Annotated in this window: 91 protein-coding genes, 1 tRNA gene and 1 pseudogene (2 of these 93 cut by a window edge); 36 read left to right on the forward strand and 57 right to left on the reverse strand. The window is 64.5% G+C overall.

All coding sequences use genetic code 11. The features are described 5' to 3' along the window. Nucleotides 1–19, reverse strand: partial view of a flavodoxin-dependent (E)-4-hydroxy-3-methylbut-2-enyl-diphosphate synthase gene (gene ispG / locus JW805_12455; GenBank protein MBN2972828.1) — the beginning only. The gene continues 1,100 nt to the left of window position 1, outside the view; the window shows 19 of its 1,119 coding nt (coding positions 1–19); it begins with the start codon at nucleotides 17–19; the stop codon falls past the left edge of the window. 121 nt (nucleotides 20–140) lie between these two features. On the opposite strand from ispG, the gene JW805_12460 reads away from it, so the two are divergent. The 3 genes from JW805_12460 to JW805_12470 all read left to right on the forward strand — a co-directional run bounded on the left by JW805_12460 (nucleotide 141) and on the right by JW805_12470 (nucleotide 4,520). After that, nucleotides 141–1,301, forward strand: a complete 1,161-nt coding sequence (locus JW805_12460) for an acyltransferase (protein MBN2972829.1) — start codon at nucleotides 141–143, stop codon at nucleotides 1,299–1,301. Between the two features lie 16 nt (nucleotides 1,302–1,317). Beyond that, nucleotides 1,318–2,268, forward strand: coding sequence for an isoaspartyl peptidase/L-asparaginase (locus JW805_12465; protein ID MBN2972830.1), 951 nt, complete (start codon nucleotides 1,318–1,320; stop codon nucleotides 2,266–2,268). A 206-nt stretch (nucleotides 2,269–2,474) separates the two neighbouring features. Next, nucleotides 2,475–4,520 carry a Tad domain-containing protein gene (locus JW805_12470; GenBank protein ID MBN2972831.1) on the forward strand — a complete coding sequence of 682 codons (2,046 nt, stop codon included), beginning with the start codon at nucleotides 2,475–2,477 and terminating at the stop codon, nucleotides 4,518–4,520. 73 nt (nucleotides 4,521–4,593) lie between these two features. Here the strand turns inward: JW805_12470 and JW805_12475 are convergent, their stop codons facing one another. From JW805_12475 to JW805_12535, 13 genes are all read right to left on the reverse strand, one after another. Further along, nucleotides 4,594–5,904: an MFS transporter gene (locus JW805_12475; GenBank protein ID MBN2972832.1), complete on the reverse strand. Its 1,311-nt coding sequence runs from the start codon at nucleotides 5,902–5,904 to the stop codon at nucleotides 4,594–4,596. A 138-nt stretch (nucleotides 5,905–6,042) separates the two neighbouring features. Then, on the reverse strand, nucleotides 6,043–7,194 hold the full coding sequence (locus JW805_12480; GenBank protein ID MBN2972833.1) for a mandelate racemase/muconate lactonizing enzyme family protein: 1,152 nt from the start codon (nucleotides 7,192–7,194) through the stop codon (nucleotides 6,043–6,045). Beyond that, complete coding sequence (locus tag JW805_12485; GenBank protein MBN2972834.1) at nucleotides 7,191–8,444, reverse strand: alpha/beta hydrolase; 1,254 nt, start codon at nucleotides 8,442–8,444, stop codon at nucleotides 7,191–7,193. Before JW805_12485 ends, JW805_12480 begins: the two co-directional genes overlap by 4 nt. A 22-nt stretch (nucleotides 8,445–8,466) precedes the next feature. Further along, entirely contained in the window at nucleotides 8,467–9,795 is a 1,329-nt protein-coding gene (gene gudD / locus JW805_12490) for a glucarate dehydratase (GenBank protein ID MBN2972835.1), read from the reverse strand. After that, entirely contained in the window at nucleotides 9,792–10,718 is a 927-nt protein-coding gene (gene kdgD, locus JW805_12495; GenBank protein MBN2972836.1) for a 5-dehydro-4-deoxyglucarate dehydratase, read from the reverse strand. Before kdgD ends, gudD begins: the two co-directional genes overlap by 4 nt. A 134-nt stretch (nucleotides 10,719–10,852) precedes the next feature. Beyond that, nucleotides 10,853–13,756, reverse strand: coding sequence for a TonB-dependent receptor (locus JW805_12500; protein MBN2972837.1), 2,904 nt, complete (start codon nucleotides 13,754–13,756; stop codon nucleotides 10,853–10,855). Between the two features lie 171 nt (nucleotides 13,757–13,927). Then, nucleotides 13,928–15,076, reverse strand: coding sequence for a mannonate dehydratase (locus JW805_12505; protein MBN2972838.1), 1,149 nt, complete (start codon nucleotides 15,074–15,076; stop codon nucleotides 13,928–13,930). Between the two features lie 70 nt (nucleotides 15,077–15,146). Further along, entirely contained in the window at nucleotides 15,147–16,064 is a 918-nt protein-coding gene (locus JW805_12510) for a LysR family transcriptional regulator (GenBank protein ID MBN2972839.1), read from the reverse strand. A 17-nt stretch (nucleotides 16,065–16,081) separates the two neighbouring features. Continuing rightward, the gene (locus tag JW805_12515; GenBank protein MBN2972840.1) at nucleotides 16,082–17,353 is read right to left on the reverse strand and encodes a hypothetical protein; all 1,272 of its coding nucleotides are present in this window, start codon (nucleotides 17,351–17,353) and stop codon (nucleotides 16,082–16,084) included. A gap of 24 nt (nucleotides 17,354–17,377) precedes the next feature. After that, nucleotides 17,378–18,397 (reverse strand): MBL fold metallo-hydrolase, encoded by a 1,020-nt coding sequence (locus JW805_12520; GenBank protein MBN2972841.1) that lies wholly within the window; start codon nucleotides 18,395–18,397, stop codon nucleotides 17,378–17,380. A 202-nt stretch (nucleotides 18,398–18,599) separates the two neighbouring features. Beyond that, complete coding sequence (locus JW805_12525) at nucleotides 18,600–19,991, reverse strand: TolC family protein (GenBank protein MBN2972842.1); 1,392 nt, start codon at nucleotides 19,989–19,991, stop codon at nucleotides 18,600–18,602. Next, the gene (locus JW805_12530; protein MBN2972843.1) at nucleotides 19,988–21,052 is read right to left on the reverse strand and encodes an efflux RND transporter periplasmic adaptor subunit; all 1,065 of its coding nucleotides are present in this window, start codon (nucleotides 21,050–21,052) and stop codon (nucleotides 19,988–19,990) included. The genes JW805_12525 and JW805_12530 overlap by 4 nt, the downstream gene beginning before the upstream one ends. Further along, nucleotides 21,036–22,718, reverse strand: a complete 1,683-nt coding sequence (locus JW805_12535; protein ID MBN2972844.1) for an ABC transporter ATP-binding protein — start codon at nucleotides 22,716–22,718, stop codon at nucleotides 21,036–21,038. Before JW805_12535 ends, JW805_12530 begins: the two co-directional genes overlap by 17 nt. A 393-nt stretch (nucleotides 22,719–23,111) precedes the next feature. On the opposite strand from JW805_12535, the gene JW805_12540 reads away from it, so the two are divergent. Further along, nucleotides 23,112–25,445 (forward strand): DPP IV N-terminal domain-containing protein, encoded by a 2,334-nt coding sequence (locus JW805_12540; GenBank protein MBN2972845.1) that lies wholly within the window; start codon nucleotides 23,112–23,114, stop codon nucleotides 25,443–25,445. Nucleotides 25,446–25,669: 224 nt separating this feature from the next. Here JW805_12540 and JW805_12545 read toward each other — a convergent pair whose 3' ends face one another. The 3 genes from JW805_12545 to JW805_12555 all read right to left on the reverse strand — a co-directional run bounded on the left by JW805_12545 (nucleotide 25,670) and on the right by JW805_12555 (nucleotide 28,714). Beyond that, entirely contained in the window at nucleotides 25,670–26,599 is a 930-nt protein-coding gene (locus tag JW805_12545) for a hypothetical protein (protein MBN2972846.1), read from the reverse strand. 88 nt (nucleotides 26,600–26,687) lie between these two features. Next, complete coding sequence (locus tag JW805_12550; GenBank protein MBN2972847.1) at nucleotides 26,688–27,971, reverse strand: HAMP domain-containing histidine kinase; 1,284 nt, start codon at nucleotides 27,969–27,971, stop codon at nucleotides 26,688–26,690. Continuing rightward, a complete protein-coding gene (locus JW805_12555; protein ID MBN2972848.1) occupies nucleotides 27,968–28,714 on the reverse strand; it encodes a response regulator transcription factor in 747 nt (248 codons plus the stop codon). The genes JW805_12550 and JW805_12555 overlap by 4 nt, the downstream gene beginning before the upstream one ends. Nucleotides 28,715–28,916: 202 nt before the next feature. Here JW805_12555 and JW805_12560 point away from each other — a divergent pair, with 202 nt between their 5' ends. Next, nucleotides 28,917–29,564, forward strand: a complete 648-nt coding sequence (locus tag JW805_12560; protein ID MBN2972849.1) for a hypothetical protein — start codon at nucleotides 28,917–28,919, stop codon at nucleotides 29,562–29,564. Nucleotides 29,565–29,689: 125 nt separating this feature from the next. Here the strand turns inward: JW805_12560 and JW805_12565 are convergent, their stop codons facing one another. Together JW805_12565 and JW805_12570 are read right to left on the reverse strand one after the other, a co-directional pair. Further along, nucleotides 29,690–29,884, reverse strand: coding sequence for a hypothetical protein (locus tag JW805_12565; GenBank protein MBN2972850.1), 195 nt, complete (start codon nucleotides 29,882–29,884; stop codon nucleotides 29,690–29,692). A 290-nt stretch (nucleotides 29,885–30,174) separates the two neighbouring features. After that, a complete protein-coding gene (locus JW805_12570; protein ID MBN2972851.1) occupies nucleotides 30,175–33,093 on the reverse strand; it encodes a TonB-dependent receptor in 2,919 nt (972 codons plus the stop codon). 402 nt (nucleotides 33,094–33,495) lie between these two features. Between JW805_12570 and uxuA the strand changes: the two genes are divergently transcribed. The 3 genes from uxuA to JW805_12585 all read left to right on the forward strand — a co-directional run bounded on the left by uxuA (nucleotide 33,496) and on the right by JW805_12585 (nucleotide 37,391). Further along, nucleotides 33,496–34,653 (forward strand): mannonate dehydratase, encoded by a 1,158-nt coding sequence (gene uxuA, locus JW805_12575; protein ID MBN2972852.1) that lies wholly within the window; start codon nucleotides 33,496–33,498, stop codon nucleotides 34,651–34,653. Between the two features lie 339 nt (nucleotides 34,654–34,992). After that, on the forward strand, nucleotides 34,993–36,258 hold the full coding sequence (locus JW805_12580) for an alginate export family protein (protein MBN2972853.1): 1,266 nt from the start codon (nucleotides 34,993–34,995) through the stop codon (nucleotides 36,256–36,258). Between the two features lie 641 nt (nucleotides 36,259–36,899). Further along, on the forward strand, nucleotides 36,900–37,391 hold the full coding sequence (locus tag JW805_12585) for an Lrp/AsnC family transcriptional regulator (GenBank protein MBN2972854.1): 492 nt from the start codon (nucleotides 36,900–36,902) through the stop codon (nucleotides 37,389–37,391). Nucleotides 37,392–37,407: 16 nt separating this feature from the next. Here the strand turns inward: JW805_12585 and JW805_12590 are convergent, their stop codons facing one another. The 3 genes from JW805_12590 to JW805_12600 form a co-directional block, all read right to left on the reverse strand. Then, entirely contained in the window at nucleotides 37,408–38,697 is a 1,290-nt protein-coding gene (locus JW805_12590; protein ID MBN2972855.1) for an amidohydrolase family protein, read from the reverse strand. After that, nucleotides 38,694–40,136 (reverse strand): amidohydrolase family protein, encoded by a 1,443-nt coding sequence (locus JW805_12595; GenBank protein ID MBN2972856.1) that lies wholly within the window; start codon nucleotides 40,134–40,136, stop codon nucleotides 38,694–38,696. The genes JW805_12590 and JW805_12595 overlap by 4 nt, the downstream gene beginning before the upstream one ends. An 89-nt stretch (nucleotides 40,137–40,225) precedes the next feature. Next, nucleotides 40,226–43,330 (reverse strand): TonB-dependent receptor, encoded by a 3,105-nt coding sequence (locus tag JW805_12600; protein ID MBN2972857.1) that lies wholly within the window; start codon nucleotides 43,328–43,330, stop codon nucleotides 40,226–40,228. A 283-nt stretch (nucleotides 43,331–43,613) separates the two neighbouring features. Between JW805_12600 and JW805_12605 the strand changes: the two genes are divergently transcribed. Then, nucleotides 43,614–44,612, forward strand: coding sequence for an MBL fold metallo-hydrolase (locus tag JW805_12605; protein MBN2972858.1), 999 nt, complete (start codon nucleotides 43,614–43,616; stop codon nucleotides 44,610–44,612). Here JW805_12605 and JW805_12610 read toward each other — a convergent pair. From JW805_12610 to JW805_12640, 7 genes are all read right to left on the reverse strand, one after another. After that, nucleotides 44,543–45,300 (reverse strand): IS5 family transposase gene (locus JW805_12610; protein MBN2972859.1). Its coding sequence is split into 2 segments (ribosomal slippage): nucleotides 44,543–44,979 and nucleotides 44,979–45,300, totalling 759 coding nucleotides; the frame shifts between segments, so codons are not numbered across the junction. The genes JW805_12605 and JW805_12610 overlap by 70 nt on opposite strands. Nucleotides 45,301–45,610: 310 nt before the next feature. Continuing rightward, nucleotides 45,611–47,995 (reverse strand): TonB-dependent receptor, encoded by a 2,385-nt coding sequence (locus JW805_12615; protein MBN2972860.1) that lies wholly within the window; start codon nucleotides 47,993–47,995, stop codon nucleotides 45,611–45,613. Nucleotides 47,996–48,897: 902 nt separating this feature from the next. Next, nucleotides 48,898–50,304 (reverse strand): amidohydrolase family protein, encoded by a 1,407-nt coding sequence (locus JW805_12620; protein MBN2972861.1) that lies wholly within the window; start codon nucleotides 50,302–50,304, stop codon nucleotides 48,898–48,900. A gap of 17 nt (nucleotides 50,305–50,321) precedes the next feature. Further along, nucleotides 50,322–50,564, reverse strand: a complete 243-nt coding sequence (locus JW805_12625; protein MBN2972862.1) for a hypothetical protein — start codon at nucleotides 50,562–50,564, stop codon at nucleotides 50,322–50,324. Nucleotides 50,565–50,833: 269 nt separating this feature from the next. Next, complete coding sequence (locus JW805_12630) at nucleotides 50,834–53,605, reverse strand: hypothetical protein (GenBank protein ID MBN2972863.1); 2,772 nt, start codon at nucleotides 53,603–53,605, stop codon at nucleotides 50,834–50,836. Nucleotides 53,606–53,668: 63 nt separating this feature from the next. After that, nucleotides 53,669–54,007 (reverse strand): TIGR01244 family phosphatase, encoded by a 339-nt coding sequence (locus JW805_12635; GenBank protein ID MBN2972864.1) that lies wholly within the window; start codon nucleotides 54,005–54,007, stop codon nucleotides 53,669–53,671. A 78-nt stretch (nucleotides 54,008–54,085) separates the two neighbouring features. Continuing rightward, nucleotides 54,086–55,672, reverse strand: a complete 1,587-nt coding sequence (locus JW805_12640; GenBank protein MBN2972865.1) for an amidohydrolase family protein — start codon at nucleotides 55,670–55,672, stop codon at nucleotides 54,086–54,088. Between the two features lie 446 nt (nucleotides 55,673–56,118). Between JW805_12640 and metC the strand changes: the two genes are divergently transcribed. Beyond that, entirely contained in the window at nucleotides 56,119–57,276 is a 1,158-nt protein-coding gene (gene metC, locus JW805_12645) for a cystathionine beta-lyase (GenBank protein MBN2972866.1), read from the forward strand. 43 nt (nucleotides 57,277–57,319) lie between these two features. On the opposite strand, the gene JW805_12650 is transcribed toward metC, so the two are convergent. Beyond that, nucleotides 57,320–58,786, reverse strand: a complete 1,467-nt coding sequence (locus JW805_12650) for an aminotransferase class V-fold PLP-dependent enzyme (GenBank protein ID MBN2972867.1) — start codon at nucleotides 58,784–58,786, stop codon at nucleotides 57,320–57,322. A 172-nt stretch (nucleotides 58,787–58,958) separates the two neighbouring features. Further along, nucleotides 58,959–60,290 carry a cation:dicarboxylase symporter family transporter gene (locus JW805_12655; protein ID MBN2972868.1) on the reverse strand — a complete coding sequence of 444 codons (1,332 nt, stop codon included), beginning with the start codon at nucleotides 60,288–60,290 and terminating at the stop codon, nucleotides 58,959–58,961. A 249-nt stretch (nucleotides 60,291–60,539) separates the two neighbouring features. Here JW805_12655 and JW805_12660 point away from each other — a divergent pair. From JW805_12660 to JW805_12685, 6 genes and pseudogenes are all read left to right on the forward strand, one after another. Further along, nucleotides 60,540–60,623 (forward strand): annotated as a pseudogene (locus JW805_12660) (IS5/IS1182 family transposase). Nucleotides 60,624–60,937: 314 nt separating this feature from the next. Further along, nucleotides 60,938–61,525 carry a sigma-70 family RNA polymerase sigma factor gene (locus tag JW805_12665; protein ID MBN2972869.1) on the forward strand — a complete coding sequence of 196 codons (588 nt, stop codon included), beginning with the start codon at nucleotides 60,938–60,940 and terminating at the stop codon, nucleotides 61,523–61,525. Next, complete coding sequence (locus JW805_12670) at nucleotides 61,525–62,472, forward strand: DUF4880 domain-containing protein (GenBank protein ID MBN2972870.1); 948 nt, start codon at nucleotides 61,525–61,527, stop codon at nucleotides 62,470–62,472. The genes JW805_12665 and JW805_12670 overlap by 1 nt, the downstream gene beginning before the upstream one ends. Before the next feature lie 97 nt (nucleotides 62,473–62,569). Further along, nucleotides 62,570–65,125, forward strand: a complete 2,556-nt coding sequence (locus JW805_12675) for a TonB-dependent receptor (GenBank protein MBN2972871.1) — start codon at nucleotides 62,570–62,572, stop codon at nucleotides 65,123–65,125. A gap of 38 nt (nucleotides 65,126–65,163) precedes the next feature. Beyond that, on the forward strand, nucleotides 65,164–65,751 hold the full coding sequence (locus JW805_12680) for a PD40 domain-containing protein (protein MBN2972872.1): 588 nt from the start codon (nucleotides 65,164–65,166) through the stop codon (nucleotides 65,749–65,751). A gap of 387 nt (nucleotides 65,752–66,138) precedes the next feature. Continuing rightward, entirely contained in the window at nucleotides 66,139–67,350 is a 1,212-nt protein-coding gene (locus JW805_12685; GenBank protein MBN2972873.1) for an IS256 family transposase, read from the forward strand. A gap of 353 nt (nucleotides 67,351–67,703) precedes the next feature. Here JW805_12685 and JW805_12690 read toward each other — a convergent pair whose 3' ends face one another. After that, entirely contained in the window at nucleotides 67,704–67,991 is a 288-nt protein-coding gene (locus JW805_12690; protein MBN2972874.1) for a hypothetical protein, read from the reverse strand. 176 nt (nucleotides 67,992–68,167) lie between these two features. Here JW805_12690 and JW805_12695 point away from each other — a divergent pair, with 176 nt between their 5' ends. Beyond that, complete coding sequence (locus JW805_12695) at nucleotides 68,168–68,740, forward strand: DUF4142 domain-containing protein (GenBank protein MBN2972875.1); 573 nt, start codon at nucleotides 68,168–68,170, stop codon at nucleotides 68,738–68,740. Nucleotides 68,741–68,867: 127 nt separating this feature from the next. On the opposite strand, the gene JW805_12700 is transcribed toward JW805_12695, so the two are convergent. The 3 genes from JW805_12700 to JW805_12710 form a co-directional block, all read right to left on the reverse strand. After that, nucleotides 68,868–70,448, reverse strand: a complete 1,581-nt coding sequence (locus tag JW805_12700) for a hypothetical protein (GenBank protein MBN2972876.1) — start codon at nucleotides 70,446–70,448, stop codon at nucleotides 68,868–68,870. Further along, nucleotides 70,445–71,194, reverse strand: coding sequence for a TetR/AcrR family transcriptional regulator (locus JW805_12705; protein MBN2972877.1), 750 nt, complete (start codon nucleotides 71,192–71,194; stop codon nucleotides 70,445–70,447). Before JW805_12705 ends, JW805_12700 begins: the two co-directional genes overlap by 4 nt. Before the next feature lie 110 nt (nucleotides 71,195–71,304). Further along, nucleotides 71,305–72,264, reverse strand: coding sequence for an MCE family protein (locus JW805_12710; GenBank protein ID MBN2972878.1), 960 nt, complete (start codon nucleotides 72,262–72,264; stop codon nucleotides 71,305–71,307). A 90-nt stretch (nucleotides 72,265–72,354) separates the two neighbouring features. Here JW805_12710 and JW805_12715 point away from each other — a divergent pair, with 90 nt between their 5' ends. Together JW805_12715 and JW805_12720 are read left to right on the forward strand one after the other, a co-directional pair. Further along, complete coding sequence (locus JW805_12715) at nucleotides 72,355–72,804, forward strand: PaaI family thioesterase (protein ID MBN2972879.1); 450 nt, start codon at nucleotides 72,355–72,357, stop codon at nucleotides 72,802–72,804. Next, nucleotides 72,801–73,211 carry a PaaI family thioesterase gene (locus tag JW805_12720; protein MBN2972880.1) on the forward strand — a complete coding sequence of 137 codons (411 nt, stop codon included), beginning with the start codon at nucleotides 72,801–72,803 and terminating at the stop codon, nucleotides 73,209–73,211. Before JW805_12715 ends, JW805_12720 begins: the two co-directional genes overlap by 4 nt. A gap of 32 nt (nucleotides 73,212–73,243) precedes the next feature. Here JW805_12720 and JW805_12725 read toward each other — a convergent pair whose 3' ends face one another. Further along, nucleotides 73,244–74,107, reverse strand: coding sequence for a MipA/OmpV family protein (locus JW805_12725; protein MBN2972881.1), 864 nt, complete (start codon nucleotides 74,105–74,107; stop codon nucleotides 73,244–73,246). A gap of 222 nt (nucleotides 74,108–74,329) precedes the next feature. Between JW805_12725 and JW805_12730 the strand changes: the two genes are divergently transcribed. Genes JW805_12730 through JW805_12740 form a run of 3 tightly spaced genes read left to right on the forward strand, consistent with a single transcriptional unit; the run spans nucleotide 74,330 to nucleotide 78,374 of the window. Further along, on the forward strand, nucleotides 74,330–75,421 hold the full coding sequence (locus JW805_12730; protein ID MBN2972882.1) for an HlyD family secretion protein: 1,092 nt from the start codon (nucleotides 74,330–74,332) through the stop codon (nucleotides 75,419–75,421). Beyond that, nucleotides 75,421–76,947 carry a multidrug efflux MFS transporter gene (locus JW805_12735; protein ID MBN2972883.1) on the forward strand — a complete coding sequence of 509 codons (1,527 nt, stop codon included), beginning with the start codon at nucleotides 75,421–75,423 and terminating at the stop codon, nucleotides 76,945–76,947. The genes JW805_12730 and JW805_12735 overlap by 1 nt, the downstream gene beginning before the upstream one ends. Beyond that, entirely contained in the window at nucleotides 76,947–78,374 is a 1,428-nt protein-coding gene (locus tag JW805_12740) for an efflux transporter outer membrane subunit (GenBank protein MBN2972884.1), read from the forward strand. The genes JW805_12735 and JW805_12740 overlap by 1 nt, the downstream gene beginning before the upstream one ends. An 80-nt stretch (nucleotides 78,375–78,454) precedes the next feature. Here the strand turns inward: JW805_12740 and JW805_12745 are convergent, their stop codons facing one another. The 13 genes from JW805_12745 to JW805_12805 form a co-directional block, all read right to left on the reverse strand. After that, on the reverse strand, nucleotides 78,455–79,075 hold the full coding sequence (locus JW805_12745) for a MobA/MobL family protein (protein ID MBN2972885.1): 621 nt from the start codon (nucleotides 79,073–79,075) through the stop codon (nucleotides 78,455–78,457). Between the two features lie 93 nt (nucleotides 79,076–79,168). Then, on the reverse strand, nucleotides 79,169–79,780 hold the full coding sequence (locus JW805_12750; protein ID MBN2972886.1) for a hypothetical protein: 612 nt from the start codon (nucleotides 79,778–79,780) through the stop codon (nucleotides 79,169–79,171). Between the two features lie 101 nt (nucleotides 79,781–79,881). Next, nucleotides 79,882–80,670, reverse strand: coding sequence for a ribonuclease H-like domain-containing protein (locus JW805_12755; GenBank protein MBN2972887.1), 789 nt, complete (start codon nucleotides 80,668–80,670; stop codon nucleotides 79,882–79,884). A 326-nt stretch (nucleotides 80,671–80,996) separates the two neighbouring features. After that, nucleotides 80,997–83,813: a MobA/MobL family protein gene (locus JW805_12760; protein MBN2972888.1), complete on the reverse strand. Its 2,817-nt coding sequence runs from the start codon at nucleotides 83,811–83,813 to the stop codon at nucleotides 80,997–80,999. Nucleotides 83,814–84,300: 487 nt separating this feature from the next. Beyond that, nucleotides 84,301–84,543, reverse strand: coding sequence for a hypothetical protein (locus tag JW805_12765; GenBank protein MBN2972889.1), 243 nt, complete (start codon nucleotides 84,541–84,543; stop codon nucleotides 84,301–84,303). 288 nt (nucleotides 84,544–84,831) lie between these two features. Beyond that, nucleotides 84,832–85,353 carry a hypothetical protein gene (locus JW805_12770; GenBank protein MBN2972890.1) on the reverse strand — a complete coding sequence of 174 codons (522 nt, stop codon included), beginning with the start codon at nucleotides 85,351–85,353 and terminating at the stop codon, nucleotides 84,832–84,834. A 2-nt stretch (nucleotides 85,354–85,355) separates the two neighbouring features. Continuing rightward, complete coding sequence (locus tag JW805_12775; GenBank protein MBN2972891.1) at nucleotides 85,356–86,585, reverse strand: hypothetical protein; 1,230 nt, start codon at nucleotides 86,583–86,585, stop codon at nucleotides 85,356–85,358. Nucleotides 86,586–86,615: 30 nt separating this feature from the next. Then, nucleotides 86,616–87,683, reverse strand: a complete 1,068-nt coding sequence (locus tag JW805_12780; protein MBN2972892.1) for a DUF4365 domain-containing protein — start codon at nucleotides 87,681–87,683, stop codon at nucleotides 86,616–86,618. 50 nt (nucleotides 87,684–87,733) lie between these two features. Beyond that, nucleotides 87,734–88,795, reverse strand: coding sequence for a radical SAM protein (locus tag JW805_12785; GenBank protein MBN2972893.1), 1,062 nt, complete (start codon nucleotides 88,793–88,795; stop codon nucleotides 87,734–87,736). Beyond that, nucleotides 88,773–89,171 carry a hypothetical protein gene (locus JW805_12790; GenBank protein ID MBN2972894.1) on the reverse strand — a complete coding sequence of 133 codons (399 nt, stop codon included), beginning with the start codon at nucleotides 89,169–89,171 and terminating at the stop codon, nucleotides 88,773–88,775. Before JW805_12790 ends, JW805_12785 begins: the two co-directional genes overlap by 23 nt. Next, nucleotides 89,161–89,526 (reverse strand): hypothetical protein, encoded by a 366-nt coding sequence (locus JW805_12795; protein MBN2972895.1) that lies wholly within the window; start codon nucleotides 89,524–89,526, stop codon nucleotides 89,161–89,163. Before JW805_12795 ends, JW805_12790 begins: the two co-directional genes overlap by 11 nt. Next, nucleotides 89,523–92,189: an SMEK domain-containing protein gene (locus JW805_12800; protein ID MBN2972896.1), complete on the reverse strand. Its 2,667-nt coding sequence runs from the start codon at nucleotides 92,187–92,189 to the stop codon at nucleotides 89,523–89,525. Before JW805_12800 ends, JW805_12795 begins: the two co-directional genes overlap by 4 nt. A gap of 350 nt (nucleotides 92,190–92,539) precedes the next feature. Then, nucleotides 92,540–93,187 carry a hypothetical protein gene (locus JW805_12805; GenBank protein MBN2972897.1) on the reverse strand — a complete coding sequence of 216 codons (648 nt, stop codon included), beginning with the start codon at nucleotides 93,185–93,187 and terminating at the stop codon, nucleotides 92,540–92,542. 82 nt (nucleotides 93,188–93,269) lie between these two features. Here JW805_12805 and JW805_12810 point away from each other — a divergent pair, with 82 nt between their 5' ends. From JW805_12810 to JW805_12825, 4 genes are read left to right on the forward strand one after another with little or no spacing between them, the layout of a single operon-like run. Further along, a complete protein-coding gene (locus JW805_12810; protein ID MBN2972898.1) occupies nucleotides 93,270–93,941 on the forward strand; it encodes a hypothetical protein in 672 nt (223 codons plus the stop codon). Then, nucleotides 93,941–94,837 (forward strand): hypothetical protein, encoded by an 897-nt coding sequence (locus tag JW805_12815; GenBank protein ID MBN2972899.1) that lies wholly within the window; start codon nucleotides 93,941–93,943, stop codon nucleotides 94,835–94,837. The genes JW805_12810 and JW805_12815 overlap by 1 nt, the downstream gene beginning before the upstream one ends. Before the next feature lie 22 nt (nucleotides 94,838–94,859). Further along, nucleotides 94,860–95,243, forward strand: coding sequence for a multiubiquitin domain-containing protein (locus JW805_12820; protein MBN2972900.1), 384 nt, complete (start codon nucleotides 94,860–94,862; stop codon nucleotides 95,241–95,243). 43 nt (nucleotides 95,244–95,286) lie between these two features. Then, entirely contained in the window at nucleotides 95,287–96,012 is a 726-nt protein-coding gene (locus JW805_12825) for a ThiF family adenylyltransferase (protein MBN2972901.1), read from the forward strand. A gap of 15 nt (nucleotides 96,013–96,027) precedes the next feature. On the opposite strand, the gene JW805_12830 is transcribed toward JW805_12825, so the two are convergent. Continuing rightward, the gene (locus JW805_12830; GenBank protein MBN2972902.1) at nucleotides 96,028–96,864 is read right to left on the reverse strand and encodes a hypothetical protein; all 837 of its coding nucleotides are present in this window, start codon (nucleotides 96,862–96,864) and stop codon (nucleotides 96,028–96,030) included. Nucleotides 96,865–96,996: 132 nt separating this feature from the next. Between JW805_12830 and JW805_12835 the strand changes: the two genes are divergently transcribed. From JW805_12835 to JW805_12865, 7 genes are all read left to right on the forward strand, one after another. Continuing rightward, on the forward strand, nucleotides 96,997–97,854 hold the full coding sequence (locus JW805_12835; GenBank protein ID MBN2972903.1) for a hypothetical protein: 858 nt from the start codon (nucleotides 96,997–96,999) through the stop codon (nucleotides 97,852–97,854). A 6-nt stretch (nucleotides 97,855–97,860) separates the two neighbouring features. Continuing rightward, a complete protein-coding gene (locus JW805_12840) occupies nucleotides 97,861–98,154 on the forward strand; it encodes a hypothetical protein (GenBank protein ID MBN2972904.1) in 294 nt (97 codons plus the stop codon). Next, nucleotides 98,151–100,562, forward strand: coding sequence for a hypothetical protein (locus JW805_12845; GenBank protein ID MBN2972905.1), 2,412 nt, complete (start codon nucleotides 98,151–98,153; stop codon nucleotides 100,560–100,562). Before JW805_12840 ends, JW805_12845 begins: the two co-directional genes overlap by 4 nt. Before the next feature lie 95 nt (nucleotides 100,563–100,657). Next, a complete protein-coding gene (locus tag JW805_12850) occupies nucleotides 100,658–101,206 on the forward strand; it encodes a hypothetical protein (protein MBN2972906.1) in 549 nt (182 codons plus the stop codon). 68 nt (nucleotides 101,207–101,274) lie between these two features. Next, complete coding sequence (locus JW805_12855; GenBank protein MBN2972907.1) at nucleotides 101,275–101,733, forward strand: hypothetical protein; 459 nt, start codon at nucleotides 101,275–101,277, stop codon at nucleotides 101,731–101,733. An 88-nt stretch (nucleotides 101,734–101,821) separates the two neighbouring features. After that, entirely contained in the window at nucleotides 101,822–102,706 is an 885-nt protein-coding gene (locus JW805_12860) for a ParB N-terminal domain-containing protein (protein MBN2972908.1), read from the forward strand. A gap of 36 nt (nucleotides 102,707–102,742) precedes the next feature. Next, nucleotides 102,743–103,036: a hypothetical protein gene (locus tag JW805_12865; GenBank protein MBN2972909.1), complete on the forward strand. Its 294-nt coding sequence runs from the start codon at nucleotides 102,743–102,745 to the stop codon at nucleotides 103,034–103,036. A 13-nt stretch (nucleotides 103,037–103,049) separates the two neighbouring features. On the opposite strand, the gene JW805_12870 is transcribed toward JW805_12865, so the two are convergent. Then, nucleotides 103,050–103,379, reverse strand: a complete 330-nt coding sequence (locus JW805_12870; GenBank protein MBN2972910.1) for a hypothetical protein — start codon at nucleotides 103,377–103,379, stop codon at nucleotides 103,050–103,052. A 316-nt stretch (nucleotides 103,380–103,695) separates the two neighbouring features. Between JW805_12870 and JW805_12875 the strand changes: the two genes are divergently transcribed. After that, nucleotides 103,696–105,327 (forward strand): recombinase family protein, encoded by a 1,632-nt coding sequence (locus tag JW805_12875; GenBank protein MBN2972911.1) that lies wholly within the window; start codon nucleotides 103,696–103,698, stop codon nucleotides 105,325–105,327. Here JW805_12875 and JW805_12880 read toward each other — a convergent pair. Further along, nucleotides 105,298–105,373: transfer RNA gene (locus JW805_12880), tRNA-Thr, on the reverse strand. The two genes, JW805_12875 and JW805_12880, sit on opposite strands and share 30 nt — an antisense overlap. A gap of 174 nt (nucleotides 105,374–105,547) precedes the next feature. Here JW805_12880 and JW805_12885 point away from each other — a divergent pair. Both JW805_12885 and JW805_12890 read left to right on the forward strand, forming a co-directional pair. After that, nucleotides 105,548–106,816 (forward strand): hypothetical protein, encoded by a 1,269-nt coding sequence (locus tag JW805_12885; GenBank protein MBN2972912.1) that lies wholly within the window; start codon nucleotides 105,548–105,550, stop codon nucleotides 106,814–106,816. A gap of 63 nt (nucleotides 106,817–106,879) precedes the next feature. Then, nucleotides 106,880–111,499, forward strand: a complete 4,620-nt coding sequence (locus tag JW805_12890; protein MBN2972913.1) for an NAD-glutamate dehydrogenase — start codon at nucleotides 106,880–106,882, stop codon at nucleotides 111,497–111,499. Between the two features lie 40 nt (nucleotides 111,500–111,539). Here the strand turns inward: JW805_12890 and JW805_12895 are convergent, their stop codons facing one another. The 5 genes in view from JW805_12895 to cobS are tightly spaced (at most 46 nt apart) and all read right to left on the reverse strand, a layout consistent with a single transcriptional unit that may run on beyond the window. Continuing rightward, nucleotides 111,540–111,794 carry a ribbon-helix-helix domain-containing protein gene (locus tag JW805_12895; protein MBN2972914.1) on the reverse strand — a complete coding sequence of 85 codons (255 nt, stop codon included), beginning with the start codon at nucleotides 111,792–111,794 and terminating at the stop codon, nucleotides 111,540–111,542. 32 nt (nucleotides 111,795–111,826) lie between these two features. Continuing rightward, entirely contained in the window at nucleotides 111,827–113,659 is a 1,833-nt protein-coding gene (gene cobT, locus JW805_12900) for a cobaltochelatase subunit CobT (protein MBN2972915.1), read from the reverse strand. Next, nucleotides 113,659–114,048, reverse strand: coding sequence for a type II toxin-antitoxin system VapC family toxin (locus tag JW805_12905; GenBank protein ID MBN2972916.1), 390 nt, complete (start codon nucleotides 114,046–114,048; stop codon nucleotides 113,659–113,661). The genes cobT and JW805_12905 overlap by 1 nt, the downstream gene beginning before the upstream one ends. After that, nucleotides 114,045–114,329 (reverse strand): type II toxin-antitoxin system prevent-host-death family antitoxin, encoded by a 285-nt coding sequence (locus JW805_12910; protein MBN2972917.1) that lies wholly within the window; start codon nucleotides 114,327–114,329, stop codon nucleotides 114,045–114,047. Before JW805_12910 ends, JW805_12905 begins: the two co-directional genes overlap by 4 nt. Nucleotides 114,330–114,375: 46 nt before the next feature. Continuing rightward, nucleotides 114,376–115,343, reverse strand: the 3' portion of a protein-coding gene (gene cobS, locus JW805_12915; GenBank protein MBN2972918.1) for a cobaltochelatase subunit CobS. The gene runs 37 nt beyond the window's last position; 968 of the gene's 1,005 nt are visible here — the last part of the coding sequence; its start codon lies off the right edge, out of view; it ends in the stop codon at nucleotides 114,376–114,378.

The raw sequence follows: 115,343 nt of genomic DNA on the forward strand, positions 1-115,343 counted from the left end.
GCCAGGGACGAACGGACATGGGATTGGATTCCTGTGGGGCTCGCGGGCCATATAGCGTCCCGGCGAAACGAGCGTAAGCCTCTCCCACTTTTGGTGGTGTCCGGGTGGCCCGCCCGGTCCAAACCCGCTACCGGCCGGGAATGGCACGACATTACGGCATGGACTGGTTGCGGATCGGGGCGTTCGCGCTGTTGATCCTCTACCACATCGCCATGGTGTTCGTACCGTGGCCCTATCATGTGAAGGCGGTACGGACGGTCGATTGGGTAACGGTGCCGATGGCGCTGACCAGCCCCTGGCGCCTGACCCTGCTGTTTCTCGTCTCGGGCTATGCCAGTCGCGCGATCGTTACCCGGTCGCCCGGACTGTGGCGCTTCGTCCGCTCCCGCACCAGCCGCCTGCTGCTGCCGCTGGCGTTCGGCATCGCCATCATCGTGCCGCCCCAGGCCTGGGTCGAACTCGTCACCCAGCATGGCTATACCCGCGGCTATCTGCATTTCTGGGCGAGCGAGTTCTTCGATTTCGATACGCTCGCCGGGACCATCCTGCCGACCTGGAACCATCTGTGGTTCGTCGGTTACCTGTGGATCTACACGCTCGCGCTCGCGCTGCTGCTCGCCCTGCCACGACCGCGGGCCTTGCAGGTCGGGTTCGACCGGCTGTTCGGCGGGGTCAGCGTCCTGTGGCTGCCGATCCTCTACCTGCTGCTGGCCCAGGTGTTCGTGTTCACGCGCTGGACCGATACGCACGACGTGCTGCACGACGGCATTGCGCACCTGGGCTTCTTCCCGGCGTTCGTCTTCGGCTTCCTGCTCGCCGCTGCGCCCAACACGATGGCGGCGCTGGTACGATGGCGCTGGGTGTCGCTCGCGCTTGCCGCTGCCAGCTTCGCGATCGTCGGCGGAGTCGCGCTGGTCTGGCCCGGTGTCAGTTCGCCGCCGCAATGGATCGCCGACCAGACGCTATGGGCGCGGCAGGTCCAGTGCTGGGCGACGATCGCCGCCCTGATCGGTATCGCCGAGGCCCATTTGAACCGCGATCACCCCGCCCGCGCACTGCTGGCGGAGGCGGTGTTTCCCTTCTACCTCGTCCACCAGACGATCATCGTCGTCGTCGGCTATTGGCTGCGGTCGACGAACCTGCCGCTGTGGTCGCAGTTCCTGGTCCTGCTGGTGACAACCTGCGCCGGCTGCTGGGCCTTCTACCGCATCGGCCGCGACGTGCGGCTGTTGCGTCCGCTGATCGGCCTCAGGCCCCGCCCCGCCGCCGCCGCCCGGCACACCCCGCACCCGTCCTTCTGACCTCGGAGCCCCGCGAATGACCGCCTCCTCCCCTGCGCCTGCCGCCACCGGCTGGGCGATCGCCGTTCACGGCGGCGCCGGCATCATCCCGCGTGGGCAGCTGACCCCGGAGCAGGACGCCGCGGCCCGTGCCGGGCTGAACGCGGCGCTCGATGCGGGGCAGGCGATCCTGGCGGCGGGCGGCAGCGCGCTCGACGCGGTCGAGGCCGCGGTGCGCGTTCTGGAGGACGATCCCGCCTTCAACGCCGGTCGCGGCGCGGTCTTTACCTATGAGGGCACGCAGGAGCTCGACGCCGCGATCATGGACGGCCGCACGCGTGCCGCCGGGGCCGTGGCCGGAGTCACCGCGACGAAAAACCCCGTCCGCCTCGCCCGCGCGGTGATGGACCATAGCCCCCACGTCCTGCTGGCCGGCAGCGGCGCCGACGCGTTCAGCCGCGACCAGGGGCTGGAGCAGGTCGGGCCCGACTGGTTCGCCATCCCCGAGCGACGCGACCAGCTCGAACGGATGAAGGCGAGCTCCGCGACCGGCTTCGACGTCGACATGAAATACGGCACGGTCGGGGCGGTCGCGTGCGATGCCGAGGGGCATGTCGCCGCGGCGACCTCGACCGGCGGGGTGACCGGCAAGCGCTGGGGACGCATCGGCGACTCACCCCTGATCGGGGCCGGAACCTTCGCCGACGATCGCGCGGGCGCCGTCAGCGCGACCGGATCGGGCGAGTTCTTCATTCGCGCGGGCGTCGCGCACGAAATCTGCGCCCGCGTGCGATTCCTCGGCGAAACCCTGCAAGCCGCCGGCGACGTGGTCATGGCCGAAACCCGCGCGCTGGGCGGCACCGGCGGAATCATCCTGACCGGCCCGACCGGCGAGATCGCATGGAGCATGACGACGTCGGGCATGTACCGCGGCAAGGCGTCGGCGCGCGGAGACAGGGTCGTGGCGATCTACGGCGACGAGGCGTGAACCGCTCCATCCCGAAACGGGCTGCACGGCGCTGATCCGGCCCCAATGTCATCGACGACGACGCCTGCGCCGCCAGAGCAGGCCTGGCTGGAGCGCTTTGTTCGCGGCCCCACCCCTTCGCATTTTTACGTAATTTCGCGTTAATCCCGTTTGAACGGAAATCTGTCAAAAAGGAGTCGCAAGCGACTAGATTATTGAGATAAATTATGGCCTGGAGCCGCCGAAAGCCTAACGATCCGACGCAGCGCGGCATTCTGATGCGGTTGCTTCGCGACGTCCGAGGCAACACCCTGGCCATCATGACCGCGACGCTGATCCCGCTTGCCGGTCTGGTCGGTGGCGGCATCGACCTCAGCCGGATGTATATTCTGAAGACCCGCCTGCAGCATGCGTGCGATGCGGGCTCGCTGGCCGGTCGCAAGTCGATGGGCGGCGGCAACTGGTCGTTCAACAATTACTATGCCCGCACCCAGGCCGAGAAATTCTTCGACGCCAATTTCCAAAGCGGGTCGTTCGCCTCGACGGGCCTGATCCGCACCTTCACCGAAGAGGCCGGCAAGGTGACCGGCACCGCGCAGGCGACGATCCCGATGACGTTGATGCGGATCTTCGGCAAGACCAGCGAAGACATCGCGGTCAGCTGCGACGCCGAAATGCGGCTGCCCAACACCGACGTCATGTTCGTGCTCGATACCACCGGGTCGATGAACGACCCGCAGCCCGGCGACATCGTCAACAAGATGTCGGCGCTGAAGACCGCGGTGAAGTGCTTTTACGAAATCGTGGCGAAGATCGACAGCAACGCGACCTGCACCACCGGCGTGCCGTCGGGGGGGACCAGCGATCAGGTCCAGATCCGCTTCGGCTTCGTCCCCTATGCGACCAACGTCAACGTCGGGCGGCTGTTGCCGACCAATTGGTTCGTCGACAGCTGGACCTATCAGACGCGCGAGGCGCAATTCACCAATCAGACGACCACGTCGTCGACCACGCCGTCGGTGACGGGCACGACCTTCGTCAATCCCGACCCCCAGGGCTATTTCGACTATCAGGGCGTCGGCTTTATCTCGTCATCGAGCTGTACGAATTACGCCGTTCCGCCCCAGACGGCGTTCGAGGCGATCGGCGTGGAAGGTCCGCAGGTCGAACGGACGACCACCGGCGGAAATCCGGAAACCATAACCTGGGCCACCTATCAGTACGGCCGCGTCTACGTCTTCAAGACGCGGCGCACCCAGGGCGGATATTGCTGGATCCAGCGCCAGGAAATCCGCGGCGACCTGCGGCGTCAATATTCGCAGACCCGGTCATCGACGACGGCGACCGTCTTCAGCGGTTGGCGCTACGCCGCGCTGCCCGTCACCGTCAGCCTGCTGAAGAACGGGACCGACTGGCGCGACAGCTTCCAATGGCCGATCGGCGCAAATGGCACCGCCGCCACGATCAGCTGGAAAGGCTGTATCGAGGAACGCGATACGGTGCGTCAGACCAGCTACGATCCGATCCCGTCGGGGGCAAAGGATCTCGACATCGACCTGATCCCCAGCAGCGACGCCACCCGGTGGAAGCCGGCGCTGCCCGACCTGCTCTATGCCCGCGGATCCTTCCTCGGGTACGACGACCCGAGCTTCATTTTCGGGCCGGTCAATCGGTCGGCGACCGACAGCAGCTATTCGCGGCCGTATTCCGCCTTCTGCCCGCAGGCGGCGCGCAAGATGCAATCCTACGGCGCCGGCAGCGACTTCGACAGCTATGTCGATTCGCTCTTCCCCGAAGGCAACACCTATCATGACATCGGCCTGCTGTGGGGTGCGCGGCTGATGTCGCCGACCGGCATCTTCGGCAGCGAAAATGCCAAGACCGCGCGGGGCGGCGACATCGAACGGCACATGATCTTCATGACCGACGGCGACGCCTGCGCGCAATCCTACGACTATACCGCGTACGGCTATAACTGGTGGGATCGACGCCAGACCTCGGCCAGCAGCGCTCCTACCGGCGGCTGCACGTTCAACGCCTTCACGCTGGTCGAACAGGTCAACAAGCGGACCGAGGCGCTGTGCAGCGCGATCAAGAACAAGAACATCACCTTGTGGGTCGTCGCGTTCGGCACGCTGGCACCGGAGACGATCACCCGCCTGACCACATGCGCATCGTCGGGCAAATATTTCACCGCGGCCAACTCGGCCGAATTGCAGCAGACGTTCAAGACGATCGCCGAACAGATATCACAGCTCAGACTGTCCCGGTGAGGCACGTCGACCAGGTGGGGTGAAACGCCACGAGCAGACGAGGCGGCCGTCGGAAGCGCCCCTGATCGCCCGGTCAGGCGCTTTCGCCGATCCGTCGAATGGACCCGACCAGCAAGAGCACGGCGAGTGCCGCGAAAAGCGCGGATCCCGCCACCAGCGCAAGGACGAGATCGAACGACCCGGTTTCCTTCAGGATATACCCGATCAGGATCGGCGTGACGATGGAGGAGAGGTTGCCGAACATGTTGAAGATGCCCCCCGACAGGCCGGCGCTGTCGCGCGGGGCGACGTCGCTCATGATCGCCCAGCCCAGGGCGCCGATACCTTTGCCGAAGAACGCCAGGCTCATGAACACGAGGATCATGGTGTTCGACTGTGCCGTGATGCAGCCGAGGATCATCAGCGCCAGGATCATGCCGCTCACCACCGGGATCTTTCGCGCCGCCGTCAGGCTGTAGCCGCGCCGCAGCAGCCAGTCCGAAAGGACGCCGCCCAGCACGCCGCCGATGAAGCCGCAAATTGCCGGCACGGTGGCGAACAGCCCCGCCTTGACCACCGACAGTCCGCGCTCCTCGACGAGATACACCGGGAACCAGGTGATGAAGAAATAGGTCAGAGTGTTGATGAAGAATTGCGCGAGGTAGAGCCCCCAGAGCGTGCGATGCCCCAGCAGCACGCGCAATTTGCGCCCCAGCTCACCGTCTTGCCGGGCGCCCGTGTGGGGAGCCTGACGCAAGGCGCCGCCGGCTTCGATCATCGCACGTTCGGGCGCGCCCAGACGGGGGTGATCTTCCGGATCGCGCACCACCCTCGTCCAGACCACGGCTGCGATCAGCCCGGCCACGCCCATGAAAACGAACACCCATGGCCAGCCGAAGCCGGCGATGATCCACCCCATGATCGGCGCGAACAGTACGGTTGCGAAATACTGCGCCGAATTGAAGATCGCGCTGGCCGTGCCGCGTTCGGCCGAGGGAAACCAGGCAGCGACCAGGCGGGCGTTGCCGGGAAACGAAGGCGCCTCCGCCACGCCGACCAGGAAGCGGAAGGCGAACAGGGTGGTGATCGCGGTCGCGCCGCTCAGCCACACCACGCCGCCCTGTGCCATCGTGAAGAGCGACCAGACGATGATGGCGATCAGGTAGACGCGAGGCGTACCGAACCGGTCGAGCAGCCAGCCACCGGGGACCTGCGACGCGACATAGGCCCAGCCGAAGGCCGAGAACACGATGCCGAGTTGCAGCTTGTCGATGCCCAGGTCGAGCGATAGCGATGGTGCCGCCAGCGACAGCGTCGCGCGGTCGGCGTAATTGATGACGGTGACGGCAAAGAGCACCGCCAACACGCCCCAACGGACACGTCCGACCTTCTGCGATTCCGGCATCTATCCCGCTCCTGTCGAGCCTGTTGCCGTCGATTCCCGTCGGGAGCCGCCGGCACGGTCGATTTTCTCTCTTGGCAGGCTAGCGAGCAAATCGCGCGGCCGTCCAATCCGTCGTGGCAATTCAGCGATGCCGCAACGCTATCGATGCAGGCCGTCGGCGATCCCGCCGGCATCGATACGGCAGGAGGCGACCGTCCAGGCCCGGGCCTGTTCCGACAAGGTGACACCCAGCCCCGGTCGGTCCGATATCAGCATCTTGCCGTCGCGGATCGTCTGGCGTTCGTTGAACAGCGGGTCGAGCCAGTCGAAATGTTCGACCCAGGCGGCGTGCGCATAGGCTGCCGAAAGATGGACGTGCAGTTCCATGGCGAAATGCGGCGCGAGACTGAGCTGCGCTTCCTCGGCCATGGCGGCGACGCGCAGGAATTGGGTGATGCCCCCTACCCGTGCCGCGTCGGGCTGAACGAAGTCGATCGCCCGGCTGCGGATCATCGCGAAATGCTCGGGCGCGCTGACCAGCATTTCGCCCGACGCGATCGGCGTGTCGAAACTTCCCGCCAGGGCCGCGTGCCCTTCGATGTCATAGGCGTCCAGCGGCTCTTCGATCCACACCAGGCCGTGGGCCTCCATCGCCCGGCACATCCGCTGCGCGGCGTCACGCGACCATTGCTGGTTGGCATCGACCATCAGCGCCACGCGTCCATCGATCTGCCGCGCGACCGCGTCGAGGCGGGCGAGATCGACCTTGGGGTCGGGATGGCCGACCTTGATCTTGATGCCGCCGATCCCGCTCGCGATCGACGCCTCGACATTGTCGAGCACCTCTTCCAGCGGCGAGGACAGAAATCCCCCCGAGGTGTTGTAGCAGTTCACACCGTCGCGGCGGCAGCCGAGCAGCTTGGCGAGCGGCAACCCGGCGCGTTTCGCCTTCATGTCCCACAACGCATTGTCGAACGCGGCGACGGCCTGGGTCGACAGCCCCGCGCGTCCGACCGACGCGCCGGCCCAGACCAGCTTGGTCCAGAGGCGGGCGATGTCGTTGGGATCCTCGCCGAGCAGCTCGGCCCCGACTTCGCGCGCATGGGCGAACAGGCCGGGGCCACCGGCGCGTTTGGAATAGGAAAAGCCGAAGCCTTCGCGTCCGTCGCGCGTGACGATCTCGGCGAACAGCATGGCGACCTGGGTCAGCGGTTTCTGCCGCCCGGTGAGCACCTTCGCGTCGCTGATCGGCGTGGCCAGGGGAAGATTCGCCAGACTGATCCTGATCTCGCTGATCCGATCGTCGCTCATCGGCCGTGATCGCCGACGGTGCAGTCCGACGTGACCGGTCGACCGGCCAGCACGTCGCGTGCGAAGGCGACGGCATCGTCGGCCGACCGGCTCAAAGTCTCCCCGTGACGCGCGTCCGGGTAACCGCGAAACCGGACGATGTTGCCCTGCTGGCAGATCCGCGCCAGCGCCAGCTTCTGACGCTCCGGCGCGATGAGTTCGTCGCCGAGGCCGATGCCGATCATCAGCGGCACGCGGGTCCGGAACGGGTCCATCGCGCCGGCCGGCCCCAGCAGTCGGTCGATCTCGGCAACCGGCCGGGTAAAGGCGTTGTCGAGGGTTATGCCATTGGCCTCGGCGACGACGCGCGGATCGCAGCGCGTGCGCGCCGCGGCCAGCAGGATCCGGCCCTTGTCGGTCAGCAGTGTCTCGGGCGCGGGTGCACCATCGGGCAGGCTGCCCGACATCATGCGATAGACCAGATAATAGGGCGAGCCGCCGGGGGTCTGGTTCGACAGCGGGACCGCCGGATCGGGGAAGGTCGTCACCAGCGCCGTCGCGATCGTGCCGCGGACCGCCAGATCAGGCGCATAGGTGGCGGCAAGACGTGCCGCGCCCAGCGCCGCCCCGGAGCCCTGCGACTGGCCGGTGACGATGACCTGATTGGCGATGCCCTCACCGGTCCGCAACGCGGCGCGCCCCGCATCCAGGACCGATCGCCCCTCCGCCTGCCAGATGAGATAGGGATGCGGACCCGGCCCGCCGAGCCCCTGGTAATCGGGCGCGACCACGGCAAAGCCGTCATCGAGCCAGCGAGCGATATAGGCGCGATCGCGGGCGTTGGCGCCGGTCCAGGATGGAGCACAGCTGTCGGCGACACCCAGCGTCCCGTGCGACCAGACCACCAGCGGCCAGCCGCCCCGCGGTCGCCGCCCGTGCGGCAGGTAGAGCGCGCCGCTGACCGGGAGCGTGCCGCTGCCCCACCGGGCATCGGTCGATGTATAGAGGATACGAAGCGCCTTGCTCGCCTGACGCGGCATCAGGTCAGCAGGCAGCGGCTCGGTCCGCAGGACGCGCCCCGGCCGGCCTGCCAGGGGACCGTTCCAGCGGTAGAATGGATCGATCGGCTGGTCGCCGACGATGGCGCCTTGCGGGAGGGGATTGCGGTCTTGGGCAAGGACGGGCCCGGCCGTGGCCAGTGCGGTGAGTGCGGCCGTTACGGCAAGCGCAATCGCTCGCCGGCCGAATTTCTTCAGATCGAAACGGCCCATTCCCCCTCCGCCAGCCTCTGCCCTAACGCACCATGCACGGGCGCTTGTTGTCGAACGTCCACCCGGGGATCAGATATTGCATGGCCTGCGCGTCATCCCGTGCGCCCAGACCGTGATCGACGTACAGCCGATGCGCCCGCGCGAGCGCGTCCTCGTCCAGTTCCACGCCCAGGCCCGGGCGTTGCGGAAGGTCGACATGACCATCGACGATCCGCGGCGCCTCGATGGTCAGGTTATCGCCGTCCTGCCAGATCCAGTGCGTATCGATCGCCGTTACCTGCCCGGGCGCAGCGGCCGCGCAATGCGTGAACATCGCCAGGCTGATGTCGAAATGGTTGTTCGAATGCGAGCCCCAGGTCAGCCCCCAGTCGCGGCAGGTCTGCGCCACCCGCACCGAACCCGCCATCGTCCAGAAATGCGGGTCGGCCAGCGGGATGTCGACGGCTTGCAGGCGTAGCGCCTCGACCATCTGTGGCCAATCGGTCGCCACCATGTTCGTCGCGGTTGGCAGCCCCGTCCTGCGACGAAATTCGGCCATGACGTCGCGCCCGTTGCGCCCGCCTTCGGCCCCGCAAGGATCCTCGGCATAGGCCAGCACATCGGTCAGCCCCGACGCGACCCGCACCGCCTCTTCCAGGCTCCAGGCGCCATTGGGATCGAGCGTGATGCGCGCCTCGGGAAAGGCATCCTTCAATGCGCGTACCGCAGCCGCTTCTTCGTCGGCCGCGAAGACGCCCCCCTTCAGCTTGAAGTCGCGAAAGCCATATCGCTGCTGCGCGGCGCGAGCGAGCGCCACCACGGCCGCAGGCGTCACGGCCTCCTCGTTACGAAGCCGCGCCCATGCATCGGCCGAACCGCTCTCGTCCCGATACGGCAGATCGGTCCGGTGCCGGTCCCCGATGTAGAACAGGTACCCCAGCATCTCGACCCGGTCGCGCTGCCGCCCCTCGCCCAGAAGGTCCGCGACCGCGCAGCCGAGGTGCTGGCCGAGCAGGTCGAGCATCGCGCTTTCGACCGCTGTCTGCACGTGGATCGTGGTCCGCAGATCGAAGGTCTGCAGCCCGCGGCCGCCCGCATCCCGGTCGCCGAAGCGCCGGCCGATCTCGGTCACGATCCGGGCATGCGTACCGACGGTCGCGCCGACGACGATGGTCCGGCAATCCTCCAGCGTCTGCCTGATCGCTTCGCCGCCGGGCACCTCGCCCAGTCCGGTGTTCCCGCTTTCGTCGGTCAGCACCACGACGTTGCGCGTGAAATAGGGACCGTGCGCCCCGCTCAGGTTGAGCAGCATGGAGTCCTGACCGGCGACCGGGACGACCCGCATCGACGCGATCTTGGGTGCTCGGCTCATGCCGCGGCAGCCACCACGGCCTGCGCCCGCTGGATTAGCATATCCAGTTCCGCCAGCTCGGATTCGAGCAGGCCGGTGAGCGGGGGGCGCACCGCGCCGGCAGGCCGACCGACCAGGTCGCAGCCCGCCTTGACGATCGACACGGCATAGCCACGACCGCGGTTGCGCAACGCGATATAGGGCAGGACGAAATTGTTGAGCTCGCGCACGATCGTCGCCTTGTCGCGGGCGCGAACCGCCCGGTAGAAATTCACCGCCCAGTCCGGCATGAAATTGAAGATCGCCGACGAATAGGTCGTCACCCCCATCTCCAGATAGGCCGGGGCGAAGGTCTCCGCGGTCGGCAGCCCGCCGACGTAGGTCAGCCGGTCACCCAGCTTGCAATAGATCCGCATCATCAGTTCGACGTCGCCCACCCCGTCCTTGTAACCGATCAGGTTCGGGTTGCGATCGCACAGGCGAGCGAGCGTATCTTCGGTCACCACGGCGTTGTCGCGGTTGTAGACGATCACCCCCAGCGAGGTCGCGCGGCAGACCGCCTCGATATGCTCGGCCAGGCCCTCCTGCCCCGGCACCATCAGATAGGGCGGCAGCAGCAGCAGGCCGTCGGCACCGACCCGTTCCGCCTGGCGGGCGAGGTCGACGGCGATCGCCGTGCCATATCCGCAGCCCGCGATCACCGGTACGCGCCCTGCGGTTTCGGCGACGGCGGCCTCGACCACCGCGACGACCTCCGCCGGCTGAAGCGAAAAGAACTCGCCGGTCCCCCCCGCGGCGAACAGGCCCGCCACGTCATGCTCCAGCATCCAGCTACAGTGCCGGCGATAGGGTTCGACTTCGAACTGCATGTCGGCATCGAAATGCGTGACCGGGAAAGACAGCAGGCCCGACCCGATTTTCGCAGCCATTTCTTGGGAAGACATCATCTTGAAGTTCCGTCTGAGGTTTGGTGAGCAGCGCTATCATCGGCGCACGAACCCCGTCCAAACCCGATCGGCTCTCGATCGATAGCGCTTTGCTATGATCCGGCCGGACCGGTGGCGGGGCGAGATCGGGATCAGAACCTGGCCCGCACGCCGACCCGGTAGGAACGACCGATGCCGTCATAAAGGACCGGGTTGAACGGCGGCGTGCTCGACGCATTGCCGGCCGCGACGGGCGGATCCTTGTCGAACAGGTTCTCGACCGCGAAATACAGTTCGGTCTTGTTGCGCCCCTGGCCGAACAGCGTGTAATTGCCGCCGAGGTCGAAATATTTCGCACCGGCGATATAGTTGCGGTCGATGTCGACCCCGCTGACCCAGGTCACGTCATAGACCCCCGCGGAGATCGTCCGCATGGTGAGGGTCAGCGAAGCCTGGTCGCTATCGTACCCCAGCGACGTGAACGTGCGCCACTTGGGGATCGACGGCGCGGCATTCGGCCCGCCGTTCTCGCCCACGGCCTCGTTGGTCACATTGTTGTTCGTGAAGCTGTAGTTGAGCGCCCGGTTGGCGAGGAAGCGCAGCACGATATTGCCGGCCGCGTCGCGGAAGAGGCCGTCGAAGGGCACGCGGTACGACGCATCGATGTCGAAGCCGCGAACGCGCTGGGATGCGACGTTGACCGGCACGCGGCGGATTTCGGTGATCGTCCCGGCCGCATTGCGAGTGATCAGGGCGCACAGCTCGGATTCGCCGCCGATGCAGCGCGCGACGATGTCGTTGACCGCCAGCGTGGTGATCGCGTCGCTGAGCTTGATGTTGTAATAGTCGAACGATGCGCTGAAGCCGGGCAGGAACCGCGGCGACACCACCACGCCCAGGCCAAGCGTGTTGGCCTTTTCCGGACGCAGCGCGCGGTTGCCGTCGGTGATCTGGGTGATGCGGGTGGGATTGACCGTCGCCAGCGGGTCGGTGACGTCGACCGCCTGCGACGCGCCGGCGGCATAGAGTTCCTGCAGGTTGGGCGCGCGAATGTCCCGCGAGCGGACGACGCGGAACTTGATGTCGCGGATCGGCTCGTAGGTCACGCCCGCCTTCCACGTGGTCACGCGCCCCGAGGTCGAATAATCGGTGATGCGTGCGGCGCCGTTGAAGTCGGCGGTACCGATCCCGCTGTCCTTGAGAAGCGGGACGACGACCTCGGCAAAACCTTCGGTGACGGTATATTTGCCGGCATTGCTTTTGAAATTGCCGGTGAAGAAGCCGCCGAGCGTCGTCGGATAGAGCGCAGGCCCCGACACGAAGGTAGCCGACACGGGATCGCCGACGGCGGTCACGGATTCGCTGCGACGCTCGACGCCGGCCGCAAAGGACACGGGCCCGGCCCACAGATCGAACGGCTCGCCGGTGATCGACAGCGAGCCGACCTTCTGCGTGATGGCCTGGGTCTGAGAGGCAGTACCCTTGACATAGGCGATCGCGGCCGGGCTGGCGACACCCGTGCCGAAGATGTTGAGCGGCACGCAGCCGTCGTTCGGATTGGTGAGCGTCGAGCGGCAGACGATCTGGCCCGAGGCGTTGGTGACGGCGTCGATCGCGTTGCTGAACTTGATGTTGTCGGTGGTATTGAGCAGCTTGATGTCCAGATTGGTGCGGCCGTACTGATAATAGGCCTGCCACTTCCACCCCTGGCCCAGCTCGCCCGCCAATGTGCCGACGAGGCGGTAGTTCTCCCGCTCGATGTCGTTGACCATCCGCCCGAGATCGACGGACCCATAGCCGACGCGGAACGAGGTGATGTTGTTGGCCGCTGCCGTCGCACGGACGCTTGCGGGCAGGAAGGCGTTGTTGGCGCTGACGTCGATGTTGTTGACGTTGCGCTGATAGGCCGCCGGACCGACCGTGTGCGTCTTGCCGTAGGATGCCTCGATGGTGGCGGTCACGGCCGGGCTGAATTCGTAGCTGAGCATCCCCCAGCCGTTGGTCCGGTCGATCCGCGGGGTCAGCGTGCCGAAATTCCCCTCGTTCCACGGATTGCCGCCGATCATGAAGTTGCCGGCAATCGTGCCATAGACGAACGGCGTCACCGCCCCACCCGCGCCGAAGCTGGTACCGAAGAAGGGGTTGGTCGTGTTGGTCAGCGCCCCGCTGGTGATGAAGTTCCGGCGCACGCCGTTCTGTACGACACTGTTGATGACGGTGCCTTGGGCGACGTTGTTGTAATGGACGTTGTCCGCCACGATCTGGCGCGGCTGGCCGTTCCCCGCCACGAACGCCGGGTTGGTGACCAGATATGTCTCCCTGTACCATTTGCGCTTGGCAGGATCGATCTGGAAGATCCCGTCCTCGTGCTGGTGCTCGCCGGAGACGATCACATGTCCCCGGCCATCGGCGAACGCTTTCCCGAACGACCCGGTGAATTGGTAGTTCTTGTTGTCGCCCCGGCTGGTCACGCCGCCCATGACGTTCAGCTTCACGCCTTCGAACTTCCGGTCGATCACGAAGTTGACGACGCCGGCGACGGCATCCGACCCATAGGCCGCCGATGCGCCGCCGGTGACGATGTCGACGCGGCTGAGCAATGCGGTCGGAATGTTGTTGACGTCGACCGCGCCGGTCTGGGTCGAAGGGGCGACGCGCTGACCATCGATCAGGACCAGCGTCCGGTTCGAACCCAGGCCGCGCAGGTCGAGCAGGTTGAGGCCGGCGGTACCGGTCGAGGTGGCGCCATTCCCGGCGCGGGAGGTGGCGGTACCGGTCAGCTGCGGCAGCTGGTTCAGATAATTGGCGACATTGGTCGGCGCGGATTTGGAAATCAGCGAGGCATCGACCACCGTCAGCGGCGTCGGGGCGTCATATCCGTCACGCTGGACACGGCTGCCGGTCACGATGACCTCTTGGGTCGCGGTCTGTGCGGCCGCTTCGCTTTCCTCGATCGGCGGCGTCGGAACGGTCTGCGCAGCGGCAACGGATGACCACAGGGCCAACGGCAGGCTGACACCGGTCAGTAACAGCGGACGCGCGAAATTCCTTGGCATCAGGTGCCTCCCCTCCCGTAGCGCAGCCGCTTTGGCGGCATGCCTTTTCTTCGCGTCACAGACTTCCCCGGCGAACCCCCTGAGTCCAATTCCGGCTGGCAATCAAACGATGCCAGGCAGGTATGCATGGGCCGGCCGCGTGTCGGTGGTCCCTCGTGCCGGCGCCCGCGCTTACGACCGCGCGAGAAAATGCTCCGCCGCCTGCATCAGGCCCCGGGTGTGCCCATAGGCGAAGGCGAAGCTCTGGAGCCCTGCCTCGGGATGTCCGGGCACCTCGGGCACATGGTCGGGCATCAGCATGCCGTCATAGCCGACCTCGTGATAGGTCAGCAGCGCCCGGAACATGTCGACGTCGCCTTCGTCCGGGAAGGCTTCCCGGAAATGCCCTCGCCCGCCGACGATATTGCGGAAATGCACGTTGAAGATCTTCTTCCGCGACCCGAACCAGCGGATCACGTCGAAGATCTCGACCGCCGGACGCGCCAGATTCTCGCTGACCGTTCCCTGGCAGAAATTCAGGCCATGGAAGCGGCTTTCGCGGATCGACACGAAGCGCTTCAGTCCGTCGATCGTGCCGAGCACGCGGTGAACCCCCTGATAGCCCTCGGGCGGCGTGCCCGGATCGTGCGGGTGGCAGGCGATGCGGATCTTATATTCCTCGGCCACGGGAACGACACGGTCGAGGAACCATGTGATGCGTTCCCAGAACGCGTCTTCGCTGACGGTACCGGCGCGGGTGAGCGGCGTCGGCGGCGCGGCCTTGCGCGCATCCCATTCACCGAATTGCACCGATCCGCCGCGTCCGGTGACATGCCCCGTGCGCAACACGCCCAGGATCGACATATTATATTTGATGCAGGGGATCCCCGCCCGCGCGCAGTTGCGGATCAGGGTCTGGAACGCCTCCACCTCGCGCTCGCGTTCGGGACTCTGTGCCAGCATGATGCCCGGATTGCGCTCGCGGTCGATGTGCGACGACGGCAGGAGCACGGGGTCGAGGATGTCGAGCTTGAGCCCCCTCGCCTCGGCCATGGCCCTGACGCCGGTCAACTCGTCGACCGTCGAGTACAGCCGCCCGGCAGACACCGGCGCACGGGCGGCGATATGGGTCACGCCGTAGCGGGCGAGATATTCGAAATGCTCGTCGGTAGCCGGCCCGCTCTGGCAGCCGAGCTTGAACTTCAGTCGCCCGCTCGGCCGCTGCCCGACGGGCGTCGTTCGCGCCTGCGGCCTTGCCGCGGCCATGTCGCTCGCGCCGGTCGTCGCGGAAAGGGCAAGGCCCGTGCCCAGGCCCGTCAGAAACTGCCGCCGTTCGATCATCCTCTCCCCTTCGTTTTGTTCGTCGCCGGGATGGTCCCAGGCCGGCAGGGCGGCACCGGGATCCGCTGCGCTATCCGCCGCCCCCCGTGCCTCCCCCGCCACCGTGTTCGCCGGTCCATCGCCGAAGGTTCGTCAGCAACAGGCGCAGGGCCGGATTGACATTGTCCTGGCGCCACGCGGCGTGCAGTTCGACGATCGGATCGGTATTCTCGAGTTCCGAAAACACCACATTGTCCGGATGAAGATGCGTGGACGCCTCCGGCACCAGCGCATAGCCATGCCCGGCGCCGACCAGCGTCAGGATGGTATGGATCTGCGCGACATGCTGGACGAGTTGCGGAGAGGCATGGGCATTGGCGAACAGCCCGGTCACCAGATCGTGAAAATAGCGCGCCTTGTCGGGCGCATACATGATGATCGGCAGGCCGTCGAAGTCGGCAAGCGTGCGTGGGCATGCATGCGCCGGGATCGAATCGTGCCGGCACACGACAAACCGTTCCGTCAGGACTCGCATCGACGCCAGTTCCGTCCCGCGCACCGGTGGACGCAACAGACCGATGTCGAGCCGGCCGGTCTGCAACGATTCGAGCTGCTCCCCGGTGACCATTTCCTTCAGCAGCAGCTTCACGTCGGGCATGTCGATCCGCATGCGTCCGAAGAAACTCGGCAGGAAACTGTACCCCGATGCCGCGGTGAAGCCGAGTGCGACCATGCCGCGCTGGCCCTCCGCTGCGGCGCGCGCGGTCGCTACCGCGCTGTCGGACAGTTCGACGATCCGGCGAGCCTCGGCGAGGAAGACCACGCCGGCGGCGGTCAGGCGGACCGACCGGCTCGATCGCGCCACCAGTTCCAGCCCGACGATCCGTTCCAGGACCTGGATATGCCGGCTGAGCGGAGGCTGCGTCATGTTGAGACGGGCCGCGGCGCGCCCGAAGTGCAGTTCCTCGGCCACGGCGACGAAGCAGCGCAGCTGGATCAGTTCAAACATGGTGCGGAACCACGCGCTCAATACCTCGGTTTGACGGGTGAGAACGCGGGATCATATTTGCGCATCTGGCCCGTGTCATCGCGCGTGCGGATCGCGATCCGATCGAATGTCGCCTTCCCCCGCGCCAGCCGCACCGGATCGATGGCCAGGCCCAGCCCCGGCCGGTCGCCGACCCGTACACAGCCGTTCATGAACGCGATCTTCCCGCCGCGCACGACCTCGTCCGCATCCTCGACCCAAGGGTAATGGGTGTCGCAGGCATAGGTCAGGTTCGGCGTCGCTGCGGCGAGGTGCGCCATGGCCATCAGGCTGATCGCCAGATGCGAGTCGGAATGCATCGACAACCCGAGGCCGAAGGTGGCGCACATCGCGCCGAGCGACTGGCTGTCCCGCAAACCGCCCCAATAATGATGGTCGGACAACACGATCTGCACCGCGTTCAGGGCGACGCTGCGGCGCAGGTGATCGAAGCAGGTCACCACCATGTTGGTGGCGAGCGGCAGACCGGTGCGACGATGCAGTTCGGCCATCGCCTCCAGTCCGTTGACCGGGTCTTCGTAATATTCGATCAGGCCACGCAGCCGATCTGCCGCTGCGATCGCGGTCTCCATCGACCACGCCCCGTTCGGATCGATCCGGAGGGGATAGTCGGGGAAGGCGTCGGCCAGCGCCTCGATCGTCGCGATCTCGACCGACGGGGGCAGCGTGCCGGCCTTCAGCTTGATGCTGCCGAATCCATGGCGATCGATCATGCGCCGGGCCTGGGCCACCATCTGCGCGGGGGTGATCGCCTCGCCCCAGCTGTCGGCCGGCTCCTCGGGCTCGATGTGGCGGGCGTATTTGTAGAAGAGATAGGCGCTGAAGGGCACGTCGTCGCGAACCGCTCCGCCGAGCAGCGCATGCAGCGGAACGCCCGATGCTTGCGCCTGCAGGTCGAGCATCGGGACTTCGAACGCCGAACAGCAATTGGCCCCCTGTCGCGCGGGGTCGGAGCCTGGCGCCAGTTCGGCCCCGGGCGGCGGCGGCGGCAGCCCGCTCAGCGTTTCGGCGACGATCCGGCGCAGCCCGTTCAGATCGTGCACCGACAGCCCGACCAGCCGCGGCGTCACCGCCTGCAGCGCGGCGAGCGCGGCCGCATCGCCATAGCCCTCGCCAAGGCCGGTCTCGCCGTTTTCCGCGACGACCTCGATAATCGAGCGCAGCGCATAGGGTTCGTGGATTCCGGCCGCATTCAGCAGCGGCGGATCGCGAAACGCGATCGGCGTGACCCGGACGTCGGCGATCCTCACCGTGCGGCCCCGACGGCTGCTCGGTCAGTCACCGGTCTCTCCCATCCGCGCCAGCTGTACGCGCGAGCAGGCCTCCATCACCTTGGCGAACCGCTGCGCCCGGTCCTTGCCATAGATGAACGGATTGACGTCACCCGGGTCGGCATGGGTCAGCAGCTGGATCTTCTCGATCGCGGCGATGTGCGCGGGATGGTTGCTGATCACCGCATCGACGCCGGCCTGCCGGGTCAGGCCGCTCCAGCGCTGGAGCGATGCGATCTGGTCGTGGATCGCGGCGCTGGTCGAACCGCCGCCGGTCCCGCCCATCAGCCCGACCACGTGCGGCCGCCCCCGATCGGTGACGGGGAAGATCGCCGACAGCGTTCCCGGCGTATGGCCGGGCGTGACGTAGAGTTTCACGCTGGTCCGGCCGAGCGTGATGCTATCCCCGTCGCGCACGACGATGTCGCGGCGCGGCGGTACGAGGTCGCGGAACGGCCCGCCGCCGCGATCCGGGCTTTCGAGCATTTTCCAGTCCGCGTCCGACAAGGCGACCCGGGCACCGAAATTATCCTGGAAATATTTGGCGCCGCCCCAGTGGTCGCCGTGGCCGTGCGTGACGATCACATATTTGATACGCTTGGGGTCGAGCCCGAGACGGATCATGTTCGGCACCATGATGTCGCGCGCTTCGGCTTCGTTGTTCAGCGCATCGATCAGGATGATCCCATCGGACGTATCGAGCGCCCAGGCCGATACGGCGTTCTGGCCGATCGAATAGAGCTGGTCGAAAACCTTGGCTTCCTGAACCAGGCCGTCGTGCTGGATCGCAAACACCGTCTTCCGGTCCAGCGGGCTCGTCATGCACCGCCAGTAGAATTCCGGCAGAAGGTCGGGATCGGCCCATTTCCGCGCGGCGGACAGGTGTTTTGCGACAGCCTTCCCGTTGGCGTTCGGGAAGGTCGCTTGCGCTGAATAGCCCGCCGGGGGGGGCGTCTGCGCGGGTCCCCCGACCGGGGCAACAAGCACGGCCGAAGCCGCAATGGCTGACAGGACTCGCCGCATCACCTCTCCTCCGCGCGCGCTTCATTCGGCAATTGGCCGGTCCGCGACGGGTTTCATGCGCCCGGTCCGGCACAGCGCTCTCTATGCGGGAAGAGATAGATCAGCGCAGCGCCGATGCTGTCCAGCCCCGATCGCGGATCGATCCATGCTCTAGCCGTATCGATCGAGAGGAGGCCCGATCGGCAGTGCCGCCCGTCGGCGCTCAAAGGCCCAACTGCGCTCTGTCGACCGTCGCGGCGACCAGCTCTGCCCGTGCGGCCGAGCGGCGGAATTCCGCGTCGAGCTGGCGCAGGCGGGCGTCGGCGGCACTCTCTTCGCGCAGATTCACCACCAGAAAGTCACTAGCCCCCAGCTGAAAACGACGACGCTCTGCCGCGGCCATGCGGTCGGCGAGTGCCGTTTCGTCGGCGGCGAGGGCGACCAGGCGATCCGCCGTCGTCGCCTGGATGGCGAGGCCGTTCACCTCGACGAGGATCTGGTCCTCGATCAATTTCCGGCGGTATCGCAGGCCGTCGGCTTCGGCGGCGGCCTCCGCGATCTTGCCGCGTGCGGACCGACGTTCGAGCGGCAGCGAGAAGCGCACACCGACGATGCCTTCCGCCGGCGTGCGGTTGGGGCCGCCCAGACCGATGGGGCCGATATCCTTCGCGGCTTCCGCCCGGACGTCCAGACGTGGGCGAAGCTCGTTTTCGGCGAGCAAACGCTTCACCTCGACCTGATCGAGGCGAACGAGGATCGCCTCCAGGTCCGGGCGCTCGATGCGCTGGGCAAGGTCGGGGCCGAGGAGAGGCAGGCGAAGGTCGGGCAGCTTTGCCGGCAGCCGGTCCGGTGACGGAACGACCCGCTCCCCCGATGGATCGCGTAGATAGAAGGACAAGGCGTTGGCGGCGGCGGCGAGGTCCTGTTCGGCCCGCACCAGCAACGTCTGGCGCCGCACGATGTTCTGGCGGTTTTCCGTACCCAATATGTCCGGCCGCGCGCCGAGCTGGATCTGCCGCTCGATCGAGGCCTGCCGTTCGGTGGCAAGGCTGAGCAGGTCCCGATAGACCTGCATGCGCAGTCCGGCGACGACCCAGGCCTGGTACGCGTCGATGGCGCGGCGCTGGACGCCGATCGCGATCATCTCGCGTTCGAGACGTGCGAGTTGGATGTCGCCGCCCGCCAGCCCCAGGCGACCGCGCCGCTCGTCGATCAGCCGGTCCCGCATCAGCGAGAAGACGGCGCCGACCTTCACTTCGCCCAGTCGATTGGTGAACGACTTGTCCTCGTAGACGGGAAAGGTGCCGCGCGAGACGCGGTAGCCGCCGTACAACGCACCGCCGTTGTTCGCGAGCGGGCGGGTGGCGCGAGCCTCCGCGACGGTGCCATCGTAATAGCCGAGCAGACGCGACTGGGCGTCGCCCTCGAACAGCAGGTCGAACGCGCCTTCGGCCGTCAGGCGACGGCCGTCCGCCTGGCGTTCCTTGGTCATCGCCTCCAGAATGGCCGGGGCATAGGTTGCCGACGAGCGCAGGACGTCGTCCAACATCAGCGTCTGGGCGACCGCCGGCGCTGCGGCGAACAGCGACGCGGCGATGGCGACGAAGCGGATCATTTCTTCACCTTCGCGACGGGTTCGGGTGCTGCCGCCGCGCCCTTGCTTTCGTCGGCCGGACGGCGGAATTCGAGCGGGAAGTCGTTGAGCTGGCGCCAGAGTTCATAGCCGACGCTGACCGTTTCCATCTGGATCCAGCCACGCACCTTGCCGCCCAGACGAACATAGTCGGCACTCGGCCACGGCAATTTGCCCGGCATCGGTTCGACGATGACCCGGAACAGGCCCGACACCTGCGCCGACGGATCGATCGAGCGGACGCGCCCGTCGAACATACCGTGGGCGACCGAGGGCCAGCCGCTGAACTGGACCGCCGGCCAGCCCTCGAACGCCAGACGGACCGGGCGGCCGGGGCGGATGACGGCGATATCGCGACCATCGACCATCAGCTCGACGATCCGGACCGGTGCCTCGGGTGCCAGCGTCGCCAGCTGGTCGCCCGCGGCGACGAGCGTCGCGCTCGCGGCGGCGTTGATCGACTGGATCCGACCATCGCGCGGGGCGCGAACGGTCTGGGCCGACTGGCGATTGAGCGTCACGTCGACGCGGCTGAGTTTGGCCCGCGCCTCGGCCAGCTTCGCCCGCTGGTCGGCCACCTTGATCTGCGCGGCCTCGTAATCGCGGCGGGCGGCCAGCCCCTCGGCCAGCAACTGGCCCGAGCGGCCGACATCGATCTGCGATACCGCCATCGCCTGTTCGGCCGCGGCGATCTCGGCCAGCACCTGCGCGCGTTCGGCGGCCAGGCGGGCAAGCAGATTGGGGTCATTGTCAACGATCCGCGCGATCGGCTGGCCGCGGCGCACGCGGTCGCCGTCGCGGACGTACCAACGCTCGACCCGACCGGGGACCAGCGCGGTCACGTCCTGCACGCGATCTTCGGGGTCGAGCGCGGCGACCTGGCCGGTCCCGGCCGACGTCTGCACCCAGGGCACGAGGAAGAGGATGGCGGCCACGATGGCGATGCCGATGGTGATCAGCCACGCGATGACCCGCGCGATCCGGGGCGGGCGGATGCGTGTCAGCGTCGGGAAATGACCGATATGATCAGGCTGAAAGGGCATCGCTGCCTCCATCGCTGGCAAGGGCGATAAGTTCGTCCAGGGTGTCGCAGCGGCGCTGGTGCTGCGCATCCATCCACAGCGCCCCGTCCCGTATCAGCCCCTGGGGGCGGCGGGTGAACTGAAGGACGGTCGTGCCGCCGCGCAGCTGGGCAAGCGCGGCGTCGATGCGCTCCGGCGGCAGCAGGTCGTAGAGGGGCGACAGCACGAGCACTTTGGGTCGGGCGAGCAGCGCCGCCGCGAGCTTCAGCGCCATCAGCTCGCCAACCGAGAGCGGCCAGCCTGACGTGGACACGACGGTATCGAGCCCGTCGTCCAGCCCGCTCAGCCGCTCGGCCAGCCCGACCGTCTCCAGCGCCTCGACCATCCGCGCGCCGTTGCCCGATGCCGCAAGCGTCAGGTAATCGCGGATCGACATCTCGACGAAGCTGGGTCGATCGAGGACCATCACCTCCGCGCGGAGACGATAGGTGTCGAACCCGCCGATGTCCTGCCCGCCCACGACGACCAGGCCGCGGTCCGGCGCCAGATGCCGTTTGAGCAGCATGGCCAGCACCCGGTCGACGCCGGCGGCGGCGACCACGGCGAGCTGCTCGCCGGTCGACACCTCGAAGTCGAACCGATGTCCGTCGATCTCGACCCGCGACAGGCGGATCGATCCATCGGCGGGGCCGTCACCTTTCACCTTGCCCGCCTCCTGCGGGACGGCCCAGAACAGCGATAGCTCCTCAAGACCCGCTGCAAGGTCGTACAGCGCTTCGAGATAGGTCCCGAACTGCGCAATGCCGTAGAAGACGCCGGACAGAATGAGCTCCGCCGCGACCAGCTGCCCGATCGACAGCTGGCCCTGGATGATGAGCCAGCCGCCGAGCGCGAGCAGGGCCGCGCTGGCGGTCGCATAGACGAACAGCAGCGCGCAGGTCTGGGCGAAGGTGTAGCGGAAATGGCGACGATGCGCGGTGACGTAATTCGCCGTTACCGCCTCCGACCGGTCCATCGCGAAGTTCAGGTGACGGCTGGACTTGTAGAAGCCGTTCGATCCGCCGACACTCTCCAACCAATGCGCAGCCGCATGTTTGACGTGGCTCTTGGCGACCGCGGTCCGGATCGCGCCCGACGCCCAGATCTGCCAGATCAGAAACAGCGCGAGCACCAGCACGCCGTTGAAGGCCAGGAAGAACGGGTGATAGAAACTCGTCACGACCAGCCCGACCAGCCCTTGCAGCATGATGGTGAAACCGCCGATCAGCAGACTGGGCAGGGCTTTCTGAACGGTCATCAGGTCGAAGAAGCGATTGAACAGGTCGCCGCGGCGTGAATCGGCGAAGAATGGGTTCTGCGCATGCACCGCGCGGATGGTGATCTCGGCGACGACGCGCGCGAACAGCCGCTGTTCGAACAGCGCAAGCAGATGGACCCGCAGCGCGGCGAGCACCCCCGCCACGAAGAGCAGCAGGAACAACAGACCGGCTAGCGTGAACAATGGTGTCGGCAGCGCGGTGTTCGCGACCGAATTGATCAGCAGCTGGACCGAAATCGGCGTCGCCAGCGAAAGCAGCGAGATCGCGACGCCATAGACGACCGCCAGACGCACGAAAGCGGCATCGGGCGAGAGTACCAACCTCGTCCAGCCCAGGAAGGCCCGGATGCCCGGGCGCGTGTCCGCCATCGCCAATTCTCCCGCATGAAAAGGGTCGTCGGTGCAACTCAGATCAGCGCCGAAACGCGATCGTCGCGATGCTTTCAATAGCGTTGCTGCACTGCGCAACAATTCGTAAGAAATCGGCAATTCGCGGACACGCCGCAACGCCTGCTCGTCCGCATCTTGCGATTTTCAGGGACACGGTCTGTCGGGTTTCCGAACCGCGGAATACGACCCGCCGCCGCGATTCGGCGGCCCGATCGCAGGCTGTATGCGACGCGCGGTCGGCGTTACGGCATTCGACCGGGACGTGTCTTCGAGGTTGCGACAGGATCGCCGTTGGTGGAGGATGCCGACGATACCGTCCCCGTCCGCGCGGGCGCATATGTCCTCGAATCGCTTCTATCGGAAAGTCTAAAAATGCGTTTGCTACCCTGCAGCCTTACGATGTTCCTGCTCGCCGGCACCGCGGCGGCGCAGCAACGGCCGATGGTGACGGACGCCGACTATACGCGTGCGATGCACCAGCTGGGACCGTGGACGGCGCCACTGGTCGACCACGCGGTGCGTGCGGCAACGTGGGTCGATACGCGGCGCTTCTGGTATGTCGATACCGACCGCGGCATTCCGACGATCATGCTGGTCGACGCGGAAAAGCGTACGAAGGCGCCGGCGTTCGATACCAAGCTGCTGCTGGGCGCGCTGAATGCGGCCGGCATGAAGGAACAGGATGCGACGAAGCTGGGCCTGAGCGGCTTCGAACCGGATTTTGCGAAGAACAGCGCGATCGTGACCGTCCGCGGTGAGCGATATTCCTGTGCGCTCGCCCAGCCCTATGGATGCGCCAAGGTGGCTGAGCCGCAGGCCGCCCAGGTCGGTCGGCGCGGTCAGCCGGCGGCGGTGGTATCGCCGGACGGCAAACGCGCGGTCTTCCAGCGTGACTGGAACCTGTGGGTCCGCGACATCGCCAGTGGCGCGGAGCGACAGCTGACGACCGACGGCGTGAAGGACTTCGGCTACGCGACCGACAATGCCGGCTGGCGTCATTCGGATCAGGCGATCGTCATCTGGTCGCCGGATTCGACGAAAGTGGCGACCTTTCAGCAGGATCAGCGGGGTGTGGCCGATTTCTCGACCACGACCACCCAGGTCGGCCATTCGGTCGTCGAAACGTGGAAATATCCGTTCGTCGGCGACAAGGAGATCTTCAAGATCCACCGCGTCATCGTCGATGTCGACGCAGGCAAGGTCACGCGTCTGGACATGCCGGCGGATCTGCACCGGTCGTCGCTGTGCGACGACGTGGTTTGCGGCGACGGTCCGCAGGACATGCAATGGGCCAAGGACAGCCGCACGCTTGCCTTCGTGTCCACCTCGCGCGACCACAAGGTCGAAACGATGCGCATCGCCGACGCGGCGACCGGCGCGGTGCGCGACGTGTTCACCGAAACCGTGCCGACCTGGTTTGACAGCGGGTACAACGACGAAGGGATCAACTGGCGCTATCTGTCTGAGCGCGGCGAAATCCTGTGGTGGTCGCAGCGCGACGACTGGGGACATTATTATCTTTACAGCGCCGCCACCGGCAAACTCCTGCGGCAGGTGACGCGGGGGCAATGGAATGTCGATCACCCGATCCACATCGATGAGCGGACGGGCAAGATGCTGATCGCCGGTGTCGGGCGGGAGCCCGGCGTCGATCCCTATTATCGCAGCATCTATGCGATCGATCTGAAAGGCGGCACGCCAAAACTGCTGACGCCGGAGCGGCAGGATCATATCGCCATCCCGTCGAGCGACGGGCGCTATTTCGTCGACATCTATTCGACCCCGCAGCAGGCGCAGACGGCGGTTCTGCGGCGCGCGGACGGCGCGGTCGTGCAGCAGCTTGCGAAGGGCGACCTGACGCGCCTGCGCGCGGCGGGCTGGCAAGCGCCAGAGAGCATCGCGGTCAAATGCAGCGACGGCAAGACGCTGTGCCACGGGCTGCTGTTCAAGCCGGCAGGGCTCGATCCGACGCGGAAGTATCCGGTGATCGATTACATCTATCCGGGACCGTTCACGGGTACGATCTCGTCCCGCCAGTTTTCCCCGGCGATGGGGGATGCGGGGGCACTGGCCCAGCTGGGCTTCGCCGTCGTCGAAATCGACGGGATGGGAACGCCGCGCCGCTCGAAGGCTTTCCAGGACTATTATTACCGTGACATGGGCCGCCAGGCCGTGCCCGATCAGGTTACCGGGATCCAGGATCTCGCGACACGTTACGCCTGGCTGGATATCGATCGCGTGGGCATCTGGGGCCATTCGGGTGGCGGAAATGCGACCGCGGCGGCCATGTTCCGCTACCCCGATTTCTTCAAGGTCGGCATCGCCGAAAGCGGAAACCACGACAACCGCAACTATGAGGACGATTATTACGAGAAGTATCTCGGGTTGCTCGAAACCGACGGCAAGACGACCAACTACGACCTGCAGGCCAATCAGGACTTCGCCAAGAACCTGAAGGGCAAACTGTTGCTCGCGCACGGGATGCTCGACGACAACGTGCCGGTGTCGAACACACTGCTGGTCGTCGATGCGCTGCAGAAGGCGAACAAGGACTTCGACCTGATCCTCTTCCCCCGCGCACGCCACGGCTTCGGCGACCAGTCCAGCTATATGATGCGGAAGCGGTGGGACTATTTCGTCGAGCACCTGATGGGCGCGACCCCGCCGACGGAATTCAAGATCGTGGGACCTGGCGCCGGCCGGTAGCGATACCAGGCGCCGTATCGCAATTCTTTGAAGTCGCGACGGCAGGGCGGAAACCAGGGCACGCCTGCCAGACGCGCAATCCCCCCGGCCGAGAGGACCGGGGGGACGCGGGCGGCCGCGGGTTGTGACGGTCGGGAAGGGTCCGTCCCCGGCAGCCGGCTCGTAGTCCTCCCCAGGGGGCGGGGGGAGGATCCGGGGCGGGCGGCGGCAGGCCGCCCTGAGGTCTACCGCGCCAAGCCGATCGTCACTCGACCGGTGTAACCGGCCGCGACCGATCCGCTGAGCGCAGGCGTCTGCTGCGCGAGCTGGGCGGCACTGTTGTCGGCGAACACGTTATCGCTCGCGATCGCAATACGGGCGAAGTTCGTGGATCCGTTGGTATAGGTGCTTACCGCTCCGGAATAGACCTCCGTGCACGCGGCGGCCGGCATTGCCAGCTGCCCGACCAGGCTGGCGAACCGCCCGCTGGTCGCGACCGCGGTCGATGAAAACACCTCCAGATGGATGTGGGGATAGCGGCCGAGATAACAGCCGGGGAAGATCGTCGTGAACGTCACTTCGCCGTTGGCATCCGTCACCAACGCGCCGCGAAGCCAGCTCGCGGTGGGGACGTCGTACAGCGAATAGCGCCCCGTCGCGTCGCAATGCCAGATATAGACGAGATAGCCGGCCAGGGCGGCGCAGGCGGCATTCACGTTGACGACCTTCAGTGTCAGGGTCAGCGGAACGCCGGCGGCGGTCGCTGTCTGACCGCTGACGAAGCTGGAGCGGATGTCACTGCGGACGACGCCTGTCGTGGTCAGCACGTTGCTCGTCGGCCCGCTCGACGTATTGGTGCCGTCCGCCGGATAGGGGCCATTGGTTTCGGTCGGGTCCGCAACGCACACGGTGCTGGTCGACGTCGCGGTGGCACTCGGCGTGGGTGTCGGCGTCGCGGTGGCCGTCGACGTCGGTGTCGGCGTGACCGTGGAGGCGCCGGTGCTCGTCACCGTGCCCGCGCTTCCGTCGCCACCACAGCCCGCGACCATGGCTGCCGTCCCGACCCCCGCAAACAGGCCCAGCGCTCGACGGCGGTTCGCGAGCGCGGCCAGCATCTTCAGGTCATGGGCCAGGCCCAGGTCGTGGTTGTCGCTCTCGTGCGCCGCAAGGGTCACGGTGGTATCTCCCGTTTGCTGTGCCGGGAGGATTAGGCGGCGGATCGTGCCGCCATATTTCGCCGGATGGCGCGAATGTTTCGGCGTGTTACGCCAGCGGCAGCGTGACGGAGGCAACGCCGCCGCCCCCGACCGCCGTGCTTAGTGTCACGCTGCCACCGTGAATCTCTGCGATCGACCGCACGATGGCGAGACCCAGTCCGGTGCCGCCCGTCGCCCGGCTGCGCGACGGATCCCCGCGGACGAAGGGTTCGAACAGCCGGTCGCCCAGGACAGGATCGAAGCCTGTCCCGCGATCGGTGACGGTCACGCACACCTCGCGCTCGCTGCGCGTCCAGGCGACGTCGGCGGCATCGCCGTAGCGCACGGCATTCTCGACCAGGTTGGCGAACAGCCGCCGAAGCGCCGCTGCGTCCCCGCGCACGACGGCACGCTCGCCGGGCCGGACCGTGACCGGCTGGCCGGCGACCGACAGATCGTCGACCAGCGCGTCGAGCACGCTGCCCAGGTCCACGCGTGTCGTCTCGACCATCCGCTCGTCGCGGGCGAAGCGCAGCACGTCGCCCAGCATCGCCCGCATTTCATCGAGATCCGCCGACGCCCGCAGCCGCGCCGCATCCGGCAATTGCTCGACCCAGAAGGCGATGCGCGAAAGCGGCGTGCCCAGGTCGTGCGCGATCGCGGCGAGCATCGCCGTCCGGCTTTCGGCGTGTCGCGCCAGCCGCCCGTGCATCGCCGACAAGGCATCGCCAAGCTCGCGAACCTCGCGCGGGCCGCCGGCCGGGGCGGCGAAATCCCGCCCGACGCGTCCGTGCGCGGCCGCCTGGGCCAGCTGACGCAAGGGGCGCGTGATCGCCCGCGTGATCAGCCAGGCGGCGATCCCGAGCACGATGCACGCGACACCCATCGCCTGCAGCGTCCACCAATGCCATTTCGAGAACAGCCGCGGCGGGCGGGTGGAGAGCACGCGCCATCCGCCGTCGTGCCGGACGGCGGCGGAGAACGGGCCACGCAGGGCAAAGGGATCGTGCTGGCCCTCGAACGCCACGACGCGGACCGACGCGCGCGGCACCCGCAGCATCTGCGCCAGCACGTCCTCCGCCATCGGCATCCGTTCGGCGTGTGGCGGAAGGCCCGACCAGCGCGCGCCGGTGACCAACGTCATTGGCTGATCCGACAGGGGCGGCGCGATGCCCATGCGCAAGGCGGTCGCGACCGTTTCCAAGCGCACCGGCGCCGGGCGGGGCGGCGGGCCGCGAAAGGTAACCGCAAATAACAGCAGCGCGGTCAGGATCACCGAAATGATCGTCAACGCGAAGATCGGCAGCGCGATCGAGACGCGCCGCGACCGGCGGGCGGGCGCCGCCGTCATGCGCGGATCACGTCGGCGTTGAACAGATAGCCTTCGTTGCGGATCGTGCGGATCAGCTCCTCGCCATCCGCTCGCGCCAGCTTCTTGCGCAGCCGGCTCATCTGCACGTCGATCGCGCGGTCGAAATGCTCGGCGTTCACGCCCCGCGACAGGTCGAGCAACTGATCGCGGCTCAAGACGCGACGGGGATGTTCGACGAGCGCCAGCAGCAGGCGGAATTCGCCATCCGACAGGTTGATGACGACGTCCTCCGGATCGAACAGCTGGCGCCCCACCGCATCGAGCCGCCAGCCAGCGAAGCGATGAAAGGCGCGCGCCGATGGCGTCACCGCCGGTGCTGCGGCCTCTCCCCCGCTCGCCCGGCGCAGCACAGATCGGATCCGCGCGAGCAATTCGCGCGGGTTCGCGGGCTTGGCGATATAATCGTCCGCGCCCATCTCCAGTCCGACGATCTTGTCGACCTCCGTTCCGATCACCGACAGCATGATCACGGCCGGGCCGTTGCGTCGGTCGAGCGTTCGCAGCACCGCCAGCCCATCCTCGCCCGGCATCATCACGTCCAGAACGATCAGGTCATATTGGGCCACGGACAGGGCCGCGCGCATTTCGGCCGCGTCGGCGGCAGTGTCGACCAGATAGCCGTGCTGTTCCAGAAATCCGGCCGTCAGCTCGCGGATTCCGGGGTCGTCATCGACGATGAGCAGGCGGGTGGCAAGGTCCACGGGGCTGTCCAATCGGGTCATCAGCATGGGTGCCTGACTTGACGATCGTGCGTATCCGCGTCGTTGCAGCGCTGCAATCCAGTGTAATCTGCCAGAGCGTTGCAAATTTGCCGCAGTGGGCATGCCGGTCCGGGCGCGCGCGTCGCAGAGCTGAAAGGTCCGGCAATGTGCAGGCAAAACGCAGGCCCTAGCCACGGCAAGACGTCAAACCCTGGAGACGATCATGCTGACCTCGCTTTTGTCCGCCCTCCTGGCGCAAACCCTCTACGGCCCCACCGCGCCGCCCCCGCCCCCGCCCCCGCCCCCGCCCGCTGTTTCAGCTTCCGACCCGACGGAGGTTTCCCCGACAAGTTCGGCGGCGGTTTTTCGCGCCAACGGCATGACCGAGGCCGGGCTGGCCGCCCTTCGGGCGATTCCCGAACCGGCGATTGCTCGCGGGGCAACCCGCGCGGCGCAGTGCGCCGTCGAACAGTTGAGCGCGCAGACTCCGTTGCCGCTCGGCGACCTGTCGGCCGCGCTGCGGGAACGCGATGCGACGGCGGCGGCACAGGCATCGGCACAGACCGACTATCTGGTAGCCGCGCTGCGCGTGCTGCAGCCGGCCGACCAGCGCGTGCTGCTGGGTGTGATGGGTACCGGCGGCACGATCCTCGGCACGGCGCCGCCGCCACGCCCGCAAGCCGCGCGCGCGGGCGACGGCGAAATGGCGCGCCGCGGTCCGGGGGGCCCCGGCGGGCCCGGTGGAAAGCCTGGCGCCGGCGGCCCGCCCGGTGGTGACCGCATGGCGCGCGCCGAACGCCGCGGGCCGCCGCCCGTCGCGCCGACGGCACCGCGCGGCGGGCAACCCTGCGATATCATGCTCGGCGATTGAGGTGACGGCGAACGACCGCGGTCGGAATGACGGCCTACCGCGATCGTCGTCGTGCCCGCCGGGCAATATCGTTAGGTGGTGCTTGGCGTCCGTGGGAGGGCGGTACCGCCCTCCCGTCACGTAATTCAGCTGCGGCCGCGAAGGGTGTTCAACACGGCCATGGCTGCGACCCCGGCCAGCGCCGCGCTGGTCCACGGCCGCGCCTTGGCGAAATTGGTCGCTTTCTGTGCGATTGGCGCGTCGCCCGAGAAATGCTCCCGGAACGCGTCGGACAAGCCGGTTTTACCGTTGGATTTCGTGGCAGTGGTTGCGTCGGTCATTTGAACTCCGTCGATGCGCGAAAGTGCGCCTGGCAACCCTAACGATCAGACCGGCTGAGCGGTTCAAACGGACGGAGGTCGGCCATCGCGTGGAGCATGACACCATAGTTTTGAGCGATCGTGATCGCGCCGGGCAGGTTGCACGCCGGCCAGCGCAGCGCTGACAACCATTCCACGTCCGGACGATCGAAGCCCTGGCCGCACGGTGCGGCATGGCCGGAGACTTCGGACAAAAACGGCGGGCCGTCGCTCGCGCGTCGACCCGCCAGTCAGGAGGAAAGCGTGGGGCGTCAGAACTGTACGTTGACGCCGACGTTGATCGTGCGGCCGATCCGCGTCTCGAACAGCGTGTCCTCGCGCTTGCTGTCGATGTAGAGGCGGTTTCGCTCGTCCGTCAGATTGGTTGCCTCGACGATCAGCTTGATGCCGTCGGTGATGTTGTACGAAGCGGAGGCATCGACGTAGAGCGTCGGCGCATTGCCTTGCAGATCGCTGCCCGGCGACGCCGGGATGCCGCGAATGAAGCGATCGCGGTAATTGGCGGTCCCGCGGATGCTGAACCTGCTGTCTTCGTAATATAGCGTTCCCGACGCGGTGTTCTTCGACAGGCCGACCAGATCGGCCGTCGTCGTCACCGTCGGGACGCCGCCGGCACTCGCCAGAATATATTGGATGCGCGACGTGACATGGGTGTAGTTCGCCAGCACGCCGAAGTTGCGCAGGAAGCTTCCGCCCAGGAAGGTGAACGGAATCTGTGCATTCACTTCCACGCCCTTCAGCGGGCCGCCCGGCGTGTTGAACGGCTGGCTGATCGTGAAGATTTCGGTCGGGGCGGTGTTGGTGCCGGTCAGCAGCGCATCGGGCAGGCCCAGCTGATTGAACGGGATCTGGCTGCTGACGTTCTGGATGAAGCTCTTGATGTCCTTGTAGAAGAAGGCTGCCGACAGGATCGAACCCGGGCGGAAATACCATTCGACTGCCGCATCGAACGTGTTGGCACGGATGGGGTCGAGCAGCGGGTTGTTGATCGTGCCGTTACGCGTGGTCGCGGTAACGCCGCTGGTCGGGGCCAGCAGACCGAGCTCTGGCCGCGACATGACCTTTGCGCCCGAGAACCGCAGCAACAGGTTCTGCATCGGCTCGACGACGATATTGGCCGACGGCAGCCAGTCCTCATAGCTGTTGCGAACATTGGCATATTGCCCGACCAGGTTGGTGGGCGAGGTCGTGCCGGCCGGTGGCGCGACGGTGATGATGCCCGCCGTATTCAGGTCGGTGCGGACATACCGCACGCCGGCATCACCCCGCAGCCCGAAGCCGACCGCGTCGGCCAGGTTGAACGTGCCCATGACATAGGCGCCCTTGACCGATTCCAGAATGCGCGTGCGCCCACCGCCGCATTCGACGCCGCAGAAGCGAGTCTGATCGAACCCGAAGGTTTGCGCCCATTTGTCGGGATCGATCGCCGCCCAGCTGTTGGGTGCGCCGTTGCCCCACAGGTCGCCGACCCCGGTGATCTGACGCGTGATGCTGGACAGCGACGTGCCCGCCGGCAGTGCCCGCACGATCGTGTCGGCAAGGTAGGGGCGCAGGAACGTGCTGCGGAAATCGCTCTCGCGATACTGCCCCCCGGCCTTCAGCGTGAAGACATCGCCCAGCGCCCAGGCGACGTTGACCTCGCCGGTGAAATTATCGGTCGTGTTCGTCTGGGGACGGCCCTGGAAGCTGAACCCGCCGAGCACCGTGCCGTCCGCCAGCGACGGCGCGTAGGAGAAGTTCGCCGGATTGGCGACGTCGAACCCGAAGCCGAGCAACGGCGTCGTGCCGCCGCCGCGGAAATCGATCGAGGCGCCGCGCGCGTCGATCACGTCCATGAAGGTCTGCAGGCGCTTCTTGCCGTCCCAGACCGACCGGTTCTTGCCGACCAGCATCGTCACTTCCAGATCGTCGGTCAGGCGGCGCTTCAGGTTGAAATTGACCTGTTTGAAATCGGACACGAACTGATCGACCAACCCCTCCGATCGCACGTCGACACCGTCGAACAGGCCGTAGGTGAGCGAGCCGAGCGAATCGAACTGCGCATCGCGCACCGACACCATCGGCTGACCGTTGTTGGTGATCGAGCGGCCGAACGACAGCAGCGCGATGTAATTGTCCTTCCGCGTCACTTCGAAGCGCGAATACAGGCCCTCGACGGAGATGTCGGTGTCGTCGTCAGGCTGGAACTGCAGCGTCAGCGTGCCGCCGATCCGCTCCTGCGTCTGTTCCGAATTCACATAGCGTGGGATGCGCGGGAAGAAGGCGCCCGAACCCGGCGTGTTGGGCAGGTCGGCGCGACGCAAGCCGAGAATGGTGTTGTACGCCGCGACCGAACCCGTACGCGGATTGTTGGTGCTGCAATTCGCCGCATCGGTGCCCTTGGCCGCGTTGACCGCCGGATTGATCGGGGTCACGCCGACCGGCGAGCAGAAGCCGCCGTTGGTGTTCGACGACAGGATGTCGACGGCGGCATAACCGACCTCGCGCAGATGGCGCTTCTGGTAGGCGACCGACCCCAGGACGCCGAACCCCGAATCTCCGAACTTCTTCGATACCAGCAGCGACGCGCGGGGATCGACCCGCTTCGACAACTCGTTCCACGTCCCACGCGCGGTCGCGCTCAGCACGAAATCCTGGCGCTGGCTCATCGGCCGCGGCGCCGACAGGTCGACCGTCGCCCCAAGCGAACCCTCTTCGAGATCGGCGGACGGCGTCTTGCGGACGGCAAGCGCGGAGAAGATCTCGGTCGGGAAGACGTTGAAGTCGAAGCTGCGGCCGTTGTTGCCCGCACCGAAGATGTCGGAGCCTCCGGTCTGCGACGTGCCTTCCAGCCCGTTCACCCGGACACGGGTAAAGGCCGCGCCCAGACCGCGGACGGAGATGTTGCGGCCCTCGCCACCGTCGCCGCGAGCGAGCGCGACGCCCGGAATGCGCTGCATCGATTCAGCCAGGTTCGAATCCGGGAACTTGCCGATGTCTTCGGCAACGATCGTATCGATCGCCGCCGTCTCCGTTCGCTTCTGGTTGAGGGCACTTGCGAGTGACGCCCGAAAGCCGGTGACGACGATCTCGGCGCCTTCGTCCGCAGGCGTCTGCGCAGCCGCATCGGTCGCGGGCGTGGTCTGCGCTGAGACGGCGGTGGGGAACCAGACGGCGGCAGCAAGAGCCATGCCCGAAGTCCCCAACCGAAACGCGCGCGATCGTAAAGCTTTCACGTGATCCCCCTCCTCAGGTGCCCGTTACGCACTATTCCCATTTTATGGGATACTATTTCATTATATTTATTCGGAACGGAGGCTATCGGCAAGCGGAAGTTGCGTGAGCGATAATCTGATGAAACAAGGCTTTAGAGATCACGCTTGGCACAAAGCTTTGAGCAAGCGCTTCCACTCGACCGCGTGTCTGGAGCCACTGCGGGCGTCTGCCTCGGAACGACCAAACGTCGCCTTTCAGCATCTTAGCTGCAACGCTCACACCGGCTGAGGTGCCGACCGATATTTCGCACTAGCGCGACGAGATTATACAGGCGTTTTGCTCCCCCCCTCGCAAGGAATCGCATGTCCACCGTCCTGATGATCCAGACGATGCGCTGGTTCGGCCCGGCCGATCCGGTGACGTTGACCGCCATCCGTCAGTGCGGCGCGACCGGTATCGTCACGGCGTTGCACGAGGTGCCGAACGGTGCCGTCTGGTCGCAGGCCGCGATCGGCGAGCGCAAGGCGATGATCGAGGCCGCCGGCCTGACCTGGGACGTCGTCGAAAGCCTGCCCGTTCACGACGATATCAAGCGCGGGGCGCCGACGTCGGACCAACGGATCGCGGCCTATGTCGAAAGCCTGCGCAATCTCGCCGCGTGCGGCATCCGCACCGTCACCTATAATTTCATGCCGCTGCTCGACTGGACGCGTACCGATCTGGCCTGGGAGCTTCCCGATGGCGCGCGGGCGCTGCGCTTCGAGCTTGAGGCCGTCGCCGCCTTCGATCTCCATCTCCTGCGCCGTCCGGGCGCCGAACGGGACTATAGCGCCGCGATGATCGAAGCCGCGGGCGCGCGGTTTGCGCGTATGAGCGAGGCCGAACGTCACCGTTTGGAGCGGACGATCATCGCTGGTCTGCCAGGCAGCGAAGAACATTTCACCACCGCGCAATTTCTGGAGGCGATCCAGGGATATGACGGCGTGGATGTCGCCACACTTCGGCAGAACCATGTCGCGTTCCTCGACGCAGTGTGTCCGGTCGCGCGTGCACTCGGGATCCAGCTTGTCGTCCATCCCGACGACCCGCCCTTCCCGATCTTCGGCCTGCCGCGCGCCGTCAGCACTCAGGACGATCTCGCCGCGCTGTTCGACGCCGTGCCCGATCCCTCGAACGGCCTGTGCTTCTGCGCCGGCTCGTTCGGCGCCCGCCCCGACAACGACCTGCCGGCCATGATCCGCCGCTTCGGCGACCGGATCGGCTTCCTGCATCTGCGCTCGGTCCAGCGCGAGGAAAACGACGCCTTACACGAAGCCGCCCATCTCGAAGGCGATGCCCAGATGCCCATGCTCGTCGCGGAAATCCTGGCCCTGCAGGCGAGGACCGGCCGGAGCATCCCGATGCGCCCCGACCACGGCCACCAGTTGCTCGACGACCTCACGCGTCCGTGCAATCCGGGCTATTCGCTCCTGGGCCGGATGCGTGGCCTTGCGGAACTGCGCGGGCTGGAGCGCGGGTTGGCGGCATCGATGTGACCGGCGGAGGCCCGCCTGCTCGACACATCAGCCGGTGAGGAAACCGCGTAAAGCCGGTCGGCATTCTCCATCGTGCGGCGCGCCGGCGTGACGCGGTATCGAGAAAAAATATCTCGTGACGAAATTGCGCTTCGTTGTTGGCCGCGGCGATATCGCTTAGTTCGAACGTACGGGATCAATTGGCCTCCCGTTCAGGCGTTCCCCGCCCAAGCGCCGCGGTGTGATGGCCCTTTGGCCAGGGGGAATGCTGTGCGCCTTAACCGAACCTCTCTGCTTTCCGCTGCCTGTATCCTCGCCTGGAGTCCGACATCCCTTTGGGCGCAAACGCGAAGTGCACCGGTGCCGCGGTTGTCCGTAAGCGGCTCGACCCGCGTCCGCTACGAAATCATCGAGGGACAGCCTCGGGCGGGATTCAACGACAGCGACGACCTGCTCAGCGTTCGCACCACCTTGGCGGCGCAATGGACCGATGCGCAGTGGACCATCATGGGCGAGGTGTACGACAGTCGCGCTTATCTTGCCGATCGGGGTGCGCCGCTGACCACGGGCGAGGTCAATGCGGTCGAACTGGTTCAGGCCTATGTCGGCCGGACGGTGCCGCTCGCTTCGAAAGCGACGCTGTCGCTGCAGGCCGGCCGGATGATGCTGAACCTCGGATCGCGGCGCCTTGTGGCAGCCGACGACTATCGGAACACCACGAACAGCTACACCGGCGTTCGCGCCGACCTGAAGATCGCCAATGGCTGGAGCGGGACCGCCATCTATAAGCTTCCGCAACAGCGCTTGCCGGACCGCTCCGACTCGCTGAGGCGGAATGCTGTCCGCATCGACCGCGAAAGCTTTGATCTCGTGCTGTGGGGTGGCCTGCTCACCAAGGCGAACGTGCTGTCGGCAGTTTCGGTCGAAGCCAGTTTCTTCCACCTGGGCGAACGCGATTCCCCGCGGCTGGCGACGCGCGACCGCGCGCTCGACACCTTCGGCCTGCGCGTGTTCGAAGACCCGAAAGCGCGACATTTCGACTATGACGTCGAAGCCTTCATCCAGCACGGCCGGGCGAGCCCCTCCACGACAGCCACCAGTTCGCGTGCCCAGGTAAGCGCGAGCTTTGTCCACGCCGAGATCGGCTACAGCTGGGCCAGTGGCTGGAAGCCGCGACTGTCGATCGAATATGACCGGGCGAGCGGCGACGCTCCCGGTGGGCGTATCGGCCGCTTCGACACGCTCTTCGGCATGCGCCGCGCTGAACTTGCGCCGTCGGGGCTGTACAACGCCGTTGGGCGGGCAAACATGTCGTCCCCGGCGCTGCGTCTCGAGGTGACGCCGGACAAACGCTCCGACGCCTTCCTGTCCTTTCGTCCCCTCTTTCTGGCCGAGCGTACCGACGCCTTCTCGACGACCGGCGTGCGCGATCAGACCGGCCGCGCCGGGCGCTATGCCGGCGAGCAGATCGACGCCCGTTTACGCTATTGGATGATCCCGAAGCACGTGCGGCTGGAGGTCGACGGCGTGTATCTGCGGAAGAGCCGTTTCTGGCGGATCGCGCCGAACGCACCGAACTCGGCCGACACACGATACCTGTCGTTCAACATGACGGCCAGCTTCTAGATTTGGCGCAAAGCAATCGCGTCACGACGCCAAACGCCGACAGGCCGTAGCATGTCACTCCTGCGCGGCAGTCGTCGTATGACGGCCGTTCAAACGACTGTATCCACAAATCTTTTTTTGGAAAATGGTGCGCCTACAGGACTCGAACCTTTTCTGTAACGCGCTCATAATGTTTCACAATTTTTGATGTATTTCGCTTATGGCCCCTTATTGGCCCCCATCAGATTTTCACATTTTTGGGCATCGAACCTGCGCCGTTTTGGTCGATACTGGGTCTTCGGTGAGCATTGAAAACGCCTTGAAACCGACACATCGCTCATGCCACTCACGCAACGCTGATCAGTAAAAACTCTCGTTAAGCGCTGTCACCAGTCGCTTGATAGAGTGGGCGTCGTGAACCGCTTTGCGTCGGCTTGCGGCTGGATATACGCCACAACCGGATCCGCGGTTCCGGCTATCGCTGACCCCGCGCCTTTCTCGGCCGCTCGGAATGGCGACCGCTCTGAAGCCAGTCGTCCAACCGCCGATAATGAGAACGCAATCCTGACAACGGCCTTGTCAGGCATAAGGGTTTGCCCCTCTCTGGGGTGTTCGATGGCAGCGATTTCTGCGAGTACGGTCAGCAGATCAGGAGATTGGGAATGCCAGAGCGCTCTGCTGTCGACGACCAGGATTTGAAGATACTTGATGTCCTGCAGTTGGATGGATCCCTATCCATTGCAGCTATCGCCGAGCGGACCGGTATTTCACAAAACTCGTGCTGGCGGCGCATCAAACGCCTTGAGGATGATGGCGTGATCACCGGCCGTGTAACACTTGTGGACCCTACGAAAATCGGCCTCGATCTCACCGTTTTCGTACACGTTAAAGCGAGCGAACACTCAGAAGAGTGGTTGAAAAGTTTTGCGGAGGCTGTCCAGGCGATTCCGGAGGTCGTTGAGTTCTATAGAATGGCTGGCGAAGTCGACTACCTTCTTAAAATGGTGGTAGAAAACATTGCCGCGTACGATGCGGTTTATAAGCGGCTAATCTCGGCCGTGAAGATCGTGGATGTCAGCTCAACCTTCGCGATGGAAGAAATCAAACGAACAACCGCCCTTCCCCTCCATCATCGTGAAGTCGTAGCCTCATGAGTCTATGGAAGGTGCGTCAATCGGGGGGCCCGCCGCGGCTGTATCGATCAGCCAAATCTCTCAAGCGGCTCTGCAAAGGCTGTTCGACACCGGCCACGAAAATAGCTTGCGGCTGAACCAGCGGCTCGAGAGGGTCACCGTTCCATATTACAAGATCGGCTCGCTTCCCGCGCTCGATGGTACCCACCGATTTTTCGAGCCCGAACATCTTTGCCGGCCCGGAAGTGAGTGCGCGGATCGCATCGGCATACGGCAGCCCTCGCGCTACGGCCATCCCGGCGTTCAGCCGCATTTCACGAACGCGATGATTAGAATCGTTACCGATGATCGCGATTGGGACGCCAGCGGCTGCGAGAATCCGGGCGGAATCACTTCTCGAACCGATCACTTCGAATGATTTTGGCAGATTATCTGTTGGGTTGAGGATCACGCCTGCTCCGATGGCCGCCAACTCCGAAGCGACCCTCCACGCTTCCTCACCGCCCCGAATCACGATCTTGAGGCCGTAATCCTTGGCCAATGCGATCGCCTGCCTGATATCAGCCGCACGATGTGCGGACACGACAAGCGGGACACGCTGATCGAGAACGGGAATGAGAGCCTCGAGGTCAGGGCGGCTGAGCGCCGTGACCTGGAAATCACCACTGTAAGTGCTTTTGTTTGTACGGTAGCGCCTGGCTTCGTCGAACGCGGCCCGGATCAAAACATGCGATGTTTCCCGTGATCCGCCGGCAAGGCCGGTCCCCGCCTCGCCCATGTCGGCGGCGACCCCGATCTTTGGCCGTATCAAAATCGGAACATACCTGCCGAGCGATATTGCCGCCCCCTGGCCGGCGAACAGACGCGGCTCATCACCTGTCGATTGAGAGGATTCGGGAAAGACGATCGCCCCGGTGACGCCGCCCAAAAGAGCCACCGGTATGGGGGTCGCGTCCCCATCGAGAGCGTATTGCACATCAACGCCTGCACTCAGTCTGGCGGCAGATGAGCGCACATCGTTCGAGCCATCGTCGGAATTGACTTCGACCGTGCCGAGCGCTGTGTCCGCGGCGATGAATCCAGGCGTCAGCGTGGCACCCTTCAGATCGATAATTCGTGCAGCCGCTGGCACCCGTGCGGCAGGGCCAACGTCGATGATGATTCCGTCCCGAACGATTACGCTCGCGTCGGGCATGTCGGGCCCGGCGCCAGCAAGAACACGAGCATGCACGAAAGCGACCGTCTCAGCACCGGCGGCAGCTGTCACCGCCGTGCTGGCTAGCAGCGAGATGGCGATCCCAGACGCCTTGCGGACAATCCGGATCATCGTGTCGCCTCCTGGCCGAGTTCGAAGTCCGATACGTGATGCGTTCGCGGATCAAGCCGATCGTAGCGAAGTGTGCCGTCGATGAAGACCTTGTCCGCCATCGCGTAGATGCTGAACGGGTCCTTGTTCCAGAGCACAGCATCGGCGGCCTTGCCCACTTCTAAGGAACCGGTCCGATCTGCGATCCCCATCATCCGTGCAGGATTGGATGTGATCCATTTGATAGCCTCTGCCGGAGGCACGTCGATCCCGACCCGTCGGCCAGCCGCAATGGCGACTGCCGCCTCGACATTGAGCCGCTGCGCCAGCTCCGCCTCATCCGAATGGATGACGACGCAAACACCGGACTTGTGAAGGATTGCCGCGTTCTCTTCAATGCCGTCATAGGCCTCCATCTTGAAGCCCCAGCGCTGTGACCAAATCGCGACGCATATGCCCTCTTTCGCAAGTTGATCCTTAATTTTGTAAGCCTCCGGGGCATGATGAAATGCGGTGATCTTGTAGCCGAATTCCTTTGCCACATCGATCATGACAGACATCTCGTCGGCTCTGTAACAGTGATTCTGCACGAGGATCCGGCCGTCGAGGACGCCAGCCTCGGTATCCAGCGCCAAGTCGCGCTTTGGCACTTCTCCGCCCTTTGTGCGAAAATTGGCCCAGCGCCGAGCATAGTCAGCCGCCTCGATCCAAGCGCGACGAAAGCCCGCGACGTTTCCCATGCGTGTCGCTGGAGAACGGCCGCGACTGCCGTACCGCCCTTTCGGATTCTCCCCACAAGCCATTTTCAGCCCATACGGCGCGCCTGGAAACTTCATCGCCTGCTCGGTTACGGCGGGCACGTTCTTGATTGTTACGGAGCGCCCACCGAACAGATTTGCCGAACCCGGAAGGACAAGCAAAGACGTCACGCCACTTGCCCGAGCCCGATCAAAAGCCGGGTCTTGCGGCCATATGGAATGTTCCGCCCATACCTGTGCGGTATTCGGATCAACGTTCTCGTTCCCGTCGGCATGCCCCTGCACCGACGGAGAGGGAAACACGCCCATATGGGTGTGGCCATCGATGATGCCGGGCGTGACGAACCGTCCTGTGCCGTCAATCCGCTCCGCTCCGGCGGGAATTGCAACGCCGGAACCGATCGCGCTGACCCTTCCGTTTTCGAGCACCAACGTGGCGCCCTCGAAAAGGCGTCCTGTGCCGTCATAAATAGTAGCGTTCGTAATGGCCATCGTGCGAGGCCGACCCGGGTCGTAAGTGCTGGGAAACGGGTCAGGGTTTCGAAATTCATCCAGACCTGCCCTCGGTTTTGGAGGGGCGGCCGCGATCGTCTTACGCTCTGGTGTATTGGTACATGCACCGACAAAAAGCGCCGCGAGGACAAACGTCACCCCAGCTCGCGTTGATCGCAAATGTCGCACGCCCGCAATCTCCAAAGACATTTCGCATCGATTCCGCAACTACGGATCTATGCTGATTTGTAAGAAGTGGCCTGCGGGTGACACAGCCGCCGCCCGCAGGGACACGATAATCAGAAGGATTTGCGGACGCTCGCGTAAAGGTAGCGTCCGTATGGGGTGTAGAGGGAGCCAAGATACCCGTAGGTGCTAGACTCCAGCGGCGGCTTTTCGTTCGTGATGTTCCTCGCCCCGATGCGGAAGCTCGTCCCTTTCAGTGCGCCATCATCGAGGGCGTACTGTACGAAGAGGTTGCCGGTCACCTGAGAGTCCACCAGCCAGTTGTTGCCGGCGGCATCTGTAATTCCCGTGTCGACGACGTCGCCGGTATACTGCGTAAACCCGCTGACGGTCAGCCCGCCATATCGCCAGGTAAGCGATCCCGAAGCGCGCCACTTCGGGCGACCATCCTGCCGAACGAGATCTCCGCCGCCGGTGATCGTGGTGCCGGCGTTAATCTGACCCGCCGTCCGAGCAGCGATCAGCGCGGCAATGTCGGGCGACGGATCTCGGTAGAATTCGAACAGCCGTGCCGCGTTCAGGTTAAGGCTGAAGTCACCGATGCCCGTGTCGCGCAACGACCAGTCCAACCCAAGATCCAGACCCCGGACTTTCTGCGGTAGAAGATTTACGTAGCGATCATTCACGTAGCTGACGACGCCCACGGGAGCGAGTCCGGTGCCGGCGACAAGCGCAATGTCATCTGCCGTGGGGGCAAGACGGATCACGTTCGGGTTGCTCGATCCCTGCGTACGGAGAAGATAGTCGAGGATTAGGGCGTTACCCTCACCAAACAGTCCGACAATGCCTTCCTGCTTGATCTCCCAATAGTCAGCAGTGAGCGTAAGACGACCAAAGCGGGCAGGGATGAACTTCGGTTCGAGCACGCCGCCAACGGTCCAGTTCGTCGACTCCTCGGGTTTCAGGTCCGGGTTACCGGCTCGCTGAGCGGTCGCAACGAACGACTGCGCGCAATTCGCAAAGGAAGTGATGCGTCTCGCCCGAAGATCAGCCTCGCACCGAATGTAGTCAACCCGCGTATTTCCGCGCGTGATCAGCGTAGCATTGACCTGCTCAAGGTTCGGAGCACGGAAACCCTGAGCCCACGACCCCCGCAAGCGAACCCCATCGATGACATCCCATGCCGCCGCGACCTTTGGCTTTGCGACACTGCCAAAGTCGCTGTAATGTTCGTAGCGACCTGCCAGCTGCACATTCAGGCGTCGCACCAGCGGAATATTCATGTCAGGCGAAATGACCGGGATGGCCAGCTCCGCGAACGCCGCCGCCACCGTGCGAGAGCCCTTGGTATCGGGCGTGGGACTAACACCGTAGAGGTCGCTCGGCTGCCGGACGCCTGTAACCGTATCGAGCCACGTGATGGTCCCGTCGACACGCTGATCGCGGTCGTCGAGTTGGCTATCGCGTCGGACCTCGGCGCCAGCCGCGAAGCCCAGGTTCCCGCCGGGAAGCGATAGCAGGTCGCCTCGCGAAATTTTGAAGTCGCCCATCGCGAGGGTGGTTTTGCTTCGCCGCACGGCGATAATGCTGATCGCGTCGAGAGCAGCGGCGTTGCTTATGGTCGTATCTGGACCGGTCGGATTAGCCGCGTTTCCGCCGTTGAAGGGGTTATAGGCCGCGGCAGTCGAAAGGCCGAGGTTCCGCTGCAACAACGTCGCGCTGATAGCATTCTGCTTGTCGACAGCCTGAGCTTCTGAATAGACGGCCGCGCTTTCCCAATCGAAGCCACGGAATTGCCCCCGCAGACCTGCCAGAAAGCGGAATTGCGTATTCTCGACCTTTACATTCGTGGGTCCGAGATCGTTGAAACGATAGTTCACCAGGGTCACTGGCAGTCCCGCCGCGGGCACGTTGGTTCCGGTGATGCGACTGGGGTTGACGCTACCGTCGGCAAACGTGGTTGGACCAAATGGATTCCAGTAGTTCGACGCTGGAATCGTCATTCGGATCGATCCGATGCTGAACACGCTGTCCTGCACGCTTTCGGTCTGCGCGAGATAGAATCCGGCTTCTGTGAATAAGGTAAGATTGTCGGTCAGATCATAATGTGCGGTTGAGAACAGGTTGAGACGCTTGAGCGAGGGCACGACCGAAAGATTATAGTTAGCCTGCGCGTCGGAGCGGAGGTCCCGATCGGCGGCGGCAGTCGCGCGATTGCCGTCATCGAGACAGATGCCCCCCCCCAGCGCGAGCTGACACCCGGCAAACGTCGTCGGCTGAATGTGGAATTGTCCCGATGCGTTTGTCAGGGCCAAACTTCCCTGGCGAATTGTGCCGGATGTCGGCGGCGTCTGGAAATCACCCCAAGGACTGAGAGTGCTCCGGCGATCGAGCCCCGCAAGCCCTGCGAAAGTTGTGTTAGCGAATAGCGGACGCTTGTCGGCCGATGCGGTAAAATCTTGATCGCGCGATCCTAAAGCGGTGCGGTCGGTGTACGTAAACGACAGGGAGAAGTTGCCGCGATTATCTGCAAAATTATGCCCCGCCAAACCACTGATTTGCAGTTCTCGGAGATTTGTTCCCTCGGCACCGCCGTACTGTACATCGATAAACCCGCCTTCGACGTCATCACGCAGTACGGTGTTTACAACGCCGGCAACCGCGTCAGCGCCATAAATGGCCGCCGCACCATCGCGCAGCACTTCGAGACGCGACAAACCGGCGACCGGTATTGCGTTCGTATTGTACGTGATGACGGGAACGAGGTTGGAATCCGCCTGACTTCCGGGATGCTGAACAACGCGCCGACCGTTCAGCAACACCAGTGTGTTTCCCACACCCAAGTTCCGCAAATTGACGGAGCCGACATCGCCACGCGCGAAGTTGCTACTCGTGGCACCGTTCGTGCTGTTGAAGGACACATCGCCCATTTGCGGAATCGTGCGAAAGAGCTCGTCGCCAGAAACAGCGCCGGTTGCCGCAATCTGGGCGGCATCGATCACGGAAACTGGCAGAGCCTCGGTCGTCACTGCTCCTCGGATCTGCGTTCCGACCACCACGATGTCCTGCGCAGGACTGGCCTGTTGGTCGTCACCTACCGACTGATCGCTGGTCTGCAGTGGCGTAGTGGCTTGACCGAACGCCAGCCCCGGCGCGGTGATAGCAAGCATCGAACTCGCAGCGAGTGCGGAGATCTTGTGCATACGAAAGCTCTTCATTCGCTAGCCCCCTCTAATCTGCGTCTTACGGCAGCGACCCTACCGCTCTCATAGTCCGGCGACGCCTTGCGAGCGTTCTATAAGATTTGCCCGGACCCCTCCTTAGCAGTACAAATAATCTATCCATCACCGATTAAGTCAAGAAGTTTCTTGCACAAGCGCCTTAATGTGGCATAGTTTTTTGACATGTCACTGGCCGAGGCGTGAGGGGGGCGTAGCTCCCACGCAGGGTCGGCCGTCTCGAACACCCAACCGCATCGATGCGGAGGCTGAGGTTGTGAAAATGCCCGATGCGAGCTTGGATTTGGCTTCTCGGATTGTGATCGATACGTCCTCGATCGGGCCGCGACCGATTGTTCGCGGCTTCTTCGATCCAGAGACTTTCACAATCAGCTACGTTGTTCATGACACTGCGACGCGCCGCGCCGCGGTGATCGATCCAACGCTCGGCTTCGATCCGGCGAGCGGCCGCATCGGCTACGGCGCCGTCGACGAGATCGCGACATATATCCGCGCGCATAATCTGCAGATCGATTGGTTGCTGGAAACCCATGTTCACGCCGACCATCTCTCGGCCGCACCCTATCTGCAGCAACACTTCGGTGGGCGACTTGCGATTGGTTCGGCGATCGTCACCGTGCAGGAGACCTTCGGGAAAGTTTTTAATTTCGGGACCGAATTCGAACGCGACGGTTCGGATTTCGACGAACTGCTAACCGACGGGTCGCGGTTTGCGTTGGGAGGCGTGCAATGCACCGCTCTTCACGTCCCAGGACATACGCCAGCCGACATGGCGTATGTCCTGGGTGACGCGGTCTTCTGCGGCGACACCTTGTTCATGCCGGATGTTGGAACAGCGCGCGCCGACTTTCCCGGCGGCGACGCGGCGCAGCTCTACCGCTCGATCCGTCGGCTCCTCAAACTTCCGGACGACGCAAGGCTATTCGTCTGCCACGATTACAAGGCTCCCGGACGCGACGCCTTCGCGTGGGAAACGTCGGTGGGCGCGCAGCGCCTACACAATGTTCAGGTGAAGGAGGGCATCGACGAGCGGGCCTTCGTGATTGCGAGAAATGCGCGCGATCGCACCTTGGCCGTCCCGCGTCTGATCATCCCCTCTCTGCAAGTGAACATGCGAGGAGGGAAACTACCTCCAGCCGAGGACAACGGCCGCCGATACCTGCGTGTCCCGCTAGGGTCAGGACTCATTGGTCATAGCCAGAAGATGACGGTGGCCGCGAGGGCGACGGCAGAGAAGAAGACGGTTGGGCAGCGGTCGTAGCGAGTTGCGACGCGGCGCCAATCCTTCAGACGGCCGAACATGATCTCGATGCGGCTGCGGCGCCGGTAGCGGCGCTTGTCGTATCTGACCGGCTCGTTGCGCGATCTGCGGCCCGGGATGCAGGGCTGGATGCCTTTGGCTTCCAGGGCGTCTCTGAACCAATCGGCATCATAACCACGGTCGCCAAGCAGCCACTGTGCTTTCGGCAGATCGTCGAGCAAGGCTGCCGCGCCGGTGTAGTCGCTGACCTGCCCGGCGGTCATGAAGAAGCTCAAGGGCCGCCCGTCCGCATCGCTGACGGCGTGCAGTTTGGTGTTCATGCCGCCTTTCGTGCGGCCGATCAGACGGCCGAGATCCCCTTTTTTACCCGCAGACTCGATGCCGTGCGGTGTGCCTTCAGGTAGGTCGCGTCGATCATGACGGTCTTCGGCACGGCCTCCGCTGCCGCGAGACCTTCCATCATTCGCAGGAAAATACCCCTCTCGCTCCACCGCTTCCAGCGATTGTAGAGCGTCTTGTGCGGCCCATAGTCCTTCGGTGCATCACACCAGCGTAGCCCGTTGCGATTGACGAAAATGATGCCGCTGAGCACCCGCCGATCATCGACCCGAGGCTTGCCATGGCTCTTGGGAAAGAACGGTTGCAGACGCGCCATCTGCTCATCCGTCAGCCAGTACAGGTCGCTCATCCACTCTCTCCTCACGGAGCCTGAATCAGATCGCGCCTCCCACATCAATGGGTCCTGACCCTAGGCATCAAATCAAAACGCCGCCTATCATGAGTATTCAGAAAACATTCGTATCGGTTATCTCGAATTAGTATAATTGTGAACTGCCGTTCACCAATCTCCAAGCCAACGGACCTGCCATTTACCCGCTCCGAGAACAGCGACGGTCGGCGCACCGTGATGAGTGCCCGCTTCGTCGGCCGTCAGACGCGGGATTGACGGTTCGGTTTGTCAGTCCCGCGTCTGAGAGCCCGAGATCACCATGGCGCAATCAAAGCTTGAGACTGGCTCGCGCATAATAATATCCGCCGTAGGCGCCGAATGGGGAGTTCGAACCGTACAGCGAGCTGCCGATGGTGTTCGCAACCGTATTTCGGTCGGGATAGGTGTCAAATATGTTGTAGGCTCCGGTAGACAGCCTCATTCGGTCCGTCACGTCGAACCCGACTTCAAGATCGGTGATCCATTTCGCGCCATAGAATTGATCGAGCGACGGGGTGTTGTTGAGAAGCGCCCACTTTCCGTAGCGGGTTTCGCGCAGGTTGATCCCGATCCGACCAAGGTTCCAGTCCAAACCGAGGATCAGCTTGTCACGCGGTGTTCCTTCCGTGAAATACCCCTGCGTCTGCCGGTCGAACAACACGAGCCCCAGTCCGGAGAGTTGGGGCGGAGTGGGCGCGATGCTCCGGATTTTGGTCTCATTGTGATTGTATCCAAGGGTCGAACGCAGACGACCTGCCGAACCGAGATTCAAGGCGTAGGACGCAACGACATCGACACCGCGGGTGCGGGTGTCGATGGCGTTGGTGAAGAAGCGGACGAACTGATCGCCCGAGAAGCCATTGGCACGCAGAATGGTACGCACACCTGCGCTGGACAACAGTCCCGTCAGCGTTATGCGGTCATCGATATCAATCTGATAGGCATCCGCCGTAACGGAGAGCCCTGCGACCGGCGTGAGCGCAAGACCCAGGCTGTAGTTGCGAGAACGTTCGGGGGTGAGAGGCTGCGCCCCAAGCGCATTAGCGACCGGCGAACCGCTGCGCACGATCTTGGACTCGATGAGCTGATAGGCTCCGCCCACCAGGTTGAACTGGGTCGAGGTTTGCGCATAGGCCTGTTGCGCAAGCGACGGCGAGCGGAAGCCGTTCGAGAATGCACCGCGAAGGTTCAGCCAATCGAACACCTTGTAGCGCGCGGACACTTTGCCGCTCCACACATCCCCGGAACTGTCGTCATAGGTTTCGTATCGGACGGCACCCGTGACCAGCAAGCGGTCGGTCAAATCGAGCGCGAGATCGAGATATCCCGCCCAAACGTTCCGCTTTATGTCGGCAGCATCCGCCGGGGTAACGATGACGGCCCCCTGCGCCCCGACAGCGCCCGGCTGGCCGGCCAGCGGCGTCCCAGTCGGGAATACGTAGCCGCCGTTCGTGTAGGCCGCGACATCGAGCGCGCGAGTGACATAGGATTCGTACCGATATTCCGCACCGGCCGAAATCTGCAGGTCGCGGTCACGGAATAGGCTGACGCCGCGCGTCAGGTCGAGATTGTTCGTCCATTGGTCGAACGCCGCGCTGAAGGTACTGAATTTCGTTGGGCTTCGCGAACCCAGCGATGCATTCAAAGATTCGTCCGCGCCGTTCCGGGTGTAGTCGCGGCCGTAGGTCGAACTGAGGTCGATGTCCCACCCCCCCGCCGTTCCCTTCAGCCCCGCGGTCGCCTGAAAGTCGGTCTCATTCAACGTGTAGAACGGCGTAAAACCATCGGGATAAATCGCGATGATGTTGCTCGTGGCATTCGGCTTTCGGCCAGCCTGACCGACCCGCGCTTCCCGATACCCGAAGGTCACGTTGCCGTATGCCTTGACCTCGCCGAGGTCGTATTCGCCGTTCAGTGCACCCTGGACCGATCGAAGCTGCGGCAGACCGCCCTGATAGGTGCGCCGATTGACCGTGACTTCCCGTGGGTCGGGCTGTCCGTTGACAGGGAAATAGAAGGTTCCGGTGACGTCCGAGTTACGGACCGTCGCGTTCTGATACTTGCCCTCGATCGACGCCGTCAGCGACCCCCGCTCTCCCAAAGCGAACCCGTGGCTGAGCTGGGCGTTCAAGGTTTCCCCGTCGCTGCCGTTCACCGAATCGCGATAGCGTTGGCCCGCCTCTAGATTCGCGGCGCCGCCCGATGCATTCTTTTTGAGAATGATATTGATGACGCCAGCGATCGCATCGGACCCATATTGCGCGGCGGCACCGTCGCGCAGGACTTCGATGCGATCGATCGCACTCGTCGGGATCTGGTCGAGGTCGACGGGGTTCGCCCCCGCTGACACATTACCCGAGTTCAGATTGATCAGCGCCGAATTATGCCGCCGCTTACCGTTGACAAGCACCAGAACGTGCACACCCGATAGACCGCGAAGGCCGGCGGGGCGGGCAACGCTGTCGAAGGACGAGCTGCCCACCTGCTGCGCCTGAAAGGAGGGAACGAGCTGCCCGAGCACGTCGCGCAGCTGCTGGCTTCCCGCCATGCGCGACAGCTGCTCTCCATCGATCACGTCGATCGGCGTGGGGCTGGTAGTGACGGTGCGGGACTGGCCGCGCGAACCGGTGACGACGATGTCGCTTCCGGCTGCGGACGGCTCGTCACCCTGCATTGGGGTCTCAGGTACTACCTGCGCGCTGGCGGGTATTGCCATTGTCAGCGTCGTCAGCGCGGTGGCGGTCGCAAGGACACTCTTCATGCTTCAATCCCCCTAGACAAATCCGGCAGCGTAGCCGGATCGCAGATATCTCCTCTCCGCGAACGATCGCTTCGATATCGCCATACGTTTGTTGCGGATCTTGAACCCGAAACCCGCGCCCACACAACACCCCGTGCAGGCCGAGCGCCCGTCTTATTTCGACCGTATGTTCTAGAAACAGCCCATGGATGTCAACTTTGTTTCTTTGCTTGCCGATAAAATCAAATTTTGTTTGATTTATTCGGGTTCGATGCGGGCGTTTCCCGCAACGCCCCCGGCCGCGCCACGTCTTCCGTAGGTTGGGCGAAGCAGACACAGGAGCACAGCCCGAGCTGCCTTGCTTCAAGGCGCCGAACAAGCCTCGCCGCCCGACCGGTGAATATTCGACCAGGAACGTGCAGCTCCGCCCCATCCGCCGCCCGCTGCGAAACCTGCACTAAACGCCAAACCGCGAGCAGAATTAGCGCAGCTATGCCGATCGCGCTGGGCGGAATGGCGCCCGTGGCGAGAGTCAGCCGCCAGAAGCGGCATCGTCACCAACAGCGCTGCCTTTCGTCCGCGCCGGTCGTCGAAATTTTCCTAAAATCATTGAGCCGACCGGCTGCATACGAAGCCCACCCCATGGGTCGCAAAGCTCGACCAGATACTGGTCAGCGGATCGGGGGCGGGAACATAACCTTGCCGATTTGGGTAGCGAAATAGCCGTAGATGGTGAAGTCGAACAGTCCGAACCAGTTTCCACTCATAGCGGAGGCCAATGTGAGCGATATCGCGGTGGCTTGCGGCTGGGTCGGCGGCAGCCGTGCCCGAAAGGCTTATTTGACGGATTCCGGCGGCGAGGGCTTGGCGAGCGGAGCAGGCACGTGCCGCGGCGTGACGACCTGTCCGTCACGCACAAGCGGCAGACCGTCCTTGATAACGATGTCGATCTTGTGCAGCGCGTCGAGGTCCTCGTCAGGGCGACCGTCGACGACGATCACGTCGGCGAGCTTCCCCACTTCGACGCTTCCAAGACGATCGTCCATGTCGAGCAGGCGTGCGTTCACAAGCGTGGCGACCTGCAGGGCTGCCGGGATCGAATAGCCGCCTTTGACGAACCATTTCAGCTCGGCGATGTAATTGTTTGGCATAGTTCGGTTCGCGTCGCCGATCGTGTCGGTGCCGATGCCCATCACGATACCCGCCGCCTTCATCTTGCGAAAAACGTCGAAATTGCCCTGCGCGGTCATCGTGAACCGCCGGGAGGTCGATCCATAAAAGCCGCCGGCGGTGTCCAGTAGATTCTGGTAAACTTGCAGCGTCGGAACGGAGGCGGTCTTGTGCCGTGCCATTGCTGCAATGGTCGCGTCGGTTCGTGGCAGCGGATGCTCGATGATGTCGACGCCCGCGTCCACGGCCATTTGTGTGTAGATCGTTTCGCAATCACAGGTGACTTTGAGCCCGAGCGTATGCGCTTCGTTCACGGCGGCACGAATTTCGTCCGGCGAGAAATGACTTGCCACCTTGATGACGCTGGCACCGTGCTTAAACGTCTGGCGCACGGCAGCGCGCCACGCATCGGCGCCGTCCCGTTCCCAAGCAAAATCCGGACCATGCGACGGGGTCACCGGTCGCTCGGTCGCATGCCCGCCTGTACCGGTAATGATGTGGCCTGCCGTAAACACGCGCGGTGCGGTAATCGTGTTGGCCGCGCTTGCTTCGGCTAGAAGATAGGGCGCCAGTCCCACCCCGTTCAGGTCCCTGACCGACGTTATGCCGGACTCAAGCATCCAGCGCAGATTGCGGAGGCCGAGAAGAACGCCGGTTCCGTCATTCGCCTGTTCGTCGATCGGTGTCGCACGGTCGGGATAGGTGGCGTGGACGTGGAGGTCGATGAGCCCGGGCAGGATCGTCTTACCGGTAACGTCGATCACCTCGGCGCCTGCTGGCCAGCCCGACGCCGTCCCGGCGGGAAGGACTGCCGCTATCCGGTCGCCTTGAATGACGATCGTGGCGGCCGCCACCGTGGCGGTGCGGGCGTCGAACAGTCGCCCTCCTTTCAGGACGATCGCGTCGGTTCGGCCAACCGCTTTGAGCGGTATGAGGCGCGGATCCTCCGTAGTGCGCGCGTACGGCGCGAGAACCGGGCGACGATCGTTGCGCGGACCCTCCTGGGCAGTCCCTTGTTGCAAAGGGAAGCCAGCCGCGAGGTAAGCGATGGCAATCCATGCGGGTCGTTTCATAAAGCTGTATCCCCTAATCAGTCAGACGCCGCGGCTCCGACGTAGTTTGCGATTTCGCCGTGCGTGGCGAACCAAGTGCCGCGTGATGCCGCGTGGCGGATGATTTTGGCGACGATCCAGATGCGCGATTGCGCCCCGATCACGTGCGAATGCAGCAGCCCGACGCGGCCCAGATCCGCAGTGTCGCCCGTGTGCACGATGCCCACCAGCGTCGAGAGAACCAGTGACGCGATGATCATCTTGATGAGCTGCAGAAACACGGTCGCGGCAATCGACAGATAATAGGTAATCGTGGCCTGTGTCTTGCTGCCGCCCCCGCCGCCATCGTAATAGATCGTGTAAGACCAGGCCGGCGACGATGTCGAGCATCAGCGCAGTAAGGATGCGATAGGTCAGTCGCTTAGCCAAAGATTGTCTCCACGGATGTGGAGGCTGCCACGCCGGCCGCTGCGCCCGCCCGCGCAGCAAGCTGTGCGATGGCAGCGCCTGGAAGGGCACTCCGGTTTTGGCGTCGAACCGTTCGAGGCGGCTAACGGCGATCGACACCTCCATACAGCAGGGCGTTGAAGAGAAACGGGAACGTGCCGTAGGATTGTGCGCGTTGCGCTACCTCAGGTCCCATCAGGAAGAGCTTGCCGCGTCCGACATCGACATCGGCTACCGCAATCGTGCCAGCCAGCTTTTCCTGACCGACTGCCCAGCCACTCCGCAATACGTCGCGACCCTCGAACCAGGACACCTTCGCGTAAGAGGACGGCTCGGATGTCGCGAGATACGTCTGCGAGCGATTGAAGAAGATGTCGACCTCACCGGGCATGCCATAGGCTAGCGGCTGCCGGTTATCGACACGGGCGCGAAGGATCGAACCGGGTATGAAGAAGGTCTTGGTATCGAGCGCACGCATCTGACCATCGACCTCCCGCGCGAGCGCAGGTGTCAGTGGCGTGGTCATGAGCTCGGCAAATCTCCCTGCGTTACCGATCGCGACGACCGACCCGCCTGCCTGCAGGAAGGCTGCCACCTGCGGCACGGTCTTCTCGTCCGATGGGGTGCCGAGCATGGGCTTGTATTCGGCAGGCGTATCGCCTTCAGCGGGCTGGCGCGACGGACGGTCGGTTCCCCATGCGCCCTTGGCGGGCAACGAGTCTTGGGTGAAGAGGAGAACGTCGTAGTCGTTGCGAAGATGACCCGCGTCGAGCCGCTTGGCAAAGACCTGCTCGAACGGAAATTCGAATTTCTCGAGCAACCAGCGCGTCCATCCTGCGGGCATGAGGCCGCCGTAACGATCGACGAGCCCGATCCGGATCGGCCGAAGAGGGATGGTCTCGGACGCCGGACGTGCATCCACCGCATGAACATCCAGGCCGAGATCTCGGACCGCCGTTTCGACGATCGCGCGCGCGCGCGCCGAGGCCGGGATCCAGATGGCGCCCGCTTGCAGGCTTTGGCCGTCGAGCGTCATGCTCTGCTTCAACCAGGCGGGCGAGATCCCCGCCTTCAACAGGCGGTTGGTGAGGATGAAGCTGTTGTTGGTTTCGTGTCCCACGATCCAGCCAGCGTCGCCTGCGCCAAGCATTTTGCCGGGCGAGGGCGCCATCAGGTCGGTGACCGTAGCAAAGCTCCCGGTCACATCCTCAAGGCTGCGATCGAACTCGATGCCCATCTGATAGGCCAGCGTGTAACCGGTGATGTCGTATGGCGCCTTGGGCGGCCCCCCCGGAAAGTCGGTGTCGTGCGGATGATCCTGCGGCTCGAACATGTCGAGAATATGCGGCCGGTACGCTTGCGCAGTCCGCACGATAAACGAGCCGGCGGGATAGGTCTTGGTGCCTGCCCGAAACGATGAGGTCGCCCGTTCCACGTCGACGCCATTTTTTATCAGCGCGTTCAGGAACGTCACCGCGGTCGGCATGTCGCGCTGACCGGCAGGAACGATATAAACGCGGGGATCGCGTTCGGACGGCTGCTTGATCAATTTATCGTACAGGTCCGAGGCTATAGTTTTCGGGCCATCGGCACGCGACATGTTATACTCGTCGGTCCCTTCGCCGCGAAGCGGCGCAGCATTTTCAAGGCGCTCGACTTTGGTCGGCGTTACCGTCCAGCTGTCCCGGCTCCCCCGTTCGATGCTGTTCGACCCCATCCGCCACATGTTGAACAGCAAACGTTCGCGGTTGCGCGACGCATAATCGATTACGGCCCGGTTGAGCGTCCACTGATAATCGAGAGAATCCTGAAGATGCCATTGCCTCGGACCGATCGGCATCAACTCGTCCGCTCGCGGCAATTGGGTGGACGGGACAAGCGGGATGGTGGCGGGCGTCGGGCCGCCGATGATCTCGGTCAAAAGGCCCACGCTGTTATGAAAATACGCTACCGAGCGCTCCATCCCGTTGTGCCACGTCGAATAGCGCGCGGCGCTCCGACTGCCCGAGCCCGCCTTACCCTCGGAAATCAGGCGGGAGTGCATCGCAAACCCAACCTCGTTGAGCTGTGACATCACGATCGGATCGTAGTTGAAATTGAACGGATCGCGGAAAGGCGGGACGAAGACGACCATGCCTTTCGGTCCGGTCTGATGCTGATTGTAGATGATCTGCGGATACCACTGCCGGAACAGCATCCGGTTAACGTTCTCCGTCTCAGGCATTGCGGCCATGAAACTGTCGCGGTTGTTATCGTGCCCGACGTATTTCTGGTACAGGCGCGGGAGCGTGGAGAATTCGCGCTTCTTCGGATCGGCCTGGCGCATGTACCAGTTGCTGACCAATTCCATGCCGTCCGGATTATCGTGTGCAAAAAGGATGATGCAGTCCGACAGCATCCGCATCGTCTCCGGATCGGACTGGGTCAGCATCCTGTGCAAAACCTGGATCTGGCCCTGCGAGGTAACCGTCTCGGTGGCATGCATGCCGGCATCGATCCAAACGATCGCCTTGCCCGTCGCGGAAAGCTGCTTGGCTTGCGCTTCGGTCACCCCCTTCGCGCGCGCCAAGCGCCCGGCAATGTCCCGGTAGCGGTCAAGCGCGGCGAGGTTTTCTGGTGTCGAGACGATGGCGACCCATTGCGTGCGTCCCTCCGCGGTTCGTCCAATGTCGACGAGTTTGATGCGATCGGACTCGCGAGCCAGTCGCTTGAGATAGGCTTCGTACTCCGAATAATTCGCGAGATAATAGTCGGTGCCCGGGGGCTGTTTGAAGAAGGCGGCGGGGGGCGTCACGGCGGTCGTCGACTGCGCTTGGGCAGCAATCGGAGAGAGCGCGACAACGGCAGTGGTCAACAAGCACAGGCGGGGCTTCATTATCGATCTCCGTTTGGGAGGCGTTTGCGGCGGACGACGTCGGCGCGCGACAGGCTCATGTGTCTAGCGCGCAGCCGATGCGATCATGTTGAGGAGCTGTCTCGACCTCGATCCCGAACGACAATAGGCGAGCACCGGAGCGGTAAGATGGGCGAGCGTGTCGCGCATCGTCGCGACGTCCGCGGCTGTGATCGCGCCCGAAACCACCGGGATATGAGCGAAGGCCAGACCGTGCCGCCGCGCAGCCTGCGCGATCTCAGCAGCAGACCATTGCCGCCCTTCCTCTCCGTCAGGGCGATTGCAGATAATCGACTTGAAGCCCCGGCCAGCGATCGCTTCCATATCCGCCGGACAGATCTGCTGCGCGGTTTCGACCGCCGCAGGCGCCATCGTGTGCGTCATGCAAGCCTCCATGGGTGAGCTATCCGTCCGCAGCGCGGGGCCGGCACAGCGCTCCGCGACGGCAGCCGTGTCCCCGCGTTAGAAGAACCGGACATTGTCCACCTCCGCCCACGTGTTTGTGCCGCCCGCGCGCCTGGCGACCAGTCCAACCTGCAGCAGATCGTCACCGCGCCACCGGCGCGGCTCACCCGACCGCGCTCGGACGGGTACGAGTGCGGTGAACGGCACCCGGACGTCGGCCCAGCGATCCGTACCGGCCACGTCGGCGGTCCACTCGCCGCTCAGCGTGTTCACCACAAGGACGTACGGCCCGTCTCCGCGCAGATCGAGACGGATGCCCGAGTATCGCGTCGCATCGACCGGCTGCACCGATCCTCTTCGCAGGGGGATAACGATCCCGCCTTCCGGAGCGGCCTTGGGCGCCAGTGCGATCGCAATTGCAAGAGCGCGACCGCGTTCATGCGGGACCAAGTTCGTCACGACCGAGGATCGCTCGACACCCCCGTCCATGTCGGCGAGGCGAAGCGTGTCCAAGGCACTCCGCCCGTCCGCTCTTTCGAAATCGTCGATCATGGCGGCGGCTGGCGACGGCGCCAAAGCCGTGGCCGCGTTGGCAGGCGGAAGCTTCATTCCGCCACCCACGACGGCCCGCCCGTCGATGAAGACCGTATCAGTCTTGTGCACATCAGAAATGCGTTCCCATGGCTTGCCGTCGAGCAGCACCAGATCGGCTCGCTTTCCTTTCTCGATGGTGCCGCGGTCTTCGAACAGGCCTAGGGCGGTCGCACTATTTGCCGTGCCCGCCATCAGCGCGGCCTTGGCCGGAAGCCCCGCCGAGACCATCAGTTCCATTTCATGAAGTGTTGAATAGCCGTGTCGGACACCTCCGATGCCCGCATCGGTTCCCACGGCAACAATGACCCCGGCATCGTAGAGACTTTTGAGGTTCTGTTTGGCGAACGCCCATTTCCGTAGCCGCTGCGTTACAGCGGCGTCGCTGGTTCTGACCTCTTGCGGATCGCCGGGTTCGTACACCGCCAGCGTAGGCGCATAGAACGTCCCGGCCTTCTTGATCGCCGTTATCGCATCCGCATCGAGCGGAGCATCCTGCAGACTGTGCCCGATGACATCGACGCCCGCGGCCGCAGCGACTTTGCCTCGTGCCACGGTTACGGTGTGCGTCAGCACTTTCTGCCCACTGCGATGCGCCTCGTCGACGAGGGCGCCGAGCGTCTCCGCATTCATCGAGGTTTCTTCAGGCTGAGTTCCATAGCGCCAGCCATCGGCAAAGGCCTTGATATAGTCCGGGCGATAGATCTGAAGTGCTCTCACCTCGCGTCGCGCCGACTCGGCCGTCGCAACCCATTTGGTCGTGTTGACGTCACCCCAGTCTGCGCCATGACCACCAGGCGTGCTCATCCTCGCGACGAAGTTTACATGCGGAGCAGCCAGGCTTCGCAACCACGCGCGACGCGGCGCAAAGGACTCCGGTTGTTGATGGAAGTCATTCACGGTTGTCACGCCACTCGAAACATAGGCGCTGGCGATCTGAGGCGTCGTTGCCGGCCGGCCGGCCGGCGACCAATGCGTATGCACGTCGAAAAAGCCGGGGAGCAGCGCCTTGCCATCGGCCCGGACGATAGAAGCGCCGACGGGGACCCGCACATTCGGCCCGACATCGGCGATGCGGCCGTCGCGTACGACGACCGTCCCTCGATACGGTTCGCGTCCGGTCGCATCGAAGATCGTCGCATCGACAATTGCCAGGGTGGACCCGTCCGACCGCGCGTCTAACGGCGCGGCGGTCCATCCGATCGTTGCGATCGTCGCGACGCCGGCGAGGATCCTGTAGGCGGTCGAGATTGTGATCATCTGAGCATTCTCCCCTCAGGGCCGCCAGCGGATGAAGCGACTGGATGGCCCCGACCATGCGCAACGTAACCGCAAGTCCGTCGGAAACGCAAACCTCCTCAAAAAATTTCTCGCCTAGCCTCGCCGCTTCAAAATGTTTATGCCAAGAAATCACAGTATGACGTGATATATTTTATTTTTCTGAATGGTTCGGCGGAGGACGTTTGCCGGCAGCTTAATCGAGATCGGGGAGTTTTCGAATGCACGATGCCGCCATGAGCGAAACCACGCGATTGATTCACGGCAACGCGGCGGCGCTGAGCGAGCGGACGCCAGCACCGCCCATCCAGCGGGGTTCCACGGTTCTGTTGGACGGCGTGAAGGCAATGAGCGATCCCGCGATCGTCAATTATGGACGAAGCGGCTTGATCACCCACAAGACGCTTCGACATGCGTTGCGCGACCTCGAACATGCTGATGACGCCTTCCTCTATCCTTCCGGACTGGCTGCGATCACCGGCACGCTGTTCGCCGTCCTGTCCGCCGGAGACGAAATCCTGCTGTGCGATAGCGTCTATAATCCCACGCGAAGGTTCCTTGCGGGCACCCTCGCCCGTTTCGGGGTTACGGCGCGCTATTACGCTCCCAGCGCGACCGCGGCCGAGATTGTCGCGATGGCAATTCCGGCAACGCGCGCGATCATGCTTGAATCGCCGGGATCGCTAACGTTCGAGATGCAAGACGTTCCGGACATCGCACGCTTGGCGCGCTCCGCAGGCATTCTCACGCTGATCGACAATACCTGGGCTGCCGGCATGCTCTTCAAGCCGCTCGATCACGGTGTTGACGTGAGCGTCCAGGCACTGACCAAATATGTCTGCGGGCACTCGGACGTTTTCATGGGATCGGCCGCCGTGCGTGGCGATCTCGTCGAAACGCTTGCCCGCTCCAGCTATGAAATCGGATGGTCGGTGTCGCCGGACGATGCCTATGCAGCCGTGCGCGGCCTACGCACGCTTCACACGCGCCTGGCACACCATGGCAAGTCCGCCTTGGCCGTAGCGCAATGGCTTGAGCAGCAACCCGAAATTCTTTCCGTAATGTGCCCCGGACTTCCGACCGACCCCGGCCATGCCATCTGGAAGCGCGATTTCACGGGTCTGAGCGGCCTGATCGGCATCGTGCTTCGACCAGAGGTGGCTAACCGCGTACCCGACATGATCGAGACGCTCTCGTTGTTCGGCTTAGGCTATAGTTGGGGCGGGTTCGAAAGCCTCGCGATTCCAGCCGATCCACAACTCGAGTCAAGAACGTGCGGGCATCGCTACGCCGGCCCGGTCGTCCGACTGCACATCGGTCTGGAGGATGTTTCAGACCTGATTGACGACCTCCGGCGCGGGCTCGACGCCCTGCACTGACGGGGGGCGGCGCCGGCGGTCCAGTCGGCCGCCGGCGAATGCTTCATGCCGCGCGGGCAATATCGGGCTTGGGCGAGAAGATCGCGCGCGTTTCGTCGCACATGTACATGCACGTATATCGCGCCGCGTCCGCTGCGAGCTGCGCAACCGACCGCAGGATAAAGGACACCTCGTCATCCGTCATAAGAACACTAAAGTTCAGCCGGGTAAATCCGGGCTTTTTGACTTCATCGCCGCCTAGGATCGCTGCGCGCATGTCGTCCGATTGCTCGTCGTCAATGTCGAGCAAGCGGTGAACGTAAGGACCCGCACAGGCACACCCGCCACGGGCCTGAATGCCGAAGCAGTCGCTCAGTAGCCGGGTCACCAGCTGCTGATGGACATACCCGCCCTGTCCGTCGCTGATGCGAAACGCGAAGATCGGCAGGCGGTGCGCATCAAGATTTCCCAGCAATTCGAGGTTCGGACAATCGTGCCAAGCGCGGATCGCACGTCCGGCCAGCTCGCGGTTGCGCGCATCGATGACATCCTGCCCGATCGCCTCCTTCACAAGAAAGGCGAGCGCCGCACGAATGTCGCCTACGACGTTGGGCGTACCCGCTTCTTCACGCGCCTCGATGCTGTCGCTGTAGTCATGTCCGCGGGGGGAAACGAACCGGACGGTGCCACCGCCTGGGGACGACGGCTTGGCGCCAACTACCGCAGCCTTGCGCACGATCAGGACGCCGGATGCGGCCGGGCCACCGATGAACTTGTGCGGGGAAATCACGATCGCATCCGCAGGATCGTCTTGCGCCGGGCGGACGTTCACGCGGACGTATGGCCCGCCCCCCGCATAGTCCCAGACCATGAGGGCGTCGGCTGCTTTGACCAAGCGTGTCACGCTCGCGACATCCACAAGAATCCCGGTGACATTGGAAGCAGCGGACATAGCACAGACGACAAGGTCCGCCGGAACCGCGAGATGCGCCTTCAGCACTTCCAGATTCGGACCGCCTTCAGCAGCTTCGGTCACCTCAACCACCTCAGCGCCGCTCTCCCGCCACGGAAGGATATTCGAATGATGCTCGTACGGGCCGAGCACGATTCGCACCTTCTGCCCGGCGGCAACGGCCTCGCGGATACCGAACAGCGAAACCAGCTTGTTGATACCAGCGGTAGCACCCGACCCAGCAAAGACGACTGCATATGAATCGTCCGCGCTGCAAAGCCGCGCAATCGTTGCGCGGGCCTGCCTGCGTAGGCGCGTCATGAACCCACCGCAGTAGGAGGCTTCGGTGTGGCTATTGGCATAAAACGGAAGCAGCGTGTCGCGCACGAAATCCTCGACCTGCGCAAGCGCGCGTCCCGACGCTACATAATCGGCGTAGATCATCGGATGGTCGCCGAACGGCCCAGGCACCGGCCAGCCCTTCCCGATGAGCCCGTCGCGCAGCTTCGATAGGACCGCGTCGTTGCGAAGACTGGCTGCAAATATTGTCAACGGATCACGCTCGCGCTCGGCGCGCATCGATCGAGACCCTGCAGACGCTGTCGAGGAAGGACCGTTCATCAATCTGCCTTGGCATAGCATTTTACCATAGCAGAGGCATAATCAAGAACGTGCGTTTGATAAAGAGCCAGGTTATGGAATATTTGAACCGTTTCTGACAATTTATACTGGATTTTTGTGGAAATGGTCATCAAACGGCATGTTCGATAATCGCACCCAGCGTGCCGTACCCGCTACCCTTGTCATCTCCGTGTTCCACCGCGTTGCGACCGCATTCTGAAATCGGACTTGTCGCGACCTCGTCCGGCAGCCGACGTGTGACCGCTTTCGTCACCGCGACGTCCATTAAAACATTGCCCACCGTCCGCACGATGTCGGGCAGCGTCTCGACCGCGACGAGGAGAGCCAGCGGGGCGACGGGGACCCCCATAGCTAGAGCGATCGGCGCGATCGAGGATATGAAGCTGATCGTTCCGGGCAAGCTCACCGAGCCCAGCGCGGTTACGGCCGCCACCGCGATGCCAATGCAAATCTGCCAGGGCGTGAGCGAGATGCCACAGGCGTGGGCGACGTACATGGCGACGGCCAGATTCATTGCCGGGCCCGTGAAACGGAACATGGCGACAGCCAGGGGTAGGATCATGCGCGTCGGCGCCGTAGGCGCACCCAACCGTTCCGCCGCGATCAACATTGTCGGCAAGGACGCTAGGGAGGACTGCGTCGAGCACGCCACGGCGGCCGGTGGGAGCATCGCTTTGGCATAATCACTGAGCCGCACGCCGCCGGCGAGCCGCGCGACCGGTAGGGCCAAAAGAGCGACGATGACGCCGGTGGAGGACACGACAAGCAAATAGTGCACGAGCGCTCCCACGATCGCGCCACCGGCATGACTCGCAACACCGAACGCCAGAGCAAACACCCCGATTGGCGCTATGTTCAATACCCAGCCAATCACAATCAGCATCGTTTCCGCCAGCGCCTGGAAGAAACCTGTAAGAAGCTGCCGCCCCGGTCCGGGCAATCTGCTCGCTGCAAAGGCGAAAACGAGCGCAAAAACGATGAGTGGGAGGAATGCGCTTGAAGCGGCGGCGTGAATTGGATTTGTCGGCACGACAGACGTAATCATGTCCGAGATCGAGGGTAGCGCCGGAACGCCTGCAGCCCGAGCCTCGCCTGACAGCGCGAGAGCCGCCTCGGCAGGCAGAGGAAACAGCTTGAGAAGGCTTCCGGCGACCAGCGCCGCAACGGCGGCGGATACCGAGAGCAGGATGAAGAAGGCCAGCATCGCGCGCGCAGCTATGCGGTTGGCCCTGGCGGCTTCGGCAGACGCCGCAATCCCAGTCACCAGCAGGGCGAAAACGAGGGGCACGATCGTCATTTGAAGCCCGTTCAGCCAGAGCTTTCCGACCGGATCCAACAACGATGAAAGCCAATGTGCATAGGACGGCGCTACGAACATGATCAGCGCACCGCCGAAGAGTCCAACGGCCAGCGCCGCGATGATTCTGTAGGCTTGCGGCAACACCTGACTCCTCGCCGTTGGGATCACGCGGGTTTGGTAAAGTTACCGCATCGCGCCCGTCGAAAAGGAGCATATCCTCGTGAAACTTTCAAGGAGCTAGAATGAACGTACCGGATAGAGCGGAAAAACCGAAAAGTTCTTTGTTTTATAACCTGTGTGGGCATCGTCGTGGATGGGTCGCCCGACTCTGCGCGTAATCGGCGTCTGTCTTGGACCTAGGCTGGCACGTCGGCAGTCTGCGCTGTCGGACGTCGAGTTGCCAAGCGCTACGACCGCTGCCCCACGGCGTACTTCTCCGCAGTCGTTCTCGCCGCCACCGCGATGTTCTGGGTGTTATCAGCAGTTCGACTCTGGCCTCTCGATCCATCTCAAGATCGCTTAGTCGCGCCCTTGCAATCCATCGCCACTCCCGTAATCTCCGCAGTGCGTCATTAACGACGCCGAGGCTTGAGAACCTTGCTTGAACCAGATCCCCCTCGGCAGTCGGCCGGGTGGCCGGTGCATCATGTCCAGGTCGCTTGCGGCTAAAGGCATCGGCGCATGCCCTCAAGCGTGTTCTCAACGCCCGGCTCCACTGACGTTCAAACCGAGTGGAGGGACAGCGTGCGCATTTTGACGACGATAGCCCATGAACGAAATTATTGCGCTTGGCGGTAGCTGTGGCTGGCCAATGTCATCTTGTTGCCGCCCCCGATCCGGTGGACGAAGCTGATCCCCTGCCCCCTCTCGACGACGAAATTCTGAGCCCGCTCGGGACATTAGAAACGCTTTATCGACGTAACGCAGCGCGGCTCCGACGGATGTTCAAACGGCGCGCCGGCTCGGACGATGCCGACGATTTGCTTCACGATGCTTTTGTTCGAATCGCTTCCATCTCGTCAGCCACCCCGATCGCGAAACCGGACGCCTATCTCAGTACTGTAGCGGTCAATCTGCTGCGGGATCGCGCGCGAGCGGCGGCACGGCAGGCTCTCGAATTCCACTCACCGGTCGATGAGACGAATATCATCGACCTCGGCCTACATCGAACGCTTGAGGATCGCGATCAACTCGCCCGGCTCGAAGTCGCTCTGGAACGATTGCATCCTCGGCGGCGCCAGATATTTTTGCTCCATCGCATGGAGCATAAGACATATGCTGATATCGCGATCGAGGTTGGGATGAGCGTGAAGGGGGTCAAAACGCAAATGGCGAAGGCGCTCTTCCAGCTTCGGCGTGACGTTGGTCCCTTGTAATGCGCCGTGATGCAGGGCCGCCAATTAGCCCAGGCATTCTGAAACGCGCCTCGGATTGGCATGCGCGGATGGCCGCGCCTGACGACGTCGCCGAAGTCGAAGCGTTCGAGGCGTGGCTTGCGGCAGACCCGTTACATGCTCGCGCCTATGATCAGTTCGAACGCCTCGGACAATTGGGCGGAAGCGCTGCTCTGCGCCTCGCGATCAAGTCTGATGCTACTGCGACGAGAGTTCGGCGATTCCCCGCCGCCGCAGGTTTTGCCGCGGCCTTGGCCCTTGTCGTCGCCAGTGCGCTTTGGATTTATGACGGCGCGTCCAGCGCCCAGGCGGCCGTCAATAACCCCGGTCCGGCGGTACGGGGCATTCGGTTGCGCAGTGGCGTCGTCATCCTCCTTGACGAAAAGACTCGACTTCTCGTCTCGACGGCATCCAGCGCAAACGAAGTCACCCTTCAAAGCGGCAGAGCACGCTTCAAAGTGCGCCAGCAGAATAAGGTGCCGCTCACGGTTATCTCGGCAGGTATCGCAATCGTCGCCGAGACAGCGACGTTCGATGTCACGCGCCGCGGCGAAGATGTGACGATCGCCGTTATGGACGGAGGCCTGTCTGCACAGCAGACTCATCCCACCCGTGAAGCGACGCCAATCGCCCCGGGCGAAGGCGTCGCCACGCGCGCCGGGAGTTTGGAGAAGATCAGCGGGCTAAGCGATGATCTGCGCTGGCCAGACCGGCGCGTGCAATTTGATAATGTGCCGCTCCGCGATGTCGTAATGGTCATCAATCGTCGCAGTGGCAGTCCAATCCTTCTTGCTGACCCAACCATCGCAAATCTTCGCGTGTCCGGCACGCTTGATCTGACCGATCCGCGTGCTCTGGCAAGAAAGCTGAGTAGCGCACTCGATTTACAGCTTTCCGAGACCCCAACCGGGATTCTGCTCCGCCGATAAAAAACATTGCGCGGTAGGGAGGGCCACGCATCCTTTCCCTTCGTCAATCTCTGCACGACGCAACCGATCCGAGTTGCGCGAGAGCGGAGCGAAAGCGATGACAAGGGGATATTTTCTATCGGCAACGGCGGCGGCATTGTCGATGGCCGTTTCGGCGACGGCGCAAACCACGCAACAGCAATATGTCATCGAGCAGCAACCGCTCGCCGATGCCATCAAGGCTTGGGCAGACCTGTCCGGTCGCGAAGTCGTCGTCGCGTCCGACATCCTCGTCGGGAAGCAAAGTCGTTCGATCGCCGGCCGCTATACGCCCGAAGCCGCCTTGACGGCGCTTCTCGATGGCTCGGGTCTTCGGCTCTACGCTGTTGAAGGCGCCTTCGTGATCCGGGCTGAGCGCGGCAATGACGCTTCGGCCGGTGCCGGCGCTCCAAGAGCGGCCGATGTCGTGGTGACGGGAAGCCGCATCCGCGGGGCGCCGATCGCGTCGCCCGTCATAACGCTTGATCGCGCAGCGATCCGAGACAGCGGCATCTCGACACTTGGCGATGCCGTTCGCACGCTGCCGCAAAGCTTTGGCGGCGGTCAGAATATCGGCGTTGGATTGAACGTCCCAACCGAGAATGGAGCCAACACCGGTGGCGGTTCGTCCGCCAACCTGCGCGGCCTAGGTAGCGACGCCACCCTGACCTTACTCAATGGGCATCGAATGCCCTATGGCGCGGCCCGTCAGAGTGTCGATATCTCCGCCATACCGCTTCTGGCAGTCTCACGACTCGAAATCGTCCCGGACGGATCGTCCGCGCTCTATGGTTCGGACGCAGTTGCCGGCGTCGTCAATATCATTCTCCGGTCACGATTCGACGGGATAGAAACCAGTGCGGAACTCGGCGGCTCGACCGACGGCGGCAATTTTCGCCAGCTCTACGGCGCGATCGCGGGCCGTAGCTGGCAGAGCGGCGGCGCGTTTCTCGCCTACGAGTATAACCATACTACCTCGATCCAAGCGGACGATCGCGACTATACCGCAACCCGCAGCCGCGGCCTCACCCTGTTTCCAGGCGTTCGCCGGCACAACGTCGCCGCCAGTGTCCAGCAGTCACTCTTGCCGAACGTCGATCTCGCCGTCGATGCGATCTTCAACAGCCGGAATAGCGGTTTTCGATATGCGCTGAACGCCGCAGGCGATTACGCGATCAGCCGGGGCTTCCAGACAACGGAAGCGCAATCCTTCTCGATCGCACCGCGCCTCGATGTCGATCTGATGGGTGAATGGCGCGGGCATGTGATCGGCAGCTTCGGCAAGGACCGCGTCGATTACGAGGCCGCTAATATCATCGGCACGACAACCGTAAGTTCGTCGAAGGGATGCTACTGCAATACGGGATATTCGGTCGAAGTCGGGGGGGACGGCACGCTGTTCCAGCTCGCCGGTTCGCCAGTGAAACTCGCCATCGGCGGCGGCTTTCGCGGCAATCGCTACGTCAGCTTCCGCGGCGCTGGCGACCTGCAGAACATTCGGCAGAAACAGTCGATCAGCTTCGCATATGGCGAAATCAATGTTCCGCTCCTGACACCCGAGCGCGCCAGCCCGCTCGGCTATCGGCTCAACATCACCGGGGCGGTACGCTATGAACATTATGCGGGAGCCGGCGGCGTCGCGACGCCGAAGGTCGGTTTGATCTATGCGCCGACGCGGTCATTCGATCTCAAGGCGAGTTGGGGGCGCTCGTTCCGGGCACCAACCTTCCTACAACAATTCCAGTTCCAGCAAGGTCTCGCCCTTCCGGTCGCTCGGCTCGGCGGGACGGGCTTCGCTGCCACGGCAACCGCTATCGTCCTCGTCGGCGGCAACCCCGATCTTGCGCCCGAACGCGCGCAAAACCTCTCGGCGACGGTGGCGTGGCACCCGACGTCGATCCGCAACCTCGATATCGAACTGAGCTACTTCAGGACCCGATATGTCGACCGCGTCGTCAACCCGATCAATCTGACGGCGCAGTCTCTGAGCAATCCCATCTTCCAACCGTATGTGACGCTGAACCCGACCGCGCAGCAAGTGCAGAATGCGATCGCCGTCGCCGACCTGTTCACCAACTCGACGGGAACGACCTTCGATCCGACGCGCGTCGCTGCAATCGTCAACAGTCTTAATGTCAATGCGGGACGCCAGACCGCTGCCGGTGTGGATGTCCTGGCGAATTATCGGTTCACGCTTGGGGCTGGCGAGCTCTCGGCGCAGGTCAACGCGAGCTATCTCGAGAGTGATCGTCAGCTCACACCATTAAGCGCGGTCCAGCGTCTTGCCGGCAGCGTATTCAATCCGCCGAACTTCCGCGCGCGGGGAACCATCGGCTGGCGGTCGAAACGAATGACGCTGACGGGAACGCTAAGCCGCATCGATGGCATCACGGATGTCAGGACCACCCCCGCCACCGCCGTCGAGGGTATGACCACTCTCGATACAGTTCTTCAATTCCGCCCGGGAGATCGCGGCATTCTGACAGGATTGGAGATCACCCTTTCGGCGCTGAATATTACCAACGCCAAGCCAGCGTCGATCTTCACGACCAGCGTGACGGACACGCCGTACGACTCGACCAACTATTCTCCCGTCGGTCGCTACCTGTCGGTCGGAGTGTCGAAGCGGTGGTAGTCGCAGCACGATTACACTGGGCAGCCGCTGTCCTCGCGATGGCAGTCGGGCCGATCGGTTCGGCAACGGCCTGCAGCGCCCTGTCGAAATCCTCCGCGGTTCCTCCAGGCGAAAAGCGCCGGATCACTGCGCAGGACCTGATCGGTCTTCGCGAAATTGGGCATCCGGACAGCGCGCTGTTCGGCTTGCCCAGTCCCCTCGCCGTCGATCCTTCGCGCCGGAGCATTGCCTTCGTCGTTAGTCGCGCGGATGCAGAGACGAACGCCTATTGCCGGTCGCTCGTCGTTCTCGAGCTCGATGGTCGCGCCCCTGCCAAGGTCATCGACAGCGGTGGCGACATCATCGTGCAGAACGTCACCCGCGCCGGCATCCTCATCGCGAGCGGCTCTCCATTATCGGTCGTTCCACTCTGGTCGCCGGATGGATCGACGCTCGCGTATCTGCGACGGGACCAGGGCAAGACTCAGATCTGGCTGGCCGACCGGGACGGACAGACCGGACGTCAGCTCACCCATTCGGACGTCGACGTCGAGACGTTCGAATGGGGGGCAGATGGCCGGGGCCACCAAATCCTAAACCGTTCGTGGCCCCCATTTCGTGGCCCCCAAACGGGTGGGATGTCGTGAAATCCCGCGGCACGATCTGCGACGACCAATGCCTCAAAATACCAGCTTTTCTGCGGGTTCGCGAGGTTTTAGCGGTTGATTTTCGGGGGGTGAATGGTGCCCCATACACCACCCGGATGGGCACCGTTATAATTGGAAAATTGCCGTCAAGCGTCCAGAATCAGCGAGCGTGGTGCGTTTACACGCTGTCTAGGAGCGGGATTTTTTCACCTTCCGACCGACAAGATCGGCTAGCGTCCGCGGTCGTGGTGTAATTTCCTGGTGTAGATGACGGTGTTGCCGGGGGTGGGGCTAGCCCCACCCCCGGCGGCGGCGTCTCGGTGGCCACCGGGTTCATCGGTTATGGTGGAAGTGTCGAAGCCCCACCCACCCGAGGAGTTGTTCCCGATGACCGACGACAGACTACCGCTTGCCGAGCTGATGGCGAAGACCGGAGACGGCGATTTCCTGCGCAGCGTTGCCGAGAGCGTGCTGCAGATCATCATAGAGGCCGATGTCGACGGCCTCATCGGCGCCGGTCGTCACGAGCGGTCCGGCGAGCGCAGCACCTGGCGCAACGGCTATCGCGACCGCAGCCTGGATACGCGGTTGGGCACGCTCAACCTGAAGATCCCCAAGCTGCGGACCGGCGCCTACTTCCCGGGCTTCCTGGAGCCCAGGAAGACGGTCGAGAAGGCGCTGGTCAGCGTCATCCAGGAGGCGTGGGTCGCCGGCGTCAGCACGCGCCGCGTCGACGAGTTGGTCCAGGCGATGGGGATGACGGGCATCTCCAAGTCGAGCGTCTCGAAGCTGTGCAAGGACATCGACGAGCGGGTGAACGCGTTCCTGAAGCGCCCGCTCGCCGGCGAGTGGCCGTATCTCTGGCTCGACGCCACCTACCTCAAGGTCCGGGAAGGCGGCCGCATCGTCAGCGTCGCCGCCATAATCGCCGTCGCCGTCACCACCGAGGGCAAGCGCGAGATCGTCGGGCTGCACATCGGTCCCAGCGAGGCCGAGCCCTTCTGGTCCACCTTCCTGCGCGACCTGGTGAAGCGCGGGCTGAAGGGCGTGAAGCTGGTCATCAGCGACGCCCACGAAGGGCTCAAAGCCGCCATCACCCGCGTCGTCGGCGCCACCTGGCAGCGCTGCCGCGTCCACTTCATGCGCAATGCGCTGGCGCACGTGCCCAAGGGCCAGAACACCATGGTCGCCGCCGCGATCCGCCAGGTCTTCCTCCAGCCCGACCATGCCGCCGCCACCCAGACCTGGCGTCACGTCGCCGACCAGCTGCGCGCTCGCTGGCCCAAGCTCGGCGCCTGCATGGACGCCGCCGAGCACGACGTGGTCGCCTACATGACCTTCCCCGAGCAGCATCGCGCCAAGCTGCACAGCACCAACCCGCTCGAACGCCTCAACAAGGAGGTGAAGCGACGCGCCGACGTGGTGGGCATCTTCCCCAACGAGGACAGCATCACCCGCCTCATCGGCGCCGTGCTCCTCGAGCAGAACGACGAATACCAGCTCCAAAACCGCTACATGCAGATCGAGGGCATGGCCGCCCTCGCCACACCACAGATCGAGGAGGTCGCCCAGCTACAGATTACACCCAAGGCCGCCTAACCGATGCGGCCCGGTGCCACACCCGTAATTACACCACGTTGACGGACATGACCTCCCGGGTGCGCCGGCGGTGGTTCGTGTCAGCATCGGCCACAATGCGGCGATGTGTTGCGCCAGCGGCTGGGCGTCCGGCTGCGCGTCTTCATTGTAAACCGGGATATCGAAGTGCGTCGCGACGAAGTCCCGCAGTTCCGCGTCGTCCGCCGGATTTGCAGCTCGCCATGCCTAGACGATCGCATGTGGCGGAATGCGCGGCACGGCATCGGCGAAGATCTTGGAATCGGCGAACAGCCCGCGTTCCTGGACTGCAGCGAACAACGCCCCGAACAGCTGCGCCGGTGTCGATGGCCGGCTCATGCTCTCCGCACCTGACGCTTGCGGATCGACGGCAGGAGAAGTGCGATCAGCGCCATCGGCACCAGCACGAAGTAGAATGCCTGCGCTCCCGGCAGATGCTCGAACAGCATCGCGGTCGCGAAGGACCCGATCGTCCCACCCAACGCAGAGAAGATCACGATCAGCCCGACCATCGGCGGATGGCGATGCCGCGGCAGCGCGCTGAGGGCGATCGAGCAGATCGTGGGATAGATCGGCGCCAGGAAGAAGCCCAACAGCGGAAACAGATAGGCCGCGAGGGGCATATTCGCCCAGCCCGGATCTTGGCGAAAGCGCCCGCGTCCGATGGCCCGAGTTTCTGTCTGTATGGTCTAAACCGCGTCATATCGCCAAGCCGATCCACAAAAGGAACCACCCGGTTTCCTTTTCGTTTGCGGCCTTGAATTCAAATTCTCAAAATAAGTCAACAGAAAGGAAAATGATGAAGATCGTGATCTCCGCCACGCTGCTTTCTTTGGTGTCGGTTCCGGCTTTCGCCCAAGCAGTTGCCCCATCCACGTCAGGAACGATGACCAGCGCGGATGTCGGGGTAGAGCCGATTGCCAGCCAAAGCGGCCCAAACTACGTTCTCGCCGCGTCGGACGCGAACGTCTATCAGATAAAGGCTGCCCAGCTTGCCGCAACGCGCGCGCACCGGGACGATGTCAAATCCTACGCCAAGCGCGTCCTCGCCGAGGCACAAAGCAGCCAGAAGGCACTGATGGCAGCGCTCAAAAACGATCAGCGCACGATCAGGGCACCTTCGTCAGCGTTGTCGGCCGACCGCGCTGCTCTTCTCAAGTTGCTGCAAAAGGCACCCAAGAGCGCTTTCGACAACCTCTATCTCACCCAGTCGGCGCAGGTGCAACAAGCGGCGTGGGCAATCCACAAAGGATACGCCCAAGACGGCACCGATCCAGCGCTGCAACAGATCGCCGGCACGGCTGTTCCCGTGCTGGAAAACGAACTCACCACCGGCAAGTCACTCACGCCCTCCGGGCTTGCGGGAAGGTGAACCAAGCTGGGCCGGGCCGAATAGCTCCCGGCGGCCTGGCCCAGCGTTTTAAACTTTTTTATCATGGCATAAGTTGATGAGGATACAACCAGACTATCAAGTAGCGGATATAACCGAGGCGTAAAATCTATCGATTTCTAGTAAGCGCAAATATGACCACAGCAATTCCCCAAAAAGCTAGCGATACGTATATTTGTTGACTAAAGAGAACCGCTCCCCCTACGATCAGACTGGCAGCGAGTACATCTCTTTGGGGCGACGGCCCCTCCTTGTTCGGTGATGGTGATGACACATGAACCGGGATTGTACCTGACTTTGCTACTTTCTCCACCAGTCCAATTAAGTCGGGAGAGGCTGCGGCCAAGCGGCCGATTCCTGCGGCCAGGCGGCGCCCACCTTTTCTCAGTTCGGCAGGACTAATTCGCTCGCGCGCAAGCTCGCGGGCGATCGGCATCGCCCTAGCCGCGATATCGAACTCTGGGTCGAGAGTCCGTACCAATCCCTCGGCGGTCAGTAATGTGCGCAGGAGCAAGGCAAGGTCGGGCGGCAATGCCAGACGGTATTGGCGCAGTAACGTGAACACGCGCGAGAATATCTCGGACAGATCAACCTGTTTCAGGACAGCGCCACGAAACTGACCGATCAGAGACTCAAGATCCCGTTGCAACCCATCCACCTCAACGGTCCGGTCGCCTGACCAGTTTATCAGCACATCCGCGACCGCGCGCGGATTTTCTCCCGCGATGGCTAGGACCAGGGTGACCAGCTCCGAGCGACGGTTTGGAGTCAGCGTTCCGGTGGCGCCGAAGTCGATGAAGGCGATCTTTCGGCTTGGAAGAACGAATACGTTCCCGGGATGAGGATCTGCGTGAAATCGGCCGTGAAAGATGATCATGCGCAATATGGCGTCCGCGTAGGTGCCTGCAATTGCGGCCGCGTCTGTTACCTCGTTTACTGCAATAAGGACGCCGCGCACCGAGACTCCTTCAAGCCGCTCCTGGACGTTGACGCGGCGGCCGACATAGTCCCAAAAGAACTTCGGTGTCCTCACGCCTAGCGTGTCAAGAAATGACCCAATCCCCTCACATGCTGCCGCTTCGGCGCTCAGATCCATTTCTTGAGACAGGCTCTCGGCGAAGAAGCGCAGCAGTTCGTCAATTTTAAGCCGCCGCAGTTCCGGCACGCGCCGTTCGGCCAGACGCGCGAGTCGTCGTAGCAATCTCAGGTCAGCGTCGACGCGGGTCGCTATTCCCGGGCGGCGCACCTTGACGATAACTTCGGTTCCATCGGGAAGGGCTGCACCGTGCACCTGGGCAATCGACGCCGCGGCAATTGGTATCCGATCGAAGCGTGCGAAGACATCAGCAATGGGCGCACCGAGAGATGAGACGAGTTCGGGTTCGATCTCGTGGAATGATACCGAGGGAACTTGATCCTGTAATGTCGATAGCGCACTCACCCAGTCCGGTCCCAGAAGATCGCCACGTGTGGCGAGAAGCTGGCCCAACTTTATTGCGACAGGGCCTAGATCGCGAAGAAGCGCGACTACCCGAGTTGGTGTGTCCGGCTCGACGGACCATGTCAGCGGACCGCTCGCCAACCCGACGCGTGAGGCGAGGCCACCGAGTCCGTGACGTGCGAAGATTCGTGCAAGCTCTCCAAATCTTTCCCGCTCGCTCAACGGAATATCTTCTGCAACCTTGGTCATTGCACATTCTCGATACTGAGCTTGGGAGGTAGACAGCCAGTAATAAAAAGCTCGATGCCCCGTCTCACTCGGGCGCGGGCGTTTTCATCATAGGCCGGGGGGGCGAGGCCGAGTGCCGCGCGGCGCATAGGTGCGACGATCACGAGGATCACGAACTGTTCAGCGGCGAAAACGGGGTCCGGTAGATCGAGTTCACCCTTGGCGGCAGCAGCCCCGAGAATGCTCGCCACCCACTGAGCGGCGCGCTGGAAGCCGAACTCGTGAATATTCGCGGCAAGTGCAGGAAAGCGCACGGCCTGCGCGATTACGACACGTTCCATTGAAGCGATGCGCGGCGTAAGCAGCCACTCGAGAAGCACGTCGGCTATCGACTGCAGCCTGTCCACGACAGCAAGATCCGCATCGACGGCCGGCTCCAGCGCCCGAAGTTGCGTGTCAATCTCGTCGAGGATCACAGCTTCGAACACACGCGCTTTGCTGCCGAACCTGGCGTAAAGAGTCCGCTTCGAGATCTTTGCACGCTCGGCGATCATATCAGCGCTCGCGCCGTCAAAGCCATGTTCGAAGAACATTTCACGAGCGCTTTGCAGAATATGGGAGGTGAGGCGGATCGCTGCCTCTGCCGTTGGCCTGCCAGTCCGACCGCCCCGCTTGCCGCTCCCCGATCGCCCCTTCATTTCAATCTCGCCTCCGCCATGCCTGATAGTCGCTGAAATCGGCGACCGGTTGCCAAGATGCGCCACCATGTCCTGCTCACGCGCTCACGGCCACCGCCTTGTTCAATATGGGGAGATCCCTGAATACAATCGGGGGCGGTCCCGAGGATGAACGTCCCTCGTACCACGAAGCGCTGGCGCTAGCGCGATGGTGGTGGCGGCTGTTTTGCTGAATTGTAATCGGGCAACTTTGGCGCCCCGAACAGCTGGAGTCCTTCGCGATCAACGCGCTCGACCTGGTCGCCGAGGCGCTGTGTCGTGGATCGCGCCGAGCGAACGGACTCTGTGACCTCACGGCTTCGGCCTTCGAGGGCGCGAACGGCCGGGCGCAGCGCCTCCACATCGCCACGAAACTCTTCCGCCGCGCGCTGAGCGCTGCGCAGCTTGTCATCGATTCCAAGGCCGGCATCGCGATGCGCTTCCAGCTTGGCGCGGATGCGGGTGGCGCGCTCGCCGACACCCGCGATCGAGTTGCCTACCCCGAGCATTCCGTCTCCCGCCCCGGCTATCCCGTCAGCCAGTCGAGCCGCCTTGGTAGGCCAAACCGCCGTCTTAGCGCTCAGTTCGGCCAGTCGCTCGCGGGTCCGCTGCTGCCCCTTCTCATCAAGATCGGTCGAAATGTTATCGACCGAGCGGCTGATCTTTTCGATCAGCGTGACCGGGTCACCGCCTGAACCGAGAAGCCCGCCCTTCTTTTCAGGAATGACCGGAAGGGACTCGCCATTGGTTGCCGCAATCGCCGACGCCCCCTTCTGTCCGCCGTCCAGGATGATGGTTGCGTCCCCGCCAATGAAGGATCTTGAAATCTGCGCCTTGACGCCTTCTACGATCGGTATCTCAGGGTTGAGACGGACGGTAACAAGCACGGTCGAAGGGTCTTGGCCGTCGAATCGTACGGCTGTTACCAGACCCGCGGAAACGCCAGCATAGGTGACGGGCGACCCGTTATTGACGCCTGTCACGCTGTTCTTGAAGCGGATCAGATACTCTCGACCATCAGGATTCCTGGCCGCGAGAAGCCAGAACGCAAACGCGAACAGAGCGACGGCAATGGCACCGATCACCGAGAACACCAGCAGGCGGTTCGAGCGAGTCTCCATAGCCTTGACCAACCACTAAGTGCGGCACATGGATATGTAAACCTAACGGTTCCGTTTTCTTTTTTACGCTCTTGACTGGACGGGGACTGGTTGGAACGCTCATTTGTGAATGCTGGAGGTGAGATCACCGTGCCGGAGGACGCCAATGCCACGGGCATCATCATTCCGTGGAGCGCAGAGCTGGGTTTCCGTCTCCTTTCGGTGGGCGATGGCCTGTGTTCTCTGCGACTGCCTTGGCGTCCCGATCTGAGCGGGTCCAACGGCGGGATTGCGAGCGGAGCGATCGCCAGCCTCATAGATCACGCATGCGGCGCCGCCGTGATGTCCCGGCTGGAGCGGGTGTCGATATCCACTCTCAACCTCAAGATCGATCATATTCGTCTACCAACGGCCCGCTCGCCAGTGACGGCGTGGGCACACTGTTATCGAGTGTCCGAGATCATGACATTCGTGCGTGCGGAGGTTTGGGACACCGATCCGGCCGAGGTGTTCGCCGCGGCTCAGGGCGTTTTCTCGATCAATCGAGGGGTTGCGGCGTGAGCGCCGATATGCGGACAGCCGTGATTGTGGCCACGTCGGGCTTCAGCTCGAAACTCGGCAAAATGATCGACGTAACCGAAGAGGGCACGCTCTGGACGCTGTCGCCTACGTCCGACCTCATCGGCAACCCGGTGGTGCGGGCACTTCACGGCGGCGCAGTCACAGCGTTTCTTGAGCTCGCCTGCGGCGTCGTTCTGGCGCGCCAGTTGGACCATGACAGTATTCCGCGCCTCATCAGCATGAATGTGCAGTTCCTGGCGTCGATGCGGCTGGCACCGGTGATCGCGCGTCCACAGGTGCGGCGGATCGGCAGGCGAGTGGCGGTGGCGCAGATCGAGGCATGGCAGGATAGCCCTGACACGGTCGTATGTGCGGCACAGTGCGAGTTTCTCTGTGAATTCGCCTGAAGCGGGCTCGTCTCGATGCCCGCGTGTACGGTCTAGAAGGTGTACGTCAGCCCGGCTGCGGCCGAGAACTGATCGGCGTCGCCGACGACCATGACGATCGGGCTGCGCTTATACCTACCGAGCATCCGGCCGTAGAGTATGCCGGCTCCTATGCCGAGCCCACGACGGAGATCCCCGCTCAGGCTCTGAACCGCGAACGCCGTCAGATTGTAGCGCTTCCAGCCTGAGTCGTTGATCGAATACGCCCGCAGCCCGCTCGCGAGCGCGCCCGCGGGCGTCACGCCGAAATAGGTGCGCCCATAGCCTTTTCCGACATAGTCAGCCGACGCTCCGATCGAGACGAGCGTTCGGGGCGAGAGCGGCGTCGTATAGTTGACCTGGGGGGTGATGACGTAGCTGTCGTGGACGTCGGAGACGTCGTGAACGTAAGCGACCCGCACCGTCAGCGTATCGTAATCGCTCGTACCGACTCCGGTACGGCTCACACCGATGTAGCCACCGGCTTCCCATGCAGTGTCGATCTTCCCGAGCGCACGGACCTGCAGGTTATCGACTTTGTTGGTGCGGTCGAGCCGCGCCGCGCCGATCAGACCGAGCTCGAAATTCGTCCGCGGTCCATCCCCGCTAGGCACGAGGTTGACGTAGAGCTGGGTCCCGCGTGTGAATACGTCGTGCCCGGCGATCTTGCCGACGATCACGGCTCCGGGAGTTACGCTGTTCTGGTCGGAACCCTCGTAGTCCGGCAAGGTTGCGGCACCGACACCGATCGTGATGCGGGAGCGATCGTCTTCGACACGCTCGTCGGCCTGTGCATGGGCATTCGATGCCGAGAGAGCGCACCCGCCTAGCGCGGCCAGGCCGATCAGCCGAATTACCGTGCCTTTTTCGCCAACCACTCGCCTACTTTCCAAACCAAGTTCGTGGCTGGAAATCAGCCCGACTACATCCTATGATACGGAACGGTTTACATATCGCAAGGGCGAAGAGTGGCAGATCGCAGGGATTTGGAAGCAGACGCACGTGGGCATGACGATAAAGAAGCCGGGCGCGGCGATCGGCCAAAGAGCGATGACGGAGATCGGGCGAGCAAACCCGGTCTTCTCAAGCGATATCCGGTCATCCGTTACGTCCTGATCGTAGCGCTCGTGGCCGGCATTGTCGCAGGCGCCGCTTGGTACCTGAATTACCGTGAGCGCGGTCAATATCGCCAATCGACGAACAATGCGTATGTGCGCGCCGACTTCGTGACGGTTTCTCCCAAACTGGGCGGGTATGTCGAGCGGGTTCTCGTGCGTGACAACCAGCCCGTGAAACGCGGGCAGCTTCTGGCCGTGCTGGATCCGCGGGACTATCGCGCAGGCGTTGCACAGGCGCAGGCGCAGGTCGCTTCGGCCGTCGCCGGCATTCGGACGGCACGCAGCACGCTCGACGAGCAGCGCGCGGCCATCGCGCAGTCGGCGGCGCAAGTTTCCGCCGCCGAAGTCGCCGCCGAGGCCGCAGCCGCGGAGGTCCGGCGCTACGAGCCGCTCGCTCGGTCCGGGGCGGAATCGCGCGAGCGGCTGGCGGCCCTGGTGCTCGAGCGCGATCGCGCGGTCGCGAACCTGCGCGCCCAACGGGCCACCTATCTGGCGGCAAGGCGCGGGCTGGACACGCAGAATGCCCGCATCGGTCAGGCTCTGGCTCAACGGGAAACCGCGCAAGCGCAACTCGACCGCGCTTCAACCGACCTTGGCGCTGTCGAGCTTCGCAGCAGCATTGACGGCGTGGTTGCCGACAAGGCGGTGCGGGTGGGTCAGTTTGTCCAGCCCGCGACCCGGCTCATGTCGATTGTGCCGGCGGACCAGCTCTATATCGAGGCGAACTTCAAGGAGACCCAGGTCGCCCTCATGCGCGTCGGCCAGCCGGCGACCATCAAGGTCGATGCGCTGGACGGAGCCGAGCTGCGCGGCCGGATCGAGAGCTTCGCGCCCGGCACCGGCGCGCAATTCTCGGTGCTGCCTCCCGAGAACGCGACCGGCAACTTCACGAAAATCGTCCAGCGTGTGCCGGTGAGAATCAGCATCGAGGCAGGACCCGAGGCGCGCAAGGTGCTGCGGCCTGGTCTCTCGGTAGAGGTCACGATCGACACCATCGGTGCGAAGGGCAGCCGCAAGCGGATTGAGGAGGAGAGCGAGCGGCTGCGGCGCGGGGAGGCGCAGGCCCAGCGGTGATGACCCGTCAACGCGCGAGCGCACGGGACTGGCTTGCGGTCGCCGCGGGCACGATCGGGTCCTTCATGGCGCTGCTCGACATCTCGATCGTCAACGCGGCGCTCCCGACGATCCAGGGTGAGATCGGCGCCAGCGGGACGGAGGGGACCTGGGTGGCGACGTCATACCTGGTCGCCGAGATCGTCATGATTCCGCTCAGCCCCTTTCTGGTGCGCCTGTTGGGGCTCCGAAATTTCCTGCTCGCCGCCGCCGTTTCGTTCACCGGCTTCTCGGTGATCTGCGGCCTCTCGACGACGCTGCCCATGATGATCGCCGGTCGCGTCGGTCAGGGATTCACCGGCGGCGCGCTCATTCCGACCGCCATGACGATCATCGCCACGCGGCTGCCGCCCTCACAACAGCCGATCGGGACCGCGGCCTTCGGCGGGACGGCCATTCTTGGACCCGTGCTGGGCCCGATCATCGGCGGCTGGCTGACCGACAACTACAGCTGGCACTATGCGTTCTTCCTGAACGTTCCCGTGTGCGCTGGCCTGGCGGTTCTACTGCTCGTCGGCCTCGACCACGAGCGGCTGCGTCTCAATCAACTGCGGAACGCCGATTGGCTGGGCATAGCTGGGCTGGCGATCGGGCTCGGCTCGCTCACCGTCATGCTGGAGGAGGGGCAGCGGGAGATGTGGTTTGAATCGGCGATGATTATCAAGCTCGCCCTCGCCACGGTCTTTGGGTTCACACTCATCGCCATCGGCCAGGTGAGGTCGCCGCAGCCGGTCCTGAAACTGTCATTGATCTTCAGCCGCACCTTCGGCAGCGTGTTCGTGCTGAGCCTCGTGATCGGCGTCGTTCTATACGGGGTGACCTTCCTGATTCCTCAGTTTCTGGCGGTAATGGCCGGCTACAGCGCGCTGCAGTCGGGGCAGGTCGTGTTCGTGTCCGGTGTCCCGGCGCTGCTGATGATGCCGTTTCTCCCGCTCGCCTTCAAATATCTCGATGTCCGCGTGGCCGTCATCATCGGCATGGTGGCCATCGGGGTCAGTTGCGCGATGGATTGGAGCATGACGGCGGACACCGCCGGCGGCGACCTCGTCGGATCGCAACTGGTCAGGGGTTTCGGCCAGATCTTCGCGATGATGTTCCTCAACCAGGCGGCGATCAGCGCCGTCGCGCCCGAGGACGCGGGCGATGCGTCCGCCCTCTTCAATGCGGGCCGCAACCTGGGCGGGTCCATCGGTCTCGCGATGATGGCAACCCTTCAGGATCGTCAAACCTTCCTGCATTTCAATCGGATCGCCGAATCAGCGTCGGCGAACGCGGCGGCGACGCAGGAATGGTTCGGTCGCGCGATGGCGGGGGCGGCCGGCGAGGCCGGGGCGTATCGCCAGCTGGCGGGCCAGATGCTCCAGCAGGCGACCGTGATGGCCTATAACGATCTCTACGTCGTCCTCGCGATTGCGATCGCCGTCACGACCCCGCTGGCGCTGTTCCTTCGCCCCATCCCCTCCGGCACCCAGATGGCCATGCATTGATGATCCGCTTCCTGATCCCCGTACCGCTCCTGCTTGCCGGCTGCACGGTCGGACCCGACTATGCGGGGCCACGCCCCGTCGCGAGTGCCGAAAGAGCGGGTGCGACGTTCCGCCGCGCCGACCCTGCCCAGACGGTTGCTGAGCCCCCGCTGGCGCGGTGGTGGGAGGCGATGGCCGACCCGCGCCTCAACGCGCTCGTCGAGCGCGGGCTCGCCGCCAGTCCCGATGTCGCGATCGCAGAGGCGAGAGTGCGCAAGGCCCGCGCCGCGGCGCGTGAGCAACGGGCCAACAGGTTGCCCTCGGTATCCGCGACCGGGACCGCCATCATTGCGGACCTCCCCGCCGGATCCCTCGCCCTCCCGTCGCAGGGAGAGCAGGACGACCGGATCAAGGCCGAGTTCTATAACGTGGGCCTCGACGCCTCCTGGGAGATCGACCTGTTCGGCGGGCGCCGCCGCGCCGCGGAAGCCGCCTCCGCGCAGGCGGACGCGGCCCGTGCCAACGTGGCGGACGCGCAGGTCCGCCTCTCCGCCGAGATCGCCGATAATTACGTGACGTTGCGGGAACTCCAGCAGCGGCTGGTGCTGGCGCGCCGATCCGCCGCGCTGCTGGCGCAGTCGCTTGCGCTTCTCGAGCAGCGCGAGCGGCGCGGCGCGTCGTCGCGCGACGACGTCCTCCGCCTGCGCACCGAACTCAACCGGACGCAAGGCGGCCTGTTGCCGCTCGAAGGCCAGATCGCGGTGACGCTCGACCAGCTTGCGCTGCTCACGGGCGACGAGCCCGGTGCCCATGATGCCACCCTCTCCTCCTCCGGGGCCATCCCCTCCGTCCCGGCGAGCGTCGCGATCGGCGATCCTGAGGCGATGCTGCGGCGCCGGCCCGACGTCCGGGCCGCCGAACGGCAACTGGCCGCTGCCACCGCGCAGATCGGCGTCGACGTCGCGCGCCAGTTCCCCTCGGTCAGCATCATGGGAATCATCGGCCTTGGCGGCCCGAATATCGGCGACGTCGTGGATACCGACAATGTGTCGAGCTTGTTGTTGCCGCGGATCAACTGGAGCTTTCTCGACTTCGGCCGCAATCGCGCCCGGGTGGAGCAGTCCCGCGCCGGACGGGACGAGGCGGAGGCGCAGTATCGCAAGTCCGTCCTTGCCGCCCTGTCCGATGCCGAGACGAGCCTGTCGCGTTTCGGCAATCTGCGCGCGACCCTCCTGTCGAGCTACCGGAGCGCCGAGGGCGCCCGGCAGTCTTCTCGCTTCGCGGCCCAGCGGTTCGGGAGCGGAGCTGCACCGCTGACATCATCCATAGACGCAGAACGCGCGGCGCTGACGGCGGACATCTCCGCCGTGGAAGCGCAGGGGCAGTTCGTTCGTGCGTTTGTGGGCCTCCATAAGGCGCTCGGGCTCGGCTGGGCAGCCTCGAAATAGGCGGGACCCACAGAGCGGAACCCGCTGTGGGCGACCAGAGCGGCTCGTCCCTATTTCGACGCGGGATGGCTGACCAGCCGTTACAGACTATAGCTACGTGGAAATAGTCCGCTATGTGCCCACCATTTTTCAGTCAGCGCTTTGCGGGCCCGTTCAGTGCGAACCCACGTCTGCCGAAGGCGGCCAAGATCAGCGTGCGCAGGGTCAAACACCCTCATCGCTATCAGCAGATGAACATGCGGTAGAATCTCGGGCGTTTTTTCGTCTCCGGTTCGATGATGGATGGCCCAATCAACCACCATGCCTTGGCTGGAAAGATGGTCTTCGCAGAAGCCTTCTACGAGGTTGCGCCAGCCGTCCGCGCCTTCTTGCAACGGCAGCGAACCCACCGCGTGCGCGCAAACCGGCTCGTCAGGGCGATACATCACGGCGTGCCGGTCTGCCTGTATCCACAGTTTGATCCCCTCGAGTGACGGAATATTGGCGCGCTGCGGCCCGCAACGCCCGACCGCGACGAGGTCGTCTCGGCGCGACCAGTCAGGCGTCGGGCCGTAATCATCGATGCCATGCTGCCGATTGATGTAGAGCCAGCTTGCCTTCGCGGTACGATGCGTTCGAAGCAGCTCGGGCGCATAGCGTCCGCTGAGTTCGCGCACCGGATAGCGGATGTTGAAGGGACGATCGTGGTAGAGCGTCGTCATGAGATTTCCTCTCTCGGTGGTTCGGCCGGCGATGACCGCCGTCGCTGCGGCGGAATGCCGCGAGGTTTGTGATGTGATCGAAGAGCGACCGGGTTAGGTGCTGCAAACCCAGGTTTCGAACGCCTTGAGCGCCGCGGCACCCGCGCCGTTTGATTCGGCCAGCCAAAGCCGCCACGCCGCCATCGCGCGCTGAGCGACGTCGGCGCGCAGCGCATCAACGTCGATGAACGCCCAAGCGCTTTCTATCTCGGCGTACGAAAGTGGCGTGACGTCGATGCCGCGTCCGGCGGCGACCGCCGCGAACGCCGGCGCCGCCGCACCACCGTGCGCGATGGCCAGATCGACACTCGGTGTCGTGACCAATGCGGTCAGGCGATCGAGGAAGCTGCGCGCGACTTCGGGTTCGACGTCGCTGCCCGCTTCGAGCAGCGGCATGACGATCGCGTCGGCCAGTTGCCAGCCGATCACGATGCCCGTGGCGGGCATCGCACGGGCGGCCCAGGTAAGCAGCAGCGCTTCGCCCTCACCGGCGCCGATAGCACGGCGCTGAAGCGAGAACTGCCAGCGATCCTCGGAATCACGCTCGGCGATCAGCATACCGATCGCCACGACGTGGGTCATGGCAGGCGTCCTGCCTTCGGTTGCAGCTGGGGTCTCTACCGTGGTGATGGCCAGCGAGACGAAACGGCAGATGTCATTGGTCATGGTGGTTTTCCTTCAGACGTGCGCCATCGCACCGCCGACAAAGGTCGGAGGCGTGGGGGCGTTGGTTGGGTGGAGAGCCGGTCAGCGACCGGGTTGGTCGGTCAGAAGATCGGTCGATCGCCGGCGAAAGCGCGTTCGTCGGCGGCCTGACGCACGCGCCGATCCGCCTCGGTCAGCGCACGAGTAACGCGGTGGCGTAAAACCCGGGACCGAGCCCAGAGCGCCGGGCGACAGGTCGCGAAGCCGCGCAGATGCGCGAGTTCTGGCGCGGACTCGAACCAAGCGGCAAGGTCGGCGAGCGGCTCGGCGATCCTGCGTTCTTCATTGGCACGGAACGCCGCCCAGTGCAGCCAGACCAGGTAGGTCGCGATGACGTCCTCCTCGACATATCGGGTGATCGCCGCCGTATCGCCGGCGCGCCACAGCTCGCCGACCTCCGATCCGTGGGTGCTGGTCTTCACCGGAATGTCGAGCGCCGCGCAGATCTCGGCCAGGCCGACCCGACGCGTCCCGCCGTAACAGGAAAACTGGTCTGCGAGATCACAGTGATGCGGTCCGTAGCGGTGGGCGTGCGTGTGATGGCTGAGACCGTCCAGCTCGAACTGTCCGGCGGCCATCGCCTGGATCTGCAGGACGGGAAAATCAAATCCTCGGCCGTTAAACGAGACGCTTGTCACGCGCTCGGGCAGCAGTCGATCGACGCTGGCGTAAAACACGGTCTCATCACCTGGATGGCAGATCAGCGTATCGAGCCGAAACTTGTATCGATGATCGGGCTGCCAGTCCGCGCTGAGAAACGACGCCGCGACCGGCTTGTGACGCGGCCACGGCGGGAAGCTCCCGTCGGCCAGCTCCTCGTCAACCACCGTTTCGATATCAAAACAAACCACATGTTCGGTCGCATGATCGTCACTCGGACGCTGGGGATATATCGATCGCATACTGCGGATCCTTGGATGAAGGACATGTGCGCGAGCGTCGCGCCCATGGATCGGAAAGGTTCCAGGGTCAGCGGCGCCGGCAGGCGTCCGCCAATTTTCCCCTTTCCCTTCCCGATCACTTCTTCATTCTGCTGATCTGGCTTCTGCTGCCGGGCGCCGCGCGCCTCGGCACCCGCCCGCACCGCAGTGTGGGTTTTCCCTCGACGGCCATAGACGGGTCGGTTCGCGGGGTGGGTCCCGGCGCTGCGATTCATGCTTTTTCCTCTATCACTGGCTTATCTGCTGGGGCCGCTGCTCCAATCGATCGGTGCGCGACCCGAGTGTTGCGCGCTGCGGGCATTGTAGGCGCGCATCGCCGGCGCGAACTCGGGCGGCCATGCCGGCCTCCCGGCCTCCCGGCTGGCGCGGACGGTGGCGACGACGAGATCGGAAATACGTTGATCATGCCGCCAGCCGTGCAACAGCGACGGCATCAGCATCGGGGCGCCTTGGGCGGCCATAAGCCCCCCGTCCGAGGCGAAGATAACGCGCCGCGGGTGCTTTGCCACTAGGTCGAGCAGCATCAGCAGCTGTTCGGTCGGCTTGCCGGTCGTACGGTCGAAGGCAGAGACACGAACCGCCGGACGCTCTCCGGTGAACGGTGGCAACGGCGTGCTGAGCCAACCGCCGAACCCGTCCGGGATCGCCGTTACGGGTGTGGTCGGCGTAACTCTCCTTGCCACGGTCTCCCTGGCTTTCCGATCGCGCTCGTAATGCGCGGCACGGATGCGCTGCTCGGTCCCGAACATGTCATGCTGGAATCCCTCGTCCGCCGCCCAGCGGTCGAGGCGCTTGAGGTGACTGGGGTCGAGGTCACGCGGCCAGATGCGGATGCCATGTCGGGAAAAGTCGAGCGGCCGACGATCGGCCTCGCCCAGCATTTCCGTCACCACCTTCTGCTGATCGGCACGAATTTCGCCAAGAGCCCGTTGAATTTCGGGACGAGCAAGCCACTCGTCGGATACACCCATCGCGTGTGCCTTGGCTCCATCGATGGTCAGACTGGTCCCGCCGCCATAGTCTGAGACATAGACGTCGCGGTTGCGGATTCCGTCGAGTTGAAGACGGTCGGCGGCATCGAGGAGAGGAGCGCCGTTCGCCTCGAACGGCATGCGGGGATGCGCTTCCAGCCACTCGCGCGTATCCAGCTCCGTGCGCGTCGGTGTGATATTCCGATCGTCTGACGCCCAACGTCGCCTGCAGCGCTGTCCCTGCTGGCTGACGATCGGTACTGTCCTGACCGACGGTGGTGATTGCGACTGCGCCAGCTTTACAGGCTTTGGCTCCGTTGGAGATGTTTGGACATCTTCATCCTGCAGCGCGGTCGGGCGGCTGGCTTCCTTCGCACGATTCCGCGCTGCGGCGCGCTTCTTGTCACGCTCGACGCGCGCGGCGGCGAGCGCGTGGAGCAGTTCGTCGATCTTGGCGGCGGCCTTGAGGTCAGTGTGTGAAGCCCGTGACGAGGGCACAAGCGGCGGTTTGAGCGTCCCTGCGACTTTCGCGCGCACTGAAAGCGTCGGCACTAAGCCGGCATCGGCCCGCGAGGCGATCAGCGGCGGTGCTCGTTCCCCGATCGTTTTTGCGACTTTCAGCTTGGCCAGGATAGTGACGGGCTTCGACAGAACCAAGCGGTCCGGCGGCTCAGGTTGGCGCGATGTGATGAGCGGTTGAACCGCCTCGTTCCGAAGTCGGCGGCTCGATCGTAGTGGCATCGGCGAGAAGCGCGTCGTTTCTACCGCGGGCTTCATCGGCATCGGACTAACGTGGGGTTTCTGGCTCGCCACAAGCGAAACGCGGTGGCGCGGCCCCTTTTCTCGCCCGGTCGATGCGACGAGCGGCGGCCTCTCCGGCGATATGCTCGACACTGCCAGCATTTCGTCACTGGCTTGCCTATGGCTGGAGCACTTCAGCGGCGCCAGCCCGATGCCGGGCCGCGCAGAACTCACGACGCGCGTGCGCACGTCGCCCTCGCTTCGCGCCGCCATGTTGGCGACCGCAGCGTCCCGCACTTTGGTAAGCGCAGCGATCTTCCGGTCGGCATCGCGGATCGCGCGGCGTGCGGCGTTGCGCGCGTTCTTGATGCGGTTGCGCTCATGCGCCCAGACGTTATCGCCGCGCTTTACCATCGCAGCACGCCCCTCGCCCAGATGCTCGCCAGCTTCGAGGTCGAGCCCGCGCGCGCCGTACCCCAATCCGGTGTAGCGGCGGTTGCTTCGCGCCCATTCGGCAGCCTCTGACATCGAGTGCGCCCACAGATGCCGGAGCATCTGCACGCCGTCCTTGCCATCAAGCTCACCGCGCACCTCGTCGGCGACCTCCCAGCAATAGGGCTCGACACGGCGCATCGGCCGCAGCGAGAAGGCGAGATGGGGGTGGAAGTTGCGTTCGTCGCCGCCGTCGGACGGACGATGGATGACAGCAGAATAGGGCAAGCCCAGCGGCTCCAGCACCGTCTCGCAAAAGTGCCGGAGCGCGAGGATCATCTCTTCCTGGCTCATGTCAGCGTCGAACGGCGCGATAGCGCGGATCTGGATCTTGGCGTTCTTGCGGACGCTGGCGTCCTCCATCGCTTGCCAAGCCGCACCGATCTCGATCCAGTCGTCGCCCATGTTCGAGATGATGACCGGCTCGCCCTCCGCGTCGCGCAACACGGCCTCATCGCGGACATCATATTCCCAATTGTCGCGCGCGGCTCCGCGATAGAAGTTCGGAGACTTGCGGCCGAAATAGCTCTGCTGCCAGATCACGCCGCGCATACCCCGGTCGTCGATCACCCAGGACGACGCGGCGTGGACCCTGGTGACCGTTCGGTTCGTGAGCGGCGTCAGCGTCAGACGCTTTTCGACCGGCGACGTGCGCGTTTCCGGCTTGTCCGGCCGGACGAGAACCCTAATGCGCGCCGCATAGCGGATGCGGTCGAGCTCGACCTCGGCAAGCTCCCGCATCAGCCGGCGTGCGGCGGCGCGATCCTCGAGCGCCATCTGCACTTCGACGGCTTTTTCGTGGCGCCGGATCTTGGCCTGTTTGCGCGCCTCATCGCGCGCCTGTTTCATCACGATCCGACAGTTTCTAGCGGTTGCAGGGATGCAACTGCCGTCGGGCAGGACGAGATAGAACTCTATGGGCGGCGGGGGTGGGACAGGGCCGGCGAAGCCGCCTGAATTCGACGAAGACGAATTCATTTAATGCGCCCCCCGCCCCAAAAAATGAAATCCTTGCTTCACCGGATCGGTTGAGATGGGTCCCTTTTCCGTCGCCGGCCTAACAGGAGCCCGACCACACAATGCCGACAACGTCCTCGACTGATCCGCGGTCGGAAACCGCCGGCGAGGATGGTCATGCGTTGAAAATGTGCTTCCTAGAATGATCATGCGGGCAGCATGCCGCATATGAAATCACGGGACGATGTAACGGCTGACCGACGCGGCAGCTACGCGCCCCAATATCGACCATTCGCTAACTGAAACCACATCCGCAGAAGCGGACATTCATCAGTATGGAAACGCCGGCGCGATTACCGCGCCGGCGCTAGCTCAATGATTATGCGGCGGCGGCTTCGATGATATCCGCAACCGGTGCCGGCTTCGACACGTAGATGGCATGACTGCCTGCGGCGTCGCGCACGATGGCACCAGCGCGCTTTGCCATCATCCGTTGCGCCGGCACCGTGATCATGTGAGCCTCGATCGCGACGAGATAGAAAGCCGGCTTCCCTTTCCATGCCGGGTCGGTCCCTGCCCCCTGGAGCGCATCCAGGCCCGACGGAACCTGCGAACGCGCCATAATCGCCACCTTGGCTGGCGCGACATCGGTGGCGAACTTGCCGTCCTCGCCGAAGCGGAATCGTGGGACCGCGACGCGCTCGTGGCGGACTGGGCGGTCAGCCGAGCGACCGACGCGGCCGCGCTCTTGCTGTGCAAGGCGCTGGTCCAGTTCGGCAAACGGCGGGATGTGGCTTTGCTCGACCGCATGCCGGCACCGCTCCGCTACGCCTGCGCGACGACAATCGCCGGCTGCCGCTACGAAGTGCGGCGGCGGTCGCCTCGAGATAATTGCCGCATCGTCGCCGACTTATTCGTAGTGATGGTCGCGCGGGTCGAATCCACGCAGCTTGTCGTTGTGCCGCCTTTGCCAGAATCGTTTGAGGTTCCGCAGGAACCGGCCGGTGTTGCGCGGACGGCGTTCGAATACCGGCTTGCCCAATTTGATGTCGCGCAAATGCGCGATCGCGCGATGATAGCGGATCGGGGCATGGTCGTCGAAGGTAAGGTAGATCGTCTCGCCTATCTTCTCCCAAACCAAGGCGATGCTCTTCGACGGCGCGAACTTCGCATGGCGAATGCCGTTGCCGTTATGCTTGAGCATTTGCCCGCGGCTCGGCACCGGATCGAAGTCGAGCGCACGGATCAGCTCGGCGATATCGGGGCGCCGGGCGTAGAGATCGGCCTTGACCAGGTCGCCGCCTTGCTTGTCGACGATCTCGTCGATTAGCGCGCGCAGGATGGCGAAATGCTGCGGTGCCTGCCGCTTCAGGTTCTTGAGCCAAGCCCGGCCGTAAGCGCGGTTGGCGAAGGTGATGCGCGATACGGGCACGCTCAAAGTCGCGTTTTCGCGATGCGCAACGGCGTGCTGTCCAGCACGACGATCCAATGGTCGGCCTCGTCGCGCGCGATCGCGAAGCGCCCGTAATGCGCCTGGCGATGATGGTTCGGGCACAGCACCATGATGTTGAGATGGCTGAGCACGCCGGTCCGGAGCGTCGAGACCGGGATGACGTGGTGCGCCTCGGCATAAACGGTCCCGTCGAGCTTTGTGAAGGCGCGGCCCTTGTTGCCGAGCGCCACGCAGATCTGGCAGCGCCCGCGATGCGCCGCCTTAACCGCTTGGCCGACCGGCCCGCGCTCGATCACCGTACTGACGCGCTCCTTTCGCGTCGGTGTCGCGTCAGCAGCCTCGGTTTCGAGTGCGCGCACGCCTGCCGCGTTGCGGCTGGCGCGCAGAGCGACGAGGTCCGGGCCGGTCAGTCCGAGCGCGGTCGCGATCGACACAAACACGTGGCGCTCGATCGGAATCGTGGTGCGTTGCGTCGCGTCATGAACATATTGGAACGCGGGCTCCTCGGGAAACGCTGCGGCGCTCACCGAGCGGTCGGGCTCGGTAATCACCGCAAGCCTGGCGCGGAGAGCCGGAGCGCCGTCGGCGGGGTTCTTGAAGAAGCGCGTATCGGGCTCGGCGAGGAGGGTGGGGGCGGCCAGCACCTCGACCGCGGCGATCAAAGTGGCCGGCGCGCCGCGCCGGCGATTGACGCGGATCAGGCCGAGATCGCCTGGCTGCATCTTCAGGTGGTCATCCTTCGAGACGAGATAGAGCAGCTCGCCCTCGCCTGTCGCGCGCCACCGCTCGGCATCCCACCGTCTGGGATTGCCGAGGAACAGCCAATAGCCGGTCGGTTTGTAATGTTTGGTCGAGGGCAGCGGATCGTGCAGCGCGCGGATCAGGTCGTCGTCCGACGGCGGCGCGATCGGCGGCAGCGGGTGCGTATCGTCCGGCAAGCCATGAGGGATCGCGATGCCTCGCACCGACTGGTAGCCGAGGCGCTTGAAGCCGGCCACCGCGTCATAGGTCTGGAAGCTGGTCGGCGCGATCGCCGGCCGGTGCGCCGCGGCCCACAGCGCCTTGATGTCGTACTGGACACCGTCGTGATCGATATACCAATTATCAGAGCCCCTGCCGTTCGCGTGACGGACGAGGAACTCGCGGCGGCCGAGGCGGCGCGCCTCGCGCATGCGCCGCTCGATGCTGGCCTTGGTCGGTTGGCTGGCCATGGTCGGCGCGACTCCTGTTTTGCTGGCCCGTCAGGCGCTTGCGGCGGTCAGGCAGTCGAGCATCACCGAGTCGCCCCGATTGGGCCATTTCGCCCGCAGATAGTCGCGCACCCCCGGGTCGAGCCTGAGCGTGACCCCATCATGCGTGAGGTCGTCCTCGGGCTGGTTGGCGATAAACATGCCGAAGGGATGCTGCCCGGGGAAACGCTCGCGCATCGCGGCGTACCAGGCGGCCGGCGCGAGCTGTGCCTTGGCGAACGCTTGGGGAAGGCCGAGCGCCAGAGCATGATCGGCCCATGCGTCGTACAGCGCGCCGAGCGCCTGGATGCCGACCCGCGAATGGCTGACGTCGCGCTTGACGAGATGGACCATGTCGTCGGCCGCCAGCGCGTCGCCCGCCGTCCTGACCAGCGCCAGCATGACCGGGAGATATTGCTGGGCTTGCCAATGCATGATGTTGGAGCCGGCCGCGGTCATCTGGTCGACGATCATGCGGATCGTCCAGTCGCGGCTCGGATAGTCGGTGCGCCCAAGCAGCTCTACGATCCCTTGCGCGATCGCGGCGTTTTCCCAGCCATGGGCGACCGCGAGCACGCCGCGCAGCGCCAGCACCATTGCTACCGGAAGGCGCCCGGCCGCGATGTCGGCGAGGTCGTGGTCGAGTCCGGCCGCCAGCGTCTGTTCGATTGGCGCGCGCAGCGTGATCGTCTTGCCTCTCGCGTCGGTGAGACGCCGTTCGTTGATCAGCGCCCAGGCTTGCGCCCACACCCACCACGCTTGCTGGCCGTCGGCGGTCGTTGCAACGAGTATGACGGGGACGCGGAACTGGCATGCGTAGTCGAGCCAGGCTCGCTCGACCGCGACCGAAACGTGAGCGGCGCTGGGGGCGGGCGTGGCGCCCGCCTTGATCTGCAGCTTGATCAGCTGCCCGCGCAGGACTTGGCCGTCGGGCCCGGGATCGGCGAGCTCGGCTTCGAGATCGATCCCGAAGTCACTGTCCTGCCGCCGCGCCACCCAGCGCGGATGATCGTCGATCAGGCTTTCGACGGCGCGCTCGCCGGTCCTGCCGATACGTTGGCTGGCGTTGCGGATCGGCATCCTCGCTCCTTGGTACGTCGGCGCGTCGGCGGCGACGCCGTTGTGAGAATCTAGCGGTTGCCGCAGACGACGAGCTCGTCGAACAGCGGACAGCCGTTTTTGCAGCTGGGCCGGTGGGAACAGTCGCCGCAACGGTCGGACGCGAAATAGCGCCGGAACGAGCGGACATTTTCCGAGCCGTGCCAGATATCGAGCAGTGACGTCTCGTCGCTGAGCGTGTCGCCCTCGACCAGCCCGCTTTGGAACGAGCAGGGATAGACCTTCATGTCTTCGGACACGTAGAGCGAGAACCGGCCCGCATCGCAGGCATCGACCAGCGCCTCATTGGCCTGGGTACGGGCGAACACCCCGCTCACGCAGCAGGCATCGAACCCGACCCTGAGCTTCGCGTCGGGCGCTGTCGCAAGCGCGAAGAATTCATCGAGCCGGTCGCTATGCCGGAGCATTTTTTCCTCGAAAACCTTTCGCCCCGAGGGCTTGTAGTTGAGAAAAATGAGCGCGTTGATCGGTGCGAGAAAGGCGGGCGGATCGCTGAGCCAGTCGATCGCGGTGTCGACGCTGTCGCGGTCGATAATGAAGTGGACATTGGTCTTAATGCTGTGGTCGGCGAGCAGGCGGATGGTCTCGGCGGTCTCGACATACGGCGGGTAGGCGGAGACCGCCACCGCGCCGCAGGTGCGGCGCGTCGCCGCCAATATCTCGTCGGTCAGCCCGCGCCCGTTAGTCGTGTAGTTGGGGACGATCCCTCTCGCCCAGGTATAGTCGAGGATCTCGACAAAATCGGGGTGCTGGTTGGGATTGCCGCCGCCGAGCGCGACTTGGAAGGTGCCCATTTCGGCCGCCTGGTCGATGACCCGCTTGTAATCGGCGAGCGCCATGTGCGACCCGTGCCGGGTCGAGCTTTTGTAGCAGAACACGCAGCCCTTGTCGCACCAGTTGGTGATCGAAATATCCATCAGCTCGGGGCCGTGCGGCGACCAGAACGGTTCGCGCTGGCCGGGCTCGGGGACGCGCGCGAAGAACCCGGTGCGCGCGTTGAAGAAGGTCGCATAGCCGAGATCTTTGTAGCGATTGACGCGCAAGCGCGCCTCACCAATAGTTGTCATAGGCATTGATGAAGAACCTTTCGGACTCGATCTCGAAAATCTCGGTGCACAGCGTCATCTCGGCCAGATTGTTCTCGCTGCTAAAATGGCCGATCGTAACCGTCTGTCCGTTTTCGATGCCCTTCTTCATGCGATCGAGCACGTCCGGCATATAATGTTGCCGGTCCTCGAGACGGTCGACATCCTCAACCCGCGTGAGCACGGTGCCGCGGTCGATCTGAGTCCTAAGCTCATCGAACATGCCGTTGAACAGCGGCGCAACCGGGCTGTCGGGACCGACGCCGGCCGCCGTCAGGAAATCGTCTCGCGACAACATTTCCCGGGCGATATAGACGAACGAGGTCGACGAGCTGTTCGAGACGAAGTCCATCTTAATCTTCATGACTGCCCTCCAACTTCCTTACGCAATCGATGACCGTGTCCCGGACATTGTCGTCATAGGCTTCTTCGAGCACGCCCCCGGGTGACTTGATCTTGAGGATGTGCGTCTTTTCGAGCTCGGTCGGTTCGAGATAGATTTCATGGGCCATTTCGAGATAGGCCGCGAGCGTCGGATACTCCACGCAATAATATTGATCATATTGCGCGCGCAGGTCGGTCGACCAGGCGAAGAGCTGATTGTAAACCCCCGTGAACAGTTGCGCCCCGAGCCCGGTCGGCTTGATCTGCAAGGCATCGAGAAATTCGCCGAGCGGCGGAATCCGGCGCAACGGCAAGACCAAATCCTTTTCGGTCATGCTGGGGCTCCCGCGGGTTCTGCGATGTCCGCCAATAGCGTTTGCACCGGCGCGGTTTTGGCCGGCCGGACCAGCGCCAATGCTTCGACGCAATTGGCGGCGTCCCCGGCTTCCTGGAACAACGTGGAAGCGCGCTCGCGTTCGAGCCAGCCGGCATGTGCGGCGGCGTGCAGGAAGAACGCAAGCCAATGGGGGGCGTATCGAACCAATCCTCGGCCGCCTTCGTCTTCCGCGACGTCCGTCACCAGCTCGTCGATACTTTGCCGCCACGCACGGGGGTCGTAATCGCGATGGCCGCCGAAGATCGCACGGATGAAGGTGGCGTGCTCCTCCTCGTCGAGGCCGTTCAAATGATCGATGAGGATCGCGATGTTCAACAACTCGGCTGCGTTGCGCCGGTACAGCAGAAATAGCGCGATGCGGCGGCGCCGCCGGGCCGCGCCGGCGTCCGCCAGGATGGCCTTTACCCGCGCGATGTCCTCGCTCGTCTGCACCGCGGGGGGCAGAAGATGGACGTTGAGGCTGAAATGCTCGGTGAAGTTCGTCGCGTTCTCGCAGGCCGCGATGGCGGCTGCGTTGTTCGCCCTGCGCGCGAGCAGATAGGCGTAGCGGTAGACGCCTTCATAGACAGGGCGGCCGGACAAGCGGGCCAGTATCTCGGACAGCGCCTGGGCTTGGTCGGCAGCCGCACGATCGACCAGTTGATAGGCGATTACGAAGTCCCTGAGCTCGTCATAAGTGAAGGAGATGGCGAGGTCGCCGGCTGCGGCGAGGCCGTCGCTTTCGACTTCCCGGCGGAGGATGACGTCGTCCTCGACGAAGCGCCGGACGATCTCTTGTTCCTCAAGCGTGAAATCGCGCACCGACAGCTTGGAGAAATCGTCCGCGGCGAGCATCGCCGCTGCGATCTTGAACAAGGTGGGCAAGGCCTTGGCCTGGTGCTGCTGCGGAAAGGAGTCGATCTTCTTGCGCAGATAGTCGGCGAAGAGGTCGCCTTTGTAGATGTCGGTCACATACCCGACATCGCTGCCCTCATAGCGTTCGCAGAAGATCCGTAGCAGCAACAGATCGTTTTCGAGGAACGCCTTGGCTTGCCCCTGCAGCGACCCTTTGATGCTGAAATGCGCAAGATAGGCCTTCAACAGCCGCGCCCTGCTGAGGTCGGTCATTTCAGACCGCAAGTCTTTCACGCGGTGGATATGGGCCGCGAACGGTTCGTTGAGCATCGTGGCGAAGCGCTCGTCGAAGAATTCGCTGCGGCAGGTGATGACGAGCTTGATCCAATCATATTGGCAAACCGCGCCGCAGAAGGCCTTGAGCTCTTCGTTGAAGGAGCTGAGGTCGGTTACTTCGTTGATACCGTCGATCAGGATCACGAACGGTTTTTCCACGTCGTGTGCGACATGGTCAAACAGGGTCAGATAATCGTGTAGCCTGGTGCCGTCGGGCGCATAGCGGTTGTGCGCGATATAATCGAACAGCCGCTTGCCCGGTGCGAAGCCGTTCAGCTGGCGCGCTGGTATGAACAGGCACGGAATCGCAAAGAGCCGAAACTGATTCTCGACCAGGTCGCACACAAAGTTGGTCTTACCCTGACCGGCCATGCTGGTGACGAGGAAGATCTTGTTGCGAATGAGGTCGATCAGCACGCGCGCGTCGTTCAAGCGCGATGTCAGCCCGCTGGCGGAACCCTCCAGCTGGAGTCGTGCGATCATCCAGCCCGCCGAGTCTGGGTCCGCCGGCTTGTAAGGCGCCTCACCTTCGCCGCGATACCACGACAGCGGGCGGACCTTGGCCAGCTCGACGCCGATCGAGTCGCTCGCCCGGTCGAGCCATGCGCCGAGCTCAGCGAAGCTCGCCGGCGCGGCGCTGAGCAGGCTGGCGTCGACGTCCGACACCAGCTCGGGCTGGCCTGCTATTCTCAAGCTGGCATTGAGACGATCATAGGAGAAACGGCGAAGTTTGTCCTGGATCTTGCGATAGAAGAACAACGGATTGGCGAAAAGCCTCATCTCCTCTTTGGTGGAGTATGTTTCCACGAAGATCGCCGGAATGTATTTCCGCGACGTCTTTTCCACCTCGATCTTCTCGGTCGAAAAGGCGAGAAACTTGTCGAGTTGCTCACGGAACCTTGCATTGCTGTCGCGCTTGGCCCAGCTCGCGGCGAGATACTGATCGATGGCCTCGAGCTTGCTCGTCTCGAGGTGCCGGATGCGCGCCAGCATATCGCGCCAATCGACGATGTGCTGGGCCGGGTCGAACGTGATGGCGAGCGCGGCGATCGCCAGCTCGAGCCGCTTCGCCGTGTATGACGACTGCTTCTCGGTTAGTGCGATGACGTAGAGGTGATCGAACGTATTATCCAGGCGATGCTGGTGAAACTTCTCGAGCGTCTTTTCTACCTTGCCGCTCGATCCGTCGGTGGTCACCTGGAACGCGATCCTGCTCGTCGCGCACCCCAGGTCCACGGCCGGGAAGTTGGCTCGGACCTTGTTCATGTTCTGCAAGTCAGGGCAATCGAACACCAGTTTCAGGGCCGGTATGAGGAAATCTTCGGCAACCGAGTTGATGTCGAACCGACCGACCGCGTTGAGCGCCCTGATCTCGTGCTCGAGGCGCCCGACATATTTGGCGATGTTGTTGAGGTGATCGTCGCGGTTCATCGGACCAGCAGCCGCCGCGAGCGCCGAACCTCGAGGTTGCCGTCTGCGCCGCGCTGACGCTGCTCGGTGTGCCGGTCGGCGCGAGACATTAATTCTCCCCTAAGCGCATGACTATCGTGAATGCGCGGTGCGGCGCAAGCAGGCGACCGGGTCCTAGGCTGTGCCGTTTACGGATCGGCTGGCGCCGCGCCGCTGGTGGGCGACGGTCGGGAGGCGGCCCTGCGCACATGGCGCCGAAGAGGTCGGTTCGGTTTTCATAGGATCGGACGGTGGCCGGACGAAGGTCCGCTTGTCGGCTTTCCGTTTTAAGTGCGGTCAGTCTGCAAGCGGCCCAATTCCAGTCGTATCGCTTAGAGCTTGATGCCCTGCCCGGAACGGCCGTGCGTGAAGAGCAGACGATCCATCTCGTTCGCTAATTCGACCTCCGTGGCCGATAATCGTTCGGCCCACCCGCGAACGATCCCGGGCATGTAGGTTCGACTGTCGAGTACCAGCCCCGCCCCATCGACCGCCTCCGTGATCGCGGCGGCGCGCGCCTCGTCGCAGATCAGCACGCCGCCGAGCGGCTCGTCACCGCGTTCGTCGTGCTGGCGGCGCTTGCCCAGCATCGACAGCGCGTTGGCACGGAACACCGCGAACGCCGCTGTCGGGATTGATCGCCGCGTAGTGTAGCTGTCCGGCAAAACTCCCGCAGCTCCGGCCAACGCGAATGGCGCCAAGGCCGACCAGCGCTCCGTGACGTAGCGCGCGGCGAGCGCTGGCGCCATGAACGCGTCCATCAGCCGGACCGCCGTGGCGAACGCCGCCAGTTCGGGGATACCGTAATGCAGCCGGCCGGTCGCATCGTCCTGCCGGCTCGGCACACCCAGTCGCTGCAGGTGGCGGACCCGCGCGTCGAACGCATTGCGCGCGTCGGACGACAACCCGCAGGCGTCCATCAGGACGGTGAGAGCGTCAGCAAAACTCAGGCTGAGAGCGGACGAAAGCGGATTCGGCACGATGCGGTGTGCCGCGGGACGAACGCATCGTGCAAGCAGCACCCTTGCCAATAGTTCTATAATGTCTTATAGGGCAGTTGCCATGAACCTGATCACGCACTTTCCTGTCCCGCCCGACGAGCCGGCCTCGTCGATCGTTCACGAGGCGGTCGGCCGCTTTTCGATCGAGGTCGACGCGGCATATCCTCACGTCATTTGCCTGATGGTGTCGGATATCGGGTCCGGCGGCGCGAGCAGCATCTGGACACGCCACTTCGGCGATCTCGCCGACCGTGACGCGGTGCTCGAGCGGTTCCAGACCGGCGCGCTCGATCTGACATTCCTGGCACGGGTGACCATGATCTTCGGCCCTGTCGCGATCACGGGGGCGGTCGATCGCATCGTGGACGCGGCTCGCAAGGCTCGTCGCGCACGCGCCGAGGCGGAAGCCCAGCGCCAGCGCGACCGAAACATCATCAACCTCTACGCGCCCGACACGAAGCGGGGATTCAAGCTCGAGCTCCAGCGCAAGAGCGACAGTCATGCCGAGTGGTCAGTCCGCTACGACCGCGCAAGCGAGCGCGACCGACTGTGCGACTGGTTGCGCTGGCAGAAGCCACGCTTCGAGGCCTTTCTCGGTCACGCCGCCGAGCACGGCGGCGAGGCGCTGACCCGCCTGCTCATCGACGAGATGTTCGAGACCGAGCGGCGCATCAAGAAGGATGGGCGCGGCGCGGGCGGCATGCGCCCCTTGCGGATGTGGCGGGGCGACTGATGAACGAGCTCGCAACTTTCCGCCCCGCGACGCCCGCGATGGTTGTCGGCCGCGCCTTCGACGGTGGTCCCGCACCGCTGGGCCTGAGCGAACCGTTTGCGCTTCGCGGGGGCGATCGGCTCGGCCCCGACGGCATCGCGTTCGATCTGATGCACGAGCACCAGCCGGCATTCCTGCGCTGGGTCACCACGAGCTGTCAGGCGCTCATCGCCGCCGAGCGGCCGTGGTTTCGCGGCGCGCCGATCCTGGCCACCGGGCCGGAAGGCGCGGGGCGGACCCATGCCGCGCGCCGCCTTGCGCGTGTTGCCGGGGTACCGCACGTCATCCTCAACCTGACCGATCCCGTGATCGCCGCCAACGTCGCGTCGTCGGGTCGGGTCAGCGAGGCGCTGTGGGCGTCGCCCCTCACCATCGCCATGGCGGCGAAGCGCTGCGCCAACGCTATTGCCAGCGTCGTCGGCATCGACAAGGTCGGGGACGATGTCGCCAGCGGTCTCGTGGCCATGATCGATCCCGCGACCGGCCGGTCGTGGAGTGAGGACAAGCTCGAAACCGAGATGGATTTCGGCGAGGTGACGTGGATCGTCCAATGCGACGACCTGACCCGCGTGCCCCCTGCCCTGCGCGCTCTGGCCGCGCACGTCGCGTTCTCCGAGATGCCGCGCGGCATCGAGACGACCGCCGCGCTGTCGATCTTGCTCGAGGTGCTCGACGACCTGGGCCTCGACGAAGCCGATCCGGCATTCGAGTGGACCAATGTCGCGCGAGCGCTCGGCGGCCACCCCCGCGGCGCGAAGAGCCTCTACGCCCAAATGGCTCATGCCGTCACGACGATCGCCCGCGAGGGCCAGCCATCCGTCGCGAGCGGCGGTGACGACGACGATGTCCCTTTCTGACGTTCAACAAGGAGAAGACATGATGACCTCGCCTGCCACTACTTTCGAGCCCGGCGGCCGGCCGACCGTTGCCCCGGCGCACGACGCCGTCCCGGCCGTTCGGCCGCGTCCGCATCTGTATCTCGTTGGCGAGGCCGAGCGCTCGCATCGCGCGCCGACAGCACCGGCCGGCCGGATCTCGATCCAGGTCAATGGCCGCTGGCACGCGCTGCGGGGCCGGACCATCACGTTTGCGCAGCTGCTGCGCATGGCGTTCCCCGACCGACCGCTTGCGTTCGCCCAGGCCGCGACCGTGTCGTTCCGCGGCGGCGTGGCGACGCGGCCGAGCGGCCTGATGACCCCGGGCGATGTCATCGAGGTCGCCGACGGGCTCGTCGTCAATGCCGACGCAACCTATGCCAGCTGAACAACCAGCGGCCGCAGTCGCGTCGCCGTCCCCGAGCCCATTCGTGTATGAAGACACCGCCGCGACCCGCGCCGGGCTTGCGGCGGTATCGGCGCGGCTGGCCGGCGGCAGGATCGCGATCATCGGACTGGGAGGCACGGGCTCCGAAGTGCTCGACCTCGTCAGCAAGACGCCATGCGAGCGCATCCTGCTGTTCGATGGCGATCATGTCGAGCAGCACACCGCGTGGCGCGCACCGGGCGCCATGTCGTGGGGCGATGTCATCGCCGGGCGTTACAAGGTCGAGCATTATGCCGACGTGTACCGCCGCATGCACAAGGGCATCCTGACCTACGCCGAGGATCTGACCCCGGACAACGCCTACCTGCTCGACGATGTCGACTTCGTGTTCGTCTGTGTCGACAGCGTAGGCGCGCGGGCCTTCATCGTGCCCGAACTCGAACGACGCGATCTGCCGTTCATCGACTGCGGTCTCGGGTTGCGGCTGGTCGACGACCGCGTTCTGGGACAGGTGCGCGTGACCACCAGCACACCGGCGATGCGCGCCCATGTTCATAAGGGCAACCGTATACCCGTGGCGGGCCGCGACGACGACGAACTCTATCGTAGCAACATCCAGGTTGCCTGCCTCAACCGCCTCGCCGCCACCTTGGCCGTGATCCAGTACAAGCAGTTGCGCGGCTTCTACGCCGACTCCGAGGCCGAATATCACTGTGTCTATTCGGTCGACGGCAACACCGTCGTCAACGCGGATCACGCACCGGCGTGACGATGATGGATGCGCTTACCGGTCGCGCTGCATCATCTGCTCGCCGCGCGCGGCGAGGCGATAGAGTTCGGTGATCTCGCGGCTGGTCGGGCGCCACGGGAAAGCAGGGTCAGCGCCGCGCGGAAGCGCAGCCCATGCGGCCTTCGGGATCGGCCGCAGCGGCTCCCAGGCGGTTTCGAGCTCGAGGACAGCGTCGTCGCCATCGTTCCGGACCTCAAAGACCATGAAGTCGTGCGCCGCGAAGAACGGATGGTCGACAATCTCGGCTGCCCGCCATCGGTCGTTGCTCTTGGAACTCTTCTGGAGCGCCGTGACGATCGTATCGGGCAAGTGCTGCCGGCGGAGCCTGATGGTCGCTTTGTCCCCCAGCACGGCGAAGGCCCGCACGCGGTGCGAGAGTTCGATCTGCTCGGCAACGGCCTGGCCCGCGCTGACCCTGATCTTGACCGACATCTGACCGAGATCGCGCCGCGCGCGCCGCGCGAACCGGCCAACGATCGGCGCGGCGCCGGCTTGATCGGTAAGGTCGAGGGCGTTGGCCAAGGCGCGGTCCGTACGCGACCAAGCGAGCCACCGGGCGAGCACCGACGACCCCGACACCAGCCAGAGCGGCACACCCGTCTCGCCCGCTGCGGCGATCATCGCGTTGGCACGCTCAAAAGCAATCCGCGCCTCGATCGCCGCAGCGAGACGTTCGAATCCATGCGGAAGGGCATCGCCGAACACGATCGTCAGGCCGGCGATCGTCACCGCGAACTGGTCGCCGCCCCCCGAAATCGTGACACTTGCCGGGTCGACATTGGCGAGCATCGCCTCGGCAAGCGCTCGCGGCGCCTCGCGCTTGCCGATCATCGTCTGGTTCCCGCCCCGCTCATGCCACAACGCGATAGCGCGATGACAGCAATTTTGCACATCGCAACCAGCAACCGCCGGTTACATCGTCGATCGAGTTTTGGCGCGCCACGCTTCCTCTCGGAGGCAGCGATGGCGATTGAAGAGATTCCCGACGGCTACGAGGCGCTGATCGCGACGATCGACCGCGAGGTTGCACAGCTGCGGTCGATCAAAGACAGCGAGTACGCGCGCATTACCGGGCTTGATGCAGAGCAGACAGCGCTCGGTCATCATCCGAACTACGCCGCCTATCGACACGGCGGCCTCCTGCGCGGCATGGGCGTCGCGCACATCCTCGCCCACGCGGGTTTCTATCGTCTGTGCCAGGGTGAAGCGGTCGCGCGGCTCGCCGAGGCACGGTATGACACTGGCGCCGACTGCCTGATCGTCGCCCTCGCCCATGTGTGTGAGAGCGACCCGCTCCTCGAGGTCGCCGGACTTGCCTGGCTCGATGGTCACGGCCTGCTGAAGCACGGCGCGCTCGATCCGTTCTGGATGAAGCGTCCGAAGCTCGGTCTGGGTCAGCCGGCCAAGCTCCATGGTCTAGGCGCGGCCGATGCCGATGCGCATCGCGGCCTCTACACGCTCGCTCCCGCCGAACTTCGTCGCCGCTTTAGGCATGCCGCACGCAGCTCCGCCGACACGTTTGGCGATTTGCTGCCAGGGGTAATCGCCGGGGGTGGCGCCGAGCTCGCGGCCACGGGCGCGGTGGCCAGCGAGCAAGACGCCGCCGACCGCTATTGGACGAGGTGCGCGAGCTTCGCCGCGCACCAGCGCGCGACGGGCGATCGGCGATGGCGCTGGAAACCGCCGTTGTCGCGGCAGGGTCATCATGCCCGGACGATCGCAGAGCTCAAGGAGGTCGCGATGCCGGCGGAGCAAACCCGCGGTCACGCCGCCAACTGGCTCGACGATAACGGCGCCAACCCGCGCTTCCGCCAGGATTGAGCGCTCATGTCTCGCATCACCATCACCGAGAACGGCGTCGACAAGATCGTGACCGACATCGCGCCTTACCGCGCCGAGCGCGAAAGCGTGCTCGCCAAGCTGACCGCAATCTACGCAGACTTCGAGAAGGGGCCGGTCGATGCCCTAGCCGCACGCGAGCAGGAGATCGTTGATCTCGCCAACCGCTACAATGAGCTCACCTATTTGATCGAACGGTTCGACCAGGCCGCCGTGCGCCGAGCCAACATCCTGGCCGGCTGGGAGATCGTGAAGCAGCATCGCGCCGGGGGCGGCGCGTGACGACCGGCCCCGCCGTCAATACCGACACACGCATGGTCGCGGCCGGGCTCGCCGCGAACATCGCCGTGATGCGACCGCCCATCATCACGGCGACTGGCCGCGCCGCGCAGAGCGGCCACGCGATCGTGCCGGCGGGCGGCTTGGCGCCGTTCGCGCTGCTGCCGCACGTCGACTATATCGACGATCCCGATCACCGGCCGGGCTGCGGGTTTGTCGGCGGGCGCAATTCGAGCATCGCGCCATTGCTGGCCTCCGGCGCGATTCCGGCGCAGGCGAACCGCGCAGTCGCGCTGCGTGCGTTACCCGATAACGCCGACGCCATCCTGCGCGACCTCAGACGCCGGGCTGGGCTCTGGTGCGCCCCTGGCGCATTGTTCGCACGCGCCGCCTGGACCGACACGTCCGCTGCCGCCTTCCTCAACCGTCTGCGCGAGAACGGCGACGACGCTCAACTCTTCGTCGCGCATTCTCAAGCCTCGCTCACCGCGCGCAAGATGTGGCTGGCGGTCGAGTGGGATGTTGGCGACCGATCCGACGCGCCCTTGCCGGTTGCATCGGGAGCGGTGGCGGTCGGACGCGCGCTGATCGACGCGATCGCGCTCGTCGACCGCCTGGCGACTCCGGAGCGGGAGGGCGTCAGCCGTCCGCAGCATCGCGAGACCGCGCTGGCCGCGCTAATGACCGCGTTCGGCCACTATCTGCGGCACGTGTCTGCTGCCGACAGCGGCGGCGAGCCCGCGGTCGCCAGGCGCAAGCTCAAGCGCGCGATCGCCTGGGCGCGCACCATCGTCGACGCCATTGGCGTGTTCTCGGTCGCCAGCGACCCCGATCGAAAGCGCTGGGAGCGGTTGACCGCGATGCTCGACATCGGCGAGTTGCGCGATCATGCTGGCGGGGCGGCGGCAAAGCTCGACCGCGTGTCATACCAGCTCGAGCAGCTGCGGTGCGCCGATCTCGGCCACCGCCTGGAGCGTTCGGGCTGGCGTCCGCACATCCGGCGATCGCTGCTTCGCCTGGCATCACCCAATCGACAGCTTCGCCTGGCACTGGTCGGGCGCATCCGCTGCGACCTGATCTTCACGCTCGCCGCGACGCGTCAGCTCGACCGTCTGTACCGGCTATTTCCGTGGCTGGCCGCCCCGCATGGTGCGTTCCCCGGCTGCGCCGGCGGAGCGCTCGGCGCGCTCGCCTCCCTTTACGAAGCCGCGCGCGGCGTTGAAATCGGGCTCGACATGAAGCGCCGCCTTGGCGACGTGAGCCAGAGTCCGGGCACGGTGATGCGCATGACGGCGCGTCAAGCCACGGCGGTCTATGCCCATCCGCGCCACGTCGTGTTCGCGGCCGGCCGCAACTATGCCGCCGGCGCCGCGCTGGTCGCGCAGGTCACCAGCCACGTCATGGTCAAAGCCGCGCTGGAAGGCCAGACATTCGGTAGCCTGTCGCTGGAGGCAACGCGCTACGGGCGCCTCGGCTACAGTGACGCCGTCGCGCTCAAGATCAAGCGCACGCGCGACGCCGTGGTCACGATCCAGCAGGGGCAGCCGGCGTTCGAGGTCGTGGCGCGCGACGACGACCTCATTCGCCACATGGGCCTCACGCTGGTTCGCCACTTCGGCGCGATGATCCATTCGATCTGGCCGACCAGCTATCAGCGCGGCGACTTTACGATCCACCGTACGCTCGTCCATACCGGCCGCCGGCCGCGCAAAAACAAGGATCACCGCGCCGATACCGACGGACCGTGGGACCGGTTCAGCAAGCATCGCATCCATCAGGAACTCGTCCGTTCGATGCTGCGCAACGTCGACGGCGGCGATGACGTCACGCTTCGCGACGCCATTGCGGATATCGAGACGCCCCCCGCTGACGATGGCGAATATGCGCGCGCTGCCCGCTTGAGGGACGATTCCAGCCGAAAGACGGCCGCCTGGGAAGAGCAGGACGAAGGCCAGGGGGCCGCGCGCCGTGCTGCAGAGGAGCCGACCAATATCGCCGATCGTGGCGCGATCCTGCGCGACCTCGTCGATGACGTGCGTCGCTGGCGCGAGCGCGATTCAGGCAAGCCGCAGCCCGCGCCGCAGGACAATCTGCTCGAGGACATCCTGCTCGGTCGTGCAAACATCGCCCAGCTCGCGCCGGTGTCCGACCTGTTCATTCCGGTCCTGTGGTTCGCACCGCTGATGGATCGCGACCGGCTCGCGTGGATCGCGCGCGGGATGCCGGGCCAGCACACCGGTGACGACGATGCGCCCCATGCGGCGCGCCTCAAGAGCTGGATCGCGGCGGTACGTCGCTGGTCGTGGGCGCCGTTCGTGGCTCCGATCGTGCGCGGTCGCGACGACGTGATCGCCTGCCATCTCTTTACCGGCGTGTCGCCGGTGACCGCGGACCTCGGCCATGTCCGGTGATCCGTCACGTCGGCCGACCGGGACCAGCGGCGTTCGCACGACCGGGAGTCCGAGCCGACAACCCGACAACCGATCGAATAACGGAGGCAGGCATCATGTACGTCGTCTGTGACGAGATGTGGAACAGCGTGGACGTCTATGGCCCGCGATCGGACATCGATCGCTTCAAGCGCCGCTTCATCGTGCCGGCGCCGGCCGGCAACCGGTCGCGCAGCACTTTAGCGTTTAAGCTCGACGACCTCAGCGGCGACAGCACCTGGAACTTCCGGGAATTTAGGCCGCACGAGAACGGCATTTATTCGTTCGCGTTCGACACGCTGGCGAAGTTTCCGACCTACGCTTTCGAACGCCTGACCAGGATGTTTCCAAAGCTGCATTTCGATTGCGAGTGCATCGCCGACGACGATCACCGAATGGGATACGGCTGGTTCAACACGCCCCCCGGCGGTCAGGATTTCTACGATTACTATGACGTGCCCAAAGGCTTCTGGACCAGCGGCCGCGGCAAGCGCACGCCGCCCGAAGAGCGGCGGCACATGATGGTCATCGACGCACTCAGGCAGCGGCTGCGCGATGAGGAGCGCGGAAGACACGGCGGCGACCTTCGCGACGCGAGCCGTGATGGCGAAAGGTCACCTCGATGAGCGAAGTCTGGAACAGCGTGAGGGTGTACGGGCCGTCCTCGGAGATCAGCCGATTTAAGCGGCTCTGCATGGCGCCGTCCGAAGCCAGCAACACCGGTGATCACGAGGGTTGGAATGGATGTGATTGCGTCATCACGGTCCCGGTCGATGACCCGCGCGGCAATGGCTCGGCGTTTTCAGACTATGTCTGGAATTTCCATCATGACGATGGGCCGGGCGACAATCGCTACGCATTCAACTTCGACACGGACTGCCGATTTCCGGTCGATCTGTTCGAGCGTATCGCACAGGCGTTCCCTGCGCTCGCATTCGACTGCAGCTGCATCCACAGCATGGACGAGTTCATGGGTTATGGCTGGTTCAATACGCCCGCCGGGGGAGAGGATTTCAGCCAGGATTACGATGTTCCGAAAGACTATTGGACGTCGGGAAGCGGGTATAAGCGAGGCCCGGCCGCTCAGTTAAGGCACGCGGCGCTGATCGCCCATCTCGAACGCGTTGCGCGCGAGGCGGATGATCGCTCGTAAGCTCTTATCAGGACCTGAGCGCCGGTTACATCGTCGCCGCGTTTTGTCGTCCGCATCCTCGAATCACTACCGATCGAGGATGTAACTCATGGACACCAATGAACTCCCGCTCGACGCCGTGCCGCCCAGGCGCGGCCACAAAGCCAACTATGTCGTCGAGTTGCTTCCTCACGACAGGACGACGGTGTCGCCCAAGAACCCGCGGTTCGGTTATGTCATCACCGACGACAGCATCGTGCCCCTCGTCGTGGAGCTGAAGGCGGTCGGGCAGGCGCATGACGCGATCGGCGAGCGCGGGGCCGACGGCGTCGTCGAGATTCTCGCCGGCTCGCGGCGCCGTGAAGCGTGCCGCATCCTCAACACGCCGCTTCGCGTCCGCGTATACGACAAGGGTGCGCTGACCGCCGAAGTCGCGCTCAAGATCGCCAACCGCGAGGATCGCGGCGCTCTCGAAGTCAGCCTGTGGGACAAGTCGGCATCGTGGGCGCGGATGCTCGAGGGGAAGCTCGTCGCCAGCGAAGCGCGGCTCGCGGACGCCGTCGGCGAAGACAAGTCGGCGATCAACCGCGGGCTGGCGCTGCAGAAGGCGCCTCTCGCCATCCTCGATCTCGTCGCCGACCGGCGCGCAATCTCGATGAGCCAGTGGGCCCAGCTCGCGCCGCTGCTCGAGGACAACGGTCAGCGCGACCGCGTTCTCGCCTGCGCTGCGCTGCTGGCCGGGCAGACGCTCGCCATTGCTCCGCTCGTCCGCAAGCTGACCGCCGCCGCCGCGGGCAAGAACGAGATCAGGCCGGTCGAGGTCCGGAACCGCCACGGCCGGCTGATCGCGACGATCGCTCCCGACCACCGCGGTGCCTTCAGCATCCGGGTGAAGTCGATGGCCGAGCAGCACCCCAGCTTCCGCCTCGACCATGCCAAGCTGATCAACGCCGCCTTCGTCGACGCGATCAAGGATTGGTTCGGCGACGCCTGACCCTGCCGAGCCGCCAGCACATTCAAAGGACCTCATATGCCCGAGTTCGAGTCGATGAAGTTCCCATTCGGGTCGGTGAAGCGCCGCCGCGCGCCCATCATCAGCCCAACGCTCCTCGCGCTGCCCGAGAGCGCACGACCCGTGCCGATCCTCGCGTGCGCCACCTGCCCGGCTGGCAGCTGGTATCACGACGAGGAACATCTCGCCTGCCACTGTGCCGCGCGGCGCTACGTGTCGTGGCTGCCCAAGCAGAAGGCGATCGCGCTCTGTGATGATCGCGAAGCGGCGCTCGCCGAGCAGGAGGCCAACCGGCAGGATGGGGCAGACTGATCGATGCCGGGTATCAGGCGACGACGTGACCGTGTCTGCGCATGAGCGCGTAGCCCCGCGCGCTCGACAGCGGAAACAGGCTGACATGCGCGGTCATTGCGATCGACAGGCGCAGGTGACGCGCCATCAGTCGCCGGTGCACACGGCTTAGGTGCCAGGTGGGAATGAGATCGATCGCGTTGGATGGCGCGGACATCGCCAGCAGAGCACGGGTCAGTCGCGCCGAGCGCCAGCAATACCAGGCGGCGATCGCGGTCGCGATGCCGTCGACCGCCAAGATCAACAGATACTGGGCGGCCTTGAAGGCTGCCCCCGCCAGCGCGAGCATGATGATCGCGGTCATGTCCAATCTCCTTTTTCTCCAGCCTGCCTGGATCACCCACTCCTTTTGCTTTCAGAGCTTCTGACGGTTACATCGTCACCGCGATTTAGGGTCGGCACATGCTGATCGGTGGACAGCACCGACGCCCCTCCCCGCGGATCGATCCCTCATTCCCGTGCCGGGATCGGTGCCGCCGTGCTCGGCGCGTGCCATATCGAAAGTCGTATCGTTGCCGACCGGCTTCCGGACTCTTTTCCGCTGGCGCGATCGGAGTCAGAGTGGCTGCTGACTCTGCTCAGCGCGGACGACCTGCGCTTTATCTTCGAAGGCCTAATTCATGGGGAAGACTCGGACTGAACGTGCACTTGGCTACATCCGGGTATCGACCCAGCGCCAGGCCGAGGGCGGGATCAGCCTCGCCAATCAGGAGGAGCGGCTCAACGCCCACTACGGCCAGCGTGGCATCGAGCTTGTCGACGTTTACCGCGACGGGGGCCTGTCTGGAACGACCGACAACCGACCGGGTCTGCAGGCACTGTTCGAACATGCGCTGCGGCCTGGCAGCGGGATTACCGAGATCGGCGTGTACAGTTTCTCGAGGCTTTTCCGCGATCACTACTTGCTTGAACATTATCGCCGTAAGCTGAAGCGCGCCGGGGTCCGCATCGTGGCAATCACGCAGGATGTGGGCCAGGACGCCGAGGGCGATCTCGTCCGGTCCGTGCTGTCCAACTTCGACGAGTATCAGTCGCGCCAGACGGCCAAGTTCACCCGCGATACGATGAAGCGCAACGCCGAAGCGGGCTTCTGGAACGGCGCGATCCCGCCGTTCGGCTACACGACCCAGATTGCCGAGATGCGCGGCCCCAAGGCGAAGAAGCGGCTCGTGATCGAGCCCTCGGAGGCGCTGCAGGTTCAGCAGATCTTCCGCATGAAGCGGGTCGGTATCGGTCAGGGACCGATGGGCTACAAGAAGATCGTTTGCCATCTGAACGCGAGCGGCGCGACCCTGCGCGGACGCAAGTGGCACGTGTCGAACGTCCGCGACATCCTCACGCGCTCCACCTACCGCGGAAAACACCTGTACGGCGTCCATGATACCCGCAACGGCATCAAGCGTCCCGAAGAAGAATGGCAGGAGATCGACGCGCCCGTCATCATCCCGGAACCCGAATGGCTCGAAGTGCAGGCCGGCATCGCCCGCAACGCCCGGCACATCACGGCGCCGACATTCGTGTCGGGGCCGACGATGCTCGCCGGCATCGCCAAATGCGGCCATCCAGAATGCGGCAATGCGCTCACCATCGCAACCGGCAAGGGCGGTCGCTATCGCTACTATCGTTGCTCCCGCAACCTGCGGCGTGGCGAGACAGTCTGCCAGGGCACGAGCATCCGCGATGAAAAGCTCGAGAGCATAGTGATTGAAGCCATGGCCGAGCGGCTGTTCCGGCCCGACCGCCTCCAGCAACTGCTCGCCAACCTGCTCGACGACAGCTCAGCGGCCGTGCGCGAGCGACAGGCCCATCTCAAGGCGCTGCGCACGGAGCGTACCCGCGTCGAAGGCGCGATTCAGAACATGTTCGACTTCATCGAGCAGGGGATCGTGTCACCGCGCGACGCCGATTTCACCGCGCGGCTCGCCACGCAACGTACGCGGCGCGCCGATCTGGAACAAGAAATCCTGCTGGTCGAGCGTCAGCTGTCCGCCGCCGACCGGCGGGTCACACCCGAGGCGATCGACCGGCTCGGCGAGGTCATCTTGACCAAGCTGCGCTCTACCGATCCGACTGCGCGGCAAGGCTACGCGCGCCGGTTCATCGCCAAAGTCGTGGTCGCGCCCAATGCGATTACCATCACGGGACCGATCAAGCCGCTCGAAATCGCGGCCAACGGTGTTTCCGATCAACAGGCACTGATGGTGCCCTCTCTTGATCGGGAGTGGTGCCGCCTACAGGACTCGAACCTGTGACCCCCGCATTACGAATGCGATGCTCTACCAGCTGAGCTAAGGCGGCCAATGTCGTTGCCGGGGCGATGCCCGACGTCGAGGGGGCGGCGCTTAGCAGTGTGTTTTGGGGCTGGCAAGCGTCCATCGTCATTGCCGGCGCCTTTACGCGGTCTTTACCACATGTCCGCCAGAACGATCGCCTGTGTTCGGGGCGATGGGCCCCAGGGTCGAGGGTAATCGCATGGAATTCGCGCGCGGAATCGAGGACGGCACCGATTCGCTGCCCGCAGAGGCGCCCGCCGGCAGCGACCGGGGCGAGATGCCGTTGGTGCTGGGCGACGAGCGCCGGATGCACGTTCGCGCCTATAATCACTGGGTGTCGCTGCTGCAGGGCCGCGCCTATCCGTCGATCGAGGACCTCGATCCCGCGTCGATCGCCGATTTCGGACCGCACAGCGTCCTGCTCGACTTCACCTCGGGGATCGAGGATCCGCGAATCGCCTTTCTCGGCCGCGCATTGCGCGAGGAAGGCGATCTGGACGGCAGCGTGGAGCGAATTTCGCACGTGCCCAGCCGCTCGCTGATATCGCGCCTGACCGATCATTATCTGCAGATCATCGCGAATCGCGCACCGATCGGCTTCGAGGCCGAGTTCGTCAGCACGCGCGGTCACAACACGCTCTATCGCGGCATATTGATGCCCTTTTCGTCGAACGGCGAGGCGATCGATTTCATCTACGGCGTCATCAACTGGAAAGAGATGGTCGACGCCGGGACAGAGGCGCAGCTGATTGCCGACCTGACGGCGGCGCGGCGTGTCGCGCCGGTCATGGCGCCCGCCCCGCAAGTCTGGGCCGATGGGCCGGGATCGGCGTTCGACGAGATGCCGGCGGCCGAGCCTGCGGTGCTGCCGGCCGATGCGAGCCTGTACGACCGCCTGGCCTGTGCGCGCGAAAGCGCGGACGCCTTTGCCGCAAGCGAGGGCCGCAGCCGCGGTGCGCTGTACCAGGCGCTGGGCCATGCCCATGGCATCGCCGTCGCGGCTGCCGGCGAACCCGAGGCATTGGCCGAGATGCTGAGCGACGCCGGTCTCAAGAAACAGGCACGCGCACCGATGACGCCGATCGTGAAGCTGGTCTTCGGCGCCGAGTACGACAAGACGCGCTTGACCGAGTTCGCGTCCGTCCTGACCCATGCCGAGCGGCACGAGGTCGGCGTCGGCGGGCTGGTCGCCTACCTTGAAAGCTTTCCCGGGGGGATCAAGGGTATCGTCGGGGCCGAACGCGCGCTGCGCCGCAAGCCGCAGGCGGAAGCGACGCAATGGGACAGCATCGCCGCCGAGCTGCGGGCCCGACCGCCGCTGGCGCATGTCGATATCGCGCGTGCCGGTGAAGGCGAGTTCGTCGTGTTGCTGGCGCGCAGCGATGCGGCCGGCGGGTTGGACGTCGTCGCCTGTGTCGAAGGCGACAAGGCGCTCACCGAACGTGCGGTCCGTCGCGCGGCCGCCTGAAAAGTCACGAAATAAAATTACGCAAGCCTTGAGCCCGCCGCCGACCCGGCGCATAGAGCGGGCATGGCAAACATGACCAGTTCGCTGTCGGATGCGCTTGCCGCCCGACTGATCGAAGGCGCCCTGCCGGGAGAGATCGAAGGCCTGACCGCGGCCGAGCGGACGGAGGCGGCCGCCTTCGTCGCGCAGACCGCCGCCAGCCGTCCGCCCGGCACCCCCGCCATTGCGCTCGAGATGGTGGAAGGCGGCGGCCACCGACGCCGCATGCGCCTGGCCGTGATCAACGACGACATGCCATTCCTGGTCGATTCGATCGCGGCGACCATCGCCGCGCACGACGTGCCGATCGACCGCGTGATCCATCCGGTCGTCCTCGCCAAGCGCGACGCGGCGGGCACGCTGCTCGCCATCGGCGAGGGCAGTTTCGAATCGATGGTCTACATCGAGATGCACCGCGCGGATGCGAAGGTGCGCCGCGCGATCGAATCCGAACTGGCGCGCAACCTGGCGCATGTCCGCAGCGCGGTCGCCGATTGGCCGGCGCTGCAGGCAGCGATGCGTGCCGATGCGTCGAAGCTGGTCGGCGAAGGCAATATCGAAGGCGGCACGCTGCTCCAGTGGTTCAACGACCGTGCGATGACGCTGCTGGGCCATGAAAGCTGGTATCGCGACGGCCGGCACGAAAACGCGCTGGGCATCGCGCGGCATGAGTTCGACGTGCCGCTGCTCGCCGAACGATCGCGCGCGACCGCGATCGATTTCTTCGAGAAGGGCGGCAGCGCGCCGCTGCTGCTGAAGTCCAACTGCATCGCGACCGTCCACCGCCGCGTTCCGCTCGACCTCGTCATCCTGCCGATCCGCGAGGGCGGGAAGGTCACCGGGCTGTCGCTGCACGCCGGGCTCTGGACCTCGGGCGCGCTCCACGCCTCCCCGCGCGACGTGCCGGTGCTGCGCGAGCGCCTGGCGATGATGGAGGCCAAGTTCGGCTTCGATCCCAAGGGCCATACCGGCAAGGCGCTGACCCACGCGCTGACCGCCCTGCCCCACGACCTGACCGCGGCGTTCCAGCCGGCCGAGCTGGAACGCCTGGCGCTGACCGCGATGAGCCTGGCGGACCGCCCGCGTCCGAAGCTCGAAATGGTGAAGTCGGCGCTCGGCCGGCACATCTTCGCCTTCGTCTGGCTGCCGCGCGACGACGTGACGACGGCGCGCCGCCTGGCGATCGGGGACATGCTGGCGAAGGCGGCCGATGCGACCGTGCTCAACTGGTCGATCGCGCTGGAGGACGGCGTGGTCGCGCTGCTGCGCTACACGCTCGACGTGCGCGACAGCAGTAAGACGCCCGACGTCGCCGCGCTGGATGCCGAGCTGGAGCGGATGGTCCGCGGTTGGGTGCCCGCGATCGAAGCCGCGCTGATCGAGCAGGTCGGCGACACGCGTGGCACGCGGCTGGCGCTGCGCTTCGCCAATGCGTTCCCCAACGGCTACCGGATGCATTACCCGCCCGAAGCCGCGGCGCAGGACATCCTGCAGCTGGGCGAGCTGTCGGGCCCGAACAGCCGGTCGATCCGCATTACGCCCGCAACCAGGCCCGACGAGCGCCGTGTGAAGCTCTACCGCCTGGGCGGCGCACTCGCGCTGTCGGATGCGGTGCCGGTGTTCGAGAATTTCGGCTTCCGCGTGATCGAGGAAGTGCCGGTTCCGCTGACCGATGCGGACGGCGCATTCGTGCATGACTTCCTGGTGTCGCTGCCCGCCGATGCCGGCGACTTCGACGTCGCCACCGTCGAGGCTGCGGTCGGCGCCGTGCTGGAGGGTCGCGCGGAGAACGACGCGTTCAACCGGCTGATCGTCGAAGCGGCGATGGACCCGAAGGCGGTGGTTCTGTTCCGCGCCTGGTTCCGCTATCTGCGTCAGGCCGGCCTCACCTATGGCCTGGTGACGGTCGTCGATGCGATCCGCCGCGCGCCCAAGGTCGCGACCGCGCTGATCGAGCGCTTCGTCGCCGCGCACGACCCGATGGCTGGCGATCGCGACGCGCGCATCGCTGCGGCCGATCGTGCCGTGCTCGACGGGCTCGACAAGGTCGCGGGCGTCGACGACGATCGCATCCTCCGCACGATCCACGGCGTCATCACCGCGACGCTGCGCACCAACGCCTTCGCCCCGGCCGCCGCCGAAGCGCTGGCGTTCAAGCTCGATTCGGCGAAGGTGCCGGGCCTGCCCAAGCCGCTGCCGTGGCGCGAAATCTGGGTGTACAGCCCACGCGTCGAGGGCATCCACCTGCGCGCCGGCCCGGTCGCCCGTGGCGGCCTGCGCTGGTCCGACCGCCGCGACGACTTCCGCACAGAGATTTTGGGCCTGATGAAGGCGCAGCGCGTGAAGAACGCGGTCATCGTGCCGACGGGCGCCAAGGGCGGCTTTTACGCCAAGCAGCTGCCCAACCCCGCGATCGACCGCGACGCGTGGTTCGCGGAAGGGACCGAGAGCTACCGAATCTTCATCCGCACATTGCTGTCGATCACCGACAATCTCGTCGAGAACACGGTCGTGCATCCGGAGGGCGTCACCGTGCTCGACGGCGACGATCCCTATTTCGTCGTCGCCGCCGACAAGGGCACCGCGACGTTCAGCGACGTTGCCAACGCGATCGCGCTCGAACGCGGTTTCTGGCTGGGCGACGCCTTCGCATCCGGTGGCTCGGTCGGCTATGACCATAAGGCGATGGGCATCACCGCCAAGGGCGCGTGGGTTTCGGTCCAGCGCCACTTCGCCGAAAAAGGCATCGACGTGCAGACGCAGTCGATCGACGTCGCCGGCTGCGGTGACATGTCGGGCGACGTGTTCGGCAACGGCATGCTGCTGTCGAAGGCGATCCGCCTGGTCGCCGCCTTCGATCACCGCCACATCTTCCTCGACCCCACGCCCGACCCCGCGGCATCGTGGGAAGAGCGCAATCGCATGTTCCAGCTGCCGCGCTCCAGCTGGGCGGACTATGACGCCAAGCTCATCTCGAAGGGCGGCGGCGTCTTCTCGCGCGCCGACAAGTCGGTGAAGCTGTCGAAGGAAGCCGCCGCGGTGCTGGGTATCGAGCCCGGCGAGATCGAGCCGGCCGCGCTCATTTCCGCGATCCTGAAGGCCCCCATCGACCTGATCTGGTTCGGCGGCATCGGGACGTATGTAAAGGCGCGCGCGGAGAACAATGCGACCGTCGGCGATCCCGCCAACGACCGCCTGCGCGTCGATGCCGAGGACATCCGCGCGACCGCGATCGGCGAAGGCGCCAACCTGGGTGTCACGCAAGCCGCACGCATCGCATTTGCGGCGCACGGCGGGCGGATCAACACCGACTTCATCGACAATTCGGCCGGCGTCGATTGTTCGGACAACGAGGTCAACATCAAGATCGCGCTCAATCGCGAGATGAGCGAAGGTCGCCTGGCCGAGGACGATCGCAACACGCTGCTGGCCAGCATGACCGACGACGTCGCGCATCTGGTGCTGGAGGACAATCGCCTGCAGACGCTGGCGCTGTCGATCATGGAGAATGACGGCGCGATCGCGGTGCCGAGCTATGTCCGCACGATCGAGATGATGGAGGCATCGGGCCGCCTCGACCGCGCGGTCGAGGGGCTGGCAAGCAACGAGGAATATCTGCGCCGCGCGCAGGAGGGCGGGCATCTGACCCGGCCCGAACTCGCCGTGCTGCTGGCGACCGCCAAGCTCGCGCTGCAGGACGCGATCGAGGCGCGCAAGCTGGGCCTCGACGACGAACTGAAGCCCGACCTGCACGCCGCCTTCCCGCCGGCGATGCGCAAGGCCTTTGCCGCCGCGATCGACGCGCACCGCCTGCGCGGCGAGATCGTCGCGACGAAGCTCGCCAACCGCATCGTCAACCGCCTGGGCGTGCTCAATCCGTTCGAGCTGGCCGAGGAGGAAGGCGCGGCGATGGGCGACATCGCGGCGATGTTCGTCGCGGCCGAACGCCTATTCGACCTGCCCGCGCTGTGGGAAGCGATCGAGACGGCGGCGATCCCCGAAGGCGCGCGGATCGCGCTGTTCGAGGAGGTCGCGGTCGCCACGCGGTCGCAGATCGCCGACCTGCTGCGCGCCGCGCGTCCGGGCGAAGGGCCCGGCGACGTCGTCGCACGCCTGAAGCCGCAGATCGACGCGCTCGACCGCCAGACCGCAGACCTGCTGCGCGACGAAGTTCGCGCGGGCAGCGACCGCATCGTCGAACGGCTGGAAGCCGCCGGCGCGCCCAAGCCGCTGGTCCGACGCACGGTGCGCCTGTTCGAACTGGACGGCGTCGTCGGCCTGGCTGACTTGGGGCAACGCAGCGGTGCGGACGAGACACGCCTGACGCATGCCTTCACCCATCTGGGGCAGGCGCTGGGCCTCGACTGGGCGCAGACGACCGCGGCGCGCGTGACGACGGGCGATCCATGGGAACGCCTGCTGATCGCCGGCCTCGCCCGCGATTTCCAGCAGCTGCGCCTGGACTTCCTGTCGCGCCATGCGGGGCAGGATCCGGAAGCGACGGTCGATGCGTGGCTGGTCGACAATGCCGCACGCGTCACGCAGTTCGCCGACCTGGTCCGACGCGCGCGCGCGGCAGCAACGCCGAACGCGGCAATGCTGGCACAGATCGCGAGCCAGGCGCGGGTGTTGCTGGGGCGGTAACGCGACGCCCCCGTGCCCCCGCGCAGGCGGGAGCCCAGGGTTACGAAGGACGACCTTCCTGGCCCCGTGCTCCCGCCTGCGCGGGGACACGGATCGCGCGATCGAACAGCCATGTCCTGAGCGCACTCGCCAGGTTTGGCGGGTCGCCCGTCCCGATCCGCAGCACGTCGATCTGCGCGATCAGCGCGTTGAGCGGCAAGCCCGCATCGCTCGCTGCCTGCTCGAGAGCCGTCCAGAACACGGGCTCCAGGCTGATCGACGTCTGATGCCCGGCGATCGTCACCGACCGCTTCACCGGCCCGACGAAGCCGTCCTCGGGCGCGCTAATCACACTGCGTCGTCGAACAGCCCGGCCAGCTGCTCGATCATCGTGCCCGCCAGCTGCTCGACGTCCATGATCGTCACCGCGCGGCTGTAATAGCGCGTCACGTCATGCCCGATGCCGATCGCGACCAGTTCGATCGGCGAGCGGCTTTCGATCCAGCCGATCACCTGCCGCAGATGGCGTTCCAGATAGGCACCCGAATTCACGCTCAACGTCGAATCATCGACCGGTGCGCCGTCCGAAATGACCATCAGGATGCGACGATCCTCGGGCCGCGCGATCAGCCGGCCGTGCGCCCACAATAGCGCCTCGCCGTCGATATTTTCCTTCAGCAGCCCTTCGCGCATCATCAGCCCGAGCGAGCGCTTCGCCCGCCGCCACGGCTCGTCGGCCTGTTTGTAGATGATGTGGCGGATGTCGTTCAGCCGCCCCGGCTGCGGCGGGCGGCCCGCCGCCAGCCACGCCTCGCGCGCCTGTCCGCCCTTCCACGCGCGGGTGGTGAAGCCGAGGATTTCGACCTTCACGCCGACCCGCTCCAGCGTGCGCGCCAATATGTCCGCGCTGATCGCGGCGATGCTGATCGGCCGCCCGCGCATCGAGCCCGAATTGTCGATCAGGATCGTGACGATCGTGTCCTTGAACTCGGTGTCGCGCTCGCGCTTGTAGCTCAGCGACAGCATCGGATTGACGACGATCCGCGCCAACCGTGCGGCGTCGAGGATGCCCTCTTCCTGGTCGAAGTCCCAGGACCGCGATTGCTGCGCCATCAGCCGGCGCTGGAGCCGGTTGGCCAGCTTGGTCACCACGCCCTGCAGATGGACGAGCTGCTGGTCGAGATAGGCGCGCAGCCGGTCGAGTTCCTCGGCATCGCACAAATCGGTCGCCGCGATTTCCTCGTCGAACGCGCGGGTGAACGGCTTGTAGTCGAATTGCGAGCTCAGGTCGCTGAAGGGGCGGTTCGGGCGGACCGGCTGCATGCCGTCGTCGCCCTCGTCACCGGGTTCGCCGTCCGCGTCGTCGAAACTGTCCTCGCCCTGCTCGCTGCCTTCATCGTCGTCGGTGTCCGACTCGCGTTGCTCGCCGCGCGCCTCGACCTGGCCCTCGCCCTGGTCGCCGCCGTGTTCGTTGTCGTCGCCTTCGTCGGGGCGCTCGTCCTCGGTGCCCTCGTCGTCGTTGCCGCCCTCGTCATCCTCCTGCGGCAGGACTTCGCCTTCGACCAGGTCGAGGTCTTCGAGCAGCTTGCCGACAACCTTTGCGAACGCCTGCTGGTCGTCGATCGCGAACGCCAGCGCGTCGAGATCGGCGCCCGCCTTCGCCTCGATATCTTCGCGGACCATCGCCAGTCCTGCTGCGGCGGACGCCGGCGCCTCGCGGCCCGTCAGCCGCTCGCGCACCATCAGCGCGACCGCACTCGACAGCGGCACTTCCTCAGCCGTTCGCGCGCGCGCGATCGGGTCCAACTTCATTCGCATGGCAAGCGCCCGATCGAGGTTCGCCGCGACGCCCGCGTATCCCTTCGACCCGACCGCCTCGACCCGCGCGGTCTCCACCGCATCGAACACCGCGCGCGCCACCGCATCCTGCGGTGCGCCGCGCTGGTGCAGCGCGCTATCGTGGTGCCGCAGCCGCAGCGAGAAGCTGTCGGCAAACCCCCGCGCCTCGGCGACCTGCTCCGCCGGCAGCGTCCGCGCCGGCATCGGGACCTTCAGATGCCGCCCCGCCTGCGTCGGCGCATCGGCGGTGAAGGCGAGCTCCACGTCCTGCCGCTCGGCCAGCGCACGCGACGTGCCGGCGAGGACCGACTTGAACCGGTCGAGAGGGGTTTCGGAGGCCATTACCAGAGCACCTTGCAGCCGAAACCGGCGATTTCAGGATCGCGCGTGATGACGGTCAGGTCTTCAATCAAAGCCTGCGCGGCGATCAGGCGATCGAACGGGTCGCGGTGTGCACCGGGCAGGAAACCGCTGCGCAGCGCATGGGCGTCGGTGATCGTCAGTCTCATGAAGCGGTTGGCACGCATCAACGGCTCATACTCATTCTCGAAATCGACGATCTCGGGCAGCTTGCCCGCGCTGCTCTTTATCGCGACCTCCCAGACGCTCGCCGCGCTGAGGTAGATCGTATCGACGTCAGCCGCGATTACGTCGGCCGCTGCTGCCCCGAGTTTAGCATCCGATGTCCACCACCAGATCGCGGCATGCGTATCGAGAAGATAGGCCGTCAAAAACCGTACTTCTCTAGCCGCTTGCCTTCCCAAAGCTCGAGTTCGTCCTCCGGCATAGGATCGAACCAGACGGAATCCGGAATCTTGCCGGATAAGGTCAAGCCTCCAGGTTTGCGCCGCGGCTTGGGCGCGGGTGGGTCGAACGGCACGATCTTCGCGTACGGCACGCCCGCCTTGGCGAGGACGATCTCCTCGCCCGCATGCGCGCGATCCATCAGCTTCGACAGGTTCGTCTTGGCGTCGTGGACGTTGAACGTCTTCTGCGGATCGGCTTCGGCCATCGCACACCTCCAGCAGTGGACTAAGTAGGTTAGTCCACCCCAGAACTCAAGCCTTTGCCGCCACGCTCTCGGGCAGATCCTTACCGAACACACGCTGGTAGTATTCGGCGACCAGCGACTTTTCCGCCTCGTCGCACTTGTTCAGGAAGCTCAATCGGAACGCGAAGCCGACGTCGCCGAAGATCAGCGTGTTCTGCGCCCAGGTGATGACGGTGCGCGGGCTCATGACGGTCGAAATGTCGCCGTTGATGAAGCCCTTTCGCGTCAGGTCAGCGACGCGGACCATATTGTCGACCTGCTCCTTGCCGCCCGGCTTGTCGTACTCGCCCGACTTGGCGAGCACGATCTGCGCCTCGGTCTGGGCGGGCAGATAGTTCAGGCCGACAACGATGTTCCAGCGGTCCATCTGGCCCTGATTGATCTGCTGCGTGCCATGGTACAGCCCGCTCGTATCGCCCAGGCCCACCGTGTTGGCGGTCGCGAACAGGCGGAACCAGGGGTTCGGGCGGATGACGCGATTCTGGTCGAGCAGGGTCAGCTTGCCCTCCGTCTCCAGCACGCGCTGGATGACGAACATCACGTCGGGGCGGCCGGCGTCATATTCGTCAAACACCAGCGCGGTCGGCGTCTGCAATGCCCAGGGCAACAGGCCCTCGCGGAATTCGGTAACCTGCTGGCCGTCCTTTAGCACGATCGCGTCGCGGCCGATCAGGTCGATGCGGCTGATGTGCGCGTCCAGGTTGATGCGGATGCACGGCCAGTTCAGGCGCGCAGCAACCTGTTCGATGTGCGTCGACTTGCCCGTGCCGTGATAGCCCTGCACCATCACGCGGCGGTTGTGCGCGAAGCCGGCCAGGATCGCGAGCGTCGTATCGGCATCGAAGACATAGGCCGGGTCGAGGTCGGGAACGCGCTCGTCCGCCTCGCTGAACGCCGGGACTTTCATGTCGATGTCGATGCCGAACATCTCGCGCACCGACACTTCCTTGTCGGGCGCCTCCAGGATGGTCGTGT

Origin of the sequence: Roseomonas aeriglobus, from assembly GCA_016937575.1 — a bacterium.
GTDB lineage: Bacteria > Pseudomonadota > Alphaproteobacteria > Sphingomonadales > Sphingomonadaceae > Sphingomonas > Sphingomonas aerigloba.

Excerpts from the sequence above, each read along its gene's own strand:
- JW805_12460 (MBN2972829.1), top strand. The coding sequence starts at position 141 with ATGGCACGACATTACGGCATGGACTGGTTGCGGATCGGGGCGTTCGCG.
- JW805_12465 (MBN2972830.1), top strand. The coding sequence starts at position 1,318 with ATGACCGCCTCCTCCCCTGCGCCTGCCGCCACCGGCTGGGCGATCGCC.
- JW805_12470 (MBN2972831.1), top strand. The coding sequence starts at position 2,475 with ATGGCCTGGAGCCGCCGAAAGCCTAACGATCCGACGCAGCGCGGCATT.
- JW805_12475 (MBN2972832.1), bottom strand. The coding sequence starts at position 5,904 with ATGCCGGAATCGCAGAAGGTCGGACGTGTCCGTTGGGGCGTGTTGGCG.
- JW805_12480 (MBN2972833.1), bottom strand. The coding sequence starts at position 7,194 with ATGAGCGACGATCGGATCAGCGAGATCAGGATCAGTCTGGCGAATCTT.
- JW805_12485 (MBN2972834.1), bottom strand. The coding sequence starts at position 8,444 with ATGGGCCGTTTCGATCTGAAGAAATTCGGCCGGCGAGCGATTGCGCTT.
- gudD (MBN2972835.1), bottom strand. The coding sequence starts at position 9,795 with ATGAGCCGAGCACCCAAGATCGCGTCGATGCGGGTCGTCCCGGTCGCC.
- kdgD (MBN2972836.1), bottom strand. The coding sequence starts at position 10,718 with ATGTCTTCCCAAGAAATGGCTGCGAAAATCGGGTCGGGCCTGCTGTCT.
- JW805_12500 (MBN2972837.1), bottom strand. The coding sequence starts at position 13,756 with ATGCCAAGGAATTTCGCGCGTCCGCTGTTACTGACCGGTGTCAGCCTG.
- JW805_12505 (MBN2972838.1), bottom strand. The coding sequence starts at position 15,076 with ATGATCGAACGGCGGCAGTTTCTGACGGGCCTGGGCACGGGCCTTGCC.
- JW805_12510 (MBN2972839.1), bottom strand. The coding sequence starts at position 16,064 with ATGTTTGAACTGATCCAGCTGCGCTGCTTCGTCGCCGTGGCCGAGGAA.
- JW805_12520 (MBN2972841.1), bottom strand. The coding sequence starts at position 18,397 with ATGCGGCGAGTCCTGTCAGCCATTGCGGCTTCGGCCGTGCTTGTTGCC.
- JW805_12525 (MBN2972842.1), bottom strand. The coding sequence starts at position 19,991 with ATGATCCGCTTCGTCGCCATCGCCGCGTCGCTGTTCGCCGCAGCGCCG.
- JW805_12530 (MBN2972843.1), bottom strand. The coding sequence starts at position 21,052 with ATGCCCTTTCAGCCTGATCATATCGGTCATTTCCCGACGCTGACACGC.
- JW805_12535 (MBN2972844.1), bottom strand. The coding sequence starts at position 22,718 with ATGGCGGACACGCGCCCGGGCATCCGGGCCTTCCTGGGCTGGACGAGG.
- JW805_12540 (MBN2972845.1), top strand. The coding sequence starts at position 23,112 with ATGCGTTTGCTACCCTGCAGCCTTACGATGTTCCTGCTCGCCGGCACC.
- JW805_12550 (MBN2972847.1), bottom strand. The coding sequence starts at position 27,971 with ATGACGGCGGCGCCCGCCCGCCGGTCGCGGCGCGTCTCGATCGCGCTG.
- JW805_12555 (MBN2972848.1), bottom strand. The coding sequence starts at position 28,714 with ATGACCCGATTGGACAGCCCCGTGGACCTTGCCACCCGCCTGCTCATC.
- JW805_12560 (MBN2972849.1), top strand. The coding sequence starts at position 28,917 with ATGCTGACCTCGCTTTTGTCCGCCCTCCTGGCGCAAACCCTCTACGGC.
- JW805_12565 (MBN2972850.1), bottom strand. The coding sequence starts at position 29,884 with ATGACCGACGCAACCACTGCCACGAAATCCAACGGTAAAACCGGCTTG.
- JW805_12570 (MBN2972851.1), bottom strand. The coding sequence starts at position 33,093 with ATGGCTCTTGCTGCCGCCGTCTGGTTCCCCACCGCCGTCTCAGCGCAG.
- uxuA (MBN2972852.1), top strand. The coding sequence starts at position 33,496 with ATGATCCAGACGATGCGCTGGTTCGGCCCGGCCGATCCGGTGACGTTG.
- JW805_12585 (MBN2972854.1), top strand. The coding sequence starts at position 36,900 with ATGCCAGAGCGCTCTGCTGTCGACGACCAGGATTTGAAGATACTTGAT.
- JW805_12590 (MBN2972855.1), bottom strand. The coding sequence starts at position 38,697 with ATGATCCGGATTGTCCGCAAGGCGTCTGGGATCGCCATCTCGCTGCTA.
- JW805_12595 (MBN2972856.1), bottom strand. The coding sequence starts at position 40,136 with ATGTCTTTGGAGATTGCGGGCGTGCGACATTTGCGATCAACGCGAGCT.
- JW805_12600 (MBN2972857.1), bottom strand. The coding sequence starts at position 43,330 with ATGAAGAGCTTTCGTATGCACAAGATCTCCGCACTCGCTGCGAGTTCG.
- JW805_12605 (MBN2972858.1), top strand. The coding sequence starts at position 43,614 with ATGCCCGATGCGAGCTTGGATTTGGCTTCTCGGATTGTGATCGATACG.
- JW805_12615 (MBN2972860.1), bottom strand. The coding sequence starts at position 47,995 with ATGCAGGGTGACGAGCCGTCCGCAGCCGGAAGCGACATCGTCGTCACC.
- JW805_12620 (MBN2972861.1), bottom strand. The coding sequence starts at position 50,304 with ATGAAACGACCCGCATGGATTGCCATCGCTTACCTCGCGGCTGGCTTC.
- JW805_12630 (MBN2972863.1), bottom strand. The coding sequence starts at position 53,605 with ATGAAGCCCCGCCTGTGCTTGTTGACCACTGCCGTTGTCGCGCTCTCT.
- JW805_12635 (MBN2972864.1), bottom strand. The coding sequence starts at position 54,007 with ATGACGCACACGATGGCGCCTGCGGCGGTCGAAACCGCGCAGCAGATC.
- metC (MBN2972866.1), top strand. The coding sequence starts at position 56,119 with ATGCACGATGCCGCCATGAGCGAAACCACGCGATTGATTCACGGCAAC.
- JW805_12650 (MBN2972867.1), bottom strand. The coding sequence starts at position 58,786 with ATGCGCGCCGAGCGCGAGCGTGATCCGTTGACAATATTTGCAGCCAGT.
- JW805_12670 (MBN2972870.1), top strand. The coding sequence starts at position 61,525 with ATGCGCCGTGATGCAGGGCCGCCAATTAGCCCAGGCATTCTGAAACGC.
- JW805_12675 (MBN2972871.1), top strand. The coding sequence starts at position 62,570 with ATGACAAGGGGATATTTTCTATCGGCAACGGCGGCGGCATTGTCGATG.
- JW805_12680 (MBN2972872.1), top strand. The coding sequence starts at position 65,164 with ATGGCAGTCGGGCCGATCGGTTCGGCAACGGCCTGCAGCGCCCTGTCG.
- JW805_12685 (MBN2972873.1), top strand. The coding sequence starts at position 66,139 with ATGACCGACGACAGACTACCGCTTGCCGAGCTGATGGCGAAGACCGGA.
- JW805_12690 (MBN2972874.1), bottom strand. The coding sequence starts at position 67,991 with ATGCCCCTCGCGGCCTATCTGTTTCCGCTGTTGGGCTTCTTCCTGGCG.
- JW805_12695 (MBN2972875.1), top strand. The coding sequence starts at position 68,168 with ATGAAGATCGTGATCTCCGCCACGCTGCTTTCTTTGGTGTCGGTTCCG.
- JW805_12700 (MBN2972876.1), bottom strand. The coding sequence starts at position 70,448 with ATGACCAAGGTTGCAGAAGATATTCCGTTGAGCGAGCGGGAAAGATTT.
- JW805_12705 (MBN2972877.1), bottom strand. The coding sequence starts at position 71,194 with ATGGTGGCGCATCTTGGCAACCGGTCGCCGATTTCAGCGACTATCAGG.
- JW805_12710 (MBN2972878.1), bottom strand. The coding sequence starts at position 72,264 with ATGGAGACTCGCTCGAACCGCCTGCTGGTGTTCTCGGTGATCGGTGCC.
- JW805_12735 (MBN2972883.1), top strand. The coding sequence starts at position 75,421 with ATGACCCGTCAACGCGCGAGCGCACGGGACTGGCTTGCGGTCGCCGCG.
- JW805_12740 (MBN2972884.1), top strand. The coding sequence starts at position 76,947 with ATGATCCGCTTCCTGATCCCCGTACCGCTCCTGCTTGCCGGCTGCACG.
- JW805_12745 (MBN2972885.1), bottom strand. The coding sequence starts at position 79,075 with ATGACGACGCTCTACCACGATCGTCCCTTCAACATCCGCTATCCGGTG.
- JW805_12750 (MBN2972886.1), bottom strand. The coding sequence starts at position 79,780 with ATGACCAATGACATCTGCCGTTTCGTCTCGCTGGCCATCACCACGGTA.
- JW805_12760 (MBN2972888.1), bottom strand. The coding sequence starts at position 83,813 with ATGAAACAGGCGCGCGATGAGGCGCGCAAACAGGCCAAGATCCGGCGC.
- JW805_12765 (MBN2972889.1), bottom strand. The coding sequence starts at position 84,543 with ATGGCGCGTTCGCAGGTTCCGTCGGGCCTGGATGCGCTCCAGGGGGCA.
- JW805_12775 (MBN2972891.1), bottom strand. The coding sequence starts at position 86,585 with ATGGCCAGCCAACCGACCAAGGCCAGCATCGAGCGGCGCATGCGCGAG.
- JW805_12780 (MBN2972892.1), bottom strand. The coding sequence starts at position 87,683 with ATGCCGATCCGCAACGCCAGCCAACGTATCGGCAGGACCGGCGAGCGC.
- JW805_12785 (MBN2972893.1), bottom strand. The coding sequence starts at position 88,795 with ATGCCTATGACAACTATTGGTGAGGCGCGCTTGCGCGTCAATCGCTAC.
- JW805_12790 (MBN2972894.1), bottom strand. The coding sequence starts at position 89,171 with ATGAAGATTAAGATGGACTTCGTCTCGAACAGCTCGTCGACCTCGTTC.
- JW805_12795 (MBN2972895.1), bottom strand. The coding sequence starts at position 89,526 with ATGACCGAAAAGGATTTGGTCTTGCCGTTGCGCCGGATTCCGCCGCTC.
- JW805_12800 (MBN2972896.1), bottom strand. The coding sequence starts at position 92,189 with ATGAACCGCGACGATCACCTCAACAACATCGCCAAATATGTCGGGCGC.
- JW805_12810 (MBN2972898.1), top strand. The coding sequence starts at position 93,270 with ATGAACCTGATCACGCACTTTCCTGTCCCGCCCGACGAGCCGGCCTCG.
- JW805_12815 (MBN2972899.1), top strand. The coding sequence starts at position 93,941 with ATGAACGAGCTCGCAACTTTCCGCCCCGCGACGCCCGCGATGGTTGTC.
- JW805_12820 (MBN2972900.1), top strand. The coding sequence starts at position 94,860 with ATGACCTCGCCTGCCACTACTTTCGAGCCCGGCGGCCGGCCGACCGTT.
- JW805_12830 (MBN2972902.1), bottom strand. The coding sequence starts at position 96,864 with ATGATCGGCAAGCGCGAGGCGCCGCGAGCGCTTGCCGAGGCGATGCTC.
- JW805_12835 (MBN2972903.1), top strand. The coding sequence starts at position 96,997 with ATGGCGATTGAAGAGATTCCCGACGGCTACGAGGCGCTGATCGCGACG.
- JW805_12840 (MBN2972904.1), top strand. The coding sequence starts at position 97,861 with ATGTCTCGCATCACCATCACCGAGAACGGCGTCGACAAGATCGTGACC.
- JW805_12850 (MBN2972906.1), top strand. The coding sequence starts at position 100,658 with ATGTACGTCGTCTGTGACGAGATGTGGAACAGCGTGGACGTCTATGGC.
- JW805_12855 (MBN2972907.1), top strand. The coding sequence starts at position 101,275 with ATGGCGCCGTCCGAAGCCAGCAACACCGGTGATCACGAGGGTTGGAAT.
- JW805_12860 (MBN2972908.1), top strand. The coding sequence starts at position 101,822 with ATGGACACCAATGAACTCCCGCTCGACGCCGTGCCGCCCAGGCGCGGC.
- JW805_12865 (MBN2972909.1), top strand. The coding sequence starts at position 102,743 with ATGCCCGAGTTCGAGTCGATGAAGTTCCCATTCGGGTCGGTGAAGCGC.
- JW805_12870 (MBN2972910.1), bottom strand. The coding sequence starts at position 103,379 with ATGACCGCGATCATCATGCTCGCGCTGGCGGGGGCAGCCTTCAAGGCC.
- JW805_12875 (MBN2972911.1), top strand. The coding sequence starts at position 103,696 with ATGGGGAAGACTCGGACTGAACGTGCACTTGGCTACATCCGGGTATCG.
- JW805_12885 (MBN2972912.1), top strand. The coding sequence starts at position 105,548 with ATGGAATTCGCGCGCGGAATCGAGGACGGCACCGATTCGCTGCCCGCA.
- JW805_12890 (MBN2972913.1), top strand. The coding sequence starts at position 106,880 with ATGGCAAACATGACCAGTTCGCTGTCGGATGCGCTTGCCGCCCGACTG.
- cobT (MBN2972915.1), bottom strand. The coding sequence starts at position 113,659 with ATGGCCTCCGAAACCCCTCTCGACCGGTTCAAGTCGGTCCTCGCCGGC.
- JW805_12910 (MBN2972917.1), bottom strand. The coding sequence starts at position 114,329 with ATGGCCGAAGCCGATCCGCAGAAGACGTTCAACGTCCACGACGCCAAG.